At 36.0% G+C, this 115,099-nt stretch carries 110 protein-coding genes, 4 pseudogenes and 1 riboswitch (1 of these 115 only partly in view); of the genes and pseudogenes, 56 read left to right on the plus strand and 58 right to left on the minus strand.

Features of this window, described 5'->3' with window-relative positions:
- A protein-coding gene (locus tag GGG_RS0101700) for an SGNH/GDSL hydrolase family protein (RefSeq protein WP_010111546.1) crosses the window boundary here: on the plus strand, positions 1-176 show its end. The gene continues 541 nt to the left of window position 1, outside the view; the window shows 176 of its 717 coding nt (coding positions 542-717); the start codon falls outside the window, past its left edge; it ends in the stop codon at positions 174-176.
- Between the two features lie 3 nt (positions 177-179).
- Here GGG_RS0101700 and GGG_RS0101705 read toward each other — a convergent pair whose 3' ends face one another.
- Complete coding sequence (locus GGG_RS0101705; RefSeq protein WP_010111548.1) at positions 180-467, minus strand: helix-turn-helix domain-containing protein; 288 nt, start codon at positions 465-467, stop codon at positions 180-182.
- A 229-nt stretch (positions 468-696) separates the two neighbouring features.
- Here GGG_RS0101705 and GGG_RS0101710 point away from each other — a divergent pair, with 229 nt between their 5' ends.
- Positions 697-1,293, plus strand: a complete 597-nt coding sequence (locus GGG_RS0101710; RefSeq protein WP_010111550.1) for a uracil-DNA glycosylase family protein — start codon at positions 697-699, stop codon at positions 1,291-1,293.
- Positions 1,294-1,423: 130 nt separating this feature from the next.
- Here the strand turns inward: GGG_RS0101710 and GGG_RS0101715 are convergent, their stop codons facing one another.
- On the minus strand, positions 1,424-2,287 hold the full coding sequence (locus GGG_RS0101715) for a DMT family transporter (protein WP_010111552.1): 864 nt from the start codon (positions 2,285-2,287) through the stop codon (positions 1,424-1,426).
- Positions 2,288-2,459: 172 nt separating this feature from the next.
- Between GGG_RS0101715 and GGG_RS0101720 the strand changes: the two genes are divergently transcribed.
- The 3 genes from GGG_RS0101720 to GGG_RS0101730 all read left to right on the plus strand — a co-directional run bounded on the left by GGG_RS0101720 (position 2,460) and on the right by GGG_RS0101730 (position 5,132).
- Entirely contained in the window at positions 2,460-3,863 is a 1,404-nt protein-coding gene (locus GGG_RS0101720; protein WP_029574394.1) for a PLP-dependent aminotransferase family protein, read from the plus strand.
- Between the two features lie 230 nt (positions 3,864-4,093).
- A complete protein-coding gene (locus tag GGG_RS0101725) occupies positions 4,094-4,414 on the plus strand; it encodes a hypothetical protein (RefSeq protein ID WP_010111555.1) in 321 nt (106 codons plus the stop codon).
- A 94-nt stretch (positions 4,415-4,508) separates the two neighbouring features.
- Positions 4,509-5,132 (plus strand): class I SAM-dependent methyltransferase, encoded by a 624-nt coding sequence (locus GGG_RS0101730; RefSeq protein ID WP_010111557.1) that lies wholly within the window; start codon positions 4,509-4,511, stop codon positions 5,130-5,132.
- A gap of 97 nt (positions 5,133-5,229) precedes the next feature.
- Here GGG_RS0101730 and GGG_RS0101735 read toward each other — a convergent pair whose 3' ends face one another.
- Positions 5,230-6,711, minus strand: a complete 1,482-nt coding sequence (locus GGG_RS0101735) for a phospholipase D family protein (RefSeq protein WP_010111559.1) — start codon at positions 6,709-6,711, stop codon at positions 5,230-5,232.
- Positions 6,712-7,138: 427 nt separating this feature from the next.
- On the opposite strand from GGG_RS0101735, the gene GGG_RS0101740 reads away from it, so the two are divergent.
- Entirely contained in the window at positions 7,139-7,573 is a 435-nt protein-coding gene (locus tag GGG_RS0101740; protein ID WP_010111561.1) for a DUF333 domain-containing protein, read from the plus strand.
- Positions 7,574-7,681: 108 nt separating this feature from the next.
- Here GGG_RS0101740 and GGG_RS0101745 read toward each other — a convergent pair whose 3' ends face one another.
- A complete protein-coding gene (locus GGG_RS0101745) occupies positions 7,682-8,887 on the minus strand; it encodes an amino acid aminotransferase (RefSeq protein WP_010111563.1) in 1,206 nt (401 codons plus the stop codon).
- A gap of 324 nt (positions 8,888-9,211) precedes the next feature.
- On the opposite strand from GGG_RS0101745, the gene GGG_RS0101750 reads away from it, so the two are divergent.
- The 3 genes from GGG_RS0101750 to GGG_RS0101760 all read left to right on the plus strand — a co-directional run bounded on the left by GGG_RS0101750 (position 9,212) and on the right by GGG_RS0101760 (position 12,313).
- Positions 9,212-9,982: an alpha/beta fold hydrolase gene (locus GGG_RS0101750; RefSeq protein ID WP_010111565.1), complete on the plus strand. Its 771-nt coding sequence runs from the start codon at positions 9,212-9,214 to the stop codon at positions 9,980-9,982.
- Between the two features lie 122 nt (positions 9,983-10,104).
- The gene (locus GGG_RS0101755) at positions 10,105-10,914 is read left to right on the plus strand and encodes an NYN domain-containing protein (protein WP_010111568.1); all 810 of its coding nucleotides are present in this window, start codon (positions 10,105-10,107) and stop codon (positions 10,912-10,914) included.
- Between the two features lie 238 nt (positions 10,915-11,152).
- Complete coding sequence (locus tag GGG_RS0101760) at positions 11,153-12,313, plus strand: MFS transporter (RefSeq protein ID WP_029574395.1); 1,161 nt, start codon at positions 11,153-11,155, stop codon at positions 12,311-12,313.
- 184 nt (positions 12,314-12,497) lie between these two features.
- Here the strand turns inward: GGG_RS0101760 and GGG_RS0101765 are convergent, their stop codons facing one another.
- Positions 12,498-13,193, minus strand: a complete 696-nt coding sequence (locus GGG_RS0101765; protein WP_010111573.1) for an LrgB family protein — start codon at positions 13,191-13,193, stop codon at positions 12,498-12,500.
- A complete protein-coding gene (locus GGG_RS0101770; protein WP_010111574.1) occupies positions 13,193-13,648 on the minus strand; it encodes a CidA/LrgA family protein in 456 nt (151 codons plus the stop codon). Before GGG_RS0101770 ends, GGG_RS0101765 begins: the two co-directional genes overlap by 1 nt.
- A gap of 101 nt (positions 13,649-13,749) precedes the next feature.
- Between GGG_RS0101770 and GGG_RS0101775 the strand changes: the two genes are divergently transcribed.
- The 3 genes from GGG_RS0101775 to GGG_RS0101780 all read left to right on the plus strand — a co-directional run bounded on the left by GGG_RS0101775 (position 13,750) and on the right by GGG_RS0101780 (position 15,323).
- The gene (locus tag GGG_RS0101775) at positions 13,750-14,649 is read left to right on the plus strand and encodes a LysR family transcriptional regulator (protein ID WP_010111575.1); all 900 of its coding nucleotides are present in this window, start codon (positions 13,750-13,752) and stop codon (positions 14,647-14,649) included.
- 26 nt (positions 14,650-14,675) lie between these two features.
- Positions 14,676-14,825: a hypothetical protein gene (locus tag GGG_RS20980; RefSeq protein ID WP_157998073.1), complete on the plus strand. Its 150-nt coding sequence runs from the start codon at positions 14,676-14,678 to the stop codon at positions 14,823-14,825.
- A gap of 261 nt (positions 14,826-15,086) precedes the next feature.
- The gene (locus tag GGG_RS0101780; RefSeq protein ID WP_003651786.1) at positions 15,087-15,323 is read left to right on the plus strand and encodes a VF530 family DNA-binding protein; all 237 of its coding nucleotides are present in this window, start codon (positions 15,087-15,089) and stop codon (positions 15,321-15,323) included.
- Positions 15,324-15,480: 157 nt separating this feature from the next.
- Here the strand turns inward: GGG_RS0101780 and GGG_RS19380 are convergent.
- From GGG_RS19380 to GGG_RS0101800, 4 genes and pseudogenes are all read right to left on the minus strand, one after another.
- A pseudogene (locus GGG_RS19380) lies at positions 15,481-15,732 on the minus strand (hypothetical protein); the annotation flags it as partial.
- 323 nt (positions 15,733-16,055) lie between these two features.
- On the minus strand, positions 16,056-16,313 hold the full coding sequence (locus GGG_RS0101790; protein ID WP_010111584.1) for a Txe/YoeB family addiction module toxin: 258 nt from the start codon (positions 16,311-16,313) through the stop codon (positions 16,056-16,058).
- Positions 16,310-16,564, minus strand: a complete 255-nt coding sequence (locus GGG_RS0101795) for a type II toxin-antitoxin system Phd/YefM family antitoxin (protein WP_010111585.1) — start codon at positions 16,562-16,564, stop codon at positions 16,310-16,312. The genes GGG_RS0101790 and GGG_RS0101795 overlap by 4 nt, the downstream gene beginning before the upstream one ends.
- Positions 16,565-17,089: 525 nt before the next feature.
- The gene (locus GGG_RS0101800) at positions 17,090-18,028 is read right to left on the minus strand and encodes a LysR family transcriptional regulator (protein WP_010111586.1); all 939 of its coding nucleotides are present in this window, start codon (positions 18,026-18,028) and stop codon (positions 17,090-17,092) included.
- 203 nt (positions 18,029-18,231) lie between these two features.
- On the opposite strand from GGG_RS0101800, the gene GGG_RS0101805 reads away from it, so the two are divergent.
- Positions 18,232-21,711 carry an indolepyruvate ferredoxin oxidoreductase family protein gene (locus tag GGG_RS0101805; RefSeq protein WP_010111587.1) on the plus strand — a complete coding sequence of 1,160 codons (3,480 nt, stop codon included), beginning with the start codon at positions 18,232-18,234 and terminating at the stop codon, positions 21,709-21,711.
- Between the two features lie 140 nt (positions 21,712-21,851).
- Here the strand turns inward: GGG_RS0101805 and GGG_RS0101810 are convergent, their stop codons facing one another.
- Positions 21,852-22,736, minus strand: coding sequence for a hypothetical protein (locus GGG_RS0101810; protein WP_010111589.1), 885 nt, complete (start codon positions 22,734-22,736; stop codon positions 21,852-21,854).
- A 242-nt stretch (positions 22,737-22,978) separates the two neighbouring features.
- Here GGG_RS0101810 and GGG_RS0101815 point away from each other — a divergent pair, with 242 nt between their 5' ends.
- Complete coding sequence (locus GGG_RS0101815; protein ID WP_029574397.1) at positions 22,979-23,677, plus strand: DUF1826 domain-containing protein; 699 nt, start codon at positions 22,979-22,981, stop codon at positions 23,675-23,677.
- Between the two features lie 29 nt (positions 23,678-23,706).
- Here GGG_RS0101815 and GGG_RS0101820 read toward each other — a convergent pair whose 3' ends face one another.
- The 8 genes from GGG_RS0101820 to GGG_RS0101855 all read right to left on the minus strand — a co-directional run bounded on the left by GGG_RS0101820 (position 23,707) and on the right by GGG_RS0101855 (position 35,285).
- Positions 23,707-24,198, minus strand: coding sequence for a flavin reductase (locus tag GGG_RS0101820; protein ID WP_010111595.1), 492 nt, complete (start codon positions 24,196-24,198; stop codon positions 23,707-23,709).
- Positions 24,199-24,427: 229 nt separating this feature from the next.
- Positions 24,428-25,456 carry a methionine synthase gene (locus tag GGG_RS0101825; protein ID WP_010111597.1) on the minus strand — a complete coding sequence of 343 codons (1,029 nt, stop codon included), beginning with the start codon at positions 25,454-25,456 and terminating at the stop codon, positions 24,428-24,430.
- 50 nt (positions 25,457-25,506) lie between these two features.
- Complete coding sequence (locus GGG_RS0101830; RefSeq protein ID WP_010111599.1) at positions 25,507-26,499, minus strand: DUF1852 domain-containing protein; 993 nt, start codon at positions 26,497-26,499, stop codon at positions 25,507-25,509.
- A gap of 637 nt (positions 26,500-27,136) precedes the next feature.
- Positions 27,137-28,387: a glycosyltransferase gene (locus GGG_RS20395; RefSeq protein ID WP_010111601.1), complete on the minus strand. Its 1,251-nt coding sequence runs from the start codon at positions 28,385-28,387 to the stop codon at positions 27,137-27,139.
- A gap of 91 nt (positions 28,388-28,478) precedes the next feature.
- Positions 28,479-30,683, minus strand: coding sequence for a TonB-dependent siderophore receptor (locus tag GGG_RS0101840; protein WP_010111603.1), 2,205 nt, complete (start codon positions 30,681-30,683; stop codon positions 28,479-28,481).
- Positions 30,684-30,872: 189 nt separating this feature from the next.
- Complete coding sequence (locus GGG_RS0101845) at positions 30,873-31,613, minus strand: PA1136 family autoinducer-binding transcriptional regulator (protein WP_010111605.1); 741 nt, start codon at positions 31,611-31,613, stop codon at positions 30,873-30,875.
- Positions 31,614-31,832: 219 nt separating this feature from the next.
- Positions 31,833-32,702: a glyoxalase III HchA gene (hchA, locus tag GGG_RS0101850; RefSeq protein WP_010111607.1), complete on the minus strand. Its 870-nt coding sequence runs from the start codon at positions 32,700-32,702 to the stop codon at positions 31,833-31,835.
- Between the two features lie 378 nt (positions 32,703-33,080).
- A complete protein-coding gene (locus GGG_RS0101855; protein WP_010111609.1) occupies positions 33,081-35,285 on the minus strand; it encodes an OsmC domain/YcaO domain-containing protein in 2,205 nt (734 codons plus the stop codon).
- Between the two features lie 382 nt (positions 35,286-35,667).
- On the opposite strand from GGG_RS0101855, the gene GGG_RS0101860 reads away from it, so the two are divergent.
- Positions 35,668-36,147, plus strand: a complete 480-nt coding sequence (locus GGG_RS0101860) for a helix-turn-helix domain-containing protein (protein ID WP_010111610.1) — start codon at positions 35,668-35,670, stop codon at positions 36,145-36,147.
- Positions 36,148-36,183: 36 nt separating this feature from the next.
- On the opposite strand, the gene GGG_RS0101865 is transcribed toward GGG_RS0101860, so the two are convergent.
- Positions 36,184-36,771: a lysozyme gene (locus tag GGG_RS0101865; RefSeq protein WP_029574399.1), complete on the minus strand. Its 588-nt coding sequence runs from the start codon at positions 36,769-36,771 to the stop codon at positions 36,184-36,186.
- Between the two features lie 332 nt (positions 36,772-37,103).
- Here GGG_RS0101865 and GGG_RS0101870 point away from each other — a divergent pair, with 332 nt between their 5' ends.
- Together GGG_RS0101870 and GGG_RS0101875 are read left to right on the plus strand one after the other, a co-directional pair.
- Positions 37,104-37,565: a universal stress protein gene (locus GGG_RS0101870; RefSeq protein WP_010111612.1), complete on the plus strand. Its 462-nt coding sequence runs from the start codon at positions 37,104-37,106 to the stop codon at positions 37,563-37,565.
- 68 nt (positions 37,566-37,633) lie between these two features.
- Entirely contained in the window at positions 37,634-38,077 is a 444-nt protein-coding gene (locus GGG_RS0101875) for a universal stress protein (RefSeq protein WP_010111613.1), read from the plus strand.
- Between the two features lie 105 nt (positions 38,078-38,182).
- Here the strand turns inward: GGG_RS0101875 and GGG_RS0101880 are convergent, their stop codons facing one another.
- A complete protein-coding gene (locus GGG_RS0101880) occupies positions 38,183-38,413 on the minus strand; it encodes a hypothetical protein (RefSeq protein ID WP_010111614.1) in 231 nt (76 codons plus the stop codon).
- A gap of 509 nt (positions 38,414-38,922) precedes the next feature.
- Between GGG_RS0101880 and GGG_RS0101885 the strand changes: the two genes are divergently transcribed.
- Positions 38,923-39,393, plus strand: a complete 471-nt coding sequence (locus GGG_RS0101885; RefSeq protein ID WP_010111615.1) for a hypothetical protein — start codon at positions 38,923-38,925, stop codon at positions 39,391-39,393.
- Positions 39,394-39,489: 96 nt separating this feature from the next.
- On the opposite strand, the gene aroC is transcribed toward GGG_RS0101885, so the two are convergent.
- From aroC to GGG_RS19390, 4 genes are all read right to left on the minus strand, one after another.
- Positions 39,490-40,584 carry a chorismate synthase gene (gene aroC, locus GGG_RS0101890; protein WP_010111616.1) on the minus strand — a complete coding sequence of 365 codons (1,095 nt, stop codon included), beginning with the start codon at positions 40,582-40,584 and terminating at the stop codon, positions 39,490-39,492.
- A 12-nt stretch (positions 40,585-40,596) separates the two neighbouring features.
- On the minus strand, positions 40,597-41,607 hold the full coding sequence (gene prmB / locus GGG_RS0101895; protein ID WP_010111617.1) for a 50S ribosomal protein L3 N(5)-glutamine methyltransferase: 1,011 nt from the start codon (positions 41,605-41,607) through the stop codon (positions 40,597-40,599).
- Positions 41,608-41,728: 121 nt separating this feature from the next.
- Positions 41,729-42,103: a lysozyme inhibitor LprI family protein gene (locus GGG_RS0101900; RefSeq protein ID WP_010111619.1), complete on the minus strand. Its 375-nt coding sequence runs from the start codon at positions 42,101-42,103 to the stop codon at positions 41,729-41,731.
- A gap of 143 nt (positions 42,104-42,246) precedes the next feature.
- Positions 42,247-42,603, minus strand: coding sequence for a hypothetical protein (locus GGG_RS19390; RefSeq protein ID WP_010111620.1), 357 nt, complete (start codon positions 42,601-42,603; stop codon positions 42,247-42,249).
- Between the two features lie 202 nt (positions 42,604-42,805).
- Here GGG_RS19390 and GGG_RS0101910 point away from each other — a divergent pair, with 202 nt between their 5' ends.
- The 10 genes from GGG_RS0101910 to gcvH all read left to right on the plus strand — a co-directional run bounded on the left by GGG_RS0101910 (position 42,806) and on the right by gcvH (position 51,705).
- Positions 42,806-43,111 carry a hypothetical protein gene (locus GGG_RS0101910; protein ID WP_029574400.1) on the plus strand — a complete coding sequence of 102 codons (306 nt, stop codon included), beginning with the start codon at positions 42,806-42,808 and terminating at the stop codon, positions 43,109-43,111.
- Between the two features lie 155 nt (positions 43,112-43,266).
- Positions 43,267-44,649 carry an AarF/ABC1/UbiB kinase family protein gene (locus GGG_RS0101915; RefSeq protein WP_010111623.1) on the plus strand — a complete coding sequence of 461 codons (1,383 nt, stop codon included), beginning with the start codon at positions 43,267-43,269 and terminating at the stop codon, positions 44,647-44,649.
- Positions 44,650-44,900: 251 nt separating this feature from the next.
- Complete coding sequence (locus GGG_RS0101920; protein ID WP_171057635.1) at positions 44,901-46,187, plus strand: acyl-CoA dehydrogenase family protein; 1,287 nt, start codon at positions 44,901-44,903, stop codon at positions 46,185-46,187.
- Positions 46,188-46,227: 40 nt separating this feature from the next.
- On the plus strand, positions 46,228-47,427 hold the full coding sequence (locus GGG_RS0101925) for an acyl-CoA dehydrogenase family protein (protein ID WP_010111625.1): 1,200 nt from the start codon (positions 46,228-46,230) through the stop codon (positions 47,425-47,427).
- 168 nt (positions 47,428-47,595) lie between these two features.
- Positions 47,596-48,084: a GNAT family N-acetyltransferase gene (locus GGG_RS0101930; protein WP_010111626.1), complete on the plus strand. Its 489-nt coding sequence runs from the start codon at positions 47,596-47,598 to the stop codon at positions 48,082-48,084.
- Between the two features lie 82 nt (positions 48,085-48,166).
- On the plus strand, positions 48,167-48,505 hold the full coding sequence (locus GGG_RS0101935; protein ID WP_010111627.1) for an antibiotic biosynthesis monooxygenase: 339 nt from the start codon (positions 48,167-48,169) through the stop codon (positions 48,503-48,505).
- A gap of 66 nt (positions 48,506-48,571) precedes the next feature.
- A complete protein-coding gene (locus tag GGG_RS19395; protein ID WP_010111629.1) occupies positions 48,572-49,426 on the plus strand; it encodes an FkbM family methyltransferase in 855 nt (284 codons plus the stop codon).
- A 161-nt stretch (positions 49,427-49,587) separates the two neighbouring features.
- Positions 49,588-50,037 carry a MaoC family dehydratase gene (locus tag GGG_RS0101945; protein WP_010111630.1) on the plus strand — a complete coding sequence of 150 codons (450 nt, stop codon included), beginning with the start codon at positions 49,588-49,590 and terminating at the stop codon, positions 50,035-50,037.
- 153 nt (positions 50,038-50,190) lie between these two features.
- The gene (locus GGG_RS0101950) at positions 50,191-51,222 is read left to right on the plus strand and encodes an AraC family transcriptional regulator (RefSeq protein ID WP_010111631.1); all 1,032 of its coding nucleotides are present in this window, start codon (positions 50,191-50,193) and stop codon (positions 51,220-51,222) included.
- A gap of 108 nt (positions 51,223-51,330) precedes the next feature.
- Complete coding sequence (gcvH, locus tag GGG_RS0101955; protein ID WP_010111632.1) at positions 51,331-51,705, plus strand: glycine cleavage system protein GcvH; 375 nt, start codon at positions 51,331-51,333, stop codon at positions 51,703-51,705.
- 171 nt (positions 51,706-51,876) lie between these two features.
- Here gcvH and GGG_RS0101960 read toward each other — a convergent pair whose 3' ends face one another.
- The 6 genes from GGG_RS0101960 to GGG_RS0101985 form a co-directional block, all read right to left on the minus strand.
- A complete protein-coding gene (locus tag GGG_RS0101960; protein ID WP_010111633.1) occupies positions 51,877-52,932 on the minus strand; it encodes a 3-deoxy-7-phosphoheptulonate synthase in 1,056 nt (351 codons plus the stop codon).
- 509 nt (positions 52,933-53,441) lie between these two features.
- Entirely contained in the window at positions 53,442-54,320 is an 879-nt protein-coding gene (locus tag GGG_RS0101965; protein ID WP_010111635.1) for an MBL fold metallo-hydrolase, read from the minus strand.
- Positions 54,321-54,323: 3 nt separating this feature from the next.
- Positions 54,324-54,734, minus strand: coding sequence for a DUF6691 family protein (locus GGG_RS0101970; RefSeq protein ID WP_010111636.1), 411 nt, complete (start codon positions 54,732-54,734; stop codon positions 54,324-54,326).
- Positions 54,731-55,153: a YeeE/YedE family protein gene (locus GGG_RS0101975; RefSeq protein WP_029574402.1), complete on the minus strand. Its 423-nt coding sequence runs from the start codon at positions 55,151-55,153 to the stop codon at positions 54,731-54,733. The genes GGG_RS0101970 and GGG_RS0101975 overlap by 4 nt, the downstream gene beginning before the upstream one ends.
- 120 nt (positions 55,154-55,273) lie before the next feature.
- Positions 55,274-56,020 carry a hypothetical protein gene (locus GGG_RS0101980; RefSeq protein ID WP_010111638.1) on the minus strand — a complete coding sequence of 249 codons (747 nt, stop codon included), beginning with the start codon at positions 56,018-56,020 and terminating at the stop codon, positions 55,274-55,276.
- A 6-nt stretch (positions 56,021-56,026) separates the two neighbouring features.
- Entirely contained in the window at positions 56,027-56,293 is a 267-nt protein-coding gene (locus GGG_RS0101985; RefSeq protein ID WP_010111640.1) for a hypothetical protein, read from the minus strand.
- A 187-nt stretch (positions 56,294-56,480) separates the two neighbouring features.
- Between GGG_RS0101985 and GGG_RS0101990 the strand changes: the two genes are divergently transcribed.
- The 6 genes and pseudogenes from GGG_RS0101990 to GGG_RS19400 all read left to right on the plus strand — a co-directional run bounded on the left by GGG_RS0101990 (position 56,481) and on the right by GGG_RS19400 (position 62,091).
- Positions 56,481-56,792, plus strand: a complete 312-nt coding sequence (locus GGG_RS0101990) for a helix-turn-helix transcriptional regulator (RefSeq protein WP_010111641.1) — start codon at positions 56,481-56,483, stop codon at positions 56,790-56,792.
- A 135-nt stretch (positions 56,793-56,927) separates the two neighbouring features.
- Positions 56,928-58,661: a SulP family inorganic anion transporter gene (locus GGG_RS0101995; RefSeq protein ID WP_010111642.1), complete on the plus strand. Its 1,734-nt coding sequence runs from the start codon at positions 56,928-56,930 to the stop codon at positions 58,659-58,661.
- 178 nt (positions 58,662-58,839) lie between these two features.
- The gene (sstT, locus tag GGG_RS0102000; RefSeq protein WP_010111643.1) at positions 58,840-60,036 is read left to right on the plus strand and encodes a serine/threonine transporter SstT; all 1,197 of its coding nucleotides are present in this window, start codon (positions 58,840-58,842) and stop codon (positions 60,034-60,036) included.
- Between the two features lie 34 nt (positions 60,037-60,070).
- Positions 60,071-60,745, plus strand: coding sequence for a YoaK family protein (locus GGG_RS0102005; RefSeq protein WP_010111644.1), 675 nt, complete (start codon positions 60,071-60,073; stop codon positions 60,743-60,745).
- A gap of 15 nt (positions 60,746-60,760) precedes the next feature.
- Entirely contained in the window at positions 60,761-61,294 is a 534-nt protein-coding gene (locus GGG_RS0102010) for a DUF2058 domain-containing protein (protein ID WP_010111645.1), read from the plus strand.
- A 173-nt stretch (positions 61,295-61,467) separates the two neighbouring features.
- Positions 61,468-62,091, plus strand: a pseudogene (locus GGG_RS19400) (hypothetical protein).
- Positions 62,092-62,156: 65 nt separating this feature from the next.
- Here GGG_RS19400 and GGG_RS20400 read toward each other — a convergent pair.
- From GGG_RS20400 to prpB, 3 genes and pseudogenes are all read right to left on the minus strand, one after another.
- Positions 62,157-62,474: a hypothetical protein gene (locus tag GGG_RS20400; protein WP_010111650.1), complete on the minus strand. Its 318-nt coding sequence runs from the start codon at positions 62,472-62,474 to the stop codon at positions 62,157-62,159.
- A 345-nt stretch (positions 62,475-62,819) separates the two neighbouring features.
- Positions 62,820-63,955, minus strand: a pseudogene (gene prpC / locus GGG_RS19410) (2-methylcitrate synthase).
- A 3-nt stretch (positions 63,956-63,958) separates the two neighbouring features.
- Complete coding sequence (gene prpB, locus GGG_RS0102030) at positions 63,959-64,843, minus strand: methylisocitrate lyase (RefSeq protein ID WP_010111653.1); 885 nt, start codon at positions 64,841-64,843, stop codon at positions 63,959-63,961.
- Between the two features lie 241 nt (positions 64,844-65,084).
- Here prpB and GGG_RS0102035 point away from each other — a divergent pair, with 241 nt between their 5' ends.
- The 5 genes from GGG_RS0102035 to ppk1 all read left to right on the plus strand — a co-directional run bounded on the left by GGG_RS0102035 (position 65,085) and on the right by ppk1 (position 70,393).
- Positions 65,085-65,738 carry a TetR/AcrR family transcriptional regulator gene (locus GGG_RS0102035; RefSeq protein ID WP_010111655.1) on the plus strand — a complete coding sequence of 218 codons (654 nt, stop codon included), beginning with the start codon at positions 65,085-65,087 and terminating at the stop codon, positions 65,736-65,738.
- 125 nt (positions 65,739-65,863) lie between these two features.
- On the plus strand, positions 65,864-66,778 hold the full coding sequence (gene argF, locus GGG_RS0102040) for an ornithine carbamoyltransferase (RefSeq protein WP_010111656.1): 915 nt from the start codon (positions 65,864-65,866) through the stop codon (positions 66,776-66,778).
- A gap of 70 nt (positions 66,779-66,848) precedes the next feature.
- The gene (locus tag GGG_RS0102045; RefSeq protein ID WP_010111658.1) at positions 66,849-67,586 is read left to right on the plus strand and encodes an NAD(P)-dependent oxidoreductase; all 738 of its coding nucleotides are present in this window, start codon (positions 66,849-66,851) and stop codon (positions 67,584-67,586) included.
- Between the two features lie 112 nt (positions 67,587-67,698).
- A complete protein-coding gene (locus GGG_RS0102050) occupies positions 67,699-68,115 on the plus strand; it encodes a hypothetical protein (protein WP_010111660.1) in 417 nt (138 codons plus the stop codon).
- A 187-nt stretch (positions 68,116-68,302) separates the two neighbouring features.
- Positions 68,303-70,393 carry a polyphosphate kinase 1 gene (gene ppk1 / locus GGG_RS0102055; protein ID WP_010111663.1) on the plus strand — a complete coding sequence of 697 codons (2,091 nt, stop codon included), beginning with the start codon at positions 68,303-68,305 and terminating at the stop codon, positions 70,391-70,393.
- 32 nt (positions 70,394-70,425) lie between these two features.
- On the opposite strand, the gene GGG_RS0102060 is transcribed toward ppk1, so the two are convergent.
- Positions 70,426-70,752, minus strand: a complete 327-nt coding sequence (locus GGG_RS0102060) for a hypothetical protein (protein ID WP_010111665.1) — start codon at positions 70,750-70,752, stop codon at positions 70,426-70,428.
- Between the two features lie 131 nt (positions 70,753-70,883).
- On the opposite strand from GGG_RS0102060, the gene GGG_RS0102065 reads away from it, so the two are divergent.
- From GGG_RS0102065 to GGG_RS0102090, 6 genes are all read left to right on the plus strand, one after another.
- Positions 70,884-71,312 carry a hypothetical protein gene (locus tag GGG_RS0102065; protein WP_010111666.1) on the plus strand — a complete coding sequence of 143 codons (429 nt, stop codon included), beginning with the start codon at positions 70,884-70,886 and terminating at the stop codon, positions 71,310-71,312.
- 116 nt (positions 71,313-71,428) lie between these two features.
- Entirely contained in the window at positions 71,429-72,328 is a 900-nt protein-coding gene (locus tag GGG_RS0102070; RefSeq protein WP_010111667.1) for a LysR family transcriptional regulator, read from the plus strand.
- A 311-nt stretch (positions 72,329-72,639) separates the two neighbouring features.
- Complete coding sequence (gene trmA / locus GGG_RS0102075) at positions 72,640-73,722, plus strand: tRNA (uridine(54)-C5)-methyltransferase TrmA (RefSeq protein ID WP_010111668.1); 1,083 nt, start codon at positions 72,640-72,642, stop codon at positions 73,720-73,722.
- Between the two features lie 248 nt (positions 73,723-73,970).
- The gene (locus GGG_RS0102080) at positions 73,971-74,201 is read left to right on the plus strand and encodes a hypothetical protein (protein WP_010111669.1); all 231 of its coding nucleotides are present in this window, start codon (positions 73,971-73,973) and stop codon (positions 74,199-74,201) included.
- 273 nt (positions 74,202-74,474) lie between these two features.
- Positions 74,475-75,716 carry an OmpP1/FadL family transporter gene (locus GGG_RS0102085; protein WP_010111670.1) on the plus strand — a complete coding sequence of 414 codons (1,242 nt, stop codon included), beginning with the start codon at positions 74,475-74,477 and terminating at the stop codon, positions 75,714-75,716.
- A 197-nt stretch (positions 75,717-75,913) separates the two neighbouring features.
- Positions 75,914-76,159 carry a hypothetical protein gene (locus GGG_RS0102090; protein WP_010111672.1) on the plus strand — a complete coding sequence of 82 codons (246 nt, stop codon included), beginning with the start codon at positions 75,914-75,916 and terminating at the stop codon, positions 76,157-76,159.
- Positions 76,160-76,232: 73 nt separating this feature from the next.
- Here the strand turns inward: GGG_RS0102090 and GGG_RS0102095 are convergent, their stop codons facing one another.
- A complete protein-coding gene (locus GGG_RS0102095; RefSeq protein WP_227500477.1) occupies positions 76,233-77,000 on the minus strand; it encodes a phosphodiester glycosidase family protein in 768 nt (255 codons plus the stop codon).
- Positions 77,001-77,219: 219 nt separating this feature from the next.
- On the opposite strand from GGG_RS0102095, the gene GGG_RS0102100 reads away from it, so the two are divergent.
- Positions 77,220-77,756 carry a lecithin retinol acyltransferase family protein gene (locus GGG_RS0102100; RefSeq protein WP_010111676.1) on the plus strand — a complete coding sequence of 179 codons (537 nt, stop codon included), beginning with the start codon at positions 77,220-77,222 and terminating at the stop codon, positions 77,754-77,756.
- A gap of 56 nt (positions 77,757-77,812) precedes the next feature.
- On the opposite strand, the gene GGG_RS0102105 is transcribed toward GGG_RS0102100, so the two are convergent.
- Both GGG_RS0102105 and GGG_RS0102110 read right to left on the minus strand, forming a co-directional pair.
- Complete coding sequence (locus GGG_RS0102105; RefSeq protein WP_010111679.1) at positions 77,813-78,259, minus strand: SRPBCC domain-containing protein; 447 nt, start codon at positions 78,257-78,259, stop codon at positions 77,813-77,815.
- A gap of 87 nt (positions 78,260-78,346) precedes the next feature.
- The gene (locus GGG_RS0102110; RefSeq protein WP_010111681.1) at positions 78,347-79,399 is read right to left on the minus strand and encodes an aldo/keto reductase; all 1,053 of its coding nucleotides are present in this window, start codon (positions 79,397-79,399) and stop codon (positions 78,347-78,349) included.
- A gap of 104 nt (positions 79,400-79,503) precedes the next feature.
- On the opposite strand from GGG_RS0102110, the gene GGG_RS0102115 reads away from it, so the two are divergent.
- Positions 79,504-80,400: a LysR family transcriptional regulator gene (locus GGG_RS0102115; protein ID WP_010111683.1), complete on the plus strand. Its 897-nt coding sequence runs from the start codon at positions 79,504-79,506 to the stop codon at positions 80,398-80,400.
- Positions 80,401-80,559: 159 nt separating this feature from the next.
- On the opposite strand, the gene GGG_RS0102120 is transcribed toward GGG_RS0102115, so the two are convergent.
- A complete protein-coding gene (locus GGG_RS0102120; protein WP_010111684.1) occupies positions 80,560-82,281 on the minus strand; it encodes a glutamine--tRNA ligase/YqeY domain fusion protein in 1,722 nt (573 codons plus the stop codon).
- A gap of 165 nt (positions 82,282-82,446) precedes the next feature.
- On the opposite strand from GGG_RS0102120, the gene GGG_RS0102125 reads away from it, so the two are divergent.
- The 3 genes from GGG_RS0102125 to nfsB all read left to right on the plus strand — a co-directional run bounded on the left by GGG_RS0102125 (position 82,447) and on the right by nfsB (position 84,547).
- Positions 82,447-82,956 (plus strand): peptidylprolyl isomerase, encoded by a 510-nt coding sequence (locus GGG_RS0102125; protein ID WP_004661403.1) that lies wholly within the window; start codon positions 82,447-82,449, stop codon positions 82,954-82,956.
- Positions 82,957-83,060: 104 nt separating this feature from the next.
- Complete coding sequence (locus tag GGG_RS0102130) at positions 83,061-83,783, plus strand: UDP-2,3-diacylglucosamine diphosphatase (protein WP_010111693.1); 723 nt, start codon at positions 83,061-83,063, stop codon at positions 83,781-83,783.
- 110 nt (positions 83,784-83,893) lie between these two features.
- The gene (gene nfsB / locus GGG_RS0102135) at positions 83,894-84,547 is read left to right on the plus strand and encodes an oxygen-insensitive NAD(P)H nitroreductase (RefSeq protein WP_010111695.1); all 654 of its coding nucleotides are present in this window, start codon (positions 83,894-83,896) and stop codon (positions 84,545-84,547) included.
- A gap of 346 nt (positions 84,548-84,893) precedes the next feature.
- On the opposite strand, the gene GGG_RS0102140 is transcribed toward nfsB, so the two are convergent.
- From GGG_RS0102140 to GGG_RS0102175, 8 genes are all read right to left on the minus strand, one after another.
- On the minus strand, positions 84,894-86,138 hold the full coding sequence (locus tag GGG_RS0102140) for a D-amino acid dehydrogenase (RefSeq protein ID WP_010111696.1): 1,245 nt from the start codon (positions 86,136-86,138) through the stop codon (positions 84,894-84,896).
- Positions 86,139-86,308: 170 nt separating this feature from the next.
- Positions 86,309-86,397, minus strand: a riboswitch (glycine riboswitch).
- 116 nt (positions 86,398-86,513) lie between these two features.
- On the minus strand, positions 86,514-87,782 hold the full coding sequence (locus GGG_RS0102145) for a D-amino acid dehydrogenase (RefSeq protein WP_010111697.1): 1,269 nt from the start codon (positions 87,780-87,782) through the stop codon (positions 86,514-86,516).
- 278 nt (positions 87,783-88,060) lie between these two features.
- On the minus strand, positions 88,061-89,197 hold the full coding sequence (gene rodA / locus GGG_RS0102150) for a rod shape-determining protein RodA (RefSeq protein WP_010111698.1): 1,137 nt from the start codon (positions 89,195-89,197) through the stop codon (positions 88,061-88,063).
- 100 nt (positions 89,198-89,297) lie between these two features.
- A complete protein-coding gene (ispD, locus tag GGG_RS0102155; protein ID WP_029574404.1) occupies positions 89,298-90,017 on the minus strand; it encodes a 2-C-methyl-D-erythritol 4-phosphate cytidylyltransferase in 720 nt (239 codons plus the stop codon).
- The gene (gene ftsB / locus GGG_RS0102160; RefSeq protein ID WP_010111700.1) at positions 89,980-90,366 is read right to left on the minus strand and encodes a cell division protein FtsB; all 387 of its coding nucleotides are present in this window, start codon (positions 90,364-90,366) and stop codon (positions 89,980-89,982) included. Before ftsB ends, ispD begins: the two co-directional genes overlap by 38 nt.
- 365 nt (positions 90,367-90,731) lie before the next feature.
- Positions 90,732-92,021: a phosphopyruvate hydratase gene (gene eno, locus GGG_RS0102165; RefSeq protein ID WP_010111701.1), complete on the minus strand. Its 1,290-nt coding sequence runs from the start codon at positions 92,019-92,021 to the stop codon at positions 90,732-90,734.
- Between the two features lie 44 nt (positions 92,022-92,065).
- Complete coding sequence (gene kdsA, locus GGG_RS0102170) at positions 92,066-92,923, minus strand: 3-deoxy-8-phosphooctulonate synthase (protein WP_010111703.1); 858 nt, start codon at positions 92,921-92,923, stop codon at positions 92,066-92,068.
- Between the two features lie 29 nt (positions 92,924-92,952).
- Entirely contained in the window at positions 92,953-94,593 is a 1,641-nt protein-coding gene (locus GGG_RS0102175) for a CTP synthase (RefSeq protein WP_010111704.1), read from the minus strand.
- Between the two features lie 228 nt (positions 94,594-94,821).
- Here GGG_RS0102175 and GGG_RS0102180 point away from each other — a divergent pair, with 228 nt between their 5' ends.
- Complete coding sequence (locus tag GGG_RS0102180) at positions 94,822-95,271, plus strand: hypothetical protein (protein WP_010111706.1); 450 nt, start codon at positions 94,822-94,824, stop codon at positions 95,269-95,271.
- A gap of 303 nt (positions 95,272-95,574) precedes the next feature.
- Here the strand turns inward: GGG_RS0102180 and GGG_RS0102185 are convergent, their stop codons facing one another.
- The 3 genes and pseudogenes from GGG_RS0102185 to GGG_RS0102195 all read right to left on the minus strand — a co-directional run bounded on the left by GGG_RS0102185 (position 95,575) and on the right by GGG_RS0102195 (position 99,569).
- Positions 95,575-96,654 (minus strand): YheT family hydrolase, encoded by a 1,080-nt coding sequence (locus GGG_RS0102185; RefSeq protein WP_010111707.1) that lies wholly within the window; start codon positions 96,652-96,654, stop codon positions 95,575-95,577.
- Between the two features lie 156 nt (positions 96,655-96,810).
- A pseudogene (locus tag GGG_RS19415) lies at positions 96,811-97,220 on the minus strand (nuclear transport factor 2 family protein).
- 324 nt (positions 97,221-97,544) lie between these two features.
- The gene (locus tag GGG_RS0102195) at positions 97,545-99,569 is read right to left on the minus strand and encodes an NADPH-dependent 2,4-dienoyl-CoA reductase (RefSeq protein WP_010111709.1); all 2,025 of its coding nucleotides are present in this window, start codon (positions 99,567-99,569) and stop codon (positions 97,545-97,547) included.
- 168 nt (positions 99,570-99,737) lie between these two features.
- On the opposite strand from GGG_RS0102195, the gene GGG_RS0102200 reads away from it, so the two are divergent.
- From GGG_RS0102200 to GGG_RS0102210, 3 genes are all read left to right on the plus strand, one after another.
- Positions 99,738-100,289: a PadR family transcriptional regulator gene (locus GGG_RS0102200; RefSeq protein ID WP_010111710.1), complete on the plus strand. Its 552-nt coding sequence runs from the start codon at positions 99,738-99,740 to the stop codon at positions 100,287-100,289.
- Positions 100,290-100,297: 8 nt separating this feature from the next.
- A complete protein-coding gene (locus tag GGG_RS0102205; protein WP_010111712.1) occupies positions 100,298-101,209 on the plus strand; it encodes an alpha/beta fold hydrolase in 912 nt (303 codons plus the stop codon).
- 440 nt (positions 101,210-101,649) lie between these two features.
- On the plus strand, positions 101,650-102,948 hold the full coding sequence (locus GGG_RS0102210; RefSeq protein WP_010111715.1) for an MFS transporter: 1,299 nt from the start codon (positions 101,650-101,652) through the stop codon (positions 102,946-102,948).
- A gap of 145 nt (positions 102,949-103,093) precedes the next feature.
- Here the strand turns inward: GGG_RS0102210 and aspA are convergent, their stop codons facing one another.
- Positions 103,094-104,551, minus strand: a complete 1,458-nt coding sequence (gene aspA, locus GGG_RS0102215) for an aspartate ammonia-lyase (RefSeq protein WP_010111717.1) — start codon at positions 104,549-104,551, stop codon at positions 103,094-103,096.
- 366 nt (positions 104,552-104,917) lie between these two features.
- On the opposite strand from aspA, the gene putP reads away from it, so the two are divergent.
- Positions 104,918-106,417, plus strand: a complete 1,500-nt coding sequence (gene putP / locus GGG_RS0102220; protein WP_010111719.1) for a sodium/proline symporter PutP — start codon at positions 104,918-104,920, stop codon at positions 106,415-106,417.
- A 396-nt stretch (positions 106,418-106,813) separates the two neighbouring features.
- Here the strand turns inward: putP and GGG_RS0102225 are convergent, their stop codons facing one another.
- Complete coding sequence (locus GGG_RS0102225) at positions 106,814-107,302, minus strand: Lrp/AsnC ligand binding domain-containing protein (RefSeq protein ID WP_010111721.1); 489 nt, start codon at positions 107,300-107,302, stop codon at positions 106,814-106,816.
- A gap of 121 nt (positions 107,303-107,423) precedes the next feature.
- Between GGG_RS0102225 and putA the strand changes: the two genes are divergently transcribed.
- Positions 107,424-111,185, plus strand: a complete 3,762-nt coding sequence (putA, locus tag GGG_RS0102230; RefSeq protein ID WP_010111724.1) for a trifunctional transcriptional regulator/proline dehydrogenase/L-glutamate gamma-semialdehyde dehydrogenase — start codon at positions 107,424-107,426, stop codon at positions 111,183-111,185.
- Between the two features lie 159 nt (positions 111,186-111,344).
- Here the strand turns inward: putA and GGG_RS0102235 are convergent, their stop codons facing one another.
- The 6 genes from GGG_RS0102235 to GGG_RS0102255 form a co-directional block, all read right to left on the minus strand.
- Positions 111,345-111,902, minus strand: a complete 558-nt coding sequence (locus GGG_RS0102235) for a TetR/AcrR family transcriptional regulator (protein ID WP_010111726.1) — start codon at positions 111,900-111,902, stop codon at positions 111,345-111,347.
- A 52-nt stretch (positions 111,903-111,954) separates the two neighbouring features.
- Positions 111,955-112,299: an SMR family transporter gene (locus GGG_RS0102240; RefSeq protein WP_010111728.1), complete on the minus strand. Its 345-nt coding sequence runs from the start codon at positions 112,297-112,299 to the stop codon at positions 111,955-111,957.
- 216 nt (positions 112,300-112,515) lie between these two features.
- On the minus strand, positions 112,516-112,629 hold the full coding sequence (locus tag GGG_RS21295; RefSeq protein WP_227500476.1) for a hypothetical protein: 114 nt from the start codon (positions 112,627-112,629) through the stop codon (positions 112,516-112,518).
- Positions 112,630-113,026: 397 nt separating this feature from the next.
- On the minus strand, positions 113,027-113,149 hold the full coding sequence (locus GGG_RS21520) for a hypothetical protein (RefSeq protein ID WP_264650118.1): 123 nt from the start codon (positions 113,147-113,149) through the stop codon (positions 113,027-113,029).
- A 509-nt stretch (positions 113,150-113,658) separates the two neighbouring features.
- Complete coding sequence (locus tag GGG_RS0102250) at positions 113,659-113,883, minus strand: hypothetical protein (RefSeq protein ID WP_010111730.1); 225 nt, start codon at positions 113,881-113,883, stop codon at positions 113,659-113,661.
- 150 nt (positions 113,884-114,033) lie between these two features.
- Complete coding sequence (locus GGG_RS0102255) at positions 114,034-115,041, minus strand: alpha/beta hydrolase (RefSeq protein ID WP_010111732.1); 1,008 nt, start codon at positions 115,039-115,041, stop codon at positions 114,034-114,036.
- Positions 115,042-115,099 lie beyond the last annotated feature (58 nt).

Genomic DNA, 115,099 nt, shown 5'->3' on the forward strand with positions numbered 1-115,099 from the left:
AACTCAGTCAGTTTGTAAATACAAAGCCACGTTACCAATTGATTCAATTTGATTTAGCACATTTTAAAGCATTGAATTTACAGATGGCTGAAGATGGATTTCATCCAAGTAAAGAAATTTATCAACTGTGGGCGAAAGAAGTTTCGCAAGCTATTTTACAGAATTTCAATAAATGATGATCATTTTTGATCAATGCTTTTCACGACTAAATTTAATCCAAAAGCATTCAGTAATTTTAAAATCGATTGTAAAGTTGGGTTCGAATCCGTTTGCTCCATTTTTTGTAAAGTTTGAAGTGCAATTTTTGTGATTTTCGCCATTTCAGGTAAGGTTAATCGCAATTCAGTACGAAGAAATTTAGCAATTTGATGAATTTCCCACTCAGGGTGTAATTCAATCATGTCTAGAACTTGCTGTTTTCTTTGAATTTGCTCAATTGGACTGAGTGTTTTAAAGCGTTTGTCCATATTATAGTTTCTCCAATTGCTGGCAAATATTTTGAATTCTCTATTAATAAATTTAAATTGTATAATATTTAATCATAATTTTATTATAATAGAAAAATAGGAAGAAAACAGCAGGCTAATATTTTATTTTAGTAAAATATTAGCCTGAAAAAATTAAACTTATAAATTGATATTGAAATAAAATGATTTGAGTCCACAATATTAATGATAACCTGAATAATGTCTACTTATGTCAAGTTCTGAACAAACGATCGAAACTCATCCACTAAAGCCATTCTTACCACCCAATGCTAAACTTTTAATGCTAGGTAGTTTTCCACCACCTAAAGAACGTTGGAAGATGGATTTTTATTATCCAAATTATCAAAATGATATGTGGCGGATTTTCGGTGTGATCTTCTTTGAAAATAAAGATTATTTTTTAGATTTACCCAATAAAAATTTTAAAGAACAATGTATTAAAGATTTTTTAATCGAAAAGGGCATTGCGATTTTTGATACGGCGTATCAAGTGATTCGCTTAAAAGGCAATGCAGCAGATAAATTTCTACAGATCGAAACGCCAACAGATATCAAACAACTGTTAGTTCAAATGCCGAATTGCAATAACATCATGACAACTGGTGATAAAGCAACAGATACATTGATGTTATCTATGCCCGAAACGGCTGAAAAACCTCAAATCGGGCATTCATCAAAAGTTAGATTTTCAAATCGAGATCTCACTTTGTACCGAATGCCATCATCTTCGAGAGCTTACCCATTGGCATTGGACAAAAAAGCTGAAGCATATAGAAACTTATTTAAAGAAATAGGCTTACTTTAAGTAAGTTTTTATATTCTATTCAGGCATCTAAAACAAAACTTGTCATTCATACCAATGTTTTAACTTTAGAAACGCTATTCATATAGGTCAGTAATCTATCAATAGCGATTTTAATTTAATTTTGAAATTCTCAAGCAAACTTTTTTGCCATAACAACACATGCAACTACTGAGATGCTTACTAGAATCATGGCAAGGCTGATATGTTCACCTAATAAAAGTGCAGATAACATTAAACCAATAAAGGGTTGGAGAAGTTGAATTTGCCCAACTTTTGCAATCCCGCCAAGTGCTAAACCTTTGTACCAAAATACAAAACCAATGAGCATACTAAACAGTGAAACATAGAGCAGGGCCAGTATAGGCGCAATGCTGATATTGGAGTAATGATCTGGAAAATAGTACACACTACCTAACAACATGATCGGTAGAGCAACAACCAAAGCCCAACAGATCACTTGCCATCCACCTAATTCACTGGATAATTTCCCTCCTTCTGCATAGCCCAAACCACAAACAACAATAGCCGCCAACATATAAAAATCACCAAGTGATAAGCTTAAGCTCTTATTTTCAAAGAACATAAAAATAATCACTAAGCAACTTCCTAAAATTGCAAATAACCAAAACTGTGTAGAGGGTTTTTCTCCACCACGGAATACTGCAAAAATTGCAGTAGATAAAGGCAGTAAACCTACAAAAATAATCGCATGAGAAGATGAAATCGTTTGTAGCGCAAGTGCTGTGAATAATGGAAATCCAATAACGACACCAAAAGCCACAATAATCAGCTTTTTAAATTGTTGTAAATTAGGTTTAACTTGTTTGAACACGATCAAGCAAATGAGTCCGATAACACCTGCGATAGCAGCACGAGAAGTGGTTAAAAATTCAGGTGTAAAGCCAAGTACACCGATACGGGTTGCAGGTAATGATCCTGCAAAAATGACTACGCCAATCAGTCCGTTTAACCAACCTTTTGAAGCTTGATCCATTTTCAAATACTCATCATCTTTAGATGGATTAAAACAGTTTGCAGTTATATTTTGATATGTACGATCTAAAACAATTTGAAGAAACTGTACTGCCCATTTAACCAGTACAATTTGTATTGTTCATTTAGAATGATTATGCTGAATGTTCACCAATCCTGAATCCACAAAGAAAATGGCTAAAACAAAAATTGATATTGCAATGGATATTGTCAAAGAACAAATTGCCAATAAAAGTTTAATCGCAGGTTCACGATTACCTTCTGTACGTCAACTCGCAACACAATTAAATTTTTCTGTATCGACGATCGTTGAGGCATATACGCGTTTAGTATCCGCAGGTATTTTAGAATCAAGGATTGGAGCAGGCTATTTTGTTGTTGGACATGTCGTCCAAGCTCAAGTCTTTGAAACTAAAATTCAATATCAAAGAGAAATTGATCCACTTTGGATTTCAAGACAATCCCTAGATGCAAAGTCAAATGTGTTTAAACCCGGTTGTGGATGGTTACCAAACAGTTGGATGCCTGAACAAACTGTTCGCAAAGCATTAAAACAAGTTGCGAAATCTGAAACAGAATTACTGATTGATTATGCTGTGCCAAATGGTCATTTACAGCTTAGACAATGGATTGCTCGACGTAAGCAAAACTATGATTTAAACCTTGATTTAGAACAAATTTTAATTACAGACTCTGCCACGCAATCAATCGATCTTATTTTCAGACTTTTACTACAAGCGGGTGATGTTATCTTAGTTGATGATCCATGTTATTTTAATTTTCAGGCTCTCATCAAAGCACATCATTTAAAAGCTGTGGCGATCCCATTCACAGAACATGGCCCTGATATTGAGCACTTCAAACAAGCTTTAAGTTTAAAACCCAAAATTTATCTAACCAATTCAGGGATTCATAATCCGACTGGTGCAAGTTTATCGATTCAAACGGCTTTTCAAGTTGCCAAACTAGCTGAACAAGCCAATTTGATGATTATTGAAGATGAAATATTTGCAGATTTTGAATATCAACATGCGCCACGCTATGCGTCATTGGCAGGGTTTGAACATGTGATTCAAATCGGGAGTTTTACTAAAACCCTTTCAGCAGCAGTCCGTTGCGGTTATATCATTGCCAATACACAGAAAATTGAAGCATTGATCGACTTGCGTATTGCAACCAATTTTAGTCATAGCAATTTAAATGCTGAAATTGTTTATCATGCATTGATGGATAGTGGTTATTTAAAACATATTGATTGGCTGAAAAAACAGCTCGTTAAAGCAATGAATGAAAGCATCTATAAACTGGCACTTTTAGATATTCATCCGTGGATTATTCCCAAAGCAGGGATATTTTTATGGTGCAGATTGCCTAAAGACATTTTAGCCTCAGCTTTATCCAAATATTGTTTAAAAAATGATGTCATTCTTGCCCCTGGAAATGCATTTAGTCAGGCCGATGGGGCAGCGCATTTTATGCGGTTTAATGTGGCACAATGTATTGATAAACGTATATTTGATGTACTTGAGGCTGGAATTAGAGAGATTCGAAAGCATGATCATATTGACGATGATTGATAGTGGCTGAAATTATTAGAAAATTGAAGTGAATGATCAGAATTTTATTCATTTGATCTATGGAAAGCCGGTTGCTTATTGATGATATTTTAAAATTGTATATTTGAATAATTTCTTAATTTTCTAATGATTTGAAATTTATACAGAACACATTGAAATTACCTGTAACACAGATTATAAATAAGTATTAATTAAAATAATGTGATTAAAACGATTTATAAGGATCTCGTATGAATTTTACCGGTGATATCAAAGACTTCCGTCAGCCCATGATCACTTCATTGGGTATTATGATGGGCTTTATTCTCAACTTTTTAGCTGGATGGGCAATCGAAGGAACACCAGAGCATCCTGCTTTAGAAAGCTTGTCTGATTGGGTCATTGTTCTAACCCTTTTAATTTCTTTGATTTGTATGTTGATTGTTGTATATCGATTGCTAAGTAATAAAACCTATGATGATGCTCAAGCCATGTACTATACGACTTTAAAATTATATATGTTCAGTATTTGTATTGCTTTCCTGGGTATTATTTTTGCGTTATTTATATAGTAACGAGAAAGAATGGCTTGCTGTATTTTACTGTTTTTATAAAATAATAAAATTAAAGTAGCATTTGTACAGTGAAGTTTATAGAGCAAAAAAGATGAATATACAAGAAGTCGCCAGCCCCATTGATTTAAAAGATCCTGATAAGGCACTACTATGGGCAAACGAAGCCAATCTGAAACGGCCTTGGCGTTATGAGTTTTTTGATTTATATGTAAATAAAATCAAAAGCTTGAATAGAGAAAATATTCACGTCTTAGAAATAGGTTCTGGCCCTGGATTTCTTGCTCAACATTTACTGCAACATTGCTCAGAAATCCAATATACAGCGGTTGATTTTTCACAAGCAATGCATGAGCTATCTAAAAGTAAGCTACTTCCAAGTGAGCTAGAAAGAACTGAATATCAAATCGCAGATTTTAAGCAAACAGATTGGTTTACAGGTTTAGGTCAATTTGATGTTGTCATTATTCATCAAGCTTTACACGAATTACGTCATAAATCTTATGCAACAACATTCCATAAGCAAGTCAAAGCATTATTAAAAGATGATACAACATATTTTGTTTGTGATCATGTTTTTGCCTCAGATGCGATGCAAAATAATCAACTGTATATGTCTGTTGCTGAGCATTTTCAAAGTTTGGAAGAGGCTGAATATACTCAGGTTGAATTGATTAAAGATTACAAAGGCTTATGCCTATTTGAATGTAAACTTTGATGGCACTAAGCGAGTAAGTAATATTACCAATGTAATGACAAGGTAATGCTAAGTATAGTGCAAAATAACGCTGTAGCAGGAAGTAAAAATAAGAAGGCTACATCATCCACTCAATCGGTAAATATGACACACTGTACATCATCAATCTTTGAAATCGAGTGGTTTCAGGATCTGTTTTATATTCAATCGTCTTTCCATCTGGGCGGTGATCTAACCAAATAATTTCGCCCTGATTGTTTAATTTTAATTCATAGGCAACAGTGTGTAAGGTTTGATCTAGCAAACCAGAAATTTGTTCTTGCAGTGGATCAGATGTTACGACTAAACCGACTTCTGTATTGAGATTAAATGAACGTGGGTCTAAGTTAAATGAACCAATAAAAACTTTGTCATCAATATCAATAAATTTTGCATGTAAACTGGATTTATTTTTACCTTTTTTAGGAATCACATTTCCAGTCACAACCTCATACCAAGTACGGCGTTTACGCTCAATATAAGGTTTAAATTCATACAGTTCGACACCATTTTTGAGCAAATCCATACGGTATTTTTGATAAAAAGCATGCACTAAGGCAACATCATTGGCGACAAAAGAATTGGTCAGTACTCTGACTTTTACATTTTGTTTGGGAAATTGATTGATAAAATCTGTCCCATCTTTTGTAGGGACAAAATAGGCAGCAATTAAATCCATCTCTTGTTTAGGATCGCCCATATAATTACGAATTTGATGATAAATCAGTTCATTATCTTGTGCCTTACCCAAAGTTTTCTTTGGTGGATCAGCAAGAAATTCTGCAAATGCCCAATTCACTTTATTTTGATTTAATTCATTCGCCAGTTCTTTTTGCTCTAAATTTACCTTTTTATCTGTAGGATGATTTTTTTGTCCTAACTGCACAAAGGCTTGACGTAAATCGAGCAGGTCTTGTTTTGAACCTTTTTCAATAAATTTTTCAACAGGATAGCTCAGTTCAAAATTCCAAAACTCTTGAAATACTTGATTTGCATGATGGACGGCATTCCCTAAAAATAGAATATCCATATCAGTAAACTGGAAAGACTGACTTGCATCAAAATATTCACTGCTAATATTACGACCACCTGTGACCGCAATTGCACCATCAGCAATAACTAATTTGTTGTGCATACGATGATTGATACGATTTGCACGTATCAGATAATCCATTACTCGAAAATGTCTAAATTTGTATGGATTATAAAGCTTGATTGAAATATTAGGATGTGTAATCAGTGCACTTAATTGTCGATCTATTTTTATACCATTTTGATCATCAATTAATAATCTTACTTTGACACCACGATCTGCAGCCGCCAGTAATTCTTCTAACATTAAATTGCCAATAAAATCATCGGCCCAAATATAATATTGTAAATCTAAAGTATATTTTGCTCTTCTGATCAAATGTATTCGGGAGGCTATGCTTTGGTATGCATCACTCATCGCTAAATAAGCGGTTAATCCTTGAGCGATTTTCTTTTGAGAATCTGGGTCATTGTTAATCCAATGATCTACATGCATGGTCACTTGTTGTTCTTGTTTTGAATCATTCATAGGCAAACTACATCCTGTCAAAGCCATCACTAGAGATAAAATCGGTAAAATTTTGAATTTTTTCATCTTTTTTGTTGGTGTTTGCTGAATACCTAAATCATATCATTACTTTAATGTTGAATCATTAAACTTAGAATGTTAACTGTTAGTCGTTTGTTAAATTAAACATTCTCTATATTCAAGTATGAGCACAATATCTACATTTAAATTTGCATCTCAATCACATGATTTAAAATCAGTAAGCCGTTATTAGCATCAACTGATTTAAATGGATTGATTTGATTCACTGAGTTGTAATATTCACAAATGAATAAATAAGCAATCAAGTAAGGTATTTGAAAATAAGACTGTATTAATTTTATAAATTTAATATAAAAGTAAAACTTTTTTTGATATGTTTAATCTTTAAAATGATCAAAGTATCTTTATGAAAAATATTACAATTTTAGCTGTCCTTGCAGTTTCAGTAGCAGCGTGTACATCTATCCAAACCACAGATTCAAAGCAAGCCAAACTTGGCTTAGCCAATCCAGCAAGTCAATACTGTGTAGGTCAAGGCGGAAAATTAGAAATTGTGAAAGAAGCCAATGGTGAAGTGGGTTATTGCCATTTGGCAAATGGTGAAAAAGTAGAGGAGTGGGCTTTATTTCGTCAGAGCCAAGCGCAATGTGTTGCTGAAGAAGCGGCTAAATTGGTTGGTCAAACAGGTTTGACTGATGAGCAAATTAAACAAAGCACTAAAGCACAAGTCATTCGCCGAGTAGGACCAAATCAGCCCGTAACCATGGATTATCGTGTAGACCGAGTCACAGTGACCATAGAGCCTGTTACTAAAATAATTACACAGGCCAATTGCGGATAAAACGTATATTTATTATGTGTTTAGACATTAACCAATATCCATAAAAATAAGAAACCCAAGCGAACTTGGGTTTCTTAAAACATCAATGTTTAAAACTTGATTGTTGAATTAAGAGGTTGCTTTAATCACTTCCGCAACTGAATCCGCAACATAATCAATATTTTTTAAGTTTAAGCCAGCAGCACACATACGACCGCTACGCACTAAGTAAATCGCATATTTGTCTTTTAAAATATCCACTTGCTCAGCAGTTAAGCCTGTATAACTAAACATACCTTGCTGTGCTGTTAGATAATCAAAATTACGCTCAGGCAAAGCCGCTGTTAATTTTGCTTTTAAAAGTTCACGCATTTGAATAATACGTTCGCGCATTTCTTTTAATTCAGCATGCCATGTTTCAGTCAAAGTAGCATCATTTAAAACATTATCTACAACTAAAGCACCTGTAGTCGGAGGGCTAGAGTAAATACGACGTACTGTTGCTTTTAATTGTCCTAAAACTTTTTGTGCAGTCGCTTGGTCATCACAAATAAAGCTTAAACCACCGACACGCTCACCATACAGCGAGAAAATTTTAGAGAATGAATTGCTGACAATAAAATTCATACCTGATTTGTCTAAGGCACGAATTGCATAAGCATCTTCTTCCAAACCTTGTCCAAAGCCTTGATAAGCAATGTCTAAGAATGGAATCAAATCACCAGCTTTCAATACTTCAATCACACGATCCCATTCGGCAGGTGTTAAATCTGCACCAGTCGGGTTATGACAACATGGGTGAAGTAAAACAATACCTTTTGCTGGGATTCGTTTTAAATCTTCCAACATGCCTTCGATATCAACACCATTGGTTGTTGCATCGAAATAACGATAGAAATGCGAATTAATTCCAGCGCCATTAAAAATCGCGATATGGTTTTCCCAAGTCGGTTGGCTCACCCAAACGTCTGATTCAGGAAAATATTTTTTAAGGAAGTCTGCACCTACTTTTAATGCGCCAGAACCACCTAAGGTTTGAATCGTTACCGCACGGCCATCTTTACGCGCTTGACTGTCCGTACCTAAAACAAGCTTTTGGGTTGCTTCGTTATAAGACTTTAAACCATCCATCGGTAAATAAAGCTTTACCTTGTCATTGCTTGGTTCAATATTTTTTAAAGCCGTTTTAACCGCTTTCAATTGAGGAACAATGGTGTCCTCATTGTAATAAAGACCAATACTTAAATTTACTTTATGTGTCCGTTCATCTTTGCCAAATGCTTCCATGAGGGAAAGAATCGGATCACCTGCATAAGGATCTACATGTTGAAACATGGTTGAAAGTCCTAAATCAAACGAAGATATTCATGGCTGATCATATATGTAATTCGAAGGGTGACTCAACAGCAGATTCACGATTATTTTGAATAATTTATTCGACTTTAGCTTATATCAGTCTGAAAAGTTGAATTTGATCGTCGTAATCAGTTTTTTGAGCATCATTTTCATCTATTCACTACAAAGCGCTTAAATATTATAGATAGAGTGTTGAATCCTCATTCTCACAATAAATTTGTAGATAAATCATTAAAAACATTGTTGATAGCTATATTTCTTGCCATCATATTCATATTGGAAAGGCTTTTTGGACGGTTTTAAATGTTACTCAATTATCAATATGACCAAGCAACGACTTCTGACAATGATTCACCGACATTGGTACTGATTCATGGTTTATTTGGCAGTTTAAGTAATTTAGGTATGATTGCCCGTGCCTTCCAAGGGAAATTCAATATTTTACAAGTCGATGTCAGAAATCATGGACATTCAGCACATGCTGACGATATGAATTATGTATCGATGGCGACAGATGTTTTAGAAACGATTGATCATTTAAATATTCAACAATTTATTGTGATTGGGCATTCTATGGGTGGCAAAATTGCGATGAAACTTGCTGATTTAGCACCTACACGACTACAAAAAATGATTGTTTTGGATATGACACCTTTTGCGTATAAAGAAAATCACCATGATCAAATCTTTAAAGCTTTATTTGCTGTAGAAGAAGCACAGGTTGAATCTCGTAAAGATGCGACAGAGATCATGCGTCAATATTTGAAAGAAGAAATGGTGATTCAATTCTTATTAAAATCATGGAGTAAAGGCAAATGGTTGTTCAATGTCAAAGTATTGTTTGAGGATTATCCAACAATACTGGGATGGACTGACCAAAGTGTAAATGCAGTACCTACATTATTTATTAGAGGTGGAAATTCTCCATATCTTTCAAAACCTGAGCATTTTGAAGCGATTGATAAACAGTTTAGCAATCATCAGATTCAAGTCGTAGAAAATGCAGGGCATTGGTTACATGCAGAAAAACCTACGGAAGTGAATGAGCTTATTACGGCTTTTATAGGGGCTTAGTGTTTCAGTATCGGCAGATCAGAGGCGAAAGAACGGAAGTTGTTTGAGAAAGCCTTTTAGGGAGGTTTTTGTTAATATCATTAAATTACTAGTAAGTTTTAATATTTTTTGGGGTGTAAATTTTGTCAAAATCTAAAACAATTTTTAATTTAACAGAAGAAAAAACGTCTAAGTTAGCTGTGTTAATTGATGCTGATAATGCTTCTGCTAAAGATATAGAAAATATTCTGAATGAATTAACTAAATATGGTGAGGCGACAGTAAAACGAATATATGGAAATTTTGTTAATCAGAATGGTAGTTGGAAACAAGCTATTAACAACCTAGCTATCAAACCAATGCAACAGTTTGCTTATACAACAGGAAAAAATGCAACTGATGGATTTATGATTATTGATGCAATGGATCTTCTCTATACAGACCGTATTGACGGTTTTGCTATTGTATCAAGTGATAGTGATTTCACAGCTTTAGCTATTCGTATAAAGGAACAAGGTGCAACAGTATATGGATTTGGAAAAAAACAAACTCCAGAAGCATTCCGGAATGCTTGCTCCCATTTTACTTATGTTGAAAACTTAACAAGTTATGAAGACCCCAATCACTCTCTAAACAAAGAAGAACCATCTAATAGTAAAAAGGAAGCTATAAATACGGTAAGCAAAGATATTGTTCAGACTAAACCCCAAACTAATACCAAATTACCACTAGATAAAATCAAACAAATTTTTGATAACCATGACACTGAATGGGTTTCTGTTGCTTCATTGGGATCGCAATGGAAACTTTTACAAGTAGATTTTGATCCACGTACATATGGATTTAAAAAGCTTGGAGATTTAGTTAAATCATATCCAAAAATTTTTGATGTAGAGGAACGATCAACCAGCACAAATGAACATAAAAATTTATATGTGCGGTTAAAAAAATAAAGCAGTTAAATTGATGCTAGTTTGAATTATATTTATTTAAATTTGGTTTTTAAGTAAGCCTTTCTAGCATTGAGTTTACTAGGGCGGTTTTTTATTTCTAATCAAATAAATGGATTGCGGTCTACAATTTTCAAAATTATTTTTGTAGGCTATGAAATACAAAAGCAAACAACTTACTGCAAACCAATGCAACTATAAATTATGCTAACATACTGAAAATACAAACCAATTTTATTCTATGCGTTCTTTCCCAATCCAATACAAACTGAGTGGATTTTACTTTTGGTACTATTCAATCGTTGGGACATTTTTGCCTTATTGGAGCTTATATCTTCAAGATCAAGGGTTTAACTACAAAGAAATAGGTCTACTTTCATCAATTGCGATTTTGACTCGTATTTTTGCACCATTTATTTGGGGTTTTATTGCAGATAAAACGGGAAAGCGCATGTTGTTGGTGCGTATCGCAACATGGATGGAAGCCACCATTTGGTTTTTGATTTTTATCATTCCCAATAATATGCAATCTATAGCATTGTTAATGTTTATTTTTAGCTTTTTCCAAAACGCCATACTTGCACAATTTGAAGGTGTTACTTTATTCTGGCTAGGTGATAAACATACTGAATATTATGGAAAAATAAGAAAATGGGGCTCCATTGGTTTTATTGTTGGTGTATTTAGTATTGGTGCGATTTTAGACGTTGTTGATATTCATTATTTACCCATGATGTTGCTTTGTATCGCATTTACAGCATTTATTTGGTCATTTTCAATCAAAGAACCACATACAGCGCCTAACTCACAAAAAATCCTCGAACCATTATTGCCCATATTAAAAAGACCTGTTGTTACTGCATTCTTTTGCATTGAATTTATTATGCTTTTTGCACAAGCGCCTTTCTATAGTTTTTATAGTAACTATTTGAAAACAGCAGGTTTTAATACCACTGAAATTGGCTTTTTATGGTCAGTCGGTGTGATAGCTGAAATCATTATGTTTAATTATGCAAATTTCTTCCTGACGCGTTTTTCATGGAGAAATCTAGTCACAATGTGTTTGATCATGACGTGTATTCGATTCTTATTGGTCGGGTTTTTCCCTGAACATTTCTTTATGCAGTTTATTTCACAAACTTTACATGCATTTAGTTTTGGTCTATTTCATATTATTGCTATGCGAATTATTTTGCAGAATTTTACAGCCAAACAACAGGGTAGAGGGCAAGCTTTGTACAGTACTATGTGGGGCTTGGGTGTTGCTTCAGGTAGCATTTTGGCTGGTCAATATTGGGAACTTTTATCAGGTACAACGATCTTCATTTTTGCAGGCTTATCTGCATTATTCGGCTTGCTCCTAGTTAACTTTTTACCTAAAACTGTTCATCCATCTCATTGATATTATTTAAAAATTATATCTAAAAATATCTATAAATCATTTAAAAGCCACTGAATATTGAATATATACAATGGCTTGCTCACGTAGCTATTTTTATTGGAAAATAACAGAATCATTAAGCATGATTATTGAATAAGTTATTTAAGAAGTTATCTAAGAAATTATTCACTAAGTCACACAAGAATTATCCAAGAACATGAACAATAATATGCACAAGAAAAGGACCAACCAAGACCATAAAGATGCCTGCTAACACCATGGTTAAACTAGCAATGACACCTTCTTCTTTATGACGCATATAAGCCTTAGTTGTACCAAAACCATGTGCTGCATTACCCAATGAAGCGCCTTGTGCAAAATGTGAGCGAAGTTTTAATCCTGCTAAAATAACATCACCAATAAACATGCCAACAATACCAGTAATCATGGTAAAGAGAATAACCAACTCAACAGAACCACCGATATGCGAACTCAGTTCCATCGCAAATGGTGTGGAAATTGAACGTGCCATCAAGCTATAAGTGGTTGATTGATCAAAATGAAACAATTTTGCTAAATAAAAAGCGCTCACCATGCCCGCGAACATACCCATGATCACACCCATGGAAATAGAAAGGATATGTTCTTTGATGATTTGCCGATATTCATAAATTGGAATAGCGAATGCAACTGTTGCAGGCCCTAACATCCAAACAATCCATTGACTATCAAGCATATAGGTATCATAAGATACATGTGTTAATAGCAAAGTAATGATTAAAATAATAGGCACAAATATAGCTGGTGACAGAACTAGATAAGGAAATTTACGATAAAGTTTTTTTACTAAGAAATAAGCCAGTAAGGTTCCAACGAAACAAAGGATTGAAATAATAGACATTATTTTTCTCCATGAATCACATGTTGAGTCTGCCTAGAATGATTTTGCTCACGTTGTTTTTTGAGTTTATTTTCAAGTTTAAAACCCAAATGCACACTATATGCAGTCACAACCATGACACAAATTGTGCCTATAACCACTGCTAAAATCAGTTGCCATCCTTCAGTCATAAACAACGTTTTATATTTCATTAATCCAATAAAACAAGGAATGAAAAATAGAACCAATTCACCTAGGATAAAATCTGAACCTGTTTTGATCCAGGTTAATTTGAATATTCCAGTCATAAGTCCAATTAAAACAATGAATAAACCAATGACAGCAGCTGAAATTGGTAAATTAAATTGTTTTTGAATGAGAGAGCCAATCCACCAGAATAAAATCAGAATCCCAATTTGTAATAATGTTCTGGAAATTCTATTCAATTGAAGGCTTTGGCTGGCATGTGTGAACATGAGGAATGTTGTTTATTTCAATAAGATTGACTATTTTAGTTGCAATACATCATGATTATTATGAATAATAAAATAGTAATTATGCCATTTTGGAATAATCAATGGACTTGAAAGATCTTAGAATTTTTGCAGAGATTGTCAATCATCAAAGCTTTAGTCTAGCTGCTGATCACTTATGCATGACCCAGCCTACAATAAGTAAAGCAATCAAACATTTAGAAGAAGATTTAGCTACAGCACTATTTAAGAAAGGTGAAGCTGGAAGAAAAAGGGAAGTCGCATTGACCTATGAAGGTGAGTTGATTTATCAACATGCCATGAATATGTTAAATGAACAAAACAAAATCTTTGAAACATTAAATCAAGTTCAAAATTTAAAAAAAGGGAGTCTAACCATAGGCTTACCACCATTGGGCTCATTATTACTTACACCATTAATTGCTTTATTTCATAAGCATTATCCAGAAATACAGCTTAAATTTTTAGAAGTTGGTGGTAATGGTGTTGAAGAAGCGATTGCAAATAAAACAGTAGATGTAGGTGTTTTACTTGAAAATTTAAGACCTAATTTTGCTGCGATACCTATTGTAAATTCACCTATGTGTTTATTATCTAAAAAAGAATCACATTGGAATCAAAGAGAAACTGTAAATTTAGCTGAATTAAAAGAGGAAAGTTTTTTACTTTATGCAGATTCATTTGTTTTAAATAAGCTTATTACACAGGCTACGAATGCTGTAGGTTTTGAACCAAAGGTTGTGTGTAAAAGTAGTCAGTGGGACTTTATTGTGAAAATGGTAGAGTTGAATATGGGGATTGCCATTTTACCTAAAATTTATTGTGATCAGCTTGATCCAGATAAATTTTCATCTGCAATATTGCTTGAGCCAAGTTTGCATTGGGTGCTCAGTATGGCATGGAATACAAGTATGGCAATGAGCCCAGCAACCAAAGCTTGGTTGAATATTGTAGAGTTAAATTTAGATAAGATTCATTTTTAACTATGAGGTTATTTATTTGAGTGTCTATGTTTGCAGTATTTTTATTACCATTGATTTCGCATAATGTATATTATGTTAAATCCGATACCAAGGGCTGTAGCCTACACAACGCTGTTGTTGCTACAGATCGCCAACGTGAATTTAGAAATGATAATTCACGTTGGCGATTATCCTAAGTAACATAATATTCGTTATGCAAAATCCTAATACCTATAGTAAGCATTACTATTACTAATGGTTAAGTTATTGATAAAAATTTGTATTTCAACATCATCTTGTATTGCCCAGACCATCAGCTTTACTTCTGTAATCTCTTGATCATCGGCATTGCTCTTAAGCTGTAATTTTCTATGTTAATTATGTTTAAATTTCAACCCTCTCATTTTTCAACTAGCTCAGGTTATAATGATGACCTCCCAAAATATAGTTGATCTATTATGAACGCCTCCAATGACCCTCTACACGGCAAAAAACTTGCTGACATTTTGGATGAATTATTGGATTACTACGGTGGCTTTGAAGGCTTAAGTCGTAAAATTGAAATTAGATGTTTTTGCATAGATCCAAGTGTTAAGTCATCATTGCGTTTCTTGCGTACCACACCATGGGCACGTGAAAAAGTAGAAAGCTTATATTTGTATGTCTTACGCCAAAAAGCCAAACAGAAATCGTAGCGATCAAAACCAGACCTCAGCATAATATTTTATACCAAATACTAACTACACTTATTGAATAACCATCGATTTTGTAGACACCTGTTAGTTAGTGGTGGACTGCCACCACTCTCCTAGAAAAATTTAGTCTATTCTTAAGATCTTTTTAGTAGGAAAACATGTGTGCTTGCGGATATTTTCCTTGAATCATGAGTGCAGAATATCCAACACGATCATCAAACAACATGACATTGCTCACTGTTTTAGCATTCTTAAGTTGACTGGCTTTTATACAAGCCACTTTTATTTCCTGATCATGTTTGTTCCATGCCTGCTCGGAACTTCCGAAAGTTACGCTGGTCATAGCAGAACCTGCAACAAAACCTAGAATGGTAAGATATTTGAAAAATATACTATATTTCAATGTCATGATGACTGTCCTGTAAATTCGAGTGTCTGAATCTATACTGAAACAATCTCATAAGAGAATCTAGCCATTTACACATGTTGTAACAGCACTTATTCAGGATTACACATATCTCTGTAAATTATTAATAAATATATATTATATAAGTTGATGTGAATACGCACTCTTATTCTTTTTACTAGTCGATGCTTTGCGTTTAAATCATTGATGAGAATAATTAAAAACGAAATTGATCTTTACTATAATCGCTAGGATGTGACTTTGAAACTGAACAACACCATAAAGATTTATTTACCACTATGAACTTTTATGGTGTATTTACTTGCTTAATTATAATGATAACGACACATAGCAATGATAATTGAATCGGAAGCCACCTTATAAACAATCCGATTTTCCTTATCAATGCGCCTTGACCAATATCCTGATAAGTCATGTTTAAGGGGCTCAGGTTTGCCCATACCATCAAATGGTGATCGTTTAATTTCTTTAATTAGCGCATTAATTCTTTTAAGTGTTTGTTTATCTGTAGATTGCCAGTATAAATAATCATCCCAAGCTTCATCAGTCCAACTTAAAATCATTCTTCAATCAGCTCACGGCTAATGGTTTTACCTGCTTCAATCTGAGCAATTGAGTCACGTAATCTTTTTGCGTTTGCTGGGCTTTTAAGTAGATGAGCTGTTTCTTCATAGGCATTAAAATCATCTAGGCTAATCAATACAGCCGTTTGATTGTTTTGCCTTGTGACAAGTACAGGAGAGTGATCATCTATAACACCATCAAGTACATTTGCTAAGTTCTTTCGCAGATCAGAATAGGTCACAACTTTCATTTATACACCTTACTTAGGTACAAATACTTGTACTTATATTAGTACAAGATTATGATTTTTTCAATATGATCAGCAGCTACTCTGTATGTATATTTAACAGGAGTACTTTGAGTAAGTTTTAATCTTTCTTATTTTGTCCATCACAACGTTTTATCGATTCAACATGTCCAAGATAAAATGACCGTACTGAACACCTTTGCCGACTGCCCTGTCACATATTGGTTATGCCAACACTCGATTTTCTAATTTAATCTTAGAAACTTTATCTGCCTTGAATTGGCCAAACAATTCATTCATATCTACGTTCAGCCACAACGACCCACTATCTTATTTATGTTTTCATGGACGATTTTTGATTGATCGAAAATTTTCCTCATAGATTGTGAAACTCTACATTAATCAATCTATTATAGTTGTGATCTCGAGATTTCCCTTGAGAATTAATACTTGATTATAACTACCTGTATGATTTTCATTTAAAACAATGGCTTATAAAATAAATTTATGTAAAAAAACGGATTAATATTATAAAAAATAGTCTGTATCACTCTGAATTTTAGGCGAAATATGCTGTTCAACCCACGTTAACCATGCTCTTGTCTTAGCATCAATAAAATGACGTGATGGCAATAAAGTATAAACGCCAATATCAGGTGATCTCCAGTCTGCTAAGATGCGACGTAATCGTCCAGTGCGTACAGCCTCAATCACAGCAAAGGTTGGAAGCAATGCAATCCCCATGTCTTGCTGTACCATGTCCAGTAATAGTTCTGGTGTATCTGCAATCAATGGCCCTGTAATATCGATTTGATACGAACAACTATTTTCACTTACCAGATGCCATTGCGGTGTAATAGATGGGTTCACCAATCTTAAACATGCATGTTTTTGTAAATCGTCTAATGATTTCGGTTCGCCATATTTTTCTAAATAAGCTGGTGATGCGCAAAGTAATGAAAATATTGTTCCAATTCGACGTGCAACAAATCTTGAGTCAGTCAAAGATTCGGTAAGATATAAACTAACATCAATTCCTTTTCCTAAAAGATCAGGTACATTTTGCGAAGTACGGTATTCAACCGTAAGCTCTGGATAGGTTTGGCAGAACTCAGCCAGTATCGGGGACACATAATGATGACCAAAACTGACCATACTTAAAACACGTAAGCGCCCCTGCGGTTTGCTTGCCATTCCCATTGCTTGAGTTTCAGTTTCTTCTACCATTGCAAGCACTTGACGACATTGCTCTGCATAAGTTGCACCTATATCGGTCAATGCATGCTGTCTCGTAGATCGTTGTAGTAATTTTGTACCTAAACGCCCTTCTAACTCGCTAATGAGTCGGGATACTTGCGCTGTTGTCAGTTCCATCTGCTCTGCGGCAGCGGTAAAACTTCCACTATCAATGACTTTTAGGAAAGCATGCATTGCATGTAGTAATCCACCATCAAGATTTTTGCGCATAACGTAAATATCTTTTTCTAAATTACGCATTGTTGCACCAGTATGGATCAACCACAATGACATTAATGTACATACTTTGAACAGTTTCATTATCTTAAGTTGAACTGATCAATCTTTTCCTCAGTATGCCATTTACTCCAAATATTCAACCGGATGTTGAAAAAAGAAAGTAGCTCGATCTACAAAATTCTAAGGAGACATAAATGAATATAGCGACAAAATTTACTCCAAATAAAATTCCAACCAAGGATGTATCACTTGAAGATAAATATCTGAGTGATGACGGTACTGCTTACATGACAGGTATCCAAGCCATGGTGCGTCTACCACTCGCACAAACACGGCGGGATACGTTAAACGGTTATCATACTGCTGGTTTTATTTCTGGTTATCGTGGTTCCCCTGTAGGAAACTATGATAATTTTCTCTGGCAAGTTGAAGGCATACTCAAAGACCATCATGTTGTTTTTCAACCTGGCGTAAATGAAGATCTCGCTGCTACTGCAATTTGGGGTACCCAACAAGCCAATCTCGCAGGTCAAGGTAAATATGATGGCGTGACCGCATGGTGGTATGGCAAAGGCCCTGGTGTGGATCGTTCTGGAGATGTTCTCCGTCATGCTAATCTTGCAGGAACATCAGAGCGAGGTGGTGTGGTTGCCTTCTTTGGCGATGATCACTCTTGTAAATCTTCAAGTATTCCTCACCAATCAGAACATGTCATGATCGGTTGTGGCATTCCAATCTTTTACCCGACTTCAATACAACAAATTCTAGATTTAGGCGCGCATGCGGTCGCCCTGTCACGCTTTGCGGGTGTATGGACGTCGATGAAATTGGTCAGTGAAGTTGTCGAAACCTCAGCTTCTGTTCATGTGGATTTAGATCGAGTCACTCCTGTTTTACCCAAAAATGTGCAAATGCCTGTAGATGGTGTCAATATTCGTTGGCCAGATCACGGCATTCAACAAGAAGAACGCCTTTATCAATATCGCTTACCCGCTGTCTTGGCTTATGCACGTGAAAATCAATTGAATCAGGTGACATGGCATTGTCCTGATGCGCGTATTGGTATTGCCGCAAGTGGTAAAGGTTATTTAGATACGATTGAAGCCTTACGCATTCTCGGAATTGAAGGTGAAACAGCGCAACAGCTTGGATTAAGAGTGTATCAAGTTGCTTTAATTTGGCCTTTAGAACCGCAAGGTCTGCGTGAATTTGTCGAAGGTTTAGAAGAACTGATCGTTGTAGAAGAAAAACGCCCTATTCTTGAAGCACAAATCAAAGATGAACTCTATGCACTTCCAGATGGAAAACGCCCGCGTATCATCGGTAAAGCGAGTGATGGAAAAGGTGAATGGAGTACATCGATTGATGAAGCACCTTTGATTGGTCACTATGAATTCCAACCTGAACCGATTGCAAAAATGTTGGCAGCTCGATTCTTAAAATTAGATCTTCCAGAAAGATTAAAAACGCAAATTCAAAATAGACTTGAGCTGTTACAAAAAGCAGAGCACGAGTCACGGCGTATTTTGGATATTGCAGAACGTAAACCTTTCTTTTGTAGCGGCTGCCCTCACAACTCATCAACTAAGTTACCCGAAGGCAGTCGTGCACTGGGCGGGATTGGTTGTCATTATATTGCCGTGTTACAGAATCATGAAACAGAAACGTTCACGCAAATGGGTGGTGAAGGTGTGAGTTGGGCGGGTGCTTCTCATTTCACCAATGAAAAGCATATTTTTGCCAATCTAGGCGATGGAACCTATTTTCATTCAGGTTATCTTGCTATACGCCAAGCGATCGCTGCAAAACTCAATATGACCTACAAAATTCTCTATAACGATGCAGTGGCAATGACAGGTGGACAACATGTCGATGGTCATCTGAGCGTGGCACAGTTAACACGACAATTGGATGCTGAAGGCATCACAAAACAAGTCATCGTCACGGATGAACCTGAGCTGATTCATGCCGAAGAAGGTATTGCGTCTCACGTCGAGATTTACCACAGAAATGAATTAGATGATGTCCAACGCAAATTACGTGAGATTTCTGGGGTTACGGCGTTAATTTATGTTCAAACCTGTGCCAGTGAAAAACGTCGTCGCCGTAAACGCAATGCTTATCCTGATGTTGCAGAACGAGTTTTTATCAATAGTGAAATTTGTGAAGGTTGCGGTGACTGTTCTAAACAATCGAACTGTTTGTCAATTGAACCTGTTGAAACCGTATTAGGAACCAAACGTCAAATTAATCAAAGCAGTTGTAACAAAGACTCTTCTTGTGTCGAAGGTTTCTGTCCAAGTTTTGTCACAGTCCATACCCGCGATATGAAACGTCCAGAAATATTCAAAGGTATAGAAGCTGGCTGGCCAGAAAAGCCTATCCTTCCTGAACTTGATCAAAAGCCCATCCGTATATTGGTCGGCGGTGTTGGTGGTACAGGTGTAGTTACAGCGGGTGCTTTATTGGGAATGGCTGCTCATTTGGAAGGTAAAGCTACACGTATCATGGATATGGCTGGACTTGCTCAAAAAGGTGGTACGGTTTATTCCTACATACAACTCGCTACAGAAGATGAGCAAATCTCCGCAACCAAAATCCCTGCGGGACAATGTGATCTTTTAATCGGTGCAGATGCGATTGTTGCAGGCAGTAATGCGGCACTTTCTCGTTTAAAAGCTGATGCTGTTGTCATTGTCAATGAAGATGGTTCCCCTACTTCTGATTTCCTTGAGTCTCGTGATTGGTATGCGCCAATTACAGATTTGATTCATCGACTTCGTAGTAAAACGACTCAAGGAAAACTTACATCTTTACCTGTAACACGTATTGCCACACAAGTTCTGGGCGATGCAATCTTTGCAAATCAGATCTTACTTGGCATGGCTTGGCAAGCAGGTCAAATTCCATTGAAACGTGAAAGTATTGAGAAAGCAATCCATTTGAATGGTACAGCTACTGAAAAAAACCTTGAAGCTTTCCGCATCGGTTGCCATCTCATGAGTGATCCTGACTTAGCCAAACGAATTATTGCAACCATACCGACAACGAATAAACCAACCACGCTGGCTGAACTCATTGAAGATCGTTCTGCTCGTTTGGTTGAGTATTGGAATCAAGATTATGCAACTCAGTATCGAACTCTGGTGAAACAAGCTGCCAAAGTTTTACCCGAAGAATTAACTGGAACCATTGCGACACAGCTATATAGAGTCATGGCGTATAAAGATGAATACGAAGTTGCGCGTTTACTCACAGGAAAAAGCTTTAAACAATCAATCGAAACGCAGTTTGGTCAAGGTCTACATTTAACCTATCACTTAGCACCTCCTGCTTTGGGTGCTCATGGTACCATACGCAAACGTGCTTTCGGATATTGGATGCGTATTCCGATGATGATTCTTGCTCGTCTACAGTGGCTTAGAGAGACTTTCCTTGATCCATTTGCTTTACAGCAAGAACGTCAAAAAGAACATGCTTGGCGTGATCGTTATATTACTTTTGTGAAAGCCATCAGCTCTGCACCTGAAAATTATGACTTATCTGTTGCTGAGCAAATCGCTCAATTACCAGCAGATGTACGAGGTTTTGGTCATGTCAAAATGCAAGCGATGGACGCAGCGATACAACGTTGGGATGAGCTTTCATTGAGTCTTCGTAAAGAATATGAATAGATTTATATAAGTGGCTGATATCAAGTTTAGATTGTATTGATCATGTTCAGCTACTTGATTTTATATATCACTAATTTTTTACTCACGAGTCTTAAATTTGAGACTAGAGTCCACTATTAGAAAGCGTGGACTCTTTTTTATTAACCTAAAATTCCAAAATACTGTTGAAGACCTGTAGCAAGAAGACTACCTACAGCAACTTGCCAAGTACCATCAATAGACTTACCGAGCATTTTTGACATCCAACCCTTTAGATCAGGGCTATATTCGCTTGGTGATTGTGGTAAAGGCGTAACATCGATGATAGTTTGTAGTTCTTGAATATCAGCGTCTTCAACACCATGACTTCTTAAGTTAGAAGCTAAATAGTTAAAATCGCCTTTAAACATATTGTTTAATGTTTGGTTTACTGTAGAGTTCGGGCTTTCAATCACATTCGCTTGATTATTACCATTACCATTTTGAATGAAATTATTTTGCATAATCACAGATTCCTTTGATTCTATTTCATCACCAAATATACCTTTATTTTCCAGTTCAAAAATCCAATCCAAAATTTTATTTCGAACTTGTTCAAGTATGTTTGAAAATTCAGACTTATGAACAGCAAGATAAATTGGATTATTAGCCAAAGAGGGATTCTGCTTTTTTATACATCTACGCAATTCTTGATCGATCGCTTTCTTATCTTGCCTTAAAAATATATATTCACCAGAACGTTCAAGACAAGAAAAAATATTCGAAACGCCATCACGAATAATTTTAGAGTTTAAATGTTCTAAATTATGAGGAAACTCAACTGTTATCGAGGCTCCCATATTTCTTCTTATTTTCCAAACTCCAGATATAACTCTATAAAAAGGTGGGAATGGGAATTCTGGATAGCCATTTAGTTCATTAGTTAAAAAATCAACCATCTCAAATTCATTAAACTTTTTAGAAAGATATAGAGAGAACCTGACTAAGTCTGATATATCAGACTCTTTAGATAAAGCTATATACTTAAGCTTCCCAACTTCTTTCATAGATTAAATCATTCAAAGTCATTCTGAAGTCGCATAACTTCATTTTATGTTAAATAGAATATCTGAGACTGTAGCCTACACAACCTGTTTGTAGCTACAGTTCAGTAAAGTGAATCGCTGCAATCATAATTCACGTTGCTGAGTATTCCAAGTAACATAATAAAAAGTTATGCAGAAATCAGACCGCTACATGCCTAAGGCTAAGTGTTATGATTAAGCCCTGTTTATGATCTAATTCTCATATGAAAAATCCGTTTTCTGACAACGCCCAAATTGGAGTGGTTTCTACTTTCTCTGAACTTGTAAACTCCAAATTTCAAGGAGAAATGAATGCAATTTGCTGGCATAGAGATTTGATTGGTGATTTTAAAGAAATTGTGGCTAAACTTGAGTTAAAAGAGAATATTACAGAAGTTTCTATTGAAGATCTTTTAGCATTAAAGCTTTCAGAACAAGGAAATTTAGCAAGAGAAATTATTCTAAACGATATACTGCTATTAACCGATTTTGGCGCATCCCCTGCACTTAACTTACTGAAATGTTATGAGCGTGATGACGAGCTAGACTTCATTTCAACAGATGTATACTCGTTTCATATTGACCGCTCACCCATCGAAACAGATACTTTCTTATGTACCTACCACGGCGCTGCAAGTGATATCGTGCCTAATGATCAAGTAGAGCAAAAAGTTTTGATTCCCAAGATCAGGGAAAAACTCAAAGAACTACATGATGGCCCAGAAGCTGAATTTGAAAATTTCCTAGAAGAATATTTTTTTGATTTGCATTATCAGCCTAAACCCAACGCAAAACCTATGAATTTAGGCTTAGGTCATCTTTGGCGCTTGGCGGTAGATCATCCTACACAAAAAGTCTTACCCTGTGTTCATCGAGCACCTGTCGAAAAGGATGGTGAGTATAGATTACTGTTGATTTGTTAAAAAATTTATTCCATATTAAAGACATTGATTTAAGCGGCTTCTACTTCACCTACCTGATGATAAGCACGATTAAAATAAACCAGACCATGTTCATGCTGGCTTTGTCGAATTGCGACAATACGACAAATAAAAATAGTATGCGTTCCAACCGCTTGAATTTGATCAATTGCACAATCAAAATTCACCAAAGCATCCCTTAAAACGGGCGCACCTGTTTTTAATTCCGTCCAAACACCGTGTTTAAACCGTTGTTCTGAACTCATTTTAGAAGAAAATACGTTAGAGATATCCTCATGCTGTGAACCCAAAACATTCACCGTTAAAATTTTATTTTCTACAAAATATTCATGTGATCTAGAAGCTTTATTCATACAAACCAATAATGTCGGCGGTGTATCCGTAACGCTACACACGGCGGATGCAGTGAATCCATGACGACCTGATGCCCCTGCTGTGGTCACCACATTGACTGCACTTGTTAACAAAGACATTGCATTTTTAAAGTCTGTTGCTTCAACCATCACTTTGTTCCTAAGTTCCTATATGAAACTATACATATTTCTGTATTTTTATATTCCACACGATTTCGTTTCGCAGGCATATATATCTTGAGAATGAATGGAGTAGTAGTGTAGTAGTAAAGATATGTCCGTTTGGGAGTCAGGGCTACTTGCTTGATTGTGAATAATATTCAATCAAAAACGTAACCCTTTACACACCACTACTTGGCTAAGTATTTTTGCTAAATCACTAAACCGAAAGTTCTCTACGGATGATTTCTGCACCTGCACTTAAAGCATTGAGCTTGCCTCTTGCCACTTCACGAGCCAAAGGCGCCATACCGCAATTGGTCGAAGGATAAAGTTTATCAGCATCGACAAACTGAAGTGCTTTGCGTAGCGTATCTGCAACTTGCTCAGGTGTCTCAATGGTATTGGTTGCCACATCAATCGCACCAACCATGACTTTTTTGCCGCGGATCAGTTCAATCAGATCCATTGGCACACGAGAGTTTTGACATTCGAGTGAGATAATATCGATCTTAGACTTTTGAAGTTTAGGGAATGCCTCTTCATATTGACGCCATTCTGAACCTAAAGTCTTTTTCCAATCTGTATTGGCTTTGATGCCATAGCCATAGCAAATATGAACCGCAGTTTCACATTTAAGCCCTTCAAGTGCTCGTTCAAGCGTTGCAACCCCCCAATCATTTACTTCATCAAAGAACACATTAAACGCGGGCTCATCAAACTGGATAATATCCACACCCGCAGCTTCTAATTCTCTCGCTTCTTGATTGAGAATTTTGGCAAATTCCCAAGCCAGTTTTTCACGGCTTTTGTAGTGACCATCATATAGTGTATCAATCATGGTCATTGGTCCAGGCAATGCCCATTTAATTGGTTGTGTTGTTTGACTACGCAAAAACTTAGCATCTTCAACAAAAACAGGCTTTTGACGAGAAACAGCACCTACCACTGAGGGCACACTTGCATCATAACGATTACGGATACGCACCGTTTCACGTTTCTCAAAGTCAACACCGTCAAGGTGTTCAATAAATGTGGTAACAAAATGTTGACGGGTTTGCTCGCCATCACTGACGATATTAATGCCTGCATGTTGCTGTTCTTGCAATGACAAACGTAAAGCGTCTTGTTTTGCTTCAAGTAATGCCTCACCCTCTAATTTCCAAGGTGACCAAAGCTTTTCTGGCTCTGCAAGCCAAGATGGTTTAGGTAAACTGCCAGCCGTTGATGTTGGTAATAAAATTGCCATTTTAAATCTTCTATCTCTATTATCTATTTCAGGTATCAATTTCAGGTCAATTAAGCAGCGTTACTGTTTACGGTGTAATTCGCAGCCCATTGCTCAAGGATGTTTTGATAAGGCTTGATAAAGTTTTCTTCCGTCCATTTACCTTGTTTTACTGCCAATTGACCACGTTCAACACGGTCATAAACGATTCGTGTTAATGAGTAATCTGGATACTCCAAACTTGCTTGATACACTTGTGCTGCTGATGAATTTGCATTGTAAATTTCAGGACGATAAATCTTTTGGAATGTTTCCATGGTGCTAATCGCACTGATGAGCTCAAAGTCACTGTAATCATGCAGTAAATCACCTGCAAAATAGAACGCTAACGGTGCAACGCTACCTTTCGGCATGAAAAAGCGAACCTGTAAACCCATTTTATGGAAATACTCATCGGTACGAGAGTATTCATCTTGTTTATACTCCACACCTAAAACAGGATGCTCATTGGCAGTACGATGATATTTCTTCGCCGTTGAAACACTTAAACAAATCGCAGGCTGTTGATTAAACTCTGCTTTAAAAGTCTCTGAATTCACAAGGTATTGATAAAGCTTGCCATGTAAATCACCAAAACCTTCAGGTGCATACGATGTTGAACTCGCTTGATTGTGTTCTTTTAACACCACACTAAAATCGTAGTCACGTACATAAGATGAGAAACTATTTCCAATCATGCCTTCGATACGTTGATTGGTGTGATGATCTGTAATTGTACTTTTCAGCATTTCAATGATCGGGAAAGCTTGACCATTGCCTTCAATATCCAAATTCGCAGAAATAATATCGATTTCAAGTGAATAGCGATCACCATTTGGGTTGTCTGATTGTGCTAAGGCATTGAAACGATTATTGATCATTCGGAGCGTATTGCGTAGGTTCTGTTCACGACTTTCACCACGCGCCAAATTAGCAAAGTTAGTTGTTAAGCGTGTGTTATCTGCTGGTTGATAGTTTTCATCAAAACGAATGCGTTTAATTGAACATGCAAACTCTGTACTCATGGCGATCTCTACCCTATTTTTTGCAATAAAACCGGAATTTCTTGATGTAGAGATTTATACCCGAATCGATACATGAATAAAAATGATTTTATCTAACACCAAGATGAGTAAATTTCACTTATAACAATCCTGCTGTATTTATTCAAAATAAAAAGCAGAAAGTTGACTACAATATCTTTAGCTAATTTGGTTGTTTTTATTGATTAAGTTATTGAAAATATTATCTTAATTTAAATATTAAGATAACTATAAATACATCAAAAATAAAATAGTTAAGCAATCAATATATCTTCAAATATATGTATAGTGACCATAGAAAGCTGTAATTCAAATGCACAATTTAGATGCAATAAAAAAAGTATGCTTGTTTTGGATGTCCTGATATAAAGAATTTCCACTTTGTAACGATAACCATGGTTTAAATCATAAAGCTTTTAACATCACGAATAATGAAAATAACTCATGTTATTCTTATATAAAAATCAATATATTCATCTTTTGGCTGTTCCCCAATAACTGAAGTATACAATTTAGTTTTAAACCTTATCGCTATTCAACAAACGTAAATGTCACAACTGGCTTTTGTGTAAGTTTAATGAATCAATAAAGGGTTATGAAATAAGTATGACATTTAAAATTATTGTATCTTTACCGCCAAAAGTATCTCATCACGAAGTTTTTCATTTGAACACTTATTTAACAAGACATAGTGAGTTAATGAAGCAATTTCATCAGCAGGATAGTTGTGAATATTACTATTCTGAATGATGAAATAAAAGGATTCTATAATATGATCCACAAGTTCTGCTGAATAAAAAGGCTCTTTAATCATCCGAAGCAATGCTTTGAAAGCGTCATTAAAATAGTGATATAAAAGACCATATTTTGAAATTTGATAATTTAATCCATATTTATAAATGTTTTGCTCATAGCAATATGAATTATTAATATCTGTATTACATAGATGCTCACCCCACATTGCTACTTTATAGGCCAAAAGATAATTATTCATTTCTGCATATAATTTGCTTACTTCATATAATAGTTCAGCTTTGCTTGGGTGCGCATTCCAGCCTATCAACCATGTATGTAATGCACTTGTATAATTTTCTTGAATTTTATATGTATCACCTAAATATCGATATGCAAGATATTCTTCATTTTTATCGTTAGAAATATTTGAAAGACTTATTCTTATTTTAAACCACTCTATGGCTTTTATATAGTCGCCGTGGCTGAAGTATGATGTAGCACAATAGTGTGCATACCTTGCTTTAAAAGATGATGAATCCTTTTCCTTATTAAATGCATTTTCTAAAACCAGTGCATCATCTAAATATTTATTTGGATTTTTATTCCGATTTCCAAAATGACCAGTTTGAACAAAATAATCTCCATCAATAGTCACGGAGCTCAAATTGTTATTATTCGCAACGATAGACTCATGTAAGACCCCAACCCAATGTCCAACAGTATTCTTAATTAGATTTCTTTTAAAGTGATAGAAACCATGATCATGAGCACTTCTATATTTTATTTCATAAATATCAGCTGTTAATTCAGGTAATCTTAGCTCACCATTGAATCGATCATCAGCATCGAAGAATAAAATATAATCACTTTTATCTGCACAACGTTTTAAAGCAAGATTTCTGTTGTATTCAAAATCTATCCACTCATCACTATAAATTTCGTACTGAAGCTGATTTGAATCGAAATAGTTTTTCATTACTGCAATAGTATCGTCACTCGAACCCGTATCGCAAATAATAAACAATGATATATCAATATATTTTCTTATATTATCAAAGGCTTCTACAATAATTTCACTTTCATTTTTAACAATCATGTTTAGACAAATATTAGGTACATGTTCAGTATTACGCATTTGTAACATCCTTTATTTTTAAAAAGACCTAAAACTAAAACTGCCTAAGCTAACTTAGACAGTCTTGTATAACACAATCTAAATGAATAGATTAAAAATCCATCGTCCATGAAAATTGCGCTGTGCGTGGTGTACCAAGGAACAGATAATCATCTCCGAAGAAACTACCTGTATCGCGCCAATATTTTTTATTAAACAAATTATCAATATTGAATCGAAGCGTATTGTCATTACCATAAGCACGGAAATTATAGGCAGCCCCTGCATCAAATAAGGTATAACCCTCTACTTTGGCAGTACCTGATTTATTGGCATACTTACTACTGCTGTACTGTATACCTGCCAATAAACGCAATCCATCCACTTGCGGTACTTGATAAGACACATGACTGGCAAAACGTACTTTAGGCACATTTTGAGTTTGGTGATCCTCATATTCAGCCGTCTGAATATCTGTTAGTCGTGAACGAATCAATGCCAATGTAGATGTTATATCTAAATTTTGAGCCAAACGACCTTGTAAACCCAATTCCAGACCAAGGTTATGCTGTTCACCTTCGGTTAAAAAATAATTGTCAGCATTGGTGTACTGATGATCTTGTTTTAAATCAAACAAGGCAGCTGTAAATAACATTGCTTGCCACTGTTGTTTAATACCCAATTCGTATTGAGTTGAATGAATAGGCGCTAAAGTTGCATAAGCATTGCCTTCGATCCCTTTATCTTCATTACCATAAGCAAACCACGGCGCCTGACCACCATCACTCAACCCTTTGGCATAAGAAGCATAGAGATGAGTATGTTCCCACGGTTGATACATCACAGCCAATTGTGGCAAAAAGCGATTAAAATTGGTATCACGGATATTTGTACTGTCAGCTGCATAGGCATCTTCATTTAAATGCAGTAATTTACCGCCTACTACAGCAGACCAAGTATCATTAAAATCAATCTGATCTAATATATTCAAGGCAGTTTGTTGGCTGTCTAATGATTTGTAGCGATTGCCTAAGGTTTGGTCAGTCGGTGCATAAGGTATAGGATCGTTATAAATATTTCCCGAGCCAATAGGTTCATTTATCGGCTCATGTTGTGCATGGCGTTTATAAGTTTGTGATAATTCTAAACTAAGATGATGTTGCCATGTTCCAATGTTAAATTTACCGTTTAATCCTGCTTTAAATTGATTGGTCAGGTAACTGTCATCTGGGCTACGGAAATCATAAATATCATAGTTGCCATTTTGGTCAAAAGTATTACCTAAGCCTGAAGTCTGACACTCAGTGCTGTAACAGCCCCATGCAAATGCTGAATAATCATCAACCACCACACGGCTTTGTGATGCTGATAAGTTCGTTGTCCAATGATCGTTGATTTGATAGCTATATTTTAAGTCCGCATTTAAGCTTTCATTAATTACAGGCTTACTCCAGCTTTGGTAACCTAGCAAACGATCCCACTCAACATCGCTAGGTACACTTTGACCATCAAGCAGCTGATAGCCTGGTACTGAACGTTGACGCTGACGTTGTGATTCAATATCAAATTCTAGTTTAGAGCGATCTGAGATATCCCAATCCAAAGCTAAAGATCCAAACAAGCGCTTTCCATCAGCATGTTCAACATAAGGATGGATTTCTTCTTTAGCTACATTCATTCGATAGCCAAATTGCTTGTTTTCGCCGAATAAACCACCCAAATCAGCTGCTACTCGATTACCACCATGACTGTCGGCTCCAACCGTAATCGAACGAATATCTTTAGGGCGTTTGCTTACATAGTTGACCACGCCACCAGGTGTAGACATACCACTTTGAATTGCACTAATACCCTTTAAAATTTCGACTTGTTCTTTATTTTCCAGTGCCACATTTTGCTCACCTCGAATTAAATTACCATTGAGTAAATAGCTTGATCCTAGGTTTAAAGCAAAACCACGCATGACAAAGTTTGGATAATAGCCAATCGGTGCATAGCCATCACCTACAGCTGCATCGTTTTTCACTACATCGCTGAGTGTTTTCGCATGTTGATCTGCTATTCGTTCCGCTGTTACTGTGCTAATCGATGCAGGAATTTCAGCAATATTCTGCTGAGTAAAACCTGATAAATTCACCAAGGGTTGATAATAAGCAGTTTGCGCTTTTTGAGCAGTTACGATAATCGTAGGAAGCTGTTGAGCATCATTTTCAACTTCCGCATGGGCTAATACAGGGCTTAAGCCTAGACCTAGACATGAAAATGAGCCAACCGCCAATAATGCTTTTTGTAAACGAGAAAATGGATACGTTTTCACAGTCGTTGTCTAACCCCAAAAGAAAATTTTACAGCCTGAATTTTGTGGGCACGAGTATTCACAATTTTCTTAAATTGAACAAGTATTTCTATCGCATATCTCGAATTAAAAAATAATTTCTATTCAATTTGGTACACAAAAACTGCAAACAAGAAAATATCACTTATTCGTATACATGTGATTAAATATTTATAATTCAATTTCTCTACTGATTAAAGCTGAAGAAATAGCCTGTGCTGTGGATTTAACACCAAGTCTTTTTCTGATATTGCGTAAATGATTTTCGACCGTTCTTACTGATATCTCAAGGATTTCAGCAATATCAGAATGCTTTCGCCCAATTGCCGTCCATTTTAAAACCTCTTTTTCTCGACCCGTTAAAATACGTTTATTTTCAATATTATGGATTTTAGTTCTACGTTGTATTTCACGAAATGCGACTGTAGCAACAGCCTGTAAAATAAATCTAAAGTCTGCACTCATATCTACAATTTCACCTGCAAAAGAAATTGCACCTTCTAGACCTGTACGACCGAAAATAGGAATTTGCACACCATTTACATCACCTTTATCCAGTGAATTTTTAATAATACGATAACTTTCTTTACTGGTATCTTTATTGTATGTTTTCGCCCAAAAGAAAGGTTCATCATATTCAAAAATATGGCTGGTAATTGGACATCTACGTAAATACATGTCCCTTTCTGCAATATTATTTTGATCTACCCAATCGCCATAGGTAAAGAAAATTTGGTCAATTAATTCATCTTGATCATAAGGTGAAACACTACAAATAATGATTCGATCAAAGCTTAATTTATGAGCAAAACCAACAAAAACTTCATATATATTTTCAAGTTCACGTGCTTGTCTGAGCTGTTGTATGGTTTGAAATAACAATTCAGTAAATTGATCTTTAAGCAGTTTCATACAAGCATTGTTCTTAAAATGTCTTTCATTACTATAAAAGCTCTGACTCATTTTTTAAATACTGTTTTAAGTAAAGTTTTTAAATAAAAAATGTGATTATTGAATCAATTCATCCATGAAGTCCATACCCTAAAAAATAGCCACTATTTTTGAATAGTGGCTATAAATTTTCATCATGGATATCTATTAAATAAATACACCTAATAGATACCTAAGACCTTATACAAGATCAGGATCGGCCAATAATGTTTCAGCAGCTAATTTACCTAAGTTGTGTGATGCCAAAGGACTATCACCAGTCAAAAGCTTTCTGTCTTTATGAACCTGACCTGTAATGCCTTTATTTAATATTTTAACGCCTAATTTTTCTAAATTTTCACCAACCAACCATTGCAATTTACCCGGCATATAACCAATTTCAATGTTTGGACCTGAATCAAGTGAATCTGGGAATACACAAAGTTCATAATCTTTGAAAATATAATCTTCTGGTGCTTCATCGACCGCTGCTGCAAGTAAAGAAGCTGGGCCATGACACAATGTAATGACATATTTATCTTGAGAAAGCGCCCATTTTAAAACATCTTTCACGGTTTTACTTTCAGGGATTTTTGCAAGCACACCATGACCACCTGGGATAAATACACCTGCGTATGGAGAATTCTCACCAATCGCTTGTTCTAAAATATCTTCAAGTTTTAATGGATTTTTGAGTTGTTCAGCATATTTAGCATAGGTATCTAAAACCACTTGCTCTTCTTTCGGCATCGCCCACATTTCAAGTTTCACAGGGTTACCCGATAATGTGGCGATATCAAACTCAAAACCCGCATTATCTAAATGAAACATCGGTAATAACATTTCAACGGGATGATTGCCTGTTGAGAAAAACTTTTCATTTTGCATCAAGATATAACGTTCATCTGTTGCAATCATCAAGATTTTTTTACCACCTTTATAAGGGTTTGGATAAGTTGTACCGTCGTAATCCGTTTTTGAAGACGTATATTGGCTTAAAGAATAAGCGGATGGAAAAAATGCATTATCTTCTGCTGTATCTGGTGTAGGTGCTTTGCTTAATTCACTCATTGTTATACTCCAGTGGTTTTTAACTCATGATTTTTAACTAAATGTATCGAACCGTCTGACTCAGTATATGCTAGTCTCAAAACATATTTAAATAAGGGAAACCCCCTATTCCTACAAAATTACAACTGAATTGTATTAAGTGAAATTCAAGCTGATTCAAAAAGATCATTTTGATTTAAAAATTTTTTATACTTTCAAATAAAGTTATTTAACCTATTGTTTTTATTAAAATATTAACCCATTTTAACACTATTATTTTAAAATACGTTCACACCAAGCTTTACAAACCCATTCCCAAATAGCATGAAGGTACAGCATCGTTTTATATGCTGTACCTTATATATTCAATCTTCTTTCAAAATGAACTGAAAATAGAACTTAGCTCGATAAACCAACCGCTTTTGCACGTGCTGCATGAAGTTTCTTATAACTTTCAATTAAACGTAAATGACGATCTAAGCCTTCAAGTTGCATATTGGTTTCAGTTAAACCATAGAAACGAATGCTTCCTTCCATTGAACCAATCACGGCATCCATACGTTCATCACCAAACATACGACGGAAATTAGTTTCATAGTCATTCAGATCTAGTTCATCATCTAATTCAACTTCAAGGACGACATTCATACATTGGTAAAATAAACCACGCTCAACCGTATTGGTGTTGTATTGTAAGAATGTTTCGACAAGCTCTTTGGCTTCTTCGAACGCTTGCAAGGCAATATAAATTAATAACTTCAATTCAAGAATGGTCAATTGTCCCCAAACAGTATTATCATCAAACTCGATACCAATCAAAGTCACGATATCGGTGTAATCATCAACTTCCAGTTCTTCAAGACGTTCTGCTAAAGCTTCAAGCTGCTCATCGTCTAAACGGTGTAGATTCAAAATATCTTCACGGAAAGCTAAAGCTTTATTGGTATTGTCCCAAATCAAATCTTCAACCAAATAGATCTCTGAATAATCAGGGACTAAAATACGACAAGCTGTAGCACCTAAGTGCTGATACACCGCCATGTAGACTTCTTTGCCCATTTCTTCAAGAATGCCAAACATCGTTGCTGCTTCTTCAGCATTGGCATGTTCACCTTCACTGGTGAAGTCCCATTCTACAAACTCATAATCAGACTGAGCGCTAAAGAAACGCCAAGACACCACACCGCTTGAATCAATAAAATGTTCAACAAAATTATTCGGTTCAGTGACAGCATTACTACTGAATGTAGGTTTAGGTAAATCATTTAAACCTTCAAAACTACGACCTTGCAATAATTCCGTTAAGCTACGTTCTAAAGCGACTTCTAATTTTGGATGTGCGCCAAATGATGCAAAAACACCACCTGTACGTGGGTTCATTAAAGTCACGCACATCACTGGATATTGACCACCGAGCGAAGCGTCTTTCACCAAGACAGGAAAGCCTTGTTCTTCTAAACCTTTTATACCTTCCACAATACTTGGGTATTTTGCCAAAACTTCTTCCGGTACATCAGGTAGTGTAATTTCACCTTCTAAAATCTCACGTTTTACAGCACGTTCAAAAATTTCAGATAAACATTGAACTTGCGCTTCTGCTAAGGTATTACCCGCACTCATACCATTACTTAAATACAAGTTTTCAATCAGGTTTGATGGGAAATACACCACCTCACCGTCAGACTGACGTACAAACGGCAATGAACAAATACCACGCTCAGTATTGCCTGAATTGGTGTCGTATAAATGTGTACCTAAAAGCTCATCATCAGGGTTATAAATTTCTAAAGTATATTCATCCAAAATTTCTTTTGGTAATTCACCATTTGGACCCGGTTTAAACCATTTTTCATCTGGATAATGTACAAATTCAGCATTGGCAATCTCTTGACCCCAAAACTGATCATTATAGAAAAAGTTACAGTTTAAACGCTCAATAAACTCACCCAACGCGGAAGCTAAAGCACTTTCTTTGGTTGACCCTTTACCGTTGGTAAAACACATCGGTGATTGTGCATCACGAATGTGTAATGACCACACATTTGGCACAATATTACGCCATGAAGAAATTTCAATCTTCATGCCTAAACCGGCCAAAATACTCGACATATTGGCAATGGTTTCTTCTAATGGTAAATCTTTACCTGCAATAAACGTGGTACTTTCCGATGCTAAATTAGGCATCAGCAAAGCTTGCGCATCGGCATCGATGCTTTCTACTTCTTCAATAATAAATTCAGGGCCAGTTTGGATCACTTTCTTGACTGTACAACGGTCGATTGAACGTAAAATACCTTGGCGATCTTTATCAGAAATATCTGCTGGCAACTCAATCTGAATTTTAAAAATCTGCTTATAGCGATTTTCAGGATCTACAATATTGTTTTGTGACAAACGAATATTGTCAGTCGAGATATCTCGTGCAGCACAATACACTTTGACAAAATAAGCAGCACATAAAGCAGATGAAGCGAGGAAATAGTCAAATGGACCGGGTGCTGAGCCATCGCCTTTATAGCGGATCGGCTGATCTGCAATAACTGTAAAATCATCGAACTTGGCTTCTTGGCGAAGATTGTCGAGATAATTAACTTTGATTTCCATGCTGGCACCTAGATATTCTTATGTGAAAACAATAAACACATAAAATTCAAAATATTAATCAATAAGCCGAATCACGGATCAGAAATTGATTTAAAAATAAATAAAGTCATTCACCAACCAAATTGGTCGATGGGTGTGACTGACTTAAGAAAAGATTGGCGGTATTATAGAGTGATTTCGTCCAGTTGATAACTTTTGTCTGTATTTCTCAGCAATTTCTATCACTTCTATTCTTTTTTAATGTTTTTAATCAATGCAAGCTCAGAACTTTAAACAGAACTTTAAAAAGTTCGAGTGTTTATAGCTATACAAGTTATGGGCTTTCATTTAGTATTTTTACAGATACGTTTTCTCTAAATTTGATCAGGAATCATTTGTTTTTATGAAAATAGCAGATATAGGCAATCAACCTTGCTCAGTTGCACGCACGTTATCCGTGATCGGTGATACTTGGTCAATGATGATTATCCGTAATGCTTTTTTAGGGATTCGTAGATTTGATGACTTTCATAAAAATTTAGGTGTCACTCGCCATGTTTTAACGGATCGCTTGAATACACTTGTTCAAGAAGAAATTTTATATAAAGCGCCATATACCGAAACACAAAAACGTTTTGAGTACCGTTTAACGCAAAAAGGGCTAGATCTATACCCTATTTTGATGAGTATTATTCATTGGGGCGATACTTATATGGATAAAGGGTTGGGCGCACCTATAGACTATATTCATAAAAGCTGTGGTCATAAATTTCACCCTGTTATGATTTGTTCTGAATGTTCTACACCTTTAAACCCTAAGGAAGTCAAAGTTGAAATTGGTAAAGGTTTATCTGCTTTTCATACCGAGGTAAAAGAGGCTTAAAATTATATTTATCAAGGATTATTTCTACTTCTTTCTTTATTCATGGAATGTATTTTGTACATGTTTCCCCAAAAATAACGTTTTTTCTATAGCACGACGATTAACCAAACCTTGAACTGTCCGCCCGCCCGCTTTAATCCACACATCAAATTGTTGACTCGCAGCGAGATAATCTCCTGTATTTAAAAGCTTGACTAAGGTTGAATTCTGAAAAGCACGTATTCCAATGTTATATGCCAATGAAACCAGTGCATCAAACTGATGTTGTTGTAATGGGACGATTACAACTTTAGATACAGCATTCTCAAAACGTGCTAAATCATGCAACATATAAGCTTCAGCTTGTTGAATTGTACAACAATCACCATCTTGTACACTTTTTCCATGTGGGAAAACTGTCGTACCAAAGCCAATTGTCCAAACGCCAACGCTGTCTTGATATGCATTCAAGCGAAGACCTTCAAAGTTAGAAATAAGCTGCATACCTTTTTGACTAATTTTATACACCGTATCTTGTGCATAACCCATATTTTGATTCGGTGCTTGGTCTACAGCAATTGCAAAATCATTGTTTGAAGGTTGATTTTGGGGTTTAAAAATTGTTGAGATCAATTTAGATATCATTTTTGAAAAAGATAGATTCATCATTTATCTCAATAAAATATGTTGTCATTGTAAAAGTTGTATCGTTGAAGCTGAAATTTTTATGCGATATTTTTGTAAAAATTATGTTCAATTTTTAGGTAAGTTTCACATCGATAAAACTATTTTCATGGTTCAAAATTGATATTTTCAAACATACAAAAATAAAACCATATAAAATGTATGTGTATATCACATAACGATGCTAATACTACAATTTTGTTCAAAAAAATACTCAGATTTCGAATTGTTCTACAATGCTTAATGTGCTATCAATAAATAAGTTGAACAATTAATAATTAAGGAGAAATATGATGCTTTATAAACACATCCTACTTGCAATAGATGATTCTCCTATTTCCTATGCTGCTGTAGCACATGCAGAAAAATTGGCAATTGCTTTGAATTGTAAAATAACGGTGACCAGTGTAATTGCAGTAGATCCTTTTAAAGGGGTTGATTTTTATAAAGTTGCGCCTGCTGTTACTCAATATTTGATGGAAGCTGAACAAAATGCGCTTAATCGTTTAAAAGATGTTCAGGAAACTTTAATCCATCACGGTGTAAGTGCTGTCGATACTAAAATTGTCAGAGAGGTACCACCTGCAACAGGTATTTTAAATGCAGCCGATGAGTTGAATGCGGATTTAATTGTGATGGGTTCACATGGTCGTACAGGGTTTAAAAAGTTCTTCTTGGGTAGTGTTGCGCAAGAGGTATTATCCATCAGTCCTTTACCTGTATTGATTATTAAATCAGTCAATGAGATTGATTAGTCTCTCATTTTTAATTGTTTTTAGTCATTATTCATTTGATTTATTGAAAATAAACAGGAGATTTTCTCATGTCATACCAACATATTCTTGTTCCAATTGATGGTTCTGATATTTCTTATTCTGCAATTCGCCATGCAGCCGAAATAGCCAAAACATTTGGAAGTCAAGTAACCGCAATTAGTGTTGTATCTGAAGATCCGTTTGCAGCAGCAGACTTTTACTACACTTCTGCAATGTTGAAAGATTATGTTAAGGAAGCTGTTAAAAATGCTGAAGAATCTTTAGTCAAAGCGGAACAAATTGCACAACAGCAAGGGATTACGATTAACACTCAAGTGGTTAAAGATGCTGTTTCTGCTGAAACAGTGGTAGCAACTGCTGAAGAATTAAAAACTGATCTGATCGTGATTGGTTCTCATGGTAGAAAAGGCTTCCAAAAGTTTTTCCTTGGTAGCTTCGCCCAAGATGTTTTAAATCATACACAATTACCTGTTTTGATTGTTAAACAGTAATTCTAAATAAACTCAATGATCAATTTAAAAACCCACTTTATAAAGTGGGTTTTTTATCGTTTTAGATGAGTATTCAATCAAACATTTTAGATTGAATAGTTCTATTTAAATTGCAATAACTTTAACCAATATCGTTTGAAATTCTTCAAAATCATCATAAATTTGTTTACGGGTTAATTCTTTGGATTTAACTTTAAAATCATGATTTTGATAATGAATTATATTTGGAATTTGATCGAAATAATTTGCATCGGCTTCTATACTTTCTTCAAATAAAGGTGTGCCAAGTTGGTATTCTCTACTTTTAAGGACAACATACTTAACTGTAGTTTTCATATAACGCACTCCTTTTTCATATGCACTTTATTTTTATTTATATCATCTTTTTACATTGTTGAAAGATAAAAAATCACTCATTTGTCTAGTTATTCCCCGATTAGCGCTAAAAAAGAAAACCCACTTTTCTTTAAAAGTGGGTAGACCATGGTTTTTTAGCCTGATTACGCTGAATTATCATTATTTAAATACTGTCGTTCTTGTAGTCTTTTTTGTATTTTTCTTATTGCGTTTATTATTGCAGTGAAATATGACAGTGTTATTGCACTTCACTCATTATTTCATCTAAATCTATTTTTTAGTGCAATGTGAATAAAATGAGTTGTATTGCTTTGCTTAAGCTAATGATTAGCAAGGCTTCATCTATTAATCGTTCATAAATGATTCATTAAATTGAAAAAATACAATTTTACAACGCCTAATGAAATAAATTGATTCACTTTTTTACCAAAAAACGGTAAATTTTACACATTCTGCACAAGCAATAACATTAATGAATAGGAAGCGTTATGAAACTCCAATTAGCTTTAATTTCTTCTCTAGCATGTTTAACTTTAGCGGGTTGTGCAGGTTCTTACCCTGAAAAAGTAGTAACCAAAGGCCCTTTAATCTGTGAAGCAAACGAAGTATGTCCTGAGCTTGCGATGCGTTGGAATGAAGAAAAGCGTAATGGTTTTAAAATTACAGCTGAAATCAATAATTCAAATAAATACGATATTAAACAATTTGTATTCTTAGTTGACGGCCAACCTTATGCTTATTCAACCATTAATCCTACTCAATACAATGGACAAACATCATCAAATTCGATCAATGTTCCAGCAAGCTTCTTAAACTCGTTCCGTAGTGGAAAAGAAATCACATTGAAGCTAGTGACTAACCAAGGCGATATTGAACGCCCTATTTTAAAAGCTGATGGTCAACAGTCATCTGCTTATCTAACTTTCTTAAAAGGTTATACAGGTCAAATTGCCCAATAATTTAAATTATTAAAATTTAAGAATAAAAAACCAGACTAGATGTCTGGTTTTTTTATATGCTTAGATCAATGAATATCCATTAATCTAAATGCGATTTTACTTTGGCTCAATTGGTGTAAATGGTGCAACAACATCAGCATTTTGCGCACGATGACGCATAAAGTGATCCATGAGCACGATTGCCATCATTGCCTCTGCAATTGGTGTCGCACGAACGCCTACACATGGATCATGACGACCTTTGGTCAAAACATCTGTATTTTCACGATTGATATTGATGGTTTTACCCGGTGTAGTAATTGATGCTGTTGGTTTTAACGCTATCGCAACACGAATCGTTTGACCCGAAGAAATCCCGCCTAAAATCCCACCTGCATGATTTGCCAAGAAACCATCAGTTGTTAATTCATCACGTGTTCTATGTCCAAATTGCCCTGCTACTGCAAAACCGTCACCAATTTCCACACCTTTAACGGCATTAATCGACATCATGGCATGTGCAATATCTGCATCTAAACGATCAAAAACAGGTTCGCCCCAACCAACAGGTACTTTTTCTGCCAAAATTTCAAGTTTTGCACCACAGCTTGAACCTTGCTCACGAAGTGACGTGACCAATGCTTCAAAACGAGGTACAGCTTTGACATCACCACAGAAAAATGGATTATTCGGAACTTCATTCCAATCTAAAGTTTCTGCAACTTCTGTCCCAATTTGTGTGACATGCCCACGTACGACTATACCGAATTTTTCGGCTAAAAACTTTTTAGCGATCGCACCTGCCGCAACGCGCATCGCTGTTTCACGTGCACTAGAACGACCACCACCACGGTAATCACGGAAACCATACTTTTGAGTATAGGTATAATCTGCATGGCCAGGACGGAATGTTTGCGCAATATTACCGTAGTCTTTTGATTTCTGATCTGTATTACGGATCAATAAACCAATAGATGTACCAGTAGTTTTGCCTTCAAAAACCCCTGAAATAATTTCAACTTCATCTGGTTCTTTACGTTGTGTTGCGAACTTTGATGTCCCCGGTTTACGACGATCTAAATCTTTTTGTAAATCTGCTTCGCACAACTCAAGACCTGGTGGAACGCCGTCCACAATCGCCATCAAGCCTGCGCCGTGAGATTCACCACAAGTCGTTACACGGAAGAGTTGTCCAATACTATTACCTGCCATACTGACGACTCCTTAAACTTGAGTAGATTGAATAAATAAATCACGATATTGACGACATTGCTCAGCTGTTAAAGCAAAAATACCTGAACCACCGTTTTGGAATTGTAACCAATGGAAATCAACAGTATTAAAGTTTTGACGCATTGCCCATTCTGAGTTACCGACTTCAATCACAATCAGACCATCCTCAGTCAAATAATCTGCTGCTTGAGCCAACATCTTACGGACTAAATCTAAACCATCTTGACCAGCAGCTAATGCAAGCTCAGGTTCATGGTGAAATTCTTCAGGTAAGTCTGCCATATCCTCTGCATCGACATAAGGAGGATTTGAAACGATCAAATCATATTGATTTTCAGCAGGAATTTTCGAGAATAAGTCTGATTCTAGTAACGCAACTTGATACTGTTTATCGTGATGCTCAGTATTGATTGAAGCAACTTCTAAAGCTTCTTTTGAAATATCTGTTGCATCAACTTCCGCATCTGGGAATGCATATGCCAATGCGATTGCAATACAACCCGAACCTGTACACATATCTAAAATACGTAGTGGTGTTTTAGCTTGTGTATTTTCAGGTAACTGATTATTCGCTTCACGCATTTGACCATTTTCGTCTAAATAATACGGCGCAAAACGATTATTGATCAACTCTGCAATTGGTGAGCGTGGAATCAATACACGTTCATCAACGTAATATGGTTTGTTGCAGAAATAAGCTAAATTTAACAAATAAGAAGTCGGTACTTTTTCATTAATACGACGTTCTAATAGACTTAAAAATTCAGCTTTTTCACTCGGTAATAATTTTGCATCAAGAATTTCAGCATCTGCTTTCCATTCCAATGACATTGTTTGTAAAACCAAAGCTGAACTTTCAGCAAAATAATCTTCTGTACCCTGACCTAAATGTGCATCGTATTGACGTAAAGCTGTAACACCAAAGCGAATAAAATCACGAATTGTTGTTAAGTTTTCAGCAGCTTCCTGTAAATGTTCAGGGCTAATAGTCGGTCGATCCACTTAAGGTTTCTCCAAGGTCATATTTTTAAACAGCTTATGATACCTTGTTTTGAATGACTTTTATAATGCTTTCAAACTTTTTCACGATCAGATTTCAAAACAGATTCTAAAACAATAATTTTTATAATCTGAATGCAAGTCGTTCTAGCATATTTCCTCGATTGACTGTTTCTTTCAATGCACAGGTATAATATTTACTTTTATATACTTCAGATACCGATTTGTTCGCTTCATCACAACGCTGATCTCTCGATTTAACCCATTGTTTTTGGTATTTCTTTTGAGCCCTTTTTTCTTTTCCTGAATAGAGAACCAAAGTTTTTTTGAATAATGTTTCTACACGGTCATCTTGGTATTTAAACTCATCCTTTGCACAATTTGCATAGCTGTCGCTTTTTGAACTGACACAAGATAAATAATCAGAACTGTACCCCATTGCATAAATCGGCATTGGCAATAACAAAGCAACCGTTAACCCCAAGTATTTTAACGACATTCAATTTTCCCTGTAAAAAATCATTATTTTAATTAAATAGCTCACTTGAGTTTAAAAGATTTAAGAGAAATTACAATCAATAAGCGAAGTGAATCATTAAATTTGATTCGATCCTAACTACCCAAATCTAACTAAATCAAAATCTATTGGCTAATGGATATTACCACCCCATTTTTTAATGCAATATAACCCAATTCAGGATAATACCAAGTTTCACTTTTGCCCCTAGACGTGGTATAGGAACTTTTTCGTTCAGGTGCTCCCCATTTTGTGGTTTTAATCACTTGGTCACCTGACATACCAACTTTAGGTTCTCGTGCTGCTTTCCATTGTTGATATTTTTGAGCATCACCCATCGATGCTTGAGCGTGATTTAAAGATGTAGAGCCTGCACATGGTTTACCTTGATATACGGTATGCCCCTTATTTGTACAGGTATAAACTTCTGCAAAAGTGTTTTGTAAGCACAATAATGTAAAAACCCCTAAAATTTGTTTCACTACACACCTACCACGTACTTAAATTTTTAGATTTATTTTGTTATGTATTATTGTTTATTTTTAAAACAAATCAATAACTTTAATCATAAAAATGAATTTATATGTGATGCAATTGATAAAATTAGTGCTTTCACTTGAAATTGCTTATATTGACCGTTATATATACACCAAGTTTCAAACTTAAACAGAATTCAGTCAATTTATGAGCTACAAACACAATAATCTCCTCGCCATGCGTCAATCATGGTGGAATGATGAATCCAATCCATCTGTTCAAACTGAAAAACAATTCTTTCAAAACACATTGGCTGAACTTGGCGTTTATGAAACACCTTCACTTGATGATGTGAAATATTTTTTCTTTGGTTTACCTAGCATTATCATTGTCAAAGGCTATTCACTTGGATTTACAAATCGAAGTGTTAAAGACATGATTACGCATCATATTGAAACGAATAAACAATCTTTAATGCTCAAAAAAGAGATTAAAATTCAATATAGAATGTAAACTTGCAAATATTTCCAATGAATATGCGATTTAAATCAACGAAAGTAGAAATATATCGCCCCGTTTAGCGAATTGAACTATTTAAATAGCGCTATTGCATGTAATATTCTTCACAATTCATCATCTTTTCGAATCTCTATAAGGATTTTATCTTCATGTCAGATCAGAACGAAAAGCTCAAACAGTTAAAAACCTCGTCAATGGATCGTCGCTTATCAATTGCAAAAGCGTCATTATTAGCAGGGACACGCTGGGCAGCTTCAAGTGCTAGTTCAATGTTTTCAAGTGAAGAAGAAAAAGAGAAGAAACGCAAACAAGCGATGAAAGATCAAGCCAATTATCTTGTTCAAGAAATAGGTAAACTGAAAGGTTCTATCGTTAAAATCGGTCAAATGATGGCGCTTTATGGTGAACATTTTTTACCTGAAGAAATTACTCAAGCATTAAATACACTCAATAATCAAACTGTTGCACTGGCTTGGCCTGCAATTAAAGAACAATTGGTCAGTCAATTGGGTTCTAAACTAGATGACTTAACCATTGACCATGAGCCTATAGGCACAGCTTCCCTCGCCCAAGTTCATCGTGCTATACGCAAATCCGATGGTTTGGAATTGGTATTAAAAGTTCAATATCCGGGTGTGGCGGATGCAATTGATTCAGATATGAGTTTGTTTAAAAACATGCTCAAACTGACACGTATGGTGCCACAAACCCGTGAATTTGATCAGTGGTTTGATGAAGTTCGCGAAATGATGCATCGTGAAGTGAACTATCATTTAGAAGCTGAAACGACTCGTCGTTTTGGCGAAAGACTGAAAACAGATGCCCGCTATGTGGTTCCGCAAGTCATTGATCATTATTGTACCAACCAAGTTCTATGTATGACCTTTGAACGTGGTGTGCCAATTAATAGCCCTGTGATGCTGTCTTTACCGCAAGAACGCCGTAATCTGCTCGGTGAGTCTTCACTTGAAATCGCAGTTCGTGAGCTATTTGAGTGGGGCGAAATGCAAACTGACCCGAACTTTGGCAACTACTTGGTTCGTTTAGGTAATGGCGAAGATATTAAAGATAAAATTATTTTGTTAGATTTTGGCGCAATTCGTCAATTTGACGCGCAACTTCTGACTGTTGCTCGTAATTTAATCAAATCAGGTTATGACCATGATAGCCAAGAAATGGTCAATTCAATGTCAGGCTATGAGTTCTTTGACGATATGCCACTCAGTATTAAACCTGATATGGCAAAAGTATTTCTTCTTGCAACAGAAGCTTTTAGTACGTTATTGAATAACCCAGACTTACCTCCTGGCGTAATGGATGAACAGAATCGTTATGATTGGAAAAAAAGCCAATTACATAGCCGTGTAATGCAACGTGCATCTAAATCTATGGCTTCGCGTTACTTTAGTATTCCACCAAAAGAATTTATGTTCATTAGCCGTAAATTTATTGGCGCTTACACATTTATGACTGTGATTGATGCTAAAACCAATGTTCGTAAAATGGTGACTCCTTTTTTTAATAAGCACTAAATTTTCTATTTTTAAATAGAATCTAATCACCTTCGTTAAATGTCAGATTTGTCAGTGCTCAACTTTTGTTGGGCATTTTTATTTTCAAATAAAATATAAAATACAACTATTTAAATATCATTTTACACGTTCATTAACCACTTATCTAAGGTCAATGACTTTGTCAGCTTTGACATAGTTTTTTATTTTTTTGCATGTCAGGATGTTGTCATACCAACATTAAAATTACAGGGTACGACGGAATGACAAATATGGTAAACAAAGCTCAGGGGTTGGGCTTGAACTTAATCACAAAAATTGCAGGTAGTGATTTACTTGATCAATTTAAACTTCGAAAATTTGTAGAAAAATCACTTTATCAAGGCTCAAAAGCCAGTTTTAAGACGCTCACCGCAACACAAAAAGCATTTAAATCAGATTCTAATGTATCGAAACAACGCTTACCCAATCAGTCAAAATCATTATTTGATTTAAGCCTGAACGAAGAACAGCAAATGACAGTTGATGCAATGGATCAATTTGCATCTGAAGTGCTCTATCCACTTGCGCATCAAGCCGATCATGATGAAAAATTTCCAATTGAATTGTGGCAATACAGTACAGACCTTGGTTTAAATTACTATGCTCTTCCAGAAGCTTTAGGTGGTGTTGCTTCTGAAAAGAACATTGTCAGTAATATTCTCATTGCAGAATGTTTAGCCAAGGGTGATTTTTCACTTGCAGCAGGCTTACTTTCAACATTCAGTGTGATCAATGCAATTACTCAATGGGGTTCAGAACAAGTTCAAGCAACCTATTTACCAAGTTTTGCAGAAGATACAGAAATCCAAGCCAGTTTTGCAGTACAAGAAGCCACTGCTGCTTTTAATCCAATGAAACTCAAAACCAAAGCCATATCCAATGGTGGACAATTCAGTATTACTGGAGAAAAAACTTTGGTTATGCTGGGTGAAACGGCTGATTTATTCTTAGTCAGTGCCGATTTTAACGGTAAACCTGATGTATTTGTGGTGAATCGTGATGACAGTATTACCATACAAAAAACACCAGCTATGGGACTTAAAGCAACTGAAACTGTGACTTTAAGATTCGAAAATAGCCCTGCACAACGTTTAGGTGATGAGGATTTTAATTATCCAGCATTTCTAGATTTGGGAAATTTAATGTGGTGTGCGATGGCCGTAGGTACATGCGAAGCAGTAAAAGCATATTGCATTAAATATGCCAATGAACGTACTGCATTTGGTGAACCTATTTCACATCGTCAAAGTGTTGCATTCATGATTGCCGACATGGCAATTGAAATTGAAGCAATGCGTATGTTAACACTCAATGCAGCAAGCCTTGCCGAAGCTGGACAAGCTTTCCATCGGGAAGCCTATTTAGCACGTTTACTCTGTGCTGAAAAAACCATGAAAATTGGTACAGATGGTGTACAGATTTTAGGCGGACATGGTTTTACCAAAGAACATCCTGCTGAGCGTTGGTATCGTGATTTACGTGCTATGGCAATTTTACATTCAGGCTTACACGCTTAAATTAAAAAACGAATAACGAATAGAAAACAGGATAAAAATCATGAATTTACAAAATCCAAAGAAATTTAAAGTGCTTTTAGATCAAGCACATGAAACTGCACTCAATGTACTTCGTCCTATTTCACGTAAATATGACAAAGCAGAACATGCCTACCCGAAAGAATTAGATATGCTGGCTTCGTTGCTTGATGGTATGAATGACGGCGGAGAAGGTTTAAATGCAGGTGCTGCTGTGAATGTCCGTGGTGATGTTCAAGTGGGTAATAAAAATGGCGTAAACATGAGTACCGCGCTGAGCATCATTGAAATGTGCTATGGCGATACAGGTTTACTTCTGTCTATGCCACGTCAGGGTTTAGGAAATTCTGCAATTGCTGCTGTAGCCAATGATGAACAATTAGAGCGTTTTAAAGGCACATGGGCGGCAATGGCAATCACAGAGCCGGGTTGTGGTTCGGATTCTGCTGCAATTCGTACCACCGCAACAAAAGATGGTGATGACTATATTTTGAATGGTGAAAAGATTTTTGTGACTTCAGGCGAACGTGCTGATTCAGTGGTTGTTTGGGCAACTTTAGATAAAAAACTCGGTCGTGCGGCGATTAAATCTTTTGTGGTACCGAAAGGTACAGCGGGCATGAAAGTTGAAAGACTTGAACATAAATTGGGGATCAAAGCATCCGACACGGCTGCAATCAGCTTTATTGACTGCCGTGTTCCTGCTGCCAATTTACTGGGTAATGCTGAAATTGATGTGGCAAAAGGTTTTGCAGGTGTGATGGAAACATTTGACAATACCCGCCCCTTAGTTGCTGCAATGGCTGTTGGTTGTGCGAAAGCATCTTTAGAACGGATTAAAGAAATTTTTAAAGATCAACTTGATCCTGATTATGCAATGCCTTATTTACAGACCTCGAATATCGCAGCACAAATTTATCGCATGGAAGCTGAATGGGAAGCTGCTCGCCTGCTCACGATAAAAGCCACATGGATGGCTGATAATAGAAAGCCTAATTCACGTGAAGCTTCAATTGCCAAAGCCAAAGCTGGACGGATTGGTAATGAAATTACGTTAAAATGTGTCGAGTTAGCAGCAAGTGTCGGTTATAACGAAACTGAATTATTAGAGAAATGGGCACGTGATTCAAAAATCCTCGATATTTTTGAAGGAACACAGCAAATTCAACAACTTATTATTGCACGACGTGAATTAGGTAAAACCTCTAGTGAGTTAAAATAGTTTTTTTTCTTACTAAAATGATCTCCAATGAAAGGAGAAAATTATGAGAATAGGTTTTGGAAAAGTTTAAAACTGACAAACTTTTAACCAGTTAAATTTTAAACTCACCACAAGAGATGATTTTTTTGTTATAAAAATTCATCTCTTTTTTTATGCTTAGATTTTCATATGTTTAAAATTAGGCCAATTCAAGCCAAGGATAATGCAGCAATCGCTCAAATTATTCGTGATGTTTCTCAAGAATTTGGTTTAGCACCTGAATCAGGTTTTGCAGTTGCAGATCCAATTTTAGACAATCTATATGAAGTCTATGATCAAACCAATGCGCAATACTGGGTCATTGAGGATGAAGCTGGGCAAATTCATGGTGGTGGTGGTCTTTCACCATTAACAGGCGATGCTTCTATTCTTGAAATCCAAAAAATGTATTTTTTACCTACATTACGTGGTTTTGGCTTCGCCAAGCAAATTCTTGAAAAAAGCTTTGAATTTGCTCAGCAACAAGGGTTTGAATCGTGCTATTTAGAAACCACCAAAGCGCTTTGGCAAGCTGTTAAACTTTATGAAAAATTAGGTTTTGAGCATTTAAAACAACCCAAAGGTAATACTGGGCATAGTCATGCTTGTGAAATTTGGATGCTAAAAACGATTAAATAAACCACGATTTTCAATTTAGAATATTCTTAAGTTTCAACTCTGTTGATCGTGTTCATTCAGGAAATATCAGAAAGAGAATCATATGTTTATCGCCGTATATCGTTTTCAGATACATGCAGGCATGGAAGCTGATTTTATACATGCATGGAAAGTTCGCACCGAAGGTATTTATCTGTTACTCGGCTCATTGGGTTCACGACTACATAAAGATACCAAAACGGGCGATTATATTGGCTATGCACAATGGCCTACACAGAAACATTGGGAAAATGTTCAATTTGATCTGTTAAACACGGATAATTATCCTGATTATAAAAAGGCGGGTGAAATGATGAAGAAAACGATTCAACATTCTGAAACAATTTTAGAACTTGAAGTTGAAGCTGATTATTTACACAAATTTCCTTTTGCATTTGTTTAGACCAGAAATATATGTGTTTTCTTCATCAATGATGATTAGATATAAAAATAACCTTATGGACATGATATGCATCAACTTTTCAATTTATTGCAACCGCTACGTTTAACAGAAATCGTCGATATTGGTGCAAATTCTATAGATGGTGATCCCCCCTATAAAATACTTTTGCAATCAAAATTATGTAAAGTCACAGGCTTTGAACCTCAATTAGAAGCACTAGAAAAGCTCAATACGCAAAAAAGTGAATTAGAGCAATACCTCCCCTATGCCATCGGTGATGGAAATATGCATACTTTGAAAGTTTGCCAATATTCGGGGATGACCAGTTTACTTGAACCAGATCAGAATACTTTCGACAATTTTGTCGCATTAAAAGCGAATGCTACGGTTATGGAGCGTGTGCCCATTTCCACATGCAAATTAGATGATATTGATGAAATTCAAGCGCTTGATTTTCTTAAAATTGATATACAAGGTGCAGAACTGTCTGTTTTCCTTTCAGGCAAAGAGAAGTTGCGTAATGCTGTTGTTATACAAACAGAAATCTCCTTTGTTACGCTCTATGAAAATCAGCCAAGCTTTGGTGAAATTGATATTGAATTGCGTAGTCAAGGATTTATACCGCATTGTTTTGCCGCCGTAAAAAAATGGCCAATCTCACCGTTTATGTATGAAAATGAACCTTTACGGGCTGTTAATCAATTACTTGAAGCCGATATTGTATATGTTCGAGATTTTACGCAACCGCAAAATATCAGTGATGAGCAATTAAAACATCTCGCGTTGATTGCTCACGGTTGTTATCAATCTTTTGATTTAACTTTACGCTGTATAAATTTATTGGAACAACGAACAGCACTGCCAGCAGGTACCCAACAACTTTATATAAACATGTTGAATAATTCACATCATGTCGTTTGATTTTTAAACTTAGTTTTAATGAATATTTACAATGATATATCGAATGAATTTGTTCATTCACTATATAAAAACTTTAGTTTTTTATAAGACTAAGGTTCTGTTATGAAATCGTGGTTGAAGTAATATATTTTTAAGTTGTGCAAAAAAGGAAAGTTTAGATCATGTTGTATTTAGAAGATATCAATATCGGTGATCATTTTACCAGTCGTGAATATGAAATGACACTTGAAGAAATTTTAGAATTTGCCAATAAATATGATCCTCAAGTTTTCCACACCGATGCAGAAAAAGCCAAAGATCACCCTATTTTCCAAGGTCTAGCAGCAAGTGGATGGCATACTTCTGCTGTAACTATGCGTCTTTGGACAGAATGTTTTCCTGTTGCTTATGGTCTCATTGGCTCAGAATCAAGTTTAAGATGGCCAAAACCTACGCGTGTTGGCGATAAAATACATGTAGAAGTCGAAATTGTTTCTATTACGCCATCAAGAACCAAAAATGATCGTGCTATTGTAACTTATGTAACGCAAGCCAAAAATCAACATAATGATGTCCTGTTGATTTCAACCACCAAAATTGTGGTATTTAAACGTGATTTTGATGCTCATTAATTCTTAATTTGTCTTACAATATTGAGAATTTTTTACATATTCCATGACAATATATTTAGGGTCTGTAGACATTTTATAAATCGCTTAAATCTAAGCTAAAATTAAACAGACAAGGAATGAAGTAAAGCACATGTTGAGAGCAACGGATAGCAAATGAAGACAGTCTCAGGTCGCCAAGATCAGGGAATTCCTGGTGTATATGGACTATTAGTATTAGATATTGTTTCTCGCTGGGGATATAGCGCAGAAACCCTTTTTGCACCTTTTAATTTTACCAGTGAACAGTTGGCAGAACCCGAATTTCGTATTCCGACACCTCTTGCCAATGAATTAGTCAAGCATGCCTTAAAATTAACGGGTGAAACAACGCTTGGATATCACCTAGGTACACAAATGCGTATTTCGATTCATGGGTTCATTGGCTATGCCATTATGACCGCTCATGATATTACGGACGCATTAGTCCTCGCAAACCGCTTTATCCAGTTACGTATGCCCTTTTTACAATTGTATTTTTCTACTTTTGGCGAAAAAGCCACCTTACAATTGCAATGTGATATTGATATCGAGCCTTTACGTACTGAAATTGTGATGGGTCTGACCTTTGGTATTATGACCATGGCAAAGGCTTTAACGGGAATCGAGAACTTACATGGTGATATCGATTTTGATTTTCCAAAACCAGAAGGTTTTGATAAATATATAGAAAAGCTAGCTGCACGTTACGATATGAGCTTTGATCAGCCTCATTTGATTGCAAGTTTTGATAAATCATACTTAGGTTTGAAAATGGTCAATGCAGATCCAATTGCCAGTCAAATTGCGATTAATCAATGTGAGGCAGAGCTTTCGGCACTTGGAGAAAGACGCCGCCTAGCCATGCGTGTACGTGATATTTTGACTCATTCAGAGCAACATTATTTAAGTATTGAAAATGTCGCAGATCGACTACACATGTCTGATCGAACACTCAAAAGACAATTGGCTGCTGAAGGAACATCTTTTTCAACATTAGTCGATGAAGTTCGCTATCGTCATGCAACATCCCTACTCTCAAGGACGGATTATACCCTTGAGCAAATCGCTGATGAATTAGGCTATAGCGATGTTGCAAACTTTAGCCGAGCCTTCAAACGTTGGAGTGGTCGTAGCCCAAGCAGTTGGCGTAAAGACCCATATTTATAAGTCTTATTTGCTTGAATGAATAAGTTTATCAATATCTTTGCCTTTTGTTTTTATAGAAAAACCTGTATAACGCTTAGCAAAAAGAAATTGTCATATTAAGGAGTCATTATGAATCATCCTTCAGATTTGAAGTATGCAAATACACATGAATGGGTAAAAATTGAAGGTGATCTTGTGATTACTGGTATTTCAGATCATGCACAAGATGCTTTGGGCGATTTGGTTTATGTGGAAATGCCTGAAGTGGGTAGCCACGTAACTGCTGGAGCACAAGCTGGTGTGGTTGAGTCTGTAAAAACAGCATCAGATATTCATGCACCTGTTTCTGGTGAAGTTGTTGAAATCAATACAGCACTTGAAGATGATCCTGATTTTGTTAATGATGATCCGTATGGCAAAGGTTGGATTTATAAAATTAAACCTGACAATATTGCTGATGTTGAAAAACTACTAAGCAATACTGAATATGAAGCAGGATTATGAATCCTCTCCCTAACCCTCTCCTTTATAAAGGAGAGGGAACTTCCATTGTAAATTAAATGTTCATTACAACTCAACTTACGCAAGAAGCCTATTGAACAGCAACTTAAAAACAAAAAGATCAGATTAATCTGATCTTTTTAATGCTTAGATTTTAGAATTTAGCTTAGGCAATTAAGCAGTACGCAATAAAGGTTGAACAGATAATTGTTCTGCAATATTGAGCAACAATTGCTCTGTTTTGTCCCAACCTAAACAACCATCAGTCACTGATTGACCATAGGTCATATCACATGAAATTTTCTGTTGACCATCAAGTAAATGGCTTTCCAACATCACGCCACGCACCTGCGTCATTTGTCTTTCAGCAATAATCTGTTGTAAGACCTGCGGTTGTTTCAATGGGTCTTTCGCACTATTACCATGACTACAATCAATCACTAACGCAGGCAAATGACCTTGATGTTGCTCACGAATCTGTTGAATTGATTCTGCATCGTAATTACTGCCATGATTTGCACCACGTAAAATCAAGTGAGCCAAAGGATTACCCTGACTTTGCATAATACACGGCGTTCCTTTTTGACTCATTGCCAAAAATTGATGTTCGTGGCTTGCCGATTGAATGGCATCTAATGCAATTTGAATTGAGCCATCCGTACCATTTTTGAAGCCAATGCTGAAAGGCATATGACTTGATATTTCACGGTGAATCTGCGACTCACTAGTACGTGCACCAATTGCACCCCAAGCCAATAAATCATCGAAATAAGCTGTCGCCATTGGGCTTAAAATCTCACTGGCAATCGGCAAACCCATTTCGATGATCTGTAAATAAAGTTGGCGTGATTTTTCTAAACCAAGTTGCATATTGGATGATCCATCAAGATTTGGATCATATAAAAAACCTTTCCAACCGACTGTAGTACGTGGCTTTTCAATATAAGCACGCATCACTAAAAAAATTTGATCTGAGATTTTACTTTGAATTTGTTTTAATTTTTCTGCGTATTCGAGTGCTGATTTTTCATCATGAATTGAACATGGCCCAGCAATGACCAGTAAACGATGGTCATGACCATCCAATATATTTTGGATCGTTTGACGCTGTTCTGCGATTTGAATCGCGAGTGTATGATTTAATGAATATTTTCTTTTTAAATCATGCGGCAAACTCAGTTCGATTTCTTGACTTTGATTTTGTTGTAAAGCGATATTTAAAGCATTCATGATGTATTCCTTTGGACTTTTTAACAGTCCTTACTTTTATTTGAGCGTATGTGATCTATTCGAACGGGGCTGACCAAAATAAAACCAATAAAAGTTGCTAAAATATACGTTATTCAATGTCATCATGATGTTCTCCAAATGTCTCAAATCAAAAGCTTATAAAGTAAAAGGCATAAAAAAACCTGATCGGTGTTGCCGATCAGGTATTAACTTTGATGGGCAACTATTTCAGTGCCCGAACGACTTCAGGCAACTATTTAAAGAATTGCCAAAAATAATAAGAAGTAGCGATTACTGGTTGCTTTAACATCTTCATGTCGTTCATAAAATCTGTATTAAATTTACAATACTCTCTGTTCACCGACTTTACAAGCGTTTTTTTATGTTTTTGATGGATTGACGAAAATTGCCGATGCTTAAATTTAAGCAATTTTGTTGGAGAAAATTCAATTCAACGAACCATTAACTTTTAAGCCTAACTATTTCAATTAAATATATTTAAAAAACAATTATTTAAAATAGTTGAAAGGCAATTTCAAATAACCCATCCCATTTGCTTCTGGCACTGGAAACTTTCCACCTGCCATATTAATTTGAATGGCGACTAAAATCAGTTTAGGCATTGATAAGGTTGCATCACGTTGTTCACGCATTGTAATAAACGCTTGTTTATGAACACCTATATGGATATGAATATTTTGCATACGCTGTGTTTTTATATCTGTTTGACACATATAGTTTTGCCTAGAGTTGGCCAATTGAGGTAAATAGTCATGGCACAAATACATTCGCATATTTTCAGGTAATTTAAATATTTGTTGCACAGAATCATAAAGTTGAGATGCACTTCCTTTAGGAAAATCACATCGAGCTGTTCCATAATCTGGCATAAACAAGGTATCTCCAACAAATATCGCATCACCAATCACATAACTCAAACATGCAGGTGTATGACCTGGTGTCGGAATGTTATATGCCTCTAACGCCCCTATTCTAAAAACTTCTTGATCTTTAAATAGATAATCAAATGCTTGATGAGAATTTAATGCTTTAATATCAATATTATAAATATGAGAGAAAGTATCTTGAACGATAGCAATTTTTTCACTCATTGCAATTTGTCCACCTAACTGCTCTTTTAAATATTGTGACGCCGTTAAATGGTCGGCATGAACATGCGTTTCAAGAATCCATTGTACTGTTAAATGCTGTTTTTGAATGTAATCAATGATTTGATCTGCATGATGGGTCGATGTCGTTGCTGACGCTGCATCATAATCCAAAACACTATCGATAATTGCACAACACTGGGTCTGAGGATCGCTAACCACATAACTAAAGGTATGGCTCGATTCATCAAAAAAATCTTGCACCAATGGACGAATCATTGCTTATGCTCCTGCGACCTGACGCTGAATCAATATACCAAGTAACATGGCGACAATAAAATACAGTGCTTGTGCATAGCCCAAACCAATCAGTGTCAAGGCAGGTGCAGGACAAATCCCTGCGATTCCCCAGCCTATACCAAAAATAAATGCACCTGAAACCAAGTTCCGATCTAATTGTGTCTTTTGCGGTAGCTCAATGACTTCATTAAAAATGGTCACAGGTTTACGCATAGCTTTTTGAAATGGAAAAAATGCTACAGCGATCGCACCAATCATCACAAAGGCTAAACTTGGATCCCAATCTCCAAATACGTCTAAAAAACCAATCACTTTGGCAGGATTAGACATACCTGAAAGCATTAAACCGAATGCAAATAATCCACCAAAAATAAAAGCCAAAATATTTTTCATAGTTCAACGCCAATCACGTGACGAATGACATAAACCGTTATAAATCCAGACAACATAAAAATACTTGTTGCTACGATAGAACGTTTTGACAAACGACTGATACCACAAATCCCATGCCCACTGGTACAGCCTGAACCTAGACTTGTACCAAACCCAACCAATAATCCTGCAAGAATTAAAATCATTGGACTTGACGTTACCAATGTAATTTGAGGTTTGAAGATGAACCCGTAAAGGAATGGCGTAAGCAATAAACCTGATAAAAACCATATTGCAGGTGTTTTGAATATGCTTTTTGGATTGAATACTTGCGCGATTAAGCCACTCACCCCTGCGATGCGGCCATTACAAAATAAATAGCCTACAACAGACAACCCAAGGAGGATTCCGCCTAGTAAAGCCAACATGATATCCGATATAAAAGCAGGCATGATTTTAAATTCAAACAATATATGTTTTTATAATATATATTTTCAATAACTAATCAATCTAATTTATGCTACAAACAGTTTTTATTTTTATCAAATTTATCAAAGATACTAACTGAACTCATCTAGTACCTTATCTACAAACCATTTAGGAAAATATTCTACGGCAGGATTAAGCTTTAAAACTTCAGCTTTTTCTATTTCTGCAATAAATGCTGCTTTTTCACCATGACTAGAATTGTCAAAAATATAGGCACGATCTGAAGCTTCAATCGCAGCCATGAGCAAATCTAAACTACGATAATAACGTTCACGGATTTTTTGTTCAGGAACAGGATGACCACCTGCATGAACACGATAATGTACGCGACCAATATTAATTTCTGGGTCTACTGTTGCAACATAATATAAATAGGTTTTAAATCCTTGCTTCTGTGCTTCTCTCAAAAATTCGACTTTACTACTATGCGACATGACCGTTTCAAAGGTAAAACTAATTTTTAGCCTGAGAAATTCCATGCGAATAAAGTCGATAATTCTAGCGCACAAATAAGAATCTATTTCTTGTTGTTGAAAATGGATTGAGCCATCATTTGAAATTTGTGGATTTTCTAATAATAATGGAACAAATTCACTAGCTTGCTTACGTTTTTTGATCTTTAAAAATTGAATCAATGCATCTGCATCTAAACTTTTATGATAATGGTCTAACTTTAAAACAAGTGTTTGTTTTAGTTCTTTTTCTAATTCATCTGCATTTAAATATGCCCCAATTTGATGGGGCGCTAAATAATCTTTAATGGTGCTTTTACCAGAACCATTTGGCCCTGCAAACATTCTAATTCGTGGTTGACGCATAGAAGCTTATGCCATCACCTCTTGTTTATTTTTACGTTTTAATACACTACGTTTAAGCTGCGGAACAACATAAGCTTTTGATAAATCTTTTAGAATAACTTCTTTGCCAGCTTGCACTGCGATTAGTTTAAAGTTTTGAGCATAAACCACTGGATGTTCAGATTGAATCGCATATTCAAATGCATCAGAAAAAGACTGAATCGCCAATTTAGGAATGGTTGCTTCTTCACGCAATGTTGTTTTCATCACTGTCATCGTTGTTGAAGTGTTCATATTCTACTCCAGCATCTAACTTATAAGATGTTTAGTTCATCTTACCATAATCCATATTTTTGTCTATTTTGTAGCATCTATAGTTTTTGAATCATGTCTGCGTAAAAAACAAACAAAGAAAATATAAAATCCATGCGATATATTATGTAGCAGTTATACTAACCTAAACAGTATGGAAAGCTTAAATATGTCTAATGGTCTTGAAATTGATGTAATGCGGGAATCTGCATCATCTGTAGTGACGATTTTAAAATCCTTAGCCAATGCAGATCGTTTACTTATTTTGTGTCATCTGGCTCATGAAGAACTAAACGTTTCTCAAATTGAAGAGAAAACCCAAATTAATCAACCAACACTTTCTCAACAATTAATGATGTTGCGTAAAGGTGACGTTGTTTCAACTAGACGTGATGGCAAACAAATTTATTATTCTATTAAGGATGAGAAATTAGTTGTTGTGTTAAAAACTTTATATGATCTTTATTGCCCCAAAGCATAGTCTGATTTAACTTTAATAATTCAAACAATAATTAAAATAATTTAAAACAAGATGATCATTACAGGCCTGATCAGCCCTATTTTTCTTAGCATTTTTTATGCATAATATATATGAAAATATGATAATGAAAGCGTAATGCCCATTCCCAAGATTCAACTCAGTAAAATTCTCCCAGCATGGCTATGGCTTCAAGATTACAATGGAGCCAAATTCAGAGCTGATTTACTCGCAGCACTTATTGTCATTGCAATGCTTGTTCCACAAGGCATGGCTTATGCAATGGTAGCGGGCTTACCGCCTGTTACGGGACTGTATGCCAGTATCTTACCGATGATTGTCTACGCATTGATCGGCGGAAGTCCGACATTGTCAATTGGTCCAGTTGCACTTATTTCCATGATGACCTTTGCCACGCTTGAACCTTTATATGAAGTGGGTTCCCCTGTTTATATTCAAGCGGCATGCTTGTTGGCTTTATTGGTGGGTATACTTTCGACTTTATTGGGTATTTTCAGGTTTGGATTTTTAATTCGCCTGATCAGTCATCCTGTCATTAAAAGCTTTATCATCGCTTCGGCAGTGCTAATTGCACTGAGTCAGGTTAAATTTATACTCGATGTACCATTAAGATCGGGCGATATTATTGAATTTATTCAAAGCGCATGGCAATACTTACCGTTGACCAGCACAGCAACACTTGTTTTCGGTATTGGCTCAATTTTATTTCTAATTTATATACCGAAATTACTTAACACTCAGATTTTCAAATCATTTACAAATGTGATTCAGTTTTGGATTAAAGCTCTACCTTTACTACTGGTCTTTATTTCGATTGGTTTAGTACAATTTTTTCATATCGATCAATTAGGTATTAAAACGGTAGGAGAAATTCCCTCAGGATTTCCACCATTAAGCATGCCCTTTTGGAGTTGGGATTTAGTCATTCAACTGTTACCGGGCGCTGCGATGATCACTATGGTGAGCTTTGTTGAATCCATTTCTATTGCTCAGGCTACAGCGTTTCAACAACGAAGTGAATTAAATAGTAATCAAGAGCTGATTGCATTAGGCGTAGCAAATATCAGTGCAGGGATCAGTGCTTCATTTCCTGTAACAGGTAGTTTATCTCGAACTGTGGTCAATGCTGATGCAGGTGCTAAAACGCCAATGGCAGGTGTTTTATCTTCAATTTTTATTGTCATTGTCAGTCTGTATTTTACAGGCGTGTTCAAAGAATTACCGTTGGCGATTCTCGCTGTAACAATTATGGTCTCTATTTGGAAATTGGTCGATTTTAAACCTTTTATTGAAACATGGCGTTATTCAAAGGCAGATGGTATTGCCATGTGGGTGACCTTTTTCGGTGTGTTGTGTATTGATATTTCGACAGGTTTGATTATTGGTATTGTTTCTACATTTATATTGTTGTTGTGGAGAATTAGTCGACCACATATTGCCGTGATCGGTTTAGTTGAAGGCACACAACATTTTAGAAATATTTCACGTCATGATGTATTGACCAGCGCCAATATTGTATCTATTCGTATTGATGAAAATTTAACCTTTTTAAATGCCAATACGCTCAAAGAATTCGTGATTTCTGAGGTGAGTAAAAATCCAGATTTGCACCATGTCGTGATCAATTGTTCAAGTATTAGTAATATTGATTTGAGTGCTTTAGAAACCTTAGAAGAAATTAATCGTGAATTGGATAAACTGAAAATCCAATTACATTTATCTGAGGTGAAAGGCCCTGTGATGGATCGACTAAAGCAATCAAATTTGGTCAAGGAACTGAGCGGTCAGTTTTTTTTAACGCATTATCAAGCTATGCATAAACTGGACGCACAAAGTTTTTATCATATCTAACAATGTTAAATGGATTGATTTAAAAGCATTTTTTACACTTATTTTTGGAAAAACTTGTATATTTTTTAATATCTTACTTTTTATCTAAAAATTGTATTTTTTATGTGATCCTGTTTAGGTATAGAATAGTCAGCTTGTTTATTGATTTTAGGCCAGTTTAGGCATTTAAGGTTCGCATATGTTCGCTGCCCTAGCACGTTTAAGTTTAGTTACACGTATTCTAATTGCTATTATTTTGGGCTTTTTAGTGGCCTACCTTTTTCCAAGTTCTGCTGAATATTTTAATATTTTAGGCGAATTATTTATTAAGGCACTGAAGTCTGTAGCGCCTATTCTCGTATTTGTATTGGTTACAGCATCAATTGCAAACTTTAAGGTCGGTGAAGGTGCTGGAAACCTCAAACCTATTCTTGGATTGTACGCGGTCGGAATGCTCTTGGCAGCATTGAGCGCTATGATTGCAAGTACAGTATTTCCAAGCACTTTGATCTTTACTCATGCATCGGATGCAACTTTACAGCCACCTGGTAGTGTCGCAGAAGTTTTAAAAAATCTTTTACTGAGTTTTATTGCCAATCCGATCTCTGCATTAGATCAAGCCAATTTTATTGGTATTCTTGCTTGGGCGGTAGGTTTAGGTGCAGCGCTTCGTCATGCTTCTGACACAACCAAACAAATGATTATTGATGTTGCAGGTGCAATTGATTCAATTATTCGTATTGTGATTGCTTTTGCGCCAGTCGGTATTTTTGGTTTGGTTGTTGCGACTTTTGCACAAGCAGGCTTAGAAACACTGAAAAACTATGCACAATTGATTGCTGTTCTTGTTGGGACTATGATTTTTGTGGCATTGGTGATTAATCCGCTCATCGTTGCTGTGGTGATGCGTAAAAACCCATATCCATTGGTTTTAAAATGTTTAAGAGAAAGCGGTATTACTGCATTCTTCACACGTAGTTCTGCTGCAAACATTCCTGTAAACCTTGATCTTGCAAAACGCTTAGGTGTTTCAGATACGACGGCAAATGTAGCAATTCCATTAGGTGCAACAATCAACATGGCAGGTGCTGCTGTAACGATTACTGTACTGACCTTAGCTGCTGTACATACACTGGGTATTCAAGTTGACTTAGTTACCATGATTATTCTGTGTATTGTTTCTGTCGTGACCGCATGTGGCGCTTCAGGTGTCGCAGGTGGGTCATTATTGCTTATTCCTGTTGCATGTGGGTTATTTGGTATTCCATCAGAAATTGCAATGCAAGTAGTTGCAATTGGTATGGTGATCAGTGTTTTACAAGATTCAACTGAAACTGCTTTGAACTCTTCTACTGATGTCTTATTTACAGCAGCCGTAGATCTTTCTAAAAAGTAATACATTCAAGTTGTATGAATAAAAAGAAGGATTTATGCCATTACAGCGCTTACCGATTTGGATTCAATTGGCAGCTTTCATGCTTGCAGTTAATGCAGGCATGATTAATGTACTTGGCTTAATCACTGTTCTACACCAGTCGATTTCCCACATGACAGGCAATACCAGTTTATTAGCACAAGCCATTATTCTGCATCAAAGCGATACGATATTTTATCTATTTTGGGTGATATTCAGTTATATACTGGGTTCAAGTTATAGTGGATTTATCCTAGGAAATAGTCACTTTCAACTGGGTCGAAGGTACGGTATTCCGCTCAGCCTAGTCGCATTCTTTATATTACTCTGCTGGCTGTTTATTCCACAATATCCAAGATATGCATTGCTATGGGCAAGTGCTGCTATGGGAATACAAAATGCGATGGTGAGCCACTATAAAGGCACGATTATTCGTACTACGCATTTATCAGGTGTATTGACTGATTTGGGCTTAGCTTTGGGTTATTTTTTCCGTGGATTGAAAGCTGAAAAGCGTCGTATTACCTTACATTTATTGATTCTTTTTGGATTTTTTCTAGGTGGAATCATTGCGAGTGTACTGCATCCTTATTTACAATTGAATGCATTTCTTATTCCTGCGGGTTTAAGTCTTATTTTAAGTTTAGTGTACTGGTTTATTTATTTTCGGTATCGCTCAATTCACAGTTAATGGTTGGTTATGATTATGGTTAAAAATGCATTGCAAGCTCAGTTGCTGAAAGCTGGCTTAGTCGATAATAAAAAAGCAAAAAAACTGTCTAAGCAAGCACAGCACGAACAGCGTACTGGGCAAAGTAATGAAGCTGAAATCAAAGCCAAGATTGAACAAGATAAGCAAGAAAAACTATCAAAAGACCAAGCCTTGGACTTGGAAAAGAAAAAAATATTGGATGAAAAAGCACTGAAAGCATCCATTATTCAAATGATCTCGCAACATAAAATCAGAGATACAGATGGTGAGTCGGTTTATCAATTCATTGATGGATCGATTAAAAAAATCTATATCAATCAGCAAGTTTATAATGCTTTAGTGTCTGGCAGTTTAGTGGTTGCTAACGATGTTGAAGGTTATGCAATTTTACCAAAAGCATTGGCAGATCGTATTAATGACAAAATGACAGGCTTTATTATTGTAAATAATTCTGAGAAAAATGAACAAACTACAGATGAAGAAGATCCATACGCAGCTTATGTGATTCCAGATGATTTGATGTGGTAATTCATGCTTCATCGGAAAATTTATTTCAAACCTAGCACTTTATAGTCGCTAGGTTTTTTTATTGATACAGCATTGGCAATTCACAATTCATTCACTTGCAAAACATAAGTCACATTTTCAATACTCTAGAAACAATGCAAAATAAATCATCAGAATAAATGGATGACGATGCTATGCAAATGCACAAATATTTTATTGCAAGTACTATCCTTACAATGTGATTACACTGTAATGCTACTGTAGGAGGTGGGCAACATATTGAAGTATTAGGTTATGAAGCCAAAGAACAGAAACTTTATCTTTTAAGACATTATGAAGATGGTCGAGGTCGTTTGCCACAATTGTATTATTATCAGTTCAGCAGCAAGACACCTAACAAATTAATAGAAGTTCGCTCTCTTTATCTCAATCCTAAAACTAAAAAAATTGATTATGACCAAGATGGTGTCCAGTTTGAAAAAGATTTAACTCAAATTAGAAAACGTTTAACGCCCCTGATTGTGGGAAATGCAAACACTGTAAAAATACACATTTTAAATCAGAGCAAAAAGCAAATTCCCTCTTGGTATGATCCTTCTGAAAAAATAACCGAGTACAAAACCAAGTATAAAGTTATGACTCATTCACATCAAAGCAACAATCAAATTGCTGTAAATTATGATAACAAATTAAAAATTACCCAGAATTTTATTGTCCCTAAACAGAATAAGATGCTGATTGTGATTCAATATTTAGGTATTCCTTTTGAAACAGGTTATCAAGTTGAAGATCCTGTTTTGCTTTTGCCTAAAAAATAAATCTTAAGGTTCTTGAATCATCTCATCCATCTTCACTAAAATGAATAAAGCCTCGCAAGAGGCTTTTACAATAAAGCAAACCAATAATTTGTTTTATCTATTTGCCCAATTGTTAAATCTGCCAATGTATAACAACCATGTTCTTCTAAAACTTTAGAAAATTTATCTTCTATACTTCCAATATCTTCTGCGTAGAAAACTCCTAAAGTCCATACACTTCTTATATCGTCATTTGACTTTCTGACTTTTGAATATTTATCTAAATCTAATAACATTTTTTTTAAAAAGTTGACTGGTTTCACATCCTGCTTAAATTCTAAAGCCATATATTCATTAAGCTTCCAACCCTTTTTTCTAATTAGAAAATCTGGTTTTAATTTCAATTTAATTTTTTCTTTTCTTCGGTCATATTCATAACTAAACTCTCTATACCACTCAGGTTGATCATCAAATCCATTTAAAAAATACGCAAATTCAATTTGTAACCAAATTTCCCAACCGGTAATATTGCTACTTTAAATAATTTGAAATTTTTTCTTAATTTCTTTTTCTTTAAAAAACTTAGCAGCAATATCTAAAATATATTCATGATCTTTAGTCATTTTTCCCTCGAATTATGTAAATTTATTTATTAATCACTATTTTTATTTTATTTTTGATGCATAAAAAATAGCTACAATACATTTATATTGTAGCTATTCTAAAAAATCAAACTTTTTAAAATTTAATTAAGCAGCTGAACGCTCTTCAATCGGTACAACTTTACGTAATTCTGGCCCTGTATATTCAGCACTTGGGCGAATGATACGGTTATCTGCACGTTGTTCCATCACATGAGCAGCCCAACCTGTCACACGTGACATCACAAAAATTGGCGTAAATAATTTAGTTGCGATATCCATGAAGTGATAAGCAGATGCATGGAAGAAGTCTGCGTTACAGAATAATTTCTTCTCACGCCACATCACTTCTTCGCAACGTACAGAAACAGGATAAAGCACTGTATCGCCAACGTCTTTTGCTAAACGCTCAGACCAAATTTTGATAATGCCATTACGAGGGTCATTGTCTTTATAAATCGCATGACCAAAACCCATGATTTTTCTTTACGCTCTAATTTACCCAGCATTTCACGCTCAGCTTCTTCAGGAGACGTCCAGTTTTCAATCATTTCCATCGCCGCTTCATTGGCACCACCGTGTAATGGACCACGTAGTGAACCAATCGCACCAGTAATACATGAATGCATATCTGACAATGTTGAAGCACATACACGTGCTGTAAATGTAGAAGCGTTAAATTCATGCTCTGCATAAAGGATTAACGAAACGTTCATCACTTGCTCATGCAATTCATTTGGTTTTTCGCCACGAAGTAAATGCAAGAATTGAGCACCGATTGAATCGTCATCAGTATTTTCTTCAATACGTACGCCGTCATGGCTAAAACGATACCAATAACAAATAATTGCAGGTAATGTTGCAAGAATACGATCTGCAACATCTTGCTGTTCATCAAAAGATTTCTCAGTTTCTAAATTACCGAGCATCGATACACCTGTACGCATCACGTCCATTGGATGTGAATCTGCAGGAATACGCTCTAAAACTTCTTTCAACGCTTGCGGTAACTGACGAAGTGATTTTAATTTTGCTTTATAAGCTGTTAACTGCTCTGCTGTTGGCAATTCACCAAAGAAAATTAAATAGGCAACTTCTTCAAATTGACAGTTTTCAGCTAGGTCTTGAACATCATAACCACGATACGTTAAGCCTGCACCGCTTTTACCAACGGTTGAAAGTGCTGTTTTACCTGCAACTTGACCACGCAATCCTGCGCCTGTAAGTACTTTTCCTTCAGCCATTTTTTATTTCTCCTGCGTAAACAGCTTGTCTAATGTATTTTCAAAAGTATGATAATCAAGGAATTCGTAGAGTTCTTTTCGTTGTTGCATTGTGTCCAATACATTTACTTGTGTACCGTTTTCACGGATTGAACGGAACACTTCAAGTGCTGCTTTTTGCATTGCACGTGTTGCTGAAAGTGGATACAGCACCATGCGGATGCCCTGTTCAGCCAGTTCATCTGTAGTGTAATAAGGGGTATCACCAAACTCTGTGATATTCGCCAATACAGGCACACCGACTGCATCGCATACGGTTCTGTACATGGTAATGTCAGTCATCGCTTCTGCAAAAATTGCATCTGCACCCGCTTCTACACATGCACATGCACGGTCGATCACAGCTTGTAATCCTTCTTTTTGTAGGGCATCTGTACGAGCCATCACCACAAAATTAGAATCTGTTTTTGCATCTACAGCAGCTTTAATACGATCAACCATTTCTTGTTGTGAAACGATTTCTTTATTTGGACGATGACCACAACGCTTTTGAGCTACTTGGTCTTCGATATGAACAGCCGCAGCACCTGCACTAATCATTTGTTTCACAGTACGCGCAATGTTGAATGCACCGCCCCATCCTGTATCGATATCAACAAGTAATGGAGTGTCGACTCGTTCTGTAATACGACGGACATCTTCTAAAACGTTATCCAGACTGGTCATGCCTAAGTCTGGTAAGCCGTAAGAGTAGTTGGCAACACCAGCACCTGAAACATAAATCGCTTTGTAACCGACTTGTTTCGCCATCATTGCTGCATAAGCATTGACTGTACCGATAATTTGTAATGGTTTTTCCACTTCGAGAGCTTGTCTAAATCTTAAGCCTGCAGACGTTTGTTCTGTCATATTCCCTTCCACAGCGGTCACTTATCTATTGAGTTCTGGTATAGCCATAATATTTGTCACCAAAATGGCTATGGTCTGAGTGTACATAAAACTTTGGATAAAGAAAAATGAATTTTGATTCATTTTTTTAATTTTTTGATTTAATTCGTTATTTTTTTCATTTTAATATTGCTTAAGATATTTATTGACATCTTTGTTATAATCGTTACAACCCACTTATTCACTTAGTATTTTAAAATTTATGCACAACGACTTAACGCAAATCGGAACCTTATGCTGTGATTTACCACAAACTAAACGTGGTCATGAACGCCGTATTGCATTATTACTCAGTGCCAATGAATTGTTTTTGAGTCGTGGTTATGATGCTGTTTCTTTAGATGATATTGTGCAACATGCTGGTGGTTCTAAGGCTTCAATTTATAAATATTTTGGCAATAAAGAAGGCTTATTTACTGCAATTTGTGATTATCGCCGTGAGCAGTTTTTTAAAGATATTTGTGTGCCATTTAATTTTGATACAGATGATTTACGTTTATATCTCATTCAAACCTTAATGAATTTTAAAACACATTTATTGCTTCCTGAAAATGCTGCTTTTATTCGTTTAATTTTAGAACAAACCCAAAGAAGCCCAAAATTGGCCTTGTATATTCATGAACAAGGGCCAAAACATATCCAATTGGCCATTGCATCTGCCCTGACCAAGGCTGATGAACTGGGTTTAATTTATTGTAAACAGCCCATTTATGCGGCTCAGTTTTACTTTGGCATCATTCGTCATATCGAATGGCGTGTGTTAATGAATGTTGATATTCAAGAAGATGATCAGGAAGTATACAACTACATCAGTTATTGCGTAGATCGTTTTTTACAAGGTCATCAAAAAGTCTAGTTTTTTTGCATTTCCCTTTTCTTATAGTATATTAGTCCATTCCTGATTTTTTATTCACCAACCACCAACAATACATTGTCGGTCAATAGCATTGGCTTTGACCAAGCAATTATTGTGGAGTAACCATGGCTCTACGACATTTTCTTACCCTGCGTGACTTATCAACTGCTGAATTAAATCGCATCATCGAACGTGCTCAAGAATTAAAGCGAAAACAACATCAACATGAAGTTTTTCAACCTTTTGTTGGTAAAGTGATGGGCATGATTTTTGAAAAGTCGAGCACACGAACTCGTGTATCATTTGAAGCAGGTATGAATCAGTTTGGTGGTAGTGCCATTTTCCTATCTTCACGTGATACTCAATTGGGTCGTGGTGAGCCGATTGAAGATTCTGCACGTGTCATTTCAAGTATGTTAGATATTGTGATGATCCGTACTTTTGGGCATGACATTGTTGAACGTTTTGCAGAATATTCAAGTGTACCTGTGATCAATGCTTTAACTGATGACCACCACCCTTGCCAATTGCTTGCAGATGTGCAAACTTTTGTTGAGCATCGTGGTTCAATCAAAGGCAAAACAGTAGCTTGGATTGGTGATGGCAATAATATGTGTAATTCATATATTGAAGCTGCACACATGTGGGGCTTTAAGCTTAAAATTGCATCTCCAAAAGGTTATGAACCTAAACCTGAATTCCTTTCAGAATTTGCACATTGTGTTGAATTGGTTGATTCAGCAGAAGATGCAGCTGTTAATGCTGACTTGATCGTGACTGACGTTTGGGCAAGTATGGGACAGGAAGAAGAACAAAAGATTCGTGAAAAAGCATTCGCTCAGTATCAAGTCAATGAAAAATTGATGGATTTAGCGCACCCAGATTGTTTATTTATGCATTGTTTACCTGCACATCGTGGTGAAGAAATTTCAGAAAACATGCTTGATCATAAAAATGCTGTGGTTTGGGATGAAGCAGAAAATCGTCTTCATGCACAAAAAGCATTGGTCGAGTTTTTGTTGAATGAACAATTAAAATAAGATGAATTGCAATTTACCTATACATGCTTTATTTATAATCAATAAATAAAAGTGATGTATAGGTAAAATTTTGAATACTACAAATCAACCTATTGTTTTTGTTGCTGGTGCAACAGGTGCTATCGGCTATAAGCTTTGTTTAATTTTAAAACAGCATAATTATAATGTTTTTGGCTCTACCCGTTCTGAAAATAAAGCAAATTTCCTAGAAGCTATAGGTGTTCAACCTGTAATCGTTGATGTTTTTAATGAAAATCAGTTAATAGATAAAATTAAAGCGATTTCACCTCAATATATGATTCACCAATTAACCGACTTACCTTTTGGCTTGAATCCAGCGTTGATGTCTGAAGCCAGGATTCGCAATGCAAAAATTAGAGAAATTGGTACACAGAATTTAATCAAGGCTGCTCATGCAGTTGCATGTGAAAAGTTCATTGCTCAAAGCATTGCCTTTGCGCATGAATCGAACCTAGCACAGGTAGATGAAACGACTGAATTGGCATGTAATTCTGACAATGAAATACTTAAAAAGAATGCTCAAAGCATTGAGAATATGGAATCACAAATTGAAAATAGTCATTTAAAATATGTGATTTTACGATATGGTAAACTTTATGGTGCAGCTACAGGCTGTGAACCAACTGGGCTTGGACGTATTCACGTTGATGCTGCTGCCTATGCTGCATTTCTTGCAATAAAATCTGGAGCAGGCATTTTTCAAATTACTGAAAATGATCAACTTTATAACAGTAACAAAGCCCAAAAAACTTTAAATTTTGATTCATCTTATCGGTGGAAATTTTAGTCATTTACAAAAACTTTCCGTATACTAAAACCATATTTTAACAATGTGTATTATTCCAATGAATTTCAAAATAATTTCTCAACTTAGCGCCTCATTATTTTTATGCTTTTCTATGGCGACACATGCAACAGAATTAGATAATTTTCTGATACAGAAAAATTTGATCGATCAGAATTATAAAATTAAAGATCAGAAAAACTTAGATGATGTATTAATTGCACTCAGTGAAGAAGACTCCCGTGTGCTACCGCTACAGATTGATCAGAATACGCTAATAGAACAAATGAACCTTTACCATGATCATATTGATTTACAAGGTATTATTACATCGACTGATTTTAACCAATTTGCAAATAATGTCGGAAAAGAAAAAATTCATGAATTATTGATCAAAGGTATGATTGAGAATTGCGACCTCATTTTTGAAAATCAGTTTCAAAGACAAAACCCTTATTATGTGAAAATGAAGCTTGTTTCAGACTATAAAAGTTACGAGCTTAAAATTAAAAATAGTCAATGTAAATTCTAACTGAATTGTTCAATTGCTTATTTATTCAAAATATACAAATGAATGATCAATAGAGTCTGATCGTTTTAGGAAAATTTAATATTTTTGAAACATTTAAATCAATTAGATTTCAATATTACAAAACATTTAACAATTCTGTCATATTGAAATCTTACTATGCCCTACAAGGTCTTTTAGACAGCTTCAAATGACGCAGATCATGCCCGCTTCAAACAGTTTCCAACACAGTTCAGCAACCTATATTAATCGTGAGATTTCACTATTAGCATTTCACCAACGGGTTTTGGCACAAGCCAAAGATGAAAATCATCCATTATTAGAACGTTTGAATTTTTTAATTATTTTTTCAAGAAACTTAGATGAATTTTTTGAAGTACGTGTCGCAAGTTTAATGAAACAAATTGACTTAAACAGCATCACTACCGCACCAGACGGCATTCCGAATGAGGTTGTTTTACAACAAATTTCAGAAAATACTCACCAAGCAGTACAAGACCAATATGACACTTTAAACCATGTGTTATTGCCCCAATTAGAAAATTATGGCGTTAAATTTATTCAATACAACAACATCCAAAAGAAACATTTAGAATGGATAAAAAACTATTTCTTTAAACAAGTTCAACCTGTAGTTACTCCGATTAGCCTTGATCCTGCACATCCTTTTCCACGGTTGGTCAATAAAAGTCTGAATTTTATCGTTACACTTGAAGGTAAAGATGCTTTTGGGCGGCAGATTGAATTGGCCATTGTCCCAGCACCTCGCTCATTGCCTCGTATTGTCCGTTTACCTGATGAATTGACCAATGGTGAGGAACATTACATTTTACTCTCAGCCATTATTCAGCAACATATCAATGATTTATTCCCTGGAATGACAGCAACAGGTTGTTATCAATTTCGTGTTACGCGTAATGCTGATTTAACCTTGGCGGCAGATGTTGACGACTTAGCTGTCGCTTTAAAAGATGAATTATCTTCACGTCGTTTTGGTCGAGCAGTTCGTTTAGAAGTTGCAAACCATTGCCCAGACTCGATTAATTCTTATTTACTAGAACAATTCGATTTAGACCCACAACATTTGTATCAGGTCGATGGACCTGTGAATTTGACACGCTTAATAACAAATTTTGATATTCCAGAATTACGCTTTAAAGCATTTCAATCTGTCATTCCAAAAGCATTACGTAATCCACACCAAATATTCGAAGTCTTAAGCAAACAAGATGTGTTATTACACCATCCTTTTGATTCTTTTAAGCCTGTTATTAATCTACTTAAAGAAGCTGCCAAAGATCCCAACGTATTGGCAATTAAACAAACTTTATACCGTAGTGGCCCAGACTCGGAAATTGTTCAAGTGCTTGCTGAGGCAGCACGTAATGGCAAAGAAGTGACAGCGATTATTGAGTTACGTGCTCGTTTTGATGAAGAATCCAATATTATTGTCGCCAATATTTTACAAGAAGCAGGTGCTGTGGTGGTTTACGGCATTGTTGGCTATAAAACACATGCCAAAATGATTTTAATCGTGCGACGTGAAGGTGAAAAATTAAAACGCTATGTTCACCTTGGCACTGGAAACTATCACGCTGGCAATGCCAAAATGTATACCGATTATGGCTTATTAACAACTGAACCTGATCTCTGTGAAGATGTACATAAAATCTTCCAAGAGCTTACAGGCATGGGACGTATGGCGAAGTCTAAAAAGATGTTTCACGCCCCCTTTACCTTGCATGCTCAATTACTACAATTAATTGAAAATGAAACTGCTTTTGCGAAGTCAGGACGACCTGCTCGAATCATCATAAAAGTGAATGCTTTGACCGAACCACGACTGATTGCAGCTTTATATAGAGCCTCACAAGCGGGTGTAAAAATTGAACTGATTATCCGTTCAATTTGTTGTTTAAGACCACAAATACAGGATTTATCTGAAAATATTACTGTACGCTCAATTGTAGGACGTTTTTTAGAACATACACGCGTTTATTATTTTCACAACGATGGTGATGAAAAACTGTATTGTTCAAGCGCGGACTGGATGGGACGTAATCTATTTTCACGGGTTGAAACATGCTTTCCTATAGAAGATAAAAAGCTTAAAAAACAAATCATTGAGTTTGGTTTATTGAGCTATTTAAAAGACAATATTCGAGCTTGGGAATTGGATGCACATGAGCAATGGCATGTTGTTCGCCCTAAAAAAGACCAAGCTGCTTATATTGCCCAACAAGTATTAATGGAACAACGTGTTATTACTACTACGGCTTAAAATTAGTCGAGAAACTTAGGTAATCAAAAGATTTATTGCATAAACCCAATATATCGAGAATATCCTTCTATGCCTAAACTCGCTTTGTAAATTAAATAGTTAGGGTATTCCGAACTTGTTAATTCACTAAAAATATTGAGACCTTGATCATCATGTGCATGTATCTCATCCACACTGCGTTGCATGGTGCTTTCAAATTCATCAGCAATATATTCAAAGCCCAAATCCATCGCTATAAATAATGTATGCTCGCATGGCTGAATATATTGTTCTTCATTCCAATCAATAACAGCATGTTGACAATGTGGGCATGTAACATTTTCTTGATAATTTTCTAGCGTGATCAGTTGAAATGGCATAGCGTTTGGAACAGAATAAAATTATATTTTAAACGAGTTCGGGGAAATTAGACACTCGTTTTAAACATGTGTTTTTAAGTGGTTTAATGATTTTTATATTTTGAATAGATATCAAAAAAGATAAGGATATTATGTCAACAATTGAAAAAGCGATTGCTTTAGCGGCACGTAAGCATTCTGGTCAAAAAGATAAAGCACAACAACCTTATATTTTCCACCCACTCAGATTGATGTTTAAAGTTAAAACACCTGATCAACAAATCGTTGCCGTATTGCATGATATTTTAGAAGATACTGATACCACGGTTGTTGATTTAATTTCTTTAGGATTCAGCCAAAACATTGTCGATGCCATTTTGGCACTCACTAAAAAAGAAGGCGAATCACGTATTGAAGCAGCCTATCGTGCTGTAAAAAATCCAATTGCTCGCGTTGTCAAACTTGCAGATGTTGCAGATAATATGGATTTGTCTCGAATTCCTCATCCAAGCGCTAAAGATTGGTTACGATTAGAAGAATATAAGAAAGTTCAATATATTCTTCTTACAGCAACTGCTTGATTTTAAATTGCTCATTTATGGATTAAATATGTTTTATCAACACAATTTAAAATTGACTTTTTGCAACAATCAAGTTTAATAACACTTAATTGTTGCAATTATGGAATGTCGTAACCATGCTCTCAGATTTGGATGATTTTTATTGTTTTGGCTTAGTGGTTGAGCATGGTGGTTTTAGTGCAGCCGAACGTGCAACAGATATTCCCAAATCTAAATTGAGTCGTCGTGTTTATAATTTAGAAGAAAAATTAGGTGTTAGATTAATTCAACGTAGCTCACGCCATTTCGCAGTCACCGATATTGGCATGAACATTTACCGTCATGCACAAGTCATGATTAATGCTGCTCAATCTGCACATGACTTGGTTGATCATTTAAGCGAGCAACCTCGAGGCGTCATTAAAGTCAGCGTGCCTGTTTCAATTGCACAAAATGAACTCTCTAAAATATTACCTGACTTTTTAAAAACTTACCCTGAGATCAAAGTTCAACTCATGGTCAGTAATCGCCGTATCGACATTGTCAATGAAGGCTTTGATATCGCTTTACGTGTTCGTGCCAATTTAGATGATGATCCGAGTCTAGTTCTTAGAAAATTCGAAAAAATTGAACAGCATTTATTTGCAAGCCAAGCTTATTTAAATGAATATGGCATGTTAAAAAAACCTGAAGATTTAACCGAACATCGTATTTTAAGCATGGTGGATGAACACCTTGATCAACAAATGGTATTGCATGATCAGGATAACAACCAACAAAAAATCAAAATCAATCCAGTGTTAATGGGTTCAGATTTGATGATGTTAGCAAAATTAGCCAGTCAAAATTGTGGTATTGCCCTACTTCCAGACACCATTGCCAATGATTATGCTTTAACAGGTGAATTGGTTCGTGTACTTCCAGACTGGAAAGCACCACACGGTATTTTTCATGCGGTTTATCCATCACGGCGTGGCTTACTTCCTGCGGTACGTGTTTTTATTGATTATTTAGTCAAACATTTAAGTAAATACTAAGCTCAAGAAATATTAAAATTTATGATCTATGTTGATGAATTAATGCTTTGATTGATCACTTAGGTACTCGCTTAATGATGAACTGATTCGCTAATAAAACTGGAGAATAAGAAAGCTATTCTCCAATTTTATGATCAAAATCATCAAGCCTGTTTTAATTTTAGCGTTATGCACTGAAATACATGAGCTACTTTATCGCTAAATATCTCTGAATAAACTTAAATTGCTAAACTTGCTTAGAATCATTTGTCCATTACCCCTAATTCTTGATACCATCGCTACTGCTTAATTCCAGTGTTTTCTTGATTTTTATGACTTCATCTTATCAACAACAGCTTGATGCCAAAATTGAACGTATCCAAACTCAATTTGCTGAATTCAATCCACCATCTTTAGAAGTTTTTGTCTCACCAGAGCAACATTTTCGTATGCGTGCTGAATTCCGTATTTGGCACACTGATGATGATATGTTCTACGCCATGTTTGAACGTGATGCAGATCAGCAAAAAACGGTGGTTCGTATTGATGAATTTCCAATTGCAGATCAAAGCATTAACACACTGATGCCAATTTTATTGGCAGAATTAAAGAATAATACTGTACTTTCAAAACGCCTTTTCGAGATTCATTTTTTAACAACGCTCAAAGGTGAAATGTTAGTTTCGCTTATTTATCGTGCGCCATTGAATGAAGAATGGGAAGGTTTAGCCAAACAACTGGCTGAAAAACTCAATATTAAATTGATTGGTCGTAGCCGTGGTCAAAAAGTCATTTTAACCGATGAATTTGTGGTTGAAGAACTCGAAGTGTTTGGACGTAAATTTCAATATAAACAAATTGAAAGTAGCTTTACTCAACCCAATGCGCAAGTCTGTCAAAAAATGTTGGAATGGGCTTGTGATTGCGTTGAAAAATCTGATCAAGATTTACTTGAATTATACTGCGGTAATGGTAATTTCACTTTGCCTTTATCATTAAAATTCAATCGTGTACTTGCAACTGAATTGGCAAAATCTTCAGTATATGCAGCGCAATGGAATATTGAAAAAAACAACATTGATAATATTCAAATTGCACGACTTTCTGCGGAAGAATTTACCCAAGCCTACAATGGTGAACGTGAATTCCGTCGTTTGCAGGAAGCCGAAATTGACATTCAAAGCTACAATTTTGACAGCGTTTTTGTCGACCCACCACGTGCAGGAATCGATGACGATACCCTAAAACTATTGCAAGGCTTTGAACGTATTCTTTATATTTCATGTAATCCTGACACTTTGCATGACAATTTAAAAGTATTACTACAAACCCATAAAATCGTAAAATTTGCGATGTTTGATCAATTCCCATACACACATCATGTTGAATCAGGTGTTCTTCTAGAAAAGATTTAAACAATTTATTACAACAGTAACAATGCGGATCAAATCGATTTTGCATTGTTATTATTTAAGTTAAATCCATATATATCAATTCATTATATGAATTTAACTTTATCAATCTTGAATAACCACATAGCTTAAAAATTAGAATAATGCTTCATTTGAGTGCTTAATTGCTTCTTCTCTAAGCATGAAACGCTTGTATTTTAGAAAAAAAAGATTATATTTCGAACTATGTTAGGTTGCGTATGAAAGGCTCTATGAGTTTTTGGCAAAAGCTGTTTAAGGCTGAAGATACACTGCAAAATGAACATAAAAATCAAATTGCATGTGTTGAAAATGATTGTTCTTGTAAATCCAATGATCAACTTTTATCTGCGTTGAACAATGCGACAGATCAAGATGTGATTACTGGAATTAAGAAAGTGCTGATTTCACGTGGTTTCAGTAAAAAAGAACTCAACCAATTACAGCATCCTTCTATTCAATAGTCATGGATGATGGTTCAAAAAAGCATTCAGTTTACTGGATGCTTTTTTATGGTCATAAGTTTCATAATATTCACGGTAACTTTGTCCGAAAATCCCCCCTTAAATACGTCATCCTTGCCCTTTCTGAACTGTTTCAAAAATGATTCACTAAAACAACAATCACATTTCTCATAAAACTTAAATAAAACTATAGCTTAACAATGATTTTAAGTTTGAATTTTATTTATAAGGATTTTAGAGAAGTCATAAGAATACATTCAAGGACAGAAATCTATGCAAATAAGACCACTTTTTCTCAGTATGATGAGTATATTCGCAAGTACATATTGCCATTCAGCAGCCATGGATCAATCAGGACAATCCATACTTGCCTTTCTCGAAGAAAAAAATTATTTTGAAGTCAATGCGACAACCATTGATCCTGATATTTCAGGGCAAGTTCGTGATCGACCAGACTTAGTTAATGCAGATAGCCGTGATCTCGGTACTGGCGACATGGCACAATCATTTCAATATTATAATGCTGCACTCAAACTTCAAATTGCGCCAAAGCTTTCATTTGGACTCATTTACGATCAACCTTATGGCGCTGAGGTAGAATACCCATTACGAAGCAATAATACATTTTCAGACAATGAAATCAGCCATCAAGGTACAACTGTTGATGTGAACTCGCAAAATATAAGTACATTATTTGGTTTTCAGCCCAACGCTCATTTGAATTTTTACGCTGGTGCTGCATATCAGACAGTCAAAGGTAAAGTTTCCTTACGTGGTAACTCTATGAGCATTTTTAATGGTTATGATGCCTATATGAAACAAGACAGTGCAATGGGATGGTTAGCAGGTGCTTCATTCCAAATACCTGAAATAGCGCTTAAAGCGGCAATTACCTATCGTTCTAAAATTAAACATAAGATGGATGCACAGGAAACGATATTTTCTGAACCTTTAATCATCACTCAAGCGAGTGAAGCTGAAATCAGCACACCTCAATCGGTCAATTTAGACTTTCAAACAGGTGTTTATAAAGATACTTTGGCTTATTTAAATGCACGTTGGGTGAATTGGAAAGATCTCACAATTCGTCCAACTCAGTTTGGCGCACTGACTGAATTGGTAACAACAGAGTTGAGTCAGGGTACATACACCAAAGGCTTTAATCTCGATGAATATAAAAAAGATCAATACAGTATTACGCTAGGTGTAGGTCATCAATTTACAGATCACTGGAGTGCATCGACAGATGTGAGTTGGGATTCTGGCACTGGCAATCCTGCATCTGTACTTAATCCAACGAAAGGTGGCTGGGGATTAGGTTTAGGTGTTCAATATGCGCCTGCATCGAATTACTTTATTGCTGCTGGCGTTAAATATTTCTGGATTGGTGATGTCACCGCTCAAGATGGAACGTATTACATTCCTATTCCCGGTGCATCTGAAATAGCACAACAAGGTGACTATAGCGACAATACGGCGATTGGATATGGTCTGAAAATAGGTTATCGCTTTTAAAATTTCAAAGTAAAATATTAAAGTATTGTGTCAATATCTAGAAAACAGGAACAAAAGATCTTTAAAGACCATAGCGACAAGCCTATGGTCTTTATCCATAAAATGCCTATAAATACATCTAAATATTGATTTTATATGTTATAAATCAATTGCTGTTCTAACCATAATTTATACCCATATAAAAATTTGAGGGATATATGAAACATTTACTTTTCGTTCCAGTCTTTGCAATCGCAACACTTTTAACTGCATGTAGCAATATGCCAAAGGAGTGTGAAGAATCTTGGAAACACATGGAAGAAATCGCTAAAAAAAGCGGAATTCCAGAATCAGCGTTGAAAGAACAAAAGAAAGCATTTGAAGAACAAATTAAAAGCTTATCTAAAGATGAAGCAATTCAAACCTGTAAAGCGCAATCTTCTATTCTAGGCATGGTTAAATAGCAAATAACCTATTTTCAAATAAAAACCAAACCATGATACAGCGTCTATAAACGCTGTATCATTTTGATTTATTTTATTGTTTATTGTGCTTAATGTTTAATTCATCGCAATTTTGAGATTCACTAAAAATAAACATTGGTCCTAAATCATAAATTTGGTCATGCCGTTTCGCTTGCGGTATAAACGCACTCGAAATCGAACCATCGAGATACAAAGCTTGATCAACATTAAGATGCTTTTTAAAGATATTTGCAAAGTCATAAAAATTCATCTTTTCACGACTAATCACAAAATAAAGCTGATTGTTTTTAATTCCAACACCATTTCTAATTTTTAAAGAGTCTGAACTCGGGCTAAAAATCGAATTAATTTTTCCATTCAGCAATAACATCGGCCCTGACTGTGTTGCAAATTCTGCTTTAAAATTGGATTGCGCATATTGTTTCGTTGTCAAAATCACCGCTTGTTTTTTATTCCATGCTACAACACCATTCGGTTGTAGAAAAAAATTACCAAATTGATTGGTGCTCAAATTCAATGGACTGCGTTGTTTAAATTGTTCGACATACAAACCCACTGGCGAGAAATTCGCATGGTACATTCCTGCATTCATTGCAAAACTTAATTTACACTTCGGTAAGGTTTTTTGAACAGTATTAAATTTTTTATAAGCAATACCCTGCTGATTATTCAACACCAATTGCAGTTGATCTAAACGATCTATCCGAACAGCGTCTGCAATAATACGCTGATTTTGTTGAATTTGAATGTAATCCGTACTGGCTTGAATGTGTAGTGCTAAAGCACTCAACCCCAGTAATGATGATAAACCCAAAATCATTTTTGTAAGTTTCATGGATTTCTAAATCAAGCTTTTAATGATTCAACTTTGATCATTCTACAATGCATCGCGAATAATAATGAATATTATTTATCATTTTAGATGCATTTATTTACGCAATTATCAATTGTAAAACTACCATATTCTCCTCAGCTCGCTATAATGAAATGACCCTTTCAATTAAATACATGTGTACACTTAATTTGAACTGAGTGGAATATGCTAAAAAAACGCTTATATCATTACCCTTTAGGTGCTCATCTTATCGTTAAGCATTTTGGCTATAGCCATCATGGCATCTATGCGGGCAAAGGCCGAGTTATTCATTATTCAGGTTTTGCGCATCTTTTTAAGAAACGCCCAATTGAACTTACATCCTTAGAAAAATTCGCGCACGGCAAAAATATTGCAGTTCGTCATTATGATTCACCTAAATATAAAGGTCGCCATATCGTGCGTCGTATGCGTTTACGTATGCATGAAAATAACTACCATTTGATTATTAACAACTGCGAACATCTCTGTAGCTGGGCGATTACTGATATTGAAAGTAGTCCACAAGTTGTCAAAATGATGAACCGATTAACCACCATTGGCTATATCAGTTCAATCATGACCTATATGAATGGACTATTTCTTACTTTGGCAACGACCTGTTTCGCCTTAGTGCTTTATATTAAAATGAAGCTTAAAGCCCAAGCTAAGTTAAAACTGCCAACTTATTTAAGCTTAAAAGAACAGCAAACTAAGAAATAAGCTATTTGGCAATTTTTAGATATCAATAATAAGCTGAATCATCAAACTGGTTTACATCATTCAAATGGCGGAAATTTATCTTCAATTAAATTCAATCTTAGACCATGCTCTAAATAAGCTTTTAAATTATCAATAACAGTAGTAAAACCACCTGTAGCATCGATAATAAAAGCAATAAGTTCAGCACCTTGTAGTGGAATATCGTAATTTCTAATTTTCAAATACGTTTTGTCTGGGCTAACTTCTTCAAAAATAAAATCGACAGTCGATCTAGGTTCACCCCATACAATTTGAATTAATTTATTTTCAATAATACGCAATACTTTGACTTGTGTATCGACTTGATATTTATCCCAAGACCATGTGACTGTTTGCCCTTGCTCTAATTTTCCTGTAGAAGAATTAAACCAAAACCGTTGTGTAACTTCAGGGTCAATAAAAGCTTCAAAAACTTCTTGGACTGGATTGCGGATCAACATTTGGGTTTCAATGGTTGGATTCATTTTATTCTCCAAATTTATTGTATTAACAAAGTGATACCATAACATTCAGCATTTAGGTATCACGATTTTGTTAATAAATTTAATGCACTAGTTTTGAATAAGTGATGATTCAACAATGGCTTGATAGCGCTCTGAAAATTGACCATTCCAATAAGGGTAATAAGGATACGGCGGATAAACAGCACTTGTTTGATTTAAGCGCTGTAACTGTGAATCTGTAAGCAATATATCTTTTGCAATTAGATTATCTTGAAGTTGTTGTTGATTACGAGCACCTATGAGCACAGTCGAAACAGTAGGACGTGTTAATAACCATTTCAAAGCAATTTGCGGGACTGAATATTCTGTTTCTAAAGCAATCTCTTTTAAGATATCAATCACTTGATAAAGATATTCTTCATCCACTGGTGGTGCAAACTTCGCTGTTTCATGTAACCGACTATCTTTTGGTAAAGGATGCTCACGATCAAACTTGCCAGTCAAACGTCCCCACCCCAAAGGACTCCACACAACAGCACCAATCTGTTGATCGTGATTTAAAGGCATTAACTCCCATTCATAATCCCGTCCAATGAGTGAATAATACACTTGATGTGCCACCATTTTTTCATAACCATAACGATCTGCAATCGACTGCGCTTTCATCAATTGCCAGCCTGAAAAATTAGATGCTCCGATATAACGCACTTTCCCACTTCGAACCAATTCATCTAAAGTTTTTATGAGTTGATCTATCGAAGTAAAGCTATCAAACTGATGTAACTGTAGAACATCGATATAGTCTGTATTTAAACGTTTTAAAGATTGCTCTACTGCATGAATTAAATAGTGACGACTGAATCCAACTTGATTCACTTGTTCATTGGTACGAAGCGCAACTTTAGTTGAAATAATCGCATTGTGCCGATATGGCGCTAATGCAATTCCAAGCATTTTTTCAGATTCGCCGTCTGAATATACATCGGCAGTATCGAAGAAATTAATCCCTGCATCTACGCAATTTGTAATCATTAGATTGGCTTCTTTCTGCTCTGCTTGTCCCCATGCAGAAAATAGAGGTCCTTTCCCACCAAAGGTTCCAGCACCAAATCCCAACTCAGATACTTTTAAACCAGAATTGCCTAAAAAATTATATTTCATGATCATTCACCTTGCTTAAATAACGTGACTCATCACAAAATAACAACTTGGCATTATTTAAAAAATCCGGATAATAAGAAAATACTTTTTCGATTTTATGGAAAATGAATACAGAAGACTTTCAGTTTTTCTTACGTGTCGCAGATTTAGGTTCAATCAGCCAAGCGGCAAAAGAAGCCAATATTGCAGTTTCAGTTGCAAGTCAAAGGATTCAACGGCTTGAAAATCAGCTCAGCCTTAAACTCTTTTATCGCACTACACGCAAAATAAGTCTGACCGAAGAAGCCAAAACATTGATCGAGCAAGGACGTCCTCTTCTCGATAATTTTCAGACATTAACCGAAAATTTAAAGCTTCAAGATCAAAAACTTTCAGGAAGCATCAATATCACGGCTTCCGCAACCTTTGGCACACAAATACTGGTTCAAGTTATTGCTGAATTTTTAAAACAATACCCTGAATTATTAATCAATTTAGATTTAAATGACCAGAATGTAGACCTTATTGCTCAGGGCATGGATCTCGCAATCCGCATTGGAAAACTACAAGATTCTTCTTTAATCGCAAAACCTTTATGTATCAATAAACGCTTGCTTTGTGCTGCACCTGAATATCTAGCTAAATTTGGTATCCCCAAACGTTTAGAAGATTTACACGAACATCGTTGCATCGTGCAACGCCATCAACAAGGCATCACCAATACATGGGATTTTCTGGATCATGGTAAATCTAATCAAAGATTAAGTATCCATGTAAATAGCTATTTTATTACCAATTCAGGAGAAGGGATTCGACAGGCATCGTTGGCAGGACTAGGTATATCCAATCACTCGTTTTGGCATGTCAAAGAGGATTTAGATTCAGGAAAATTGGTTCAAGTTCTTCCTGATTTTACGGTAGAACCCACTGCGATCTATGCAGTTATTCCAGATAAAAAGTTAATCTCTTATAAAGTAAAAGTTTTAATTGAGTATTTACAGGATTACTTTAAAGAGTTCTAAAGGCTATTTGACTAAGCTTATCCGTTATTTATCCTGATTAATATCAGTCCATTTACTTTATCTCTATACAATAGCATTCCTCAATTAAGTTTAAGCAGCATGAAAAAACCTAGCCGAAGCTAGGTCTTAAATCATGATTTCATTCAGAATTGAATAACATTATTTTCCAGGTTTAAAGCTATCTTTCAAATCCAAGATACGGTTAAACACTGGCTTTTCAGCAGTATGATCATATTGATCTGCAACAAAATAACCTTCACGTTCAAATTGGAAACGATCTTCTGGTTGAGCATGAGCCAGAGCAGGTTCAATCACAGCTTGAACAATACTTAATGATTCAGGATTTAGATTTGCAAGGAAATCATCATCTGCATCAGGTGCTTCTTCGGTAAATAAACGATCATAAATACGTACTTCTGCTGGAATACCCTTTGTTGCAGAAACCCAATGAACCACCCCTTTAACTTTACGACCTTCAGGATTTTTACCTAAAGTTTCAGGGTCGATTGAACATTTCAATTCAATCACTTCACCATTTTCATCCTTAATCACTTCATCGCACTTGATCACATAAGCATGGCGTAAACGCACTTCGCCGTCTGGAATCAAACGTTTAAAACCTTTCGGCGGAACTTCTTCAAAGTCTTTACGGTCAATGTAAATTTCAGAAGTTAAAGGAATAACACGATCGCCCATGTCTACATTTGGATGACGTGCATGGCTTAAATCCATATCTTCAGGAAGATTGGTCAACGTCACTTTTAATGGATTGAGCACAGCCATACCACGCGCTGCTGTATTTTCAAGTGATTGACGAATACAGAACTCAAGCATTGCAACATCGACAATACCATCTGTCTTAGATACGCCAACACGCTTACAGAAATCACGTAAACCTTCAGGCGTAAAACCACGACGACGCATCCCTACAACCGTTGGCATACGTGGATCATCCCAACCATTCACATAATTGCCTTCAACCAATTTACGTAATTTACGTTTAGAGGTAATGGTGTAATCAATATTTAAACGGCTCGATTCATACTGACGTGGCACAGCTTTAGAATGTACTTTTGCAACAATCCAATCATAGAAAGGACGATGATCTTGGAATTCTAAAGTACAAAGTGAATGGGTAATACCTTCAATTGCATCTGATAATGGATGAGCATAGTCATACATTGGGTACATCTTCCATTTATCACCTGTTTGGTGATGTTCAGAATGGAGTACACGATACAAAATTGGATCACGCATATGCACATTAGGCGATGTCATATCGATTTTGGCACGTAAAACCGCTTGACCTTCACCTAACTCACCATTGTTCATTTGTTCAAAACGAGCAAGATTTTCTTCGATTGAAGCATCACGATATGGAGAATTTTTACCTGGTTCTACAAAGTTACCACGATTCAATCGAATCTCTTCTGGTGATTGCAAATCGACATAAGCATCACCTTGTTGAATCAATTGAATCGCCCAAGTATGCAATTGATCAAAATAACTTGATGCATAACGAGGTTCGCCATTCCAGTCGAAACCTAACCATTTCACATCATTGGCAATACCATCGACATATTCTTGTTCTTCAGCATCAGGATTTGTATCGTCAAAACGTAAATTACATAAACCCTCAAATTCTTCTGCAATCCCAAAATTTAAGCAAATTGCTTTAACATGACCAATATGCAAATAACCATTTGGCTCAGGTGGGAACCGTGTAACAACCGTTTGAGTACGCCCTGCTTCTAAATCGTCAGTAATCACTTGACGTACAAAGTCCAAGCCTGCCTGTTGTTCTTGCTGCACAGCATCGACAGGTGTAGTACTGGTTGTCGGGGTCTTTGGCAGTTCTGAAACAACATCATTTGGCTTCATAGTTGATAAATCACTTTTAAAAGTTAAAATAAGATAAATAAAAACGCATTTCTGGAAATATTAACAAAGAAAATAGCGTTTTTGCTTGCTATGTAGTTTACAGTTTGCTTATGCTTCTCTCAACCAAAAACCCATGGCTTTTTGTCATGATTAGGAGATTATAGAATGAGTTTTCCTCAAGTCGAATTAAACACCAACAAAGGACGCATTGTTCTTGAACTTAATGCTGAAAAAGCGCCTAAAACAGTCGCTAACTTCTTAGAGTATGTTCGTGATGGTTTTTATGATGGCGTAATCTTCCACCGTGTTATTGATGGTTTCATGATCCAAGGCGGCGGCATGGATGAAAACTTCAAAGAAAAAGCGACTCGTGATTCAATTGAAAACGAAGCTGACAACGGTTTAAGTAATGATGAAGGTACGATTGCAATGGCTCGTACTCAAGCGCCTCACTCTGCATCTGCTCAATTCTTCATTAACGTGAAAAATAACTCTTTCCTTAACCACACTGGTAAAACAGCACAAGGTTGGGGTTATGCAGTATTTGGTAAGGTTGTTGAAGGTTTAGACATCGTTGAAGCGATCAAAGGTGTACGTACTGGTAACCGTGGTTATCACGCTGACGTTCCTTTAGAGAATGTTGTGATCGAATCTGCGAAAATCATTTCGGAATAATTAATCTCCCTAAATCCCTCTTTATAAAAGAGGGACTTTCCTCCCTTTACAAAGGGACTTGCGGAATGTTGTTCCTCAAGAGGGATTATTAAATAGGAAAATAAGTGACCTATCTGTTTATCGCTGATTTACATTTGTCACCTGATCACCCTCGACTCATTCGGGGGTTTTTAGCTTTATTACAACACTACCAAAATAAAAACACCGAGCTTTATATTTTAGGTGATTGGTTCAATGCATGGATTGGTGATGACTATACTGCACCATGGCTTGATGAAATTATTAAACAGTTAAAACAGTTTACAGACGCTGGAAATCAGATTTATTTCCAAGTGGGTAATCGTGACTTTGCATTAGGACAAAAATTCTTAGACACGTTTAATGGTCAATTACTGCCTGATATTTACACGGTTCATATTGGGAATAAAAGATTTCGCCTTGAACATGGCGATGCACTATGTACCGATGATATTTCCTACCAACGATTTAAAAAAATCATTCGCAATCCAATCGTTTTAGCTCTTCTAAAAAGTACACCGCTCAGCTTTAGGCAAAAACTTGCCAATGGCTTTCGTAAAAAAAGTCGTGAATCGCAGCAAAACAAATCCTATGAAATCATGGATGTTAATCAACACGCTGTTGAACAAGCGCTGCATAACGTTGATGTACTGATTCATGGTCATACTCATCGTCCACAAATCCATGATGTGAATGGCAAACCTAGAATCGTTTTAGGTGATTGGCGTGAAAAAACCTCTGAAGCCATGCTGCTAGAAGTCAATGAAAATGGTGATTGGAAATTATTCAAATGGACGATTGCTGGATAGCAAATCATCTAAAAATCGTGATTTTTCACGTTTCTTTACGTGATAAAGATTTAATTTTTAAAAATTGAGAATATAATATATCGATATTTTACGATATATGTGATCAGTTCATGGATTTGTTAAGCATCTCAAAAACACGTTATACCACCAAAGCGTATGACGCAACCAAGAAAATTCCTCAAGAGCAATTTGAACGCTTGCTTGAAATTCTGCGCTTAGCACCTTCTTCTATCAATATTCAACCTTGGCACTTTTTTATTGCAGATCATCAAACTGCGAAAGAACGTATTGCAAAAGCTTTGGTCGGCAAATATAGCTATAACGCAGCTAAAGTGCTTGATTCTTCTCATACTATTTTATTTTGTACCAAAGCTGACATTACCGAAGATCATCTCGCTAGCTTGTTGAACCAAGATGATTTAAGTGGTCGTTTTAAAGATGAAAAAGCCAAACAAGGTCAAAAAGATAGTCGTACAGGTTATGTTGATTATTATCGTAATGAAAAAGGCGATATTCAACGTTGGGCTGAAAACCAAACCTTTATTGCACTTGGTCAAATGCTTTTAGCAGCAGGTATTGAAGGCATCGATGCAACACCGATTGGCGGTTTTGATGAGCAAATCATCACTGATGAATTAGGGTTAAGTGAAAAAGGCTTAATTCCTTCTGTAATCATGACTCTAGGTTATCGTAGTGAAGCAGATTTTAATGCCAAATTACCTAAATCTCGCTTAAATAAAGAAGAAATTTTTACCAAGCTGTAATTACGCTATTTAATATTAATGCATTTAATTGTAGGTGTTTTTTTAAGGGTGAGGACATGACTCATTTACGCATTAGTATTTAAAAATAAATCTATAAAAACTTTTTTGTTTTTGTATTTTTAAATACATAGTGTGTACTATCGCGTTAGGCGGCATGGATGCCACCGTTGTTCGGAGGTACAGGACGTACCTCCCGAACAACAGAGGGCTTTTGCTACATTTCGCCCGGGAAAAGTAGAGTATCGCCTACACAAATCAATCTAAACATTTCACAGAAAAATAAGGCTGTGAAAACCGCTTATATCTATTTTTTTAATTTTTTACGAATAATAAAAACTATCAATCTTTAAACAGGATGACTTCTCGATATTTCCTGACTAATCATCACCGCAGTTGCAGCAGAAAGTGTCCATCCTAAATGCCCATGCCCCGTATTATAAAATACCCGTTCACGCTTACCACGTTTCACCACTGGCATCATATTCGGCATCATCGGTCTTAAACCTGCCCACGGTATACAATGCTCCGTTGAAATATCGAAGTTCTTATTCACCCAATCTGTTAAAGGTTGAATTCGATCAGAGCGAATATCACGGTTATAACCATTAAACTCTGCCGTTCCTGCGATACGTAAACGATTTTTACCCAACCGCGAAGTCACGATTTTGGCACTTTCATCGAGTAAACTGACCCAAGGTGCGCCATTAATACTCTTTTCATCGTCCAATTGCACAGTAATCGAATATCCCTTCACTGGATAAACATTGACACGATCCCCTAACTGATTCGCAAGTTGATAGCTACCTACTCCACCACAAACCACTACAGCATCAGCGCTCAATTGCTCAATGATTTTTGATTGACCTTCTTTATTTTCACCACTTGGGTGATATTGAATATTTACACCTTGAGCAGTGTGTTCAACATTAACCACTTCCATGCCAAAAATATATTTCACACCATATTTTTCAGTCGCTTTAGCCAAACCTGTAGTGAATTTATGAATATCACCTGTTGCATCACCCGGACAATAAAATCCACCGTAATATTTACCTGTTAAACTAGGTTCAATTGATTTAATTTCTTCAGGTGTTACCGCATGGCGTTCCAAACCACCTTTACACAATAAACCATTTACACGAGTCGCCACTTCATAATCGTATTCAGAATGATAGAAGTGCAAAATTCCTCGCTTCTCTAAATCAAAATGGATTCCTTCTTGCTCAGCGATACTGAATAATCGTTGACGTGCCAAAAGTGCCATTTTTACAGTATCTTGCGTGTTAGATTCGTAATGTTTGATATTGCCTAGAAATTCAGCCAACCATGCATATTTATGCAAATCAAAAGATGGATTGAGCAATAATGGCGCATCTTTACGTGCCATCCATTTAATCCCTTTTAATACTGTAGATTTTTGATTCCAAACTTCAGCATTACACGCCGATAATTGACCGCCATTGGCGAATGAGGTTTCCATCGCAGGGAAAAGATGTTTATCAATCACCGTAACTTGATAGCCCAATTGAGCAAGCTCATAAGCTGATGTTACACCTGTAATTCCTGAACCGATCACAACAATATGACACATACGCACACTCCTTTGAAATGCAATACTTTTTTTAATGCACTATTCAAGCATGCCCCATCTGTCATGTTTACCTGAGAGCTTCGATAAAACTTAAACCATTTAAGTTTTACCATCCCCTTCGGTGAGCCATTTACTTATTTTTCAATAGAATGACTTCTCTCCAGATTTTAAAAATTATTACAGTCCTTTTGCCTGAGAGTTTCCGGGGTCGTTGCTCCTTCGGCGAGTCTACAAGAGACTTCTCTCCTGCAATAATATTTAATTATAGTAATGCAACTTATATGCCATTTTCAGAAACAAATACAATAGATATTCGTAGACTTGTGTAAGTAAATTGGCTTGAACTCATCCTCTTTTTTAATGGAAATAGGCTGTTTAGTGATTCACTGAAGCATATCTAAATACATTCAAATCATCATATTCAATTTGTGGTTTTTTATGAGAGATAATGTCCGAGAGCAATTTTGCAGAACCGCACGACATCGTCCAACCTAGTGTTCCATGCCCAGTGTTGGTATATAAATTTTGATATTTGGTTTTACCGACTATCGGTGTGCCATCAGGTGTTGCAGGTCGTAAGCCTGTCCAAAAATGTGCATCAGAAATATCACTGGCATTGGGAAACAATTGTTGTAAAACCATTAACAAAGTATTTTCACGGCTTGATTTTAAAGAACGATCAAAACCGTTAATTTCAGCCATTCCACCAACGCGGATACGATCATCAAAACGGGTTAAGGCAATTTTATAAGTCTCGTCCAAAATAGTTGAAACAGGTGATAATTCTGCATCAATAATTTTCGTGGTAATTGAATAACCTTTAAGTGGGTAAACTGGTGCATCAATGCCCAATTGTTGCAATATTTCATGGCTATAGCTGCCTAATGCAATAACGTAGGCATCACCTTTTATTTTTGAACCATCTTTTAAGACCACAGCAGTAATTTGATCTGCATTTCTCTCAATAGACTCAATCACTGTATTAAATAAGAAATTTACACCTTGTTTTGCTGCGAGTTCAGCCAATTCTGTGGTGAATTTTTGACAATCACCAGTTTGATCATTAGGTAGACGTAATCCACCAACAAAATCAACGGTAGCATGCGCCAAAGCAGGCTCAGCTTTGATTACACCTTGCTTATCTAGTAATTCAAATGGAACACCTTCATGCTTTAAAACTTCTGTGTCCTTACCTGCGACATCTAACTGTTCTTGTTTTCTAAATAACTGCAATGTTCCTAACTGACGCTCATCAAAATGAATCCCAGTTTCAGCACGTAATTCATCTAAACAATCACGACTATATTCTGAAATTCGTACCATACGCTCTTTATTGATTTGATAACGATCAATATTACATTCTGCCAACATACGAACCATCCACTGGTATTGAAACATATCTCCAGTGAGTTTTATGGCAAGTGGTGAATGCGGTTGGAACATCCATTTAAAAGCTTTTAAAGGAATACCTGGCGCTGCCCAAGGTGAAGCATAGCCTGGTGAAATTTGACCTGCATTGGCAAAACTGGTTTCTAAAGCGACATTGGGCTGTCGATCGATTACTGTGACTTCATGTCCTGCTTGTCTTAAATAATAGGCTGACGTTGTACCAATAACACCTGCACCAAGAACGATTACATGCATAATAAACCGATCCTTAAACGAATCATTCGTCTTATAATTAAAATTTATAAATATTGATAAAAATATTCATCATTAATTTAATTTAGCATTTTCCAAAATTTTGGCAATAAAGTTTTGGTGATGAAATGTCAATTCACCATCAAAATTTATGATTATAATCATGTTATTTTTTATAAAAAAAAGGATATTAAATTAAATAAATATCCTGTGTAATACAATGAATGAAATCGAGTTAAAAATTTCACTCATAATACTTTGATAATATTATTGAAAAATGATTAGCGATGGGTATGAATCGACATGACGATACCAAAACTGGCCATTAAGGCAATCACCGCTGTTCCACCATAACTCATGAGTGGCAATGGATCGCCTGTTACTGGTAAGATTCCGCTGACCATTCCAGAGTTTACAAATACGTAGAAAAACAAAGACAAACCAATTGTTCCAGCCAACAATCGACCATAATTATGGAAACAATTTAAACTAATCACTAAACATCTAAAAATGATTGCGGTGTAGAGTACAAATAAAAAGAAAACACCAATAAACCCAAACTCTTCTGCATAGGTCGACATAATAAAGTCAGTATGATGTTCAGGCAGATAACCCAATTGTGATTGCGTTCCTTCCAGAAAACCACGTCCTGTCATACCGCCTGAACCAATGGCAATCTTGGATTGAATAATATTCCAACCTGCACCAAGTGCATCCGACTCAGGATCAAATAAAGTCAAAATACGTTTCTTTTGATAAGCTTGCAGTACAAAAGTCCAAATCACAGGAAATGCGAGTGCCAATGCTCCCAAAGTACCAATAATCAGCGTCCAAGACATTCCGCTCAAAAATAGTGCAAACACACCACCAATGATAATCCCGATGGCTAAATCGGGTTGTAATAATGCCAATACAAACGGCACCAGCATGATGACTAATGCAACAACAATATGCTTAAATTTAGGGGGTAATGGATTCCTAGAAAAATACCACGCCATCATCAAAGGCATTGCAAACTTCATGAATTCACTAGGTTGCATACTTCCAATACCCGGAATCGTTAACCAACGCTTTGCACCTAAACGTACATCACCGATCAGTAAAACCAAAATCAGTAATAGAATGGCGATTAAATAAAACCACGGACTGATCGCTTGATAAACTTTAGGGGGAATTTGCGCACAAATAAATAATAAGACAAATCCTACACCGAAGCTGATTCCTTGACGGATCACCATAGATACATCTTCTGAAGATGCGCTATACACCATCAACAAGCCAAGAATGGTGTTCAGAATTAAAAATCCAAGCAACCAAGGATCTAAATGTAATTTATCCCATCTAGATACATTTTGATTAATGCTCATGCCATCTCGAACAGATTGGCGTAAAAACTTATACTGGGGTGCTGGCGTCATGGATAAAATCTGTAGACATACTTATTTAAGTTAAAATAATCAGATAAATTTCAATTGAGAAAATCTATCAACGAATAATCGTTTTGATTTTACCTTATTTTTATTGCTGTGACTGTAAAATCAATTTTGCTAATTCAAGATCATCGGGATAGGTTATTTTAATATTATCTGAACGCCCTATCACTACTTTGATTGGTTCATTAATATGTTCCAACGCACTTGCTTCATCGGTAATGACAATGTCATGCGCTAAAGCAGTTTCAATCGCAGATTTAAGTTTTGTAAAGCTTGAAATCTGTGGGGTCTGTGCTTGCCATAATTGATCACGATTGACTGTTTGATCAATCTGATTTTCAGCCACAACACGTTTAAGCGTATCACGTACAGGAATTGCCAATATTGCACTGGTCTGTTGATCAATCGCTGTATTGAGCAAATCGGTTAAACATTCTACTGTAACGCATGGTCGTGCTGCATCATGCACAAAGACTAAGTCGTCTGGATCTGCACATTGTGAAAGGTAATTTAAAGCATTTAAAACGGAATGAACGCGTTCAGCACCACCAATACAAAAGTGAGCAAGCTTTTTATTGCTTAAATTGAGTGTTTGCGCGACATCATCTTGCTCACCAATGGCTAAAACATAGCCTGCAAGCGGCAATTGATTTAAACGGTCGATGGTATGTTCTAGTACTGTTTTATTTTCAATGATTTGATATTGTTTAAGTTCTGTTTTAGAAAAACGACTCCCTGAACCAGCAGCAGGAATAATTGCCCATATTTTACGGTTGGTCTGGTGCAGGATTGTCATCGTCTTCATTGGTTCTTAAATCAGCATTTGGATCTATATAGATAGGTTTGTAATGGGTACTGATGGTACTCATTTGTACAAAAGTTTCATGTGGCTTCACTAGACCGAGGTCTAAACGTGCATGTTCTTCAATGGCTTCTGCACCATTTTTTAGGTCATACACTTCCGCAGCGAGAATACGGTTTCTTTCTTTTAAGTCAGCATTGACTTCAGCTTGTTGCTGAATTTGCTGAACTAAAGCTTGATGAGGGAAATATCCGCCCTCACCAAACCAGAAGCGATACTGTAGGATTGCGATGATCAATATCGCAATCACTAAGATCACTTTACTTGAAGTTGTTTTAAATACTTCTAACATGCATTCGTGTCTTGTGTAACAGCATTAAATTAAGGTGCTAATATACATCAAATATTTTATGTAGAGAATGTTTTACTGTGGTAAATATGCAAATCGTGAACAATATGCAAGCTTACCTGTATTCGATTTTGTTTTCATAATATAAAAGCATAAGCATGCTAAACGATTTATTTGTATAATAATTTGGTTGAAAACAAAGAAGTATGCTTAATTCATTTTAACCCTTTATTTGCTGATAGTTCTGCTATTCATGTAAATTTGAAATAATGCTTAAGTCACTAACTTATAAAACAATAAAATCATAAACCCACAAAAAAACCACTCTTTTCAGAGTGGTTTTTTCAATCTAAATCAATAAATTAATATTAATTTAAACCCTTGAACTCAGCTTTACCGCGATAAGCTGCATGAGTCAATTCTTCAATACGAAGTAATTGGTTATATTTTGCAACACGGTCAGAACGGCATAGTGAACCCGTCTTAATTTGACCCGCTGCTGTACCTACTGCTAAATCAGCAATGGTAGAATCTTCAGTTTCACCTGAACGATGTGAAATTACTGTAGAGTAACCATTTGCTTTAGCAAGATAGATTGCATCTAAAGTTTCAGTCAAAGTACCAATTTGGTTATATTTGATTAAGATCGAGTTACCGACTTTCTCATCAATACCACGCTGTAAAATCTTAGGATTTGTAACGAATAAATCGTCACCAACCAATTGGATTTTATCGCCAAGGATAGATGTTAAATAAGACCAACCTTCCCAATCAGACTCATCTAAACCATCTTCGATTGAAATAATTGGATATTGATTAACTAGACCAGCTAAATAATCAGAAAATTGGTTGCTTGTGAATGCTTTGTTGCCTTCACCTGCAAGAATATATTGACCATTCTTGTAGAATTCTGAAGATGCGCAATCAAGTGCAAGCATGATGTCAGAACCTGCTTTATAGCCAGTTTTGTCAATTGCTTCAAGAATAACGGTAATCGCTTCTTCGTTTGAACGTAAGTTCGGTGCAAAACCACCTTCATCACCTACAGCAGTATTTAAACCTTTTTTGTTTAAAACTGATTTTAGAGAATGGAAGATTTCAGCACCCGCACGTAACGCTTCTGCAAATGATGTAAAGCCCACTGGCTCAATCATAAATTCTTGAATATCAACATTATTGTCTGCATGTGAACCGCCATTGATGATGTTCATCATTGGTACAGGCATAGTTAATGTCGTTTGACCACGTAAGTCAGCGATATATTGGAATAATTCAGTTTTCTTTTCAGTTGCAGCAGCACGTGCAGCAGCCAAAGAAACAGCCAAAGTCGCATTCGCACCTAATTTTTCTTTATTTTCAGTACCATCAAGCGCGATCATTTTGTCATCAAGCGCTTTTTGTTCAAATACGTTTTGACCTTTTAATAAGTCTTTAATTTGACCATTTACGTTTTGAACTGCAGTGCGAACACCTTTACCTAAGTAACGTGCTTTATCGCCGTCACGAAGTTCTAAAGCTTCACGAGAACCAGTTGAAGCACCAGATGGTGCACATGCACGGCCAACAACGCCAGAGTCTAGGATTACGTCAGCTTCGATGGTTGGGTTACCACGAGAGTCCAAAATTTCACGTGCACGAATGTCAACGATTTGGCTCATGAATAATTCCTCAGTTGATTAAAAATAAGATGCCTCTAAAGGCATCAATGTGTATCTAATTTTTTGAAACCTTTGACCAAGGTATCCAATTCTTTTATTTGCGCCAAGAATGGTTCAAGTTGCGACATACGCAAAGCACATGGCCCATCACATTTGGCTTTTTCAGGATCAGGATGACCTTCCAAGAACAAACCAGCAAGACCTGTCGCCATACCTGCTCGAGCTAAAGTTGTGATTTGAGCACGACGACCACCTGCTGAATCAGCACGACCGCCCGGTGTTTGTAGCGCATGAGTAACATCAAAGAACACAGGGACATTCATTTCTTTCATGGTGTCGAAGCCTAGCATATCAACAACTAAGTTATTGTAACCAAATGCTGAGCCACGCTCACAAAGAATCAGTTTGTCATTTCCAGCTTCTAAACATTTGTTCAGAATATGACGCATTTCATGCGGTGCTAAAAATTGTGCTTTTTTGATGTTAATGATGGCTTGTGTTTTTGCCATCGCTTCAACAAGATCAGTCTGACGACTTAGAAATGCAGGAAGTTGAATAATATCTGCAACTTCCGCAACGGGTGCAGCTTGATAAGGTTCATGTACATCAGTGATGATCGGTACATTGAAGTGTTTCTTAATGTCAGCTAACCACTCAATCCCTTTTTCCAAGCCTGGACCACGAAATGAATGCAAACTTGAACGATTGGCTTTATCAAAACTCGCTTTAAACACATATGGAATATCTAATCGTTTACAGATATCGACATAAGTTTCAGCAATTTCAAAAGCTAAATCTTTAGACTCGAGTACATTCATTCCGCCGAATAATACAAATGGCAAATGATTTGCCATTTGTATATCGCCTAAACGTACAATTTCTTGTGGTTTTAATTGTGACATTTAAACTTCCTAGTTAAGTTGCTACACGCTTATTTACTATTTTGATGCTGTTTTTTCGCAGCGTCGATAAAGCTAGCAAATAATGGATGCCCATCACGTGGTGAACTTGTAAATTCCGGATGGAATTGTACAGCAATAAACCAAGGATGTTCAGGAATTTCTACAGTTTCAACAAGATGTTGAACTGCTGAATAGCCTGAAATTTTCATACCTGCTTGTTCAATTGCAGGAATGAAACGATCATTCATTTCATAGCGATGACGATGACGTTCTGTGATTTCAGCTTTCGCATAAACTTCACGTGTTTTTGTGCCTTCAACCAATTCAGAAGTTTGAGCACCTAAACGCATTGTTCCACCAAGATTTGACTCAGTGCTACGGTGTTGAATTTCACCACGCTCATCTAACCATTCAGTGATTAAGCCAATCAATGGGAACTTGGTAGAACGGTTGAATTCAGTTGAAGTTGCTTCTGGCATATTTGCAACATGACGTGCAAATTCAATTACAGCCAATTGCATACCTAAACAAATACCAAGGAATGGCACACCATTTTCACGAGCGAACTGAATCGCCTTCATTTTGCCTTCAGTACCACGTTCACCAAAACCGCCTGGAACTAAAATCGCATCCATATCTTTTAAAGCTTCGGCTACGTTTTGAGTTTCAAGTTCTTCAGCATTGACATATTCAATTTGAACTTTAACGCGGTTTTGAATCCCTGCATGTAAAAGTGCTTCATTTACAGACTTATAGGCATCTGGTAATTCAACATATTTACCGACCATCGCAACACGGACTGTGTATTCAGGATTCAATAATGCTTCTACAACATGATCCCAATCTGAAAGATCAGCTTCAGGTAAACCGTCATAGCCAAAACGTTCACAAATTAAATCATCAACATTTTGTTCGTAGAATGTACGTGGAATTTGATAAATCGAACGAGCATCTTTACACACTACAACTGCACGTGCTTCAACGTTGGTGAATAATGCAATTTTACGTGTTGTATCTGCATCAACATCATGTTCAGTACGGCAAATCAAAATGTCTGGCTGAATACCAATTGACAATAATTCTTTTACAGAATGTTGTGTCGGTTTGGTTTTAAGTTCCGCCGCAGATTTGATATATGGAAGCAACGTTAAATGCATTAACATGGTACGTTTATGACCAAGTTCAACCATTAATTGACGTACAGATTCCATGAATGGAAGCGATTCGATATCACCGACAGTTCCGCCAATTTCGACAATAGCAACGTCATAGCCTTCACCTGCGCGAAGAACTCGTTCTTTAATATTGTCGGTAATATGTGGAATAACTTGTACTGTACCACCAAGGTAATCACCACGGCGTTCTTTATTTAAAACGTCTTGGTAAACCCGACCTGAAGTAAAGTTATTCAGTTTGGTCATTTTTGCACGACGTAAGAAACGTTCGTAATAACCCAAGTCTAAGTCAGTTTCGGCACCATCCTCTGTGACAAAAACTTCACCGTGCTGGAATGGGCTCATAGTCCCAGGATCGACATTAATGTATGGATCCATTTTGACCATGGTTACTTTTAAACCACGGGCTTCTAAAAGTGCAGCAACTGAAGCAGCTGAAATACCTTTACCTAGCGATGATACAACACCACCAGTTACGAATATAAAATGGGTCATTAAGTTTCTCGTACAATGGAGCCTAAATTGGCCTACAATGTTGTGCGATTTTACTTTACTCTGTACCAAGAAAGCAAAGTCAATTCGCATCAATTCATAGAACAATAAACAATTGACTATTCTATCAGCATTTCCAATAAAAATTTAGCTCTTGATAAGATGATTTTCAAATATCATTTTACTGTTATACTGCTACCATCTCTCTAATATGTATTGTTTTGAGTAATTATGAATAAGAAACTTTTAATTTGTGGTGCAATCGCGACTGTACTACTTGTATCTGCTTGTGTAAAAAAAGAAGCGCCTAAAGAAGATGAGCAAGAAGTTGAGACCACTCAAACTGCAGCATCTGAGCCTGCACAGTTCGAAAACCTACCAAGTGCTGAACAAAATGGCACTCAACAAGTTGAAGCACCTGCTCAACAAGTAGTGATTGAGCGTACTCAAACTGAAAATACGACCACTGAAATTCGTCGTGAAACACACGAAGCACATGCAACAACTCAAAATCAAGCAGCTGAAACTAAACCTGCTGAAGAGTCTAAGCCTGCTAAAGCTGAATCTGTGAAAGTAGAAACAAGCCAAGCTGCGCCTAAAGCAACAACTGGCGCTGCACAGTCAGAAGATGACGCTGTTGCTGCTGCGATTGCCGCTGCGACACCTGCTTTGAAAAATTAATTTTAAATTTTTCATAAAAAAACCAGTCATGATTGACTAATGCTGATCAGTTAAGTCTTTTTAAATCCTCCCCCTTGCGGAGCATGCTCCTCACCTTTTTCAAAGGAGGGAGTATCAAGAATCTAAAATTGTTTTAAATTCTCGATTGTTCCGCTCTTTTTCCTTGCGCCATAAATGGCTCAGGGTTAGGGGGAGATTCTTAGATGAGTAACTACTAAAGTACTCTTAACTGACTGGCATTAAGTCATAATTGATTGGTTTTTTTAATCTATTCACCGATCAAACTGATGGTCAAACCAAAAGCTAATACTGCTTTAAAAAATCGGCAATCAGTTTAGCGGCCCAAGATTTAGTATCCAAGCCCTCATAAAAACCACAATGACTACCTTTCTTGGTGGTTACCACCATAATATTATCCATATGCTGAATCGTGTCTTTGTACGGTTCTAAATTCTTAATAGAACATACAGGATCATCTTCTGCATTTAAAATCATCAATGGAATTTTTACATTTTCAAATACGTAAATCGGGTTAATGGCTTGATCATAACTTTGATAATCGGTAAAACCTGCCATTTCATAATAGGTGGTTTGAAACTCTTGTAAGGTCTTTGTCGTCAGCACTTTTTCAACTGAAGCAACAGCATTCCATGTGTTTTTATAGGGATAAACAAAAGCTTTGAATAGTTTTTGTGTCATCATTTTGCTATAAAAAGGATGAACATTTTCAAAACCCGTTTGCGTGTTATAACCTGGACACATCGCAAAAGCAGCTTTAAATGGCGTGTCTAGTCCCTGCTCACCTAAATAACGCACTAATAACCCTGTCCCCGCAGATGAACCAACCGCATACATATCAGATTGAGGAAAGACTTTTTCAATATGTTGAAGTTGTTCTTTTAAATCAGATGTTGATCCAAAGATCGACATTTGCGGAACTGGCATAGGTAAACCCGCATGACCGCGGCGTAAACACAATGCAATTCGCCAACCTGTATGTTCATGTAGGTCTTTGACCAATTCGCGCATACTTTCAGGCGTACCTGTAATGGTATGCATCACCACAATCGTTGGCGTTTCTTTTGGTAAATCATAACCATACCAAGCAATTGCTGTCACACCACCATCTTGCATAGTGAGCTGTTCAATGCGGTCATATTCAAGCTTGACCGTCTTTTTCTTAATCACATCAAAATAGATTAAATGAATATGTTGATTACTCAACCATGGTGTAGGTCTGTATTTCTGTCGTAATTGAGGGAGTTTATCGACCAAATCTTTAAGCTGCCCTTTTTGGTCATAGTACATTTTAGGGAGTTCTGCACCAGTGACTTGATCCAATACAGATTGAGCAAGCTGAGTGAGCTTATTGATGATTGACATGATATAACTCTCTGTTCAATACATTTTAAAATGATTCAATTACAACAATTTTATTATAACCCTGTATCAACAATAATGTGATACAAAGCATATTTCTAATGATAAAACATTCATCATTAGAAACATTTTTAAACCAAAACCCTTATTTAGGCGTAATTATTTAGTAGGCATAAATGCAGCCATACGTTGTCCCATTTGTGCTGCCAAAGCTTCCAAACCGCTTTTTGGACGTAACATCACTTCAAAATCAACAATTTTACCTTGCTCATTAAAACGAATCATATCAATCCCTTTTAATTTCTTTTCTCCCACATTGGCAGAAAACTCTAGTACCACACTTTGCTGGTCTTCTGTATAAAACTCACGGTGATAGGTAAAATTTTCAAAAATTTGGATCACATTGCTCAAAATAAAAAATACAACTTGTTTACCTTCATATGCGTTATAAGCCACAGGTGAACGAAAACCACTTCGTCCGCCAGTAACTCATTCAGAATGCCCATATCACGGCTTTCTATCATCGTGTGCCATTTTTCTAGTGAAGCTTTTGTATTGATGTAGCTCATTTTTATATCCTTATTGAATCAAAATATTCACACCGAGATTAACGAAATGAATGCTCCTTCTTCCTCAGGGATGAGGAATATAGTTCCGCAAGAGGATGAGGGGGAAATAAAACTTTAAAAAACATCTCCCTAACCCTGAGCCATATATGGCGTAAGATAAGTAAAGGAGAGGAAATTTGTATCTCAACTCATCATTTCATTCTAGGTACTCCTCCCTTTTTTAAAGGGAGGTTGGGAGGGATTTTATTTCAGAAAACCTCTCCCTAACCCTTTCCTACAAGGAGAAGGAATCCATTAAATTTTGGAGCGCATTTTCTTTACAAATTAAATCACTGCTGCCAAATCAGCACCTTGACGAATTGCACGTTTTGCATCCAATTCACCCGCTTCTTTCGCACCACCAATCAAATGTACAGATTTACCATCAGCTTTTAATTGATCGAACATTGCTGTGTAAGGTTCTTGTCCTGCACAAATCACCACATTATCAACATCAAGGATCATTGATTTATCACCTACAGTGATATGTAAACCTTGATCATCAATTTTGTCGTAGCTTGCACCAGGAATCATATTGACATGACGGTGTTTTAAACCTGTACGATGGATCCAACCTGTCGTTTTACCTAAGCCAGCACCCACTGATGAAGTTTTACGTTGCAAGAGGTAAATTTCACGTGGAGATTGCTCAACTTCTGGCTGTTTCAAACCACCGACATGTGCATAAGAAGTGTCAATACCCCATTCATCATAGAATTTTTGAGGATTTAAACTACCGCTTTCACCTTCGTGAGATAAATATTCAGCCGTATCAAAACCAATACCGCCTGCACCAATCACCGCAACTTTCTTACCAACAGGTTTACGCTCACGTAACACTTCGATATAAGTCAAAACTTTTGGATGATCAATACCATCAATATCCAAATGACGTGGCGTTACACCTGTTGCAACAACAATGTCATCAAAGCTTTCAGCACTTAACTCTTCATACGTTGCGGTATGATTCAAGACTAATTTAATCTTTGGTTGTAATTCAATTTTACGTTTGAAATAACGTAAAGTTTCATAAAACTCTTCTTTACCCGGAATGGTTTTCGCAATATTGAACTGGCCACCAATCTGATTCGATGCTTCAAAAATAGTTACGTTATGACCACGATCTGCTGCATAAGTTGCAAAACTTAAACCTGCTGGACCTGCGCCAATCACTGCAATGTTTTTAACTGCTGTTGATTCTTTGAAAATAAGCTCAGTTTCATAGCAAGCACGTGGATTTACTAAACATGTTGCTATTTTCATTGAGAAAATATGATCTAAACACGCTTGGTTACAACCAATACAGGTATTAATTTCATCTGCACGACCTTGTTCTGCTTTCAAAACAAATTGCGAGTCTGCAAGCATTGGACGTGCCATAGAAATAATATCTGCATCACCTTGTGCTAAAACGTGTTCAGCCATTTCAGGGGTATTGATACGGTTTGAAGTGATTAAAGGAACATTCACAGAACCTTTTAACTTTTTAGTGACCCAAGTAAATGCAGCGCGAGGCACTTTAGTCGCAATAGTAGGAATACGTGCTTCATGCCAACCAATACCTGTATTGATAATGGTTGCGCCTGCTTTTTCAATTTCTTTCGCAAGTTGAATCACTTCTTCTAAAGTTGAACCACCTTCAACCAAGTCCAACATCGAAAGACGATAAATAATAATGAAGTTTTCACCCACTTCTTCACGGGTGCGTCTTACAATTTCAATCGGGAAACGAATACGTTTTTCATAGCTTCCGCCCCACTCATCATCACGATGGTTGGTACGTGCTGCAATGAATTCATTGATCAAATAACCTTCTGAACCCATGATTTCAACGCCATCATAACCAGCGATTTGCGATAATTTTGCACAATTAGCAAAGTCAGCAATGGTTTGGTTCACTTCAGCAGAAGTCAATGCATGTGGTTTTACTGGGTTAATCGGTGCTTGAATTGCAGATGGTGCAACATTTTCAGCCTGATAAGAATAACGACCTGTATGTAAAATCTGCAAAGCAATCTTACCGCCTGCATCATGTACCGCTTTGGTAATGACTTTATGTTTTTCAGCTTCTTCCAATGTATCTAATTTAGAACCACCGTGAAAAGTCACACCGTGGTCATTCGGTGAAATACCACCTGTTACAATCAGTCCTACACCGCCAGCAGCACGTTCTGCATAAAAAGCAGCCATACGATCATAACCGCCCGGAACTTCTTCAAGTCCCACATGCATTGACCCCATCAATACACGGTTTTTTAATGTGGTAAAGCCTAAATCTAAAGGCGCAAGTAAATGCGGATAATTAGACATGTATACTCCTTGGCGTGCTTTCGCTGGCTGGTATTTGTAAATAAGGTTTAACGAATACGATTAATGCAACAAGTTGCATAGTTTTTATATTTATAATCGAGATTTGATTTTTATGCAACATGTTGCATAATGACTGCACATCCATTTTATTTGCGAAATATAACGAAAATGTCATTAGCCCATGTTTTATTGACAAGTTTGATTGAAAAGCCAAGTACAGGTTTTGAATTAGCTCGCCGTTTTGATCGCTCAATGGGTTTCTTTTGGAATGCAACACACCAACAGATTTATCGTGAACTCAATGGTATGCAAAAAAAAGGTTGGATCTCGACTTTAGAAGATCAAGCCGATACAGGTCGTAAGAAAACCTATCAAGTTGAACAACTTGGGCGCATTGAATTAACAGAATGGCTGGTCAAGCAAGGACAACCTGCCCAACTACGTGAAGAAATTATGGTGCGTTTACGTGTAGAAGCTCAACTCGGTGGTAATTCTGTGTTACCAGAATTAGAGCGGCACTTAGAATTGCATCGTGAAAATTTAAAACTATATCAACAGATTTTTGCCAAAGATTTTGCACATACAGATGACCAAGACCGTACTTTATATATTCATAAAATGATTTTACAATTGGGAATAGACTTAGAAAATGGTTGGATCAATTGGCTAAAACAAGTCATTTCTCAACTTAAAATATTTGAAAATCAAGAGAATACATAAGGTGCAATATGCCATATTACACAATGCCTGATGGTGAACATTTATTTGTTCGTGAAATCGGTCAAGGAGAACCTGTTCTTGTACTTTCAGGTTTAGGTATGCAAAGTTGGCAATGGCTTCCTTTCCTATTACCCAATATTAAACAATATAAATTCTATATCCCCGATTGGCGTGGCTTTGGCGGTTCGAATAACTGTAAAATTCCGCAAGATCTGGATGCGATTCACAATCATTGGCGTGATGTAGAAAGTTTAATTCAACAGATTAATTTAAATGACTTTATTCTCATGGGTTATTCTATGGGTGCGACCACTGCCATGCATGGTATGCAATATGGCAACTTACAGCATCAATTAAAAGCCTATTTACACATTGATCAAACACCTAAAATCCCGACTGACGATACATGGGAATTTGGATTATTTGGCAAAAAACATTCTAAATTTAAACGCTTACTTCAAGACTTCTCCGACTTGCTCCATCAAAATTCAAATTATCGTTTAGTTGATGACTTACCGATTACACCAAGAACTGAATTGGTTCAAATGTGGGCAAATTTTATTAAATTGCAAGGTAGTAATAAAATCAGCCCTTTTATATTTAATTTGGCGTTAAAACATCCACAATTACAAAAATATTTACTGCCAATGAAACGTATGGATTATCTCACTTGGTATATCGATAATTATTTAAATCATGATGAAGATTATCGTGAAGCGATTGCAAAATTGAACTGTCCGACGACCTTTTTTATTGGTGAAAAATCAACTTTGTACCCTGCAACAGGTCAAGTCCAAGTCTCTACAACTTTGAATCATGCAGAAAATGTTATTTTCAAACGATCAGGTCATACACCACTCATCACTGAACCTGTAAAATTTGGTCGTGAAATCTCTGCATTCTTAAATAAAGTAAGTTAAAAATTAAAGAAATTACATTAATTTTAACAATAGATGCATTCAAAAAATAAAAGGTGGCAGAAATTTAGCCACCTTTAGCATTTCAATAACTGTCTAAAACACCTATATATCTAGGCATAAGCAGATTCAACACTTATTTATTCTAAAATTGACCTTTAGATTGCTCATCTATGACACATGTTCATCTATTGCCAGATCATTGCAGATTTAGTATTTTAATAAAAATGATAAAAAAATCACCAATTATTCCTATACAATTCTCACAATATGAAAATAAAAACAAGAATAAAAGTGCATACTTTTTTAGATGAATATGTTTTTAGCTGTATTTTTTTGTTCAAAATAAAAATACCTAAAATATTTAAACCTAAAATAACAAAAGTTTGAGAATCCCTGCCATTTTCGAAACACAAGATTTATCACAACGATAAGGATATTTTATGAGTGAAACACATAACTATCACCCACATGAAAAGCGTGATCGTGTCATGGCAATTGTTGGGGCTGCTTCGGGGAATTTAGTCGAATGGTTTGATTTCTATATCTATGCCGCATTTGCAATCTATTTCACCCACGCTTTAACTGCACCCGATATGAGTGACGCCTCTAAAGCAATTTATGTATGGGGCGTTTTCGCTGCCAGTTTCTTTATGCGTCCTCTTGGTAGTTGGTTATTTGGATGGATTGGAGATACCTATGGTCGTAAAAAATCCATGATTATTTCCATCACATTGATGGCCATCAGTTCATTTTTATTTGCAGCTCTACCTACTTATGAACAAGTTGGGATGGCCGCTCCATTCTTATTACTTGCAGTTCGTTTACTTCAAGGGCTTTCTGTTGGTGGTGAATATGGCACAGTAGCAACTTATATGAGTGAGGTTGCACTCAAAGGACAGCGTGGTTTTTACTCTTCTTTTCAATATGTTACGTTATCAGGAGGTCAGCTTCTTGCCAGTGCCTTAGGCGTACTCATGTTGGCGTTGATGTCTAAAGAGCAATTGATGGATGGCGGATGGCGTATTCCTTTTATCGTAGGTGGGGTCGTTGCAATTTTATCGTTCTTTGCTCGTCGTCATTTAAAAGAAACACTGTCTGAAGATGAAAGTAAAAAAGAAGGTTCAGGAAGTTTAAAAGAGTTATTTAAACATAACTGGAAAACATTCCTTTTGGTTGTTGGTTATACCTCTGCTGGTTCACTTTGTTTCTACATCATTACCGTTTATTCAAAAACCTACATCACCAGTTTAGGTTTTGACGATAAAACGGTGGGTTATATGATGACCATTGCACTCTTTGTCTTTATGTGTGCTCAACCTTTATTCGGAATACTTTCAGATCGAATTGGACGCCGTGCATCCATGATGTTGTTTAGTATCACTTGTGCAATTTTCATCTACCCTGTGATGGTTATTGCGATGCCGTACTTCCACAATTCGGCAGTGATTGTGACACTATTACTGATATTCCTTATGTTCTTACTTAGCTTCTATACTTCGATCAGCGGATTGGTTAAAGCAGAAATGTTCCCTCCGTATATTCGCGCCTTAGGTGTAGGTTTTGCTTATGCTGTGGGTAATGCAATATTTGGTGGTTCGGCGCCTGCGGTCGCATTAAAACTGAAAGACATAGGAATGGAAAATACATTTTTCGTTTATGTAATTGTGATGCTCATTATTTGTTTATTCTGTAGTATGCAGTTGCCAAAACAACCTAAATATCTACATCATGATCATTAACGCCAACATATATTGCTCGTTATGATTTAAAACAATAAAGGTCTGTTTATACAGGCCTTTATTATGTAATACTTAAAATAATCTAAACAATAAAAACGACACCGAAGTGCCGTTTAAACATGTCTATTATTTTTAGCTAAAACAATTAACCTGCTTTTTCAACTTCTTCATACGGTTGAACTGCAATTTCAGAAAGCATATTCTCAAACGAGAAGATTTGATCTAGTTGTTCTTGGGTTAACAATCCTTGCTCAAGTACTACTTCTTGAATGGTTTTATTCTCAGCAATACATTGTTTACCGATTTCATCACATTTTGCATGACCTAAAATAGGGTCAAGTAATGTGATGATACCAACACTGCGCATCACTGAACCAAAACAAGTTTGTTCGTTGGCAACAACACCTTGGATACATTTTTCATCCAAAGTCTGGATACCATTGATTAACAATTCAATAGATTCATTTAACGAAACTGCAATCACTGGCTCCATCACATTCAGTTGCAATTGCCCTGCTTCTGCTGCAAAAGTAATCGTTAGATCATTACCAATCACTTTAAAAGCAATTTGATTTACCACTTCTGGAATCACTGGATTCACTTTTGCAGGCATAATCGATGAACCAGCTTGTAATTCTGGTAGACGAATTTCCCATAAACCTGTACGCGGCCCAGAACTGAGTAACCGTAAATCATTACAAATTTTAGAAAGTTTAACGGCTAAGCGTTTTAGTGTACTTGAAAGTAAAATAAATACACCACAGTCACTTGTCGCTTCTACATAATCTTCCGCACCAATTAAATTTAAACCTGTGATTAATTTTAAGTTTTGATTGACTTGTGCAGCATAACCATGTGGTGTATTTACACCAGTACCAATCGCTGTAGCACCTAAATTAATTTCTAATAATAATTCACGCGTTTTTTTAATTAAACGTACATCTTCTTTTAATAAGGTTGCAAAGGCATGAAACTCTTGTCCTAAAGTCATTGGTACTGCATCTTGTAATTGAGTGCGTCCCATTTTTAAAACATGTTGGAATTCAGCCGATTTAATAAGCAATGAGTGAATTAATTGATTTATTTTTTCAAATAATAAATCCAATGAATAATAAGTCGCTAAACGTAATGCTGTTGGATAAACATCATTGGTTGATTGTGATTTATTTACATGATCATTCGGGTGGATAATGTCATACCGACCTTTGGAATAGCCTAGAGATTCTAAGGCAATATTTGCAATCACCTCATTCGCATTCATATTGATTGATGTACCTGCACCACCTTGAAACACATCTGACGGAAACGACTCTCGCCATTGTTCAGGGTGCTGAATCAATTGATCACAGGCATTTTGTATAGCCTTACTGGTTTCTGCTGAAATTTTATCAAATTGCTGATTGGTTTGCGCAGAAGCCTTTTTCACTTGCGCCAATGCACGGATAAAAAAACTCTGTTCTCCAACCGTATGTTTAGAGATTTTAAAGTTTTCTAAGGCTCTGATCGTGTGTATACCGTAATAACTATCTAATGGTACTTCTTTAGCACCCAGTAAATCTTTTTCTATTCTCGTTGTTTCTGCTTGAACCGTTTCTAATTCCATTTGCATTTACTCTAATAATGCACTGTAGGTGTGCAACAGCTAAATCATATTCCTTTTAATCTGTTTCTGTATTAGCAAAATACATCTTTTCGATAAAATTTCTTATTGGAATATTAATACATGTAGCCTTTGTAACTTTGTGTAAAGTTGATATTTAGACAATATTTTTCCTGATGAAAAAATAATCCATTCTGCTCGATATTTTCAATTGTATCTAAATGTACATTCAGATACATAATGCTCTCATAATCACCCTATAAAAATTACAGCGATTTTTTTTCATTTTATGGAAGAATCTGCACCTAAATGTGTAGCTATAAAAAAATAATGCTTGGATAATATGTCCCAAATGGAAAAGGATTGATTATGGACTCACTTAACCCCACAGTGGTTACTTTTATTTTTTATATCATCGCAATGGTTTGTATTGGATTATATGCATATAGAAGAACCACAGATTTCTCAGATTATATTTTGGGTGGTCGAAGCTTAGGTAGCTTTGTAACTGCACTTTCAGCAGGTGCTTCTGACATGAGTGGTTGGTTACTCATGGGCTTGCCGGGCGCAATTTATCTTACGGGGCTCTCTGAATCATGGATTGCAATTGGTTTAATCATCGGTGCATGGTTCAACTGGTATTTAGTTGCAGGACGTTTACGTGTACATACGGAAGTCCAGAATAATGCACTCACCTTACCCGATTATTTTACCAGTCGTTTTGGAGATAAAAAGAAAGTTCTTCGCATTATCTCGGCATTGGTAATTCTAATCTTTTTCGGTATTTATTGTGCATCGGGTATGGTTGCAGGCGCACGATTATTCGAAAGTATTTTTGCGATGGATTACACCACTGCACTATGGGTAAGTGCGATTGCAACAATGAGTTATGTTTGTATTGGCGGTTTCTTAGCGATTAGCTGGACAGATACTTTCCAAGCAGGCTTAATGATTTTTGCACTGTTGCTTGCACCGATTATGACTTTCTTAGCGATTGGTGATCTACAACATGTAAACCAATTAATCGAAACTGCTCGCCCACACGCTGCCAGTATGTTTAGTGGTGTAAGTGCTATTGCGATCATTTCATCAATGGCTTGGGGATTAGGTTATTTTGGTCAACCTCATATTTTAGTGCGTTTCATGGCAGCAGATTCGGTAAAATCGATTCCAAATGCACGTCGCATTGGTATGGCTTGGATGATTCTTTGCTTAGCAGGTGCTGTTGCTGTGGGTTATGTTGGTATTGCATATTTCCAAGCAAATCCTGATATTCCTGCTGCTGCAATCGTGGCAAAAAACCCTGAAACTGTGTTTATGGAATTGACTAAAGTTCTATTTAATCCATGGGTTGCAGGTGTAATTTTAGCAGCAATTTTAGCCGCTGTAATGAGTACACTCAGCTGTCAGCTTTTAGTTTGTTCAAGTGCATTAACTGAAGATTTATACAAAGCGTTTTTACGTAAAAATGCTTCGCAAAAAGAATTGGTTTGGGTTGGACGTTTCATGGTATTTGCAATTGCTGTATTAGCGATTTTGTTAGCCATGAACCCTGAAAGTAAAGTGCTTGGTTTAGTTTCATACGCTTGGGCTGGTTTTGGTGCTGCATTTGGTCCATTGATTATTCTTTCAGTGTTTTGGAAGCGTATGACTTTAAATGGCGCATTAGTCGGTATGATCGTTGGTGCGGTAACGGTTATTCTTTGGAAAAACACCATGGCCGATACGGGTTTATATGAAATCGTACCGGGCTTCATCTTGTCCTTTATCAGCATCGTGGTTGTCAGTTTAATGGGCAAAGCGCCACAACAGGATGTTGTTGATCGTTTTGAAAAAGCTGAACAAATCTATGATCGTGAAATGAATTAAGTAATAACTTAGGGTCTGTTGACATTTCATAAATGGCTTGCGTTGTAGGCTAAAATTGAGCAGACGAGGAATGAAACGAAGAGAATAGCGAGACTATTTTCAAGTTTCATAACGAAGGCTGAGATAATTTTAGCCACAACCCTTCGGGACTAGAGTGTTTTTTGACGCTACGTTGTTGTGAACTACTCATTTAGAATGACTAAATTTCGTATTTCACGCCTAGTATCGCCTAAAAAACACTCATAGTCGCAAACATAGACGAATTGTCTACAGACCCTAATAATTTAAAATAAATTTTAGGGGCGCAAGCCCCTTTAATTTTGAATATTGAAAATAAAACCTGTAGCTATAGTTGAATTTACTAGATCGATAATATGTACATGCACAATAACGACCTTACTTAATTTTATTATTCAAATAAATCTGCGAACTGTCTTTAATCACTTCCATCACTGGATAGCTTCGTGTTTCTTTTACTCCGGGCAATTGCCATAGAATTTGACCTGAAATACGTCGAAACTCTTCCATATTCTTACAGCGAATTTTCACCAGAAAATCAAACCCTCCACTAATCATATGACACGCCATGATTTCTGGATATTGCACAACAGCATACGAAAATTCATCTAAAACATTGGGTGTTGTTTTATCTAAAAGAATTTCCACAAAAACCACAAAATTCGAATTTAGCTTCTCATAATTGAGTTTAGCTTCGTAACCTAGAATAAAACCTTCATTCCCCAACTTTTGCACTCTTGCCAAAGCCGCAGTCGGTGACAGGTTCACCGCTTCTGCAAGTTTGATATTGGAAATACGACCATCTTTTTGCAAGATATCTAAAATTTTAATATCTATACGGTCTAGGCTTAAAATATCGCTATTCATATGAATTATTCTCTAAAAAATAGGGAAATTATAGTGAGTTATTCGTTAAATATTTTGTAATCATAAATTATATAAAGTTGTAAATTCAACTCAAAGTTTTAACAAGTCACAGGATGTTGACATGAGTAGCATTGAAAGTTTCCCTCATACCGATTACGCTCCCGCTAGTTTAGATTATATTACTGAATTCAAAGATAAAAATGATCATGAAGTAGCAATCAACACTGCATGGCGTCGCTCTGAGCCTGAGTGTGTAGAACATTTGCTAGAACAGACGCAAATTGATCAAGAATTGAATCAAAAAATTTATGATATTGCTTTCAATTTAGCGCATAGTTTGCGTGATCGCAAAAGTTCATCGGGTAAAGCAGGGATCGTTCAAGGCTTATTACAAGAGTTTTCGCTTTCTTCACAGGAAGGCATTGCGCTCATGTGTTTGGCTGAAGCTTTGTTGCGTATTCCAGACAGTGCAACACGTGATTTACTCATCCGTGACAAAATAAATCAAGGCAATTGGAAAGATCATTTAGGTCAAAGTAACTTGATGTTCGTCAATGCTGCGGCTTGGGGCTTAATGCTCACAGGCAAATTGATGGAAACACCAAAACAAACCAGTCTTTCAAGTATTTTAACCTCTCTCCTTGCCCGTACTGGTAAAGGCATCATCCGTAAAGCTGTTGATGTCGCTATGCGCATGATGGGCGAACAGTTTGTCACAGGTGAAACCATTGAAGAGGCTTTGGATCATGCCAAAGTGCTTGAAGACAAAGGTTTCCGCTATTCTTATGACATGTTAGGTGAAGCAGCACTGACTGAACATGACGCTGATCGTTATTTTGAAGATTATACCCAAGCGATTCATGCGATTGGTAAAGCATCTGAAGGTAAAGATGTTTACTCAGGTCCGGGTATTTCTATCAAACTTTCCGCTTTACACCCTCGTTATCAACGTTCACAAATTGAACGTGTGCATCAAGAGCTTTACCCTAGAATTTTAAATTTAGCACTGCTCGCTAAAACCTACGATATTGGTTTAAACATTGATGCAGAAGAAACGGAACGTTTAGAGCTTTCGTTGGAACTTTTAGAGCGTTTATGTTTTGAGCCTCAACTCGATGGCTGGAAAGGTATTGGTTTTGTCATCCAAGCTTACCAAAAACGTTGCTTCTATTTAGTTGATTATATTGTTGATCTGGCAAAACGTAGCAATAAGCGTCTGATGATCCGTTTGGTGAAAGGTGCATATTGGGACAGCGAAATTAAAAAAGCTCAAATTGATGGTATGTCCGACTACCCTGTGTTTACACGTAAAGTACATACTGATTTGTCATATATTGCCTGTGCTAAAAAGTTGTTGGCAGCGCCTGAAAATATCTATCCGCAATTTGCGACGCATAATGCGCAAACACTGGCTACAATTTATGAACTTGCAGATCCGAGTAATTATCATGCAGGACAATATGAATTCCAATGCCTACATGGCATGGGCGAACCACTGTATGAGCAAGTCGTTGGTAAAAAGTCTGATAATAAATTAGGCGTGCCTTGTCGTATTTATGCACCTGTAGGAAATCACGAAACATTATTGGCGTACTTAGTTCGTCGTTTGTTAGAAAATGGTGCCAATACTTCTTTTGTAAATCGTATTGCTGATAAAAATATTAAAATCGAAGACTTGATTGAAAATCCAACTCAAGAAATTTTAGCAACCGCACAAAAAGAACATGCGGTTGGCTTAAAGCACCCTGCTATTCCATTACCACAAGATCTTTACCAAGGTATTCGCCAAAATTCTAAAGGTATTGACTTAGCCAATGACAGTGAATTAGCTGAACTGAATCAGGTTGTTCAGCAATATTCACATCATCAATGGAATAGTTATAGCTTAGTTGACAACTTAGATGTACAAGATTTGTCAGAACAAAATACTCAAGAAATTCGCAATCCATCGAACCATGACGATCTTGTCGGTTATGTGATTGAAGCAGAAACAGCTCAGGTTGATTTAGCGCTGAACAATGCACATCAAGCTTTTGAGAATTGGAAGAATACAGACAAAGATTTTCGTGCAGATGCGCTATTAAAAGCTGCTGATATCATGGAATCACGTATACAAGAGCTGATGGTTTTGCTGTGTCGTGAAAGTGGTAAAACCTATAGCAATGGTATTGCTGAAGTTCGTGAAGCTGTTGATTTCCTACGTTATTATGCTGCTCAAATGCAACACATTTCAGAAGACGTACAACTCAAGCCACTCGGTACAATTCTATGTATCAGCCCTTGGAATTTCCCATTGGCTATTTTTACAGGACAAGTTGCAGCAGCATTGGTTGCGGGCAATACTGTCATTGCAAAACCTGCTGAACAAACCCCTTTGATTGCAGCACAGGCGATTCAAATATTATGGGAAGCTGGCATACCGCAAGCAGTAGTACAACTTCTACCAGGTCGTGGTGAAACAGTTGGCGCTCAACTCAGTCAAGATGAACGTATTCAAGGTATTATGTTTACGGGTTCAACTGAAGTTGCGAAAATCCTGCAAAAGACTTTGTCACAACGCATCAGCCCATCAGGTCAAGCGATTCCTTTAATTGCTGAAACTGGTGGACAAAATGCCATGATCGTAGACTCATCTGCACTCACTGAACAAGTGGTGATTGATGCAGTGAACTCAGCTTTCGATAGCGCAGGTCAACGTTGTTCTGCCCTACGCATTTTATGTGTACAAGAAGATAATGCTGCGACATTAATCAAAATGTTAAAAGGTGCAATGCAACAATTGAAAATGGGCAATCCTGTTGCGTTAAAAACCGACATTGGCCCTGTGATTGATTTCGAAGCACAGCAAAACATTGAAAAACATATTGAAAACATGCGTAGCAAAGGTTATCCAGTACATCAACTTGCTGAAAATACCCCAAGCAGTGACTTAAACCAAGGCACGTTTATTGTTCCAACACTGATCGAATTGCCGAATTTAAATGATTTACAACGTGAAGTGTTTGGCCCTGTATTACACATCATCACTTATAAATATGGTGAGTTAAAACAATTATTGAATCAAATCAATAGTAAAGGTTATGGTCTAACCATGGGCTTACATACTCGTATTGATGAAACTATTCAAACTACAATTGAACATGCCGAAGTTGGAAATTTATACATTAACCGCAATATCGTCGGTGCTGTTGTCGGTGTGCAACCTTTTGGTGGTGAAGGCTTATCAGGTACTGGCCCTAAAGCAGGTGGTCCGATTTATTTGTATAAATTGTTGCAACACAGCGAATTACCAAAAAAACCATTTGGTACTTTAAAGAATATTGCTGAGCAATTTGGACTTAAAGCTCCTGAAATGCACAGTCAGTTTAAAACATGGGTTGCACAAAACTATCCGCAACATACTTTGCAACATTATCAATCACCTATTGCGCTGTATGAACTTCCTGGTCCTACGGGTGAATTGAACCAATATCAAGTGGTTGCGAGATCTCATGTATTGGCAATTTCGAATGATGAATATGGATTATTGAACCAATTCAATGCAATTTTAGCGGTTGGAGCGAAGGTCTGTATTTTGAATGATCACGCACTTGCGCTTAAAATGATTCAAAGCATGCCAAAAGCACTCAAGCAACAATTTACCATGACCAATGATCTAAAATCAGGTGAGTTCGATGCAGTGATTCATCAAGATTCTTCGAAAAACTTAATGCGATTACAAAGTATTCTTGCGCAACGACAAGGTGCAATAATCGGCATTACTCATCTCAATGATCCAAGTGAATCTATTCCGCTTGAACGGTTAGTGATTGAACGTGCGATTAGCATTAATACCGCAGCCGCAGGTGGTAATGCCAGTTTAATGACTTTGGATAATGTCTGATTTCTCAGTTATTTATTGAAAAGTAAATGAACAAGAAATAAATAAGCTAGAAATAACACTCATTTAATTTGTTAAAATGCATCTTAAATGAGTAAAACCAAGTCAATCATCATTGGCTTGGTTTTTTTAATTTATATCGATGATACATAAATTATGTTCTTATTCTTTTGGATAAGTTCTTAGAAGCAATTCTTGTTTTATTGTCTCATAATCCTCTTGCGGCTCTGGTATTAAACCTTCAATAAACCATGCACCATCTGCTGCATAGCGTAAAATTTTTAAATCAAAAGATTGATCTGTTGTAACATGTTGAGTTAAACGATGGTCTAACCATTGATACCACATTTCACTAAAAGATTTATCGGTCATCACCGTCATACATAAAGCACCCCATGCAGAGTTTAAACCGACACTGGAACTTAGAGTGACTTCAATATATGCTCGAGTAAAACAGCCGTACTCAACAGGATCATTTTCAATTTTAGTGCTGATTTCTCTATCTAATTGATTAATTAACTCTTCAAGCATGGCCTTAATCAAAATTTGCTTATTGGCAAAATGATGAAACACACCACCTTTGGTGATGCCTGCCATCGTTGCCACGCTTTGAATAGACATACCTTGCACACCATTTTCGGCTGCAAGCTGAATTGCACTGTCTAAAATTAATTGCTTGATGCGTTCTGGGTCTTTTTTACGTTGATGTGGATTTTCCATCTTTCTATCTCCCGCCAATTCTATTTTCACCTAAACTGTTGGACTAATAATGTTAATGACCAGTTGAAGCTGAAAATAAATTAATGACCACCACACCCGATACAATTAAACCAATTCCAATCATTGCGGCAGCATCAAGACTTTGCTTAAACACAAAATAGCCAATAATTGCAGTTAAAATAATCCCCACACCTGCCCAAATTGCATAAGCGATACCTAAAGGAATCACTTTAATCACTTGTGACAATAGATAGAAAGCTAAACTAAACAATACAATCACAGCCAAAGAAGGCCATAATTTTGTAAAGCCTTCTGATTTGACTAAAAATGTTGAACCTGTCACTTCTGAAATGATCGCGAAGCCCAATAAAATATATGCGAATAATAAAGAATTCATCACCACGACTCAATTAACATACCAGTTGGTTGGTATGTTAATTGAGTATGCAAGAAAAACCAAACTTTAAATAGAAATTATTTTGCTAAAAATATTAAAAATAGGTAAATACTCATATTTTTTTTAAATTGCTATAAAAATAAAAAGTATGGATTAAGCCAATAAAAAAGGAGAAATGTTTAGTAAACATTTCTCCTTTTAGAATAATTTTCTTTATTAACTGGGGTTAACAAAATAGAAAAAAGACACCAACACCATAAGAATGGTAATTGATAAGAGTAAATACGTATTTAAGTTATTGAAACTTCTAATAAATTTTAATATTTCCATTATATGACATCACAAAACAAATCCTGATTTATTTTATAATACTTTGTTATAATTTGTAATATTTTTAGAAATAAAAATAGCAAAAAAATTAAATTTTCCTTAAAAAGATTATACCTTAGTCGTATATTTTTACTGAGCATATGAAAACAACACATAAGATATAAAATAAATAAGAATCATTATTATTTATCGTTTGATAAAATAGTTCAGCCTCATTCCAAAACACTTATTGATAAAACGGCGATTAAAGATCAAAAATTTCTCATTTAACAAAACAAAAAGAACGTGAATTTTATATTTTCTAGATTAAAAAAATTTTCTACTATTCCAAACATGAATAAGAAAACTTCGTGATTTACACGAAGTTCTCAAATAGCTTTTAAATACAATTTATTAGTTAAGCTAAAGAATTTTCACTTTCTGCAGATTTACTGTGTTTAGCTTCTGCTTTTTTCGCTTTAACTTTTTTATAGCAATATCCAGCTATAAGACCAACACCGATAATTTTTAAAAGTTTCATACATCACCTTAAGACTGACTCATTGAAATCTGTATTTAGAATCTAACACTTTTAACTGTGTCCTTCTGAGACCTTTTTGCTAGCCTTTTGTATGAAATGCGACCTTTATGTATTTAGAAGATCCATTGATATTTAGATTTGTTTGCGAAATAGTTTTATCGCAAAATAACGATTTTTTATAATGATAAAACAAGTATATAGGGAAAAAATGATAAAGATAGGAACTGAATATATTTCCAAAATAACTATAAATTATTGATTTTATTTCTAAAAAATCCCAAAACTTTTATGCAAAAAAGTCTAAGATTTTTTCAAAGGAGAATTAAAGCGAACTATATCTCAAGTAATTGAAATTTATTATTTTATGAATAACTGTTTATAAATAAAGATTTGATTTGGAAATGTGTTTAGAACTTTGTATTAGGATAAGTAACTGATTAAATTTAAAAAAATGGATATATTGTTCTTGGATCAAGCCAAAATCAACATATCCTATGCACAGTCTTAACTTACTTGACTAAAAAGTGATGTTTCTCTGTCACCATCTTAATTTTAATATCTTTATAAAATCTAAGCATTGGATCTTCTTGATCTTTCTTAAGTGCATTCACAAATTTATCTTCATTCATCAATTTTGAAAACGTTTTATAGCCTATTTCTAATATTTGAGGTTTTTGACCAGATTCTAAAAATTCGTCAATACGTTTATTCACTTTTTTGACACTAATATCCATCGATTCAACTCTTTAGGCTTTTCTATAGATATAACATCCTTTTATGACAGTTTGGTTTAAATGGAAAAATTATGACGAATTTATTGCTATAGAAAAATGGTCAAAGGCGCATTCTAGAATATTGAAATATATAGCATAAATATGAAGTCATTATGATATGCCTTCTTGGGTCTGACGATATTGTTCTATAAATTGAATGGTCTTATCAAAAGTCTGTCGACTGGCTTTATTGATCAAGAAAAATTGATATTCATGCACTAACCATTCTTTCGAATTTGGATAAAATACAGCTTCCACAGGTATCTTTTTTTCTTGTAATGCTTTTACAAATGGCATCGATTGCGTATCTGTCAGAAAATCTTTATTGCCACCACTAATAAAGACGGGTGGATATTGCAAAGTGAGATGCTGTGCAGGAGAAATGCGTTTTAAATAGTCGGCATTGTCTTTTTGATTGCCTGTATATGCTTGAACAAGCGTATTCACGCCCCATTCGATCAACTTCATTTCATCAGGTGCAGTATTCACAAAAGCATTCATATCATAAATTCCACAATGCAAGATCAATCCTTTCAACTGATTTGCTTGAATCTTTACTGTGAATTCTGATTGTTGCGCAAACGTGGGGTTACTAAGCAAGGCTGCGTAATGACTGGCAAGATTTGCACCTGCAGAGTCCCCTGCTAAAAACATTTGATTTGTATCAATATTATATTGTTTTGAATGTTGGGTTAGAAACGCCAAGGCATTGTTAATTTCATGCAGTTGCGTTGGATACACAGCTTCAGGCGCAAAGGTATATTGTACCGAAACGACATTATAACCTTGCGCTGCTAGTAATTTAAAATATCCTCTCGCTTTATCTTTGGCACCAGATACCCAACCACCACCATGAATCCAAACAATGGTTGGTCGTTTTCCAAGTTGTTGTATATCTTTACTTTGATAAATATCTAAACTGAGTTGAGGGTCTTTTTGATAACTTACATTAGCTGTAACAAACACATCTTCAGGAGCAAAATGATCTAAAAATAATCGCTGAAAATGCGTTGATGTATCAAATGCGGTAGCAATCACTTTGCTATTGGTCTGTACATTTTGGCAACCAGAAAGTGTAAGTACTAACATAAAAGACTTGAGGAGATTGGATAAATGCATGGTTAACCTTCAATACCGAAAATTAGAATCAAATATCGGTAAATATTTATGGCTCTAG

Origin of the sequence: Acinetobacter sp. P8-3-8 (genome assembly GCF_000214135.1) — a bacterium.
GTDB lineage: Bacteria > Pseudomonadota > Gammaproteobacteria > Pseudomonadales > Moraxellaceae > Acinetobacter.

Bases quoted from the DNA above. Each gene is read 5' to 3' on its own strand.
- GGG_RS0102085 (WP_010111670.1), top strand. From the start codon at position 74,475: ATGCAAATAAGACCACTTTTTCTCAGTATGATGAGTATATTCGCAAGT.
- GGG_RS0101745 (WP_010111563.1), bottom strand. From the start codon at position 8,887: ATGTTTCAACATGTAGATCCTTATGCAGGTGATCCGATTCTTTCCCTC.
- GGG_RS0102115 (WP_010111683.1), top strand. From the start codon at position 79,504: ATGAATACAGAAGACTTTCAGTTTTTCTTACGTGTCGCAGATTTAGGT.
- GGG_RS0101705 (WP_010111548.1), bottom strand. From the start codon at position 467: ATGGACAAACGCTTTAAAACACTCAGTCCAATTGAGCAAATTCAAAGA.
- GGG_RS0101930 (WP_010111626.1), top strand. From the start codon at position 47,596: ATGTTTAAAATTAGGCCAATTCAAGCCAAGGATAATGCAGCAATCGCT.
- GGG_RS0102210 (WP_010111715.1), top strand. From the start codon at position 101,650: ATGAGTGAAACACATAACTATCACCCACATGAAAAGCGTGATCGTGTC.
- GGG_RS0102010 (WP_010111645.1), top strand. From the start codon at position 60,761: ATGGTTAAAAATGCATTGCAAGCTCAGTTGCTGAAAGCTGGCTTAGTC.
- GGG_RS0101960 (WP_010111633.1), bottom strand. From the start codon at position 52,932: ATGAATGCTTTAAATATCGCTTTACAACAAAATCAAAGTCAAGAAATC.
- GGG_RS0101825 (WP_010111597.1), bottom strand. From the start codon at position 25,456: ATGGCAATTTTATTACCAACATCAACGGCTGGCAGTTTACCTAAACCA.
- sstT (WP_010111643.1), top strand. From the start codon at position 58,840: ATGTTCGCTGCCCTAGCACGTTTAAGTTTAGTTACACGTATTCTAATT.
- kdsA (WP_010111703.1), bottom strand. From the start codon at position 92,923: ATGTCACAATTAAAACCACAAGAAATTGTACGTTTAGGCGATATACAA.
- GGG_RS0102140 (WP_010111696.1), bottom strand. From the start codon at position 86,138: ATGTGTCATATTGTTGTGATCGGTTCAGGAATTACAGGTGTAACATCA.
- prpB (WP_010111653.1), bottom strand. From the start codon at position 64,843: ATGACAGAACAAACGTCTGCAGGCTTAAGATTTAGACAAGCTCTCGAA.
- GGG_RS0101920 (WP_171057635.1), top strand. From the start codon at position 44,901: ATGGTAAACAAAGCTCAGGGGTTGGGCTTGAACTTAATCACAAAAATT.
- GGG_RS0101725 (WP_010111555.1), top strand. From the start codon at position 4,094: ATGAATTTTACCGGTGATATCAAAGACTTCCGTCAGCCCATGATCACT.
- GGG_RS0102250 (WP_010111730.1), bottom strand. From the start codon at position 113,883: ATGGATATTAGTGTCAAAAAAGTGAATAAACGTATTGACGAATTTTTA.
- GGG_RS20980 (WP_157998073.1), top strand. From the start codon at position 14,676: ATGTTTGCAGTATTTTTATTACCATTGATTTCGCATAATGTATATTAT.
- GGG_RS0101910 (WP_029574400.1), top strand. From the start codon at position 42,806: ATGAGCTACAAACACAATAATCTCCTCGCCATGCGTCAATCATGGTGG.
- ppk1 (WP_010111663.1), top strand. From the start codon at position 68,303: ATGACGCAGATCATGCCCGCTTCAAACAGTTTCCAACACAGTTCAGCA.
- GGG_RS0101855 (WP_010111609.1), bottom strand. From the start codon at position 35,285: ATGGAAATCAAAGTTAATTATCTCGACAATCTTCGCCAAGAAGCCAAG.
- GGG_RS0101710 (WP_010111550.1), top strand. From the start codon at position 697: ATGTCAAGTTCTGAACAAACGATCGAAACTCATCCACTAAAGCCATTC.
- ispD (WP_029574404.1), bottom strand. From the start codon at position 90,017: ATGAAGACGATGACAATCCTGCACCAGACCAACCGTAAAATATGGGCA.
- GGG_RS0101915 (WP_010111623.1), top strand. From the start codon at position 43,267: ATGTCAGATCAGAACGAAAAGCTCAAACAGTTAAAAACCTCGTCAATG.
- GGG_RS0101720 (WP_029574394.1), top strand. From the start codon at position 2,460: ATGGCTAAAACAAAAATTGATATTGCAATGGATATTGTCAAAGAACAA.
- GGG_RS0101830 (WP_010111599.1), bottom strand. From the start codon at position 26,499: ATGAGTACAGAGTTTGCATGTTCAATTAAACGCATTCGTTTTGATGAA.
- GGG_RS0101950 (WP_010111631.1), top strand. From the start codon at position 50,191: ATGAAGACAGTCTCAGGTCGCCAAGATCAGGGAATTCCTGGTGTATAT.
- GGG_RS0101900 (WP_010111619.1), bottom strand. From the start codon at position 42,103: ATGTCGTTAAAATACTTGGGGTTAACGGTTGCTTTGTTATTGCCAATG.
- GGG_RS0102235 (WP_010111726.1), bottom strand. From the start codon at position 111,902: ATGGAAAATCCACATCAACGTAAAAAAGACCCAGAACGCATCAAGCAA.
- GGG_RS0101715 (WP_010111552.1), bottom strand. From the start codon at position 2,287: ATGGATCAAGCTTCAAAAGGTTGGTTAAACGGACTGATTGGCGTAGTC.
- putP (WP_010111719.1), top strand. From the start codon at position 104,918: ATGGACTCACTTAACCCCACAGTGGTTACTTTTATTTTTTATATCATC.
- argF (WP_010111656.1), top strand. From the start codon at position 65,864: ATGGCTCTACGACATTTTCTTACCCTGCGTGACTTATCAACTGCTGAA.
- GGG_RS0101790 (WP_010111584.1), bottom strand. From the start codon at position 16,313: ATGATTTTAAGTTGGACTGATGAAGCTTGGGATGATTATTTATACTGG.
- GGG_RS0102050 (WP_010111660.1), top strand. From the start codon at position 67,699: ATGGCGACACATGCAACAGAATTAGATAATTTTCTGATACAGAAAAAT.
- GGG_RS0101990 (WP_010111641.1), top strand. From the start codon at position 56,481: ATGTCTAATGGTCTTGAAATTGATGTAATGCGGGAATCTGCATCATCT.
- GGG_RS0102195 (WP_010111709.1), bottom strand. From the start codon at position 99,569: ATGTCTAATTATCCGCATTTACTTGCGCCTTTAGATTTAGGCTTTACC.
- GGG_RS0101875 (WP_010111613.1), top strand. From the start codon at position 37,634: ATGTCATACCAACATATTCTTGTTCCAATTGATGGTTCTGATATTTCT.
- GGG_RS19395 (WP_010111629.1), top strand. From the start codon at position 48,572: ATGCATCAACTTTTCAATTTATTGCAACCGCTACGTTTAACAGAAATC.
- GGG_RS0102035 (WP_010111655.1), top strand. From the start codon at position 65,085: ATGCACAACGACTTAACGCAAATCGGAACCTTATGCTGTGATTTACCA.
- hchA (WP_010111607.1), bottom strand. From the start codon at position 32,702: ATGAGTGAATTAAGCAAAGCACCTACACCAGATACAGCAGAAGATAAT.
- ftsB (WP_010111700.1), bottom strand. From the start codon at position 90,366: ATGTTAGAAGTATTTAAAACAACTTCAAGTAAAGTGATCTTAGTGATT.
- GGG_RS0102005 (WP_010111644.1), top strand. From the start codon at position 60,071: ATGCCATTACAGCGCTTACCGATTTGGATTCAATTGGCAGCTTTCATG.
- GGG_RS0101780 (WP_003651786.1), top strand. From the start codon at position 15,087: ATGAACGCCTCCAATGACCCTCTACACGGCAAAAAACTTGCTGACATT.
- GGG_RS0101925 (WP_010111625.1), top strand. From the start codon at position 46,228: ATGAATTTACAAAATCCAAAGAAATTTAAAGTGCTTTTAGATCAAGCA.
- GGG_RS0101845 (WP_010111605.1), bottom strand. From the start codon at position 31,613: ATGAAACTGCTTAAAGATCAATTTACTGAATTGTTATTTCAAACCATA.
- GGG_RS0101735 (WP_010111559.1), bottom strand. From the start codon at position 6,711: ATGAATGATTCAAAACAAGAACAACAAGTGACCATGCATGTAGATCAT.
- GGG_RS0102095 (WP_227500477.1), bottom strand. From the start codon at position 77,000: ATGATTTTGGGTTTATCATCATTACTGGGGTTGAGTGCTTTAGCACTA.
- GGG_RS0101865 (WP_029574399.1), bottom strand. From the start codon at position 36,771: ATGATATCTAAATTGATCTCAACAATTTTTAAACCCCAAAATCAACCT.
- GGG_RS0102120 (WP_010111684.1), bottom strand. From the start codon at position 82,281: ATGAAGCCAAATGATGTTGTTTCAGAACTGCCAAAGACCCCGACAACC.
- GGG_RS0102145 (WP_010111697.1), bottom strand. From the start codon at position 87,782: ATGCATGTAATCGTTCTTGGTGCAGGTGTTATTGGTACAACGTCAGCC.
- GGG_RS0101750 (WP_010111565.1), top strand. From the start codon at position 9,212: ATGTTACTCAATTATCAATATGACCAAGCAACGACTTCTGACAATGAT.
- GGG_RS0101795 (WP_010111585.1), bottom strand. From the start codon at position 16,564: ATGAAAGTTGTGACCTATTCTGATCTGCGAAAGAACTTAGCAAATGTA.
- GGG_RS0101945 (WP_010111630.1), top strand. From the start codon at position 49,588: ATGTTGTATTTAGAAGATATCAATATCGGTGATCATTTTACCAGTCGT.
- GGG_RS0101760 (WP_029574395.1), top strand. From the start codon at position 11,153: ATGCGTTCTTTCCCAATCCAATACAAACTGAGTGGATTTTACTTTTGG.
- GGG_RS0101820 (WP_010111595.1), bottom strand. From the start codon at position 24,198: ATGGTTGAAGCAACAGACTTTAAAAATGCAATGTCTTTGTTAACAAGT.
- GGG_RS0101775 (WP_010111575.1), top strand. From the start codon at position 13,750: ATGGACTTGAAAGATCTTAGAATTTTTGCAGAGATTGTCAATCATCAA.
- GGG_RS0101995 (WP_010111642.1), top strand. From the start codon at position 56,928: ATGCCCATTCCCAAGATTCAACTCAGTAAAATTCTCCCAGCATGGCTA.
- GGG_RS0102065 (WP_010111666.1), top strand. From the start codon at position 70,884: ATGTCAACAATTGAAAAAGCGATTGCTTTAGCGGCACGTAAGCATTCT.
- GGG_RS0101980 (WP_010111638.1), bottom strand. From the start codon at position 56,020: ATGCGTCAACCACGAATTAGAATGTTTGCAGGGCCAAATGGTTCTGGT.
- GGG_RS0102205 (WP_010111712.1), top strand. From the start codon at position 100,298: ATGCCATATTACACAATGCCTGATGGTGAACATTTATTTGTTCGTGAA.
- GGG_RS0101765 (WP_010111573.1), bottom strand. From the start codon at position 13,193: ATGTCTATTATTTCAATCCTTTGTTTCGTTGGAACCTTACTGGCTTAT.
- GGG_RS0101805 (WP_010111587.1), top strand. From the start codon at position 18,232: ATGAATATAGCGACAAAATTTACTCCAAATAAAATTCCAACCAAGGAT.
- GGG_RS0102105 (WP_010111679.1), bottom strand. From the start codon at position 78,259: ATGAATCCAACCATTGAAACCCAAATGTTGATCCGCAATCCAGTCCAA.
- GGG_RS0101965 (WP_010111635.1), bottom strand. From the start codon at position 54,320: ATGATTCGTCCATTGGTGCAAGATTTTTTTGATGAATCGAGCCATACC.
- GGG_RS0102200 (WP_010111710.1), top strand. From the start codon at position 99,738: ATGTCATTAGCCCATGTTTTATTGACAAGTTTGATTGAAAAGCCAAGT.
- GGG_RS0102125 (WP_004661403.1), top strand. From the start codon at position 82,447: ATGAGTTTTCCTCAAGTCGAATTAAACACCAACAAAGGACGCATTGTT.
- GGG_RS21295 (WP_227500476.1), bottom strand. From the start codon at position 112,629: ATGGAAATATTAAAATTTATTAGAAGTTTCAATAACTTAAATACGTAT.
- rodA (WP_010111698.1), bottom strand. From the start codon at position 89,197: ATGACGCCAGCACCCCAGTATAAGTTTTTACGCCAATCTGTTCGAGAT.
- GGG_RS0102240 (WP_010111728.1), bottom strand. From the start codon at position 112,299: ATGAATTCTTTATTATTCGCATATATTTTATTGGGCTTCGCGATCATT.
- GGG_RS0102090 (WP_010111672.1), top strand. From the start codon at position 75,914: ATGAAACATTTACTTTTCGTTCCAGTCTTTGCAATCGCAACACTTTTA.
- GGG_RS0102070 (WP_010111667.1), top strand. From the start codon at position 71,429: ATGCTCTCAGATTTGGATGATTTTTATTGTTTTGGCTTAGTGGTTGAG.
- eno (WP_010111701.1), bottom strand. From the start codon at position 92,021: ATGAGCCAAATCGTTGACATTCGTGCACGTGAAATTTTGGACTCTCGT.
- GGG_RS21520 (WP_264650118.1), bottom strand. From the start codon at position 113,149: ATGAAACTTTTAAAAATTATCGGTGTTGGTCTTATAGCTGGATATTGC.
- GGG_RS0102185 (WP_010111707.1), bottom strand. From the start codon at position 96,654: ATGTCAATCATCAATAAGCTCACTCAGCTTGCTCAATCTGTATTGGAT.
- GGG_RS0102255 (WP_010111732.1), bottom strand. From the start codon at position 115,041: ATGCATTTATCCAATCTCCTCAAGTCTTTTATGTTAGTACTTACACTT.
- GGG_RS0101885 (WP_010111615.1), top strand. From the start codon at position 38,923: ATGAAACTCCAATTAGCTTTAATTTCTTCTCTAGCATGTTTAACTTTA.
- GGG_RS0101730 (WP_010111557.1), top strand. From the start codon at position 4,509: ATGAATATACAAGAAGTCGCCAGCCCCATTGATTTAAAAGATCCTGAT.
- GGG_RS0101970 (WP_010111636.1), bottom strand. From the start codon at position 54,734: ATGAAAAATATTTTGGCTTTTATTTTTGGTGGATTATTTGCATTCGGT.
- GGG_RS0101880 (WP_010111614.1), bottom strand. From the start codon at position 38,413: ATGAAAACTACAGTTAAGTATGTTGTCCTTAAAAGTAGAGAATACCAA.
- GGG_RS0101810 (WP_010111589.1), bottom strand. From the start codon at position 22,736: ATGAAAGAAGTTGGGAAGCTTAAGTATATAGCTTTATCTAAAGAGTCT.
- GGG_RS0101740 (WP_010111561.1), top strand. From the start codon at position 7,139: ATGAAAAATATTACAATTTTAGCTGTCCTTGCAGTTTCAGTAGCAGCG.
- GGG_RS0102080 (WP_010111669.1), top strand. From the start codon at position 73,971: ATGAGTTTTTGGCAAAAGCTGTTTAAGGCTGAAGATACACTGCAAAAT.
- gcvH (WP_010111632.1), top strand. From the start codon at position 51,331: ATGAATCATCCTTCAGATTTGAAGTATGCAAATACACATGAATGGGTA.
- GGG_RS0101860 (WP_010111610.1), top strand. From the start codon at position 35,668: ATGAAAATAGCAGATATAGGCAATCAACCTTGCTCAGTTGCACGCACG.
- GGG_RS0101770 (WP_010111574.1), bottom strand. From the start codon at position 13,648: ATGTTCACACATGCCAGCCAAAGCCTTCAATTGAATAGAATTTCCAGA.
- GGG_RS0102180 (WP_010111706.1), top strand. From the start codon at position 94,822: ATGAATAAGAAACTTTTAATTTGTGGTGCAATCGCGACTGTACTACTT.
- GGG_RS0101815 (WP_029574397.1), top strand. From the start codon at position 22,979: ATGAAAAATCCGTTTTCTGACAACGCCCAAATTGGAGTGGTTTCTACT.
- GGG_RS0102110 (WP_010111681.1), bottom strand. From the start codon at position 79,399: ATGAAATATAATTTTTTAGGCAATTCTGGTTTAAAAGTATCTGAGTTG.
- GGG_RS0101935 (WP_010111627.1), top strand. From the start codon at position 48,167: ATGTTTATCGCCGTATATCGTTTTCAGATACATGCAGGCATGGAAGCT.
- GGG_RS0101870 (WP_010111612.1), top strand. From the start codon at position 37,104: ATGCTTTATAAACACATCCTACTTGCAATAGATGATTCTCCTATTTCC.
- GGG_RS0102175 (WP_010111704.1), bottom strand. From the start codon at position 94,593: ATGACCCATTTTATATTCGTAACTGGTGGTGTTGTATCATCGCTAGGT.
- GGG_RS0102100 (WP_010111676.1), top strand. From the start codon at position 77,220: ATGCTAAAAAAACGCTTATATCATTACCCTTTAGGTGCTCATCTTATC.
- GGG_RS0102225 (WP_010111721.1), bottom strand. From the start codon at position 107,302: ATGAATAGCGATATTTTAAGCCTAGACCGTATAGATATTAAAATTTTA.
- nfsB (WP_010111695.1), top strand. From the start codon at position 83,894: ATGGATTTGTTAAGCATCTCAAAAACACGTTATACCACCAAAGCGTAT.
- putA (WP_010111724.1), top strand. From the start codon at position 107,424: ATGAGTAGCATTGAAAGTTTCCCTCATACCGATTACGCTCCCGCTAGT.
- GGG_RS0102060 (WP_010111665.1), bottom strand. From the start codon at position 70,752: ATGCCATTTCAACTGATCACGCTAGAAAATTATCAAGAAAATGTTACA.
- GGG_RS0101985 (WP_010111640.1), bottom strand. From the start codon at position 56,293: ATGAACACTTCAACAACGATGACAGTGATGAAAACAACATTGCGTGAA.
- aspA (WP_010111717.1), bottom strand. From the start codon at position 104,551: ATGGAATTAGAAACGGTTCAAGCAGAAACAACGAGAATAGAAAAAGAT.
- GGG_RS0101800 (WP_010111586.1), bottom strand. From the start codon at position 18,028: ATGCGCAAAAATCTTGATGGTGGATTACTACATGCAATGCATGCTTTC.
- trmA (WP_010111668.1), top strand. From the start codon at position 72,640: ATGACTTCATCTTATCAACAACAGCTTGATGCCAAAATTGAACGTATC.
- aroC (WP_010111616.1), bottom strand. From the start codon at position 40,584: ATGGCAGGTAATAGTATTGGACAACTCTTCCGTGTAACGACTTGTGGT.
- GGG_RS20395 (WP_010111601.1), bottom strand. From the start codon at position 28,387: ATGCGTAATACTGAACATGTACCTAATATTTGTCTAAACATGATTGTT.